The sequence below is a fragment of the Sphingomonas sp. genome, assembly GCF_004799495.1.
Classification (GTDB): domain Bacteria; phylum Pseudomonadota; class Alphaproteobacteria; order Sphingomonadales; family Sphingomonadaceae; genus Sphingomonas.
In genome coordinates this window covers 57,672-168,709 of the sequence record NZ_SSMY01000001.1, presented here as the reverse complement: position 1 = coordinate 168,709, position 111,038 = coordinate 57,672, and the positions used below count along the sequence as shown (strand labels likewise).

The window sequence follows — 111,038 nt, the reverse complement described above, 5'->3', positions numbered from 1 at the left end:
ATCCTTCGCCCAATGCACCGCGCCCGCGACGCGCTCGATCGTGATCGGACGGCGCAGACGGTACATCGTCAGCCGCCGCGCGAGCGCCCCCGCCTCGGCCGCTTCGCAATCGATCAGCACCGCGTCACCATCGGCCCAGAGCAGGAAATCGAACAGCGCCTTGCCCTGCGGGGTGAGGAGGCCGGCCCACGCAGGCGCGGAGGCATCGAGCGCGGCCACGTCCTGCGTCACCAGCCCCTGCAGGAACCCGCGCACATCGTCCCCCGCGACCCGGATCAGCGCGCGGTCGGTGAGGGTGGTGCCGGTGGTCATGCGGTCAAGCTAGGGGCGCGTATGGGGGGCCGCAATGGGCGCCTTCCACCAAGCCGTCATGCCGGACTTGATCCGGCATCCATCGAGCCGCGGGCGGAGCGCCGATGGATGGATGGGCCCCGGATCAAGTCCGGGGTGACGGAGATGTGGTGATTTGGCGTAACGGGCTTTATCGCACTCGCATGACCGACCGCCTGACGATCCGCCGCCCCGACGACTGGCACGTCCATTTGCGCGACGGGGAGATGCTCGCGGCGGTGGCGCCTTACACCGCGCGGCAATTCGCGCGCGCGATCGTCATGCCCAACCTCACCCCGCCCGTGACGAGCGTCGCGGCGGCCGACGCGTATCGCGGCCGCATCCTCGCCGCGCTCCCCGCCGGCAGCGATTTCACCCCGCTGATGACCTGCTACCTCACCGACACCGCCGACGCCGAAGAGATCGCGCGCGGCCACGCGGCGGGGGTGTTCACTGCGTGCAAACTCTACCCCGCGCGCGCCACGACCAATTCGGCGCACGGCGTCACCGACATTTTCGCGCTCGCCCCCGTGCTCGAGGCGATGCAGGCCGCGGGGATGCCGCTCCTCATCCACGGCGAGGTGACCGACCGCGACGTCGATATCTTCGACCGCGAGGCCGTGTTCATCGACCGCGTCCTGACACGGCTGGTGCGCGACTTCCCCGCGCTCAAGGTCGTGCTCGAACATATCACGACGGCGGACGCGGTCGATTTCGTCCGCGACGCCGGGCCCAACGTCGCCGCGACGATCACCCCGCAGCACATCATCCTCAACCGCAACGCCTTGTTCGACGGCGGCCTGCGCCCGCATGCCTACTGCCTGCCGGTGGTCAAGCGCGAGGCGCACCGGCTGGCGGTGCGCGCGGCGGCGGTGTCGGGGTCGGCGAAGTTCTTTCTCGGCACCGACAGCGCGCCGCACCACCTCGCCGCGAAAGAGGCCGATTGCGGCTGCGCGGGAATATTCAATGCGCCGTTCGCACTGGAAAGCTATCTCGGCGTGTTCGAGGAAGAGGGAGCGCTCGACAAGTTCGAGGGGTTCGCGAGCGAGCATGGGGCGCGCTTCTATGGGCTGCCGCTCAATGAGGGGACGGTGACGCTCGAGCGGGTGGAGACGCGCGTGCCCGAGCGGGTGGCGGGACTGGTGCCGTTTCAGGCGGGGGAAGTGTTGGGGTGGCGCGTCGCGGACTAGGCCCGACGAGGCAAAGCCGCGTCGTCGGCCGGAGCTACGCTCCGCCGGCTGGCCCGATGCGAGTCCTGCCGCAGCATGCGGCAGGCCGCATTCGGGCTAAAACGGTACCCACGTGCCCTTGTGCCGGAACTTCACATATCCCGCGTTGACCCCCGCGCGCCAGCCGACGCCGAGCCGCACCGGGATGATCACCACGTCGCCGCGGCGGAGATACGTCGCCGAAAATCCGCCGACGAAATACAGCCGCCCTTCGGCGCCGACGAAGCGCTTGTACGCATCCTCGGTGTCATAGAGGTTGTAGACCAGCATGAAGACCTTGGTCGCGTCGCCGCCGACGTCGAACCCCACGGACGGCCCGCGCCAGTAGATTTTCTGGTCGCCCGCGACCTTGTGGCTGAGCACGCCCGAGCCGTAGCGCGCGCCGACGACGAACGCGCCCGACGCTTCCTTGCCGGCGATATAGGCGTTGGGCCGGCCCTGTTTCGACAGGATCTTTTCGATCATGTCGGCGAGCCCCTTTGCGCCCTTGCCGAACGTGCCTTCGGCGGCGGCCAGCACGTCGCCCTTGTCATAGGTCGGGCCGGTAGTCGGCGGCACGTCGGGCGGGGGCACGTCCTGCGGCGGCACGTTCGCGCTCTGGTCCTGCGGGACGGGACGCTCGTCGGGGGCGAGCGGCGCGGGGGTGGGCGCGGGCGTCGGGCGCGGGGCGGGCGGGTTCCTGAGGTCGCCGTCGATCGCCCGGTTGGGGTCGATCGTCGTCACTTGCGCGGCCACCGGCCCGGCCAAAGCCGCTAGCGCCAACGCGATCGTCGTCATCAACCGGCGCATGGCCTACTCCCCCGATACGATACTCGCGCCAAGGCTAAGCGCGCGGCGGATTGCCCGGCAATGAACGGGTTCGTTCGCAGCGACGACTCGAATCGATTCCACGCCGAACCGAGTCCGTTTGGCGCGCTATCGCGCGCAGCGGTCGGGCGGAGGCCCGATCGCCCGCAAAGACTCGCGGTTGATCCCCTCTAGCCCCCTCGCTATAGCCCGCGCTTCGCCGCTGCGTGGGAGACGTGGGTGAGTGGCTGAAACCAACGCTTTGCTAAAGCGTCGTACGGGAAACCGTACCGAGGGTTCGAATCCCTCCGTCTCCGCCACCGCGCAGCGCGGGCCGATTTAGAGCAGCTAAATCGACCACTGGCCAGCGCGGCCGGCGCCGCTACGCGGCGTCCGACGACGCGGCTTCGCCGTCGCGCACCGGCCCTTCCCAGCATCCATATTTGCGCTATTCCCGCCGGGTGACTCCCGCGCTCCACCATATCGGCGCTGCGCGACAGCCCGTGATCGTCATCGACGACTTCACCGGCGCGCCGCAGGTCGCGGTCTCGCTCGCGGCGGCGACCGCGCCGTTTCCGCGCGCGGCGGGCAATTACTATCCCGGGCTGCGGCAGCCGATCGTCGCGGGCGATGCCGCGTTCGATTATATCGAACGCCTGTTGCAGGATGCGGCGCCGTTCATCGGCGGCGGCTTCGACGTCGGCGGGTTCGAGCTGATCGAAGCGAGCTTTTCGATGGTCACCGCCGCCCCCGACGCGCTCGACCCGGCGCAGCGTGCGCCGCATTTCGATTCGATCGATCCGGACCAGGTCGCGGTGATGCACTATCTCAGCGAGACGCCGGGCACCGCCTTCTACCGCCAGCGCGCGACCGGGATCGAGACGGTCGATGCCGGCAACGTCGCACGCTTCGTCGCGGCCGCGACCGCTGCCGCCGACACGATGGCGGGATACACCAACGAGTCGAACGCGCATTACGAGCAGATCGGCGCAGTCGCGGGGCACATCGACCGCCTCGCCATCTATCGCGGCGCGATGCTGCATTCGGGCATCATCCCGCCTGATGCGGTGTTGAGCGATGATCCGCGCACGGGGCGGCTGACCACCAACATCTTCCTTCGCCTGCGGCCCTGACGCGATGCGGCGGTTCGCTTTCTGGCTGGTGATGCTGTGGTGCCTCGCGACTGCTCCCGCTGTTGCGCAGAGCATGTCCGCCGCTCATCTCCAAACCGCCGCCGAAGCACTCGCGCAGGATGCCGTCGAATATGCGCGGCAGTTCGGCGTGCCTCAGGCCGAGGCCGAGCGCCGGTTGCGCGCGCTGGCCGACAGCGTCGCGGCGACCGACCGGATCGGCGACCAGTATCGCGACCGGCTCGCGGGGATTTCGATCGAGCACAAGCCCGCCTTGCGCATCCTCGTCTTCCTCACCGGCGATGCGGCGGTGCCCGAAAAGAATCTGGTCGTCGGCGGGATGCGCGTGCCGATCGTCTTCCGCACCGGCGCGAAGGCGACGCGCGACCGCGTGATCTGGGCGATGACGTGGCACCAGGGCGCGATCCGCGCGGCGCTGCCCAACCCGCCCGCGATGGGCCTCGACCCGCGCACCGGCGAGCTGGTGGTGGTCGTCCCGACCGCAACCGCCGCGGCGAAGGGCGAGGAGACGCTTCGCGCGAAGCTCGAAGCCATCGCCGGGGTGCCGGTGCGGCTGCGCGTGCTCGACCAGGTCGACGTCAACCTGTCGGCGCCCGAAGGCGGGTCGCGGGTCGAGGGGACCAGTCCGGCCGACGGCAAGCGCTATCTCTGCACCACCGGCTTCACGGTGACCGACGGCACGCGCTTCGGCGTGACCACCGCGGCGCATTGTCTCGACGATCTCAGCTATCTCGACCCACAGCGTGTCGCCACGCCGCTGCGCTACGTGGGGCAATGGGGCTGGGGGTATCAGGACGTGCAGGTCAACGCGTCGCCGGTGCCGCTGGCGGGGCGCTTCTACGCTGACACCGCCAAGACGGTCGAGCGCCCCGTCACCGGCCAGCGCACCCGCGACGAGACTCGCGCGGGCGACTTCGTGTGCCATCGCGGCGAGACGACGGGGTATAGCTGCGCGCTGATCGAGCTGACCGATTTCGCGCCCGCCGGGGATCTGTGCGGCGGGGCGTGCCTGCCGACCTGGGTGACGGTGGCGGGGCCGACGTGCAAGGGCGGCGACAGCGGGTCGCCGGTGTTCGCGGGCACGACCGCGCTGGGGGTGTTGAAGGGCGCGACCTATCGCGCGGGCAAGTGCGTCTTCTATTTCTATATGTCGGTCGATTACCTGCCCAAGGGCTGGAGCCTGGTGCGCGGGGATGTGCCATCTGTTGCGCCGCCGCTTATTGGTGCAAAGGTCGCGCCATGACGGCGATCGGCATCCTGGGCAGCGACGGGCGGATGGGTCGCGCGATCGCGGCGGTCGCGAGCGATCTGGGCGCGAGCGTCGCGGGCGGGATCGACGCCGGGGGCGATGCGCTCGCGCTCGCCAGGATGTGCGACGTGCTGGTCGATTTCACCGCGCCCTCGGCGCTCGAGGCGAATCTGGCGGCGGCGTGCGAGGCCGGCACCCCGATCGTCGTCGGCACCACCGGCCTCACCGCGCAACACCACGCGCTGATCGACAATGCCGCCGCGCGCGTCGCCTTGCTCCAGACCAGCACGACCTCGCTGGGCATTACCTTGCTCGCGCGGCTGGTCGCCGACGCCGCGGAGAAACTCGGTCCCGATTGGGACATCGAAATCGTCGAGGCGCACCACCGGCACAAGGTCGATGCGCCGTCGGGCACCGCGCTGCTGCTCGGCGAAGCGGCGGCGGAGGGGCGCGGCGCGCCGCTCAACGATCTGAAGGTGGTCGACCGTGCCGGGCTGATCGGCGCGCGTGCGGAAGGGACGATCGGCTTCGCGTCGATCCGCGGCGGGTCGATCGCGGGCGATCACCAGGTGATCTTCGCCGGCCCCGGCGAGCGGCTCGAGCTCACCCACCGCGCCGAGAGCCGCGAGATTTTCGCGCGCGGCGCGGTGCGCGCGGCGCTGTGGCTCGCTGGGCAGCCAGCGGGGCGCTACGCGATGGCCGAGGTGCTGGGACTATGAAACCGGCCGACGTGGTCGAGTTCTTCCACCGTCTCGCCGCCGACAACCCGCACCCCGAAACCGAGCTCGAATACGGCAACCCATACCAGTTGCTTGTCGCGGTCGCGCTGTCGGCGCAGATGACCGATGTCGGGGTGAACAAGGCGACCCGCGCGCTGTTCGCCGAGGTGAAGACGCCGCAGCAGATGGTGGCCTACGGGCACGACGCCTTGCGCGCCGCGATCCAGAGCATCAACTTCAACAACACCAAGGCGAAGAACGTGATCGCGCTGTCGGAGGCGCTGATCCGCGACCATGGCGGCACGGTGCCCGACGACCGCGCCGCGCTCGAGGCGCTGCCCGGGGTCGGGCGCAAGACCGCCAACGTCGTGCTCAACTCGGCGTTCGGGCACGAGACCTTCGCGGTCGACACGCACATCTTCCGCGTCTGTAACCGCACCGGCCTTGCGCGCGGGAAAGACCCGCTCGCGGTCGAGCTCAAGCTCGACAAGGTCGTGCCCCAGCCGTTCCGCCTCCATGCGCACCATTGGCTGATCCTGCACGGCCGCTATGTCTGCAAGGCGCGGACGCCCGAATGCTGGCGTTGCGTCGTTGCCGACCTCTGTGCGTTCAAGCCCAAGACGCCGCCGCCCACGAAGCGTGGCGGCTGACCAGGAGACAGACCGATGCGCCCCCTTTTCGCCCTTGCCGTCGCAGCCCTCGCGGCGCCCGCCGCCGCCAGCGACAAGGGCGTCCCCGCCGCGACGCCGACCGGCGCGCCGGTCGATTGCGTCCAGCTCAACCAGGTGCGCGAAACGCACGTGCGTAGCGACCAGGTGATCGACTTCGAGCTGTCGGGCAAGCGGATGTACCGCAACACGCTCGACGCCGCGTGCCCGAGCCTCGGGTTCGAGGAGCGGTTCAGCTATTCGGTGTCGAACGGCGAGCTGTGCTCGACCGACACGATCACGGTGCTGCAGTCCTCCGGCATCCGCGGCGCGACGTGCGGGCTCGGCAAGTTCCAGCCGGTGAGCGTCGCGCAATAGAAACGCTGGCGCGGTGCCACGCGCTTTGCTAGGCGCTCGCCTCCAGGCACCCGTAGCTCAGCTGGATAGAGCGCTGCCCTCCGAAGGCAGAGGCCACAGGTTCGAATCCTGTCGGGTGCGCCAGTCCCACTCGTAAGTTGTTGAAAGCGTTAGGCTAATTGTTGCGTGGTGGGCGCTTCATAATTTTTTCCAGCAAATCCAGCCACGCCCGGAATAGTTCAGGCTGTCAGGCCATCACCGGTAGCGCCTCGAGGTATTCCGCCAGATCCCCGGCCAGGATGATCGTCGACCGGCCGCGCTTGCGCGCCTTGAGCCGGCCAGCCTTGATTTCCTCGAAGATGGTCGAGCGCCCGATGCCCGTGGATGCGACAGTCTCCTCGATCGAATAGGCGAGCTTCGGCGAGATGACCTTGGCGCGCAGCAGACCGCGCTCAATAGCCAATGCGATTTCCTCGCGAGCGCGCGTGGAAAAGAAACTTTGCCCACCGTCAGTCATGCCTTGCCTCCATCCATCGTCTCACCTGCTCGGGGAGCCTCCATTATCCTGACGTATCAATAGCTTGTAACGGATGCATCCGTTGATTTCGGCGCGGTGACAGTTGGATAAGTAAGTTGCGAATCGCAACTGGGTCCACCCAAACGCCCCTCCACTGACCGGTCAAAATCGTATCATCGTGCAATCGCCAACCCTCCACGAGGTTTTTGACATGTCGCTCACTACCAACGCTCTAGCCGCCGAGATCGGCGTCACGAGGGCAACACTTTGGAATTGGCAGCGCGCGGGAATGCTTCCCGCACCACATCGCGAAGGCCGCACTGCTCGTTATGACCCCGCCGCTGTCGCGGTTGCCCGCAATCTGGTGAGGGCGCCGCGATGAACGCTTTCCGGTTGTCTGATCGTGTGATCGACGCAGTCGCCCGCAATCAGTCGGCGCTCGCCCGCGCCAAACAGGCGCTCACGGCGCATAATCGCGAAAAGCCCGCCGGCGATGACGCCGACGCGCTTTTCGCCTGGCGCCGTGAGCGCCGCGACCTCGAAGACCGCATCGCGGCATCGGAGGGGGCGCTGGCATTCGCCACGGCCGCAGCCGAACGCGCGACCGCCGAAGCGGCGGCCCGAAAAGCCAAGATCGATCATGACGCCGCAGATAAGACTGCGGAAGCGGACGTGAGGCTCGTCCATAAGGTCGACGCTCTCGTGCGGAAACTCGCCGATGCCCGCGATCAATTGGCAGCGAGCGTCGCGCGTACCAAGGCGGCAAACCAGGTCCGCGGCGACCTGCCGCATATTGCCGACGCCGAGTTCCGCGTGCGGTCCCGTCCCGGCGAAACTGTCGAGGAAATTGCCACGTTCGATGACGTCAACGTCGACGCGGACGGCAATCCGGTGTCGGCGACAATCTGGGACGGGGCCGTCGGGAAGCACGTCCCCAATCCGGCGCTCGTCGGCACCGAGAAGCGCAAGCACGTCCTTCGGCCGGCGATGCAATTGCCGCCGCGCATGCCGCAGCGGTTCGCCGATGCGCTCAGACTGGTCGATCTTGCAGGGAACGCGCTGTGAGAACCTTCGACATCGTCGCCCACCCGACCGCGCCCGAACTCGACCGCGCATGGTTCGCCGATCGGCGCCGCCACTTCCGCTTCCGCCCGCCATTCCCCGGCGAGCCCGGCGGCGCCGTGCTCGTCCGGCGTGACGGCGCGCGGATCGTGTTCGACGGCGAGCCAACGCCCGCGCGTTTCGAAATGGGCGCGCATGAGAACCTTTGCGCGGTCGTGTGGCGATCGCTCGAGGCGGTCGGGTTCCCGATCGAGCCGCCTAACAAAAAGGCGACGGCCGAAGCCGCCGCCGAAATAACTGACCGGCGTGCCAGCGCCGACTTCACCAAGGATGCCACGATGCCGAGAGCGACCACGGACCGGACGAATGCAGAATAGCCCCGCTACCCAACCCACGCGCGGTGCGTTCGGTGGCCTTCATCTTGCGGCGCTACACGGCACGACACTGGCCGATCCGGCCCCCGCCGCTGCTGATCAGAGTCCGCGCCCCTCCGAATTCGAGGCCGCGCGACGAGCGGCAAGGTCTCTAGTCAGTGGGATCCCATCCGATCGCAGGTTCGTCGCGGACATCGAAGATGCGGCAATCGATCCGCGCGTGATCTTCGAACGCATCGCGGCTGCCGCCGAACTTCCTGCAGATCTCATAGTGGTAGTTGCCGGCGAATTTGTGAGCACGCCGCGAAACGCCCGACGCCTAGCGGAGATGGCGATTATCGACTTCGCGCCGCTTCGTCGGCGCCGGGCCCGATCTTCTCGAAAGGCTGCAGCATGACATCCCCCTTCGCCTCGACCGCCGCCAATTATCGAGAGCGCGGCCTCGCGATTCTTCCGTGCGGCCCCGGCACCAAGTTCCCCGGGCGCTACGCCGCGGCGAACGGCTGGTCGACGCAATACGATTGGCAGAAGTATTGCGACCGCCTGCCCACCGACTTCGAGCTCGACATTTGGGAGAAGTGGCCCAACGCCGGGGTGTGCCTTGCGCTCGGCCGTTCATCGGCGCCCGCGGGCCTGCAACTGGTCGCGGTCGACATCGACACCGAGGAACCCGCCGAGGTAGCGGCGATCCGCGCGGTATTGCCGGGCTCGCCCGTGCGCAAGCGCGGCGCCAAGGGCGAGACCGAATTTTACCTCGCCCCCGTCAGCGTACCGAACCGCCCGTATAACGATGCGGCGAAGCGCCGAATGCTCGACCTGCTCGGGCACGGGCGGCAAACCGTCCTGCCGCCAAGCATCCATCCAGATTGCCCCCATTGCGGGAGCAAGGGGGCGGTGTCCGGCGCGGATATGGCGTGCAACGACTGCGGCGCGATCGGCAATCCCTATGCCTGGACGACCCTCGACACGCTCGACAATTTCGACGTGGCCGACCTGCCCGTGCTCCCCGCCGACATCGCCGACATTCTCGGGCGCGCACTGGCGCCGTTCGGGCACGTCGACGCGCCGAAGCTCGGCGGCAATTCAGCCGACCCCGACGCGGAAGCCTCCACACACCGCGAGTTGAACGACACTGCACTCGCCAATCTCGGCGCCTGGGTGCCGGCGCTCAATCTCTATAAGTGCCGCCAGGTCGGCGGCAAATATAAGGCGGTCTCGCACTGGCGCCCATCATCGTCGGGCCGCCCACTGTCGGCGCGGGCGGCGAACCTCGCCATTTCGGCGGAGGGGATCAAGGATTGCGGCGAGGGCAAGGGCTATACGCCGCTCGACCTGGTCATGGCGGCATGCGACGCCGACCTCGACACCGCGTTCAGGTGGTTGCAGGAGCGCGTCGCACCGGCGCCGGCTGTCATCCTCTCCGCGCGCGTGCCCGCCGAGGAGCCGTTTGTGCGGACGTCGCCGGCGGGCAACCTGGCAGGGTTGCGGCTGGCTGCCAGCGACGGGGTGGCGGTGCAGCCGATGGGGGTAGCTGTGCCAGCGCCGCCCCTTGCTTCAATCATCCCCCCCGCGCTCTGCACTCCTCCCGGGCTGATTGGTGACATGGTCGAATGGATGAACGCCGCCAGTCCCGTACCCTCGCCGCAGCTCAACCTTGCCACCGCGATCGCCTTCCTCGGGGCGATCTATGGGCGGCGCTATGAGGCGCCCACCGGCGCGCGGACGAACTTTTATGCGATTGGCGTGGCGCCGTCCGGCTTCGGCAAGTCCTTCCCGTTGAAATGCGTCAGCTCGATTGAGCAGAATGCCGGCCTCGGCCGCTTCTTCGGGCCGAGTGGCCTGAAATCGGACTCCGCATTACGCAAGTTGCTCGAGGTCAAAAACCCCGTGTTCTTGCCGATCGATGAGGTTGGCGAGCTGTTCCGCCGTGTGCTGCACCGAAAGGCAGCGAGCCATGAAGCCGGACTCCGGGAGTTGCTCCTCAACCTGTTTTCGGAAGCCGACAACGTCTACCGCGGGTCCGAAGGTGCGAGCGAAAAGGCCGTGCCGATCGTCGCCCCGCACCTATGCATTCTCGGAATGTCGACACCGTCGGCATGGTGGTCGGCGTTCAGCACCGCCAATGCGGAAAATGGGCTGCTGCCACGCATCTTGATCTTTGACGCGGGCAAGGATCTACCAGACGAGGTCACGCCCGCGGTGTCTCGTCGCGAGGTCCCGGCTAGCATCATTGAGGGGCTGCACGCATCGCTGGACATTGGCGGAAACCTCGCCGCCTTGCCGGGCTCGTCGCAATCGCCATTGGGTGTACCGTGGGGCGAGGGAGCGGGCGCCTATCACCTCGATCTCAAGCGGGAGATGAAGGCGAAGTGTCGCCGGGCAAGTGGGCTCGAGGAGTTGGCATATTCGCGCTTCGCGGAGCATGCGATAAAGCTCGGACTGTTGCTGGCCATCAGCCGTCATCCGGTGAGTCCCGTGATTGAGGTGGCAGACCTGCAGTGGGGCCGCGACGTTGTCGAATTCACAACGCGGACGCTGCTCGATGGCGCCACCGATCGCGTTGCCGACAGCGAGTACCAAGCCGACTACAAACGGATTCTGCGATTGGTAAAAGAAGGCGGGCCGCACGGGATCGCGGAATTCGCACTGAACAGGATGCTAAGCGGATCGATCGACAGGCGGCGCATGAACGATATCATCGATCAACTCGGCACGGCGAGGGAGATCGTGAAGGCGATTGGGACCGGCCCGAAGGGTGGCCGACCTGGCACTCGCTTCACGGCGACCCAACACATATCCGAAGTTGCGTGAGGTTACTCCGTACGGTCGATAACCAAAACGTAACCTCGGGACGATTCCCTCTCTGTCGACATATAGTTAAAGGGGTTGTTGAGGTTGTTTGGGGGGGGGGGGTGGTGGACTAGTTCTGACCCGTACCCCCCCCCACTAACAACTTGGCTAACCCTCTAAACCGGCGCGAGCCGACCGTGCCATTGCGTGCTGATTGGCGCAGCGCTGCTGGTCGACTATGATTCGCGCCGGAGGACGGTGGATGGCGTATCCCAACGGGGTCGACTGGGCGGCGACTGGATCGATGCTCCAAGGCATCGGCACTATCGTAGGAGCCGGGGCCGTCATGTGGGGCGCGGCGAAGGGCACGGCGGCCTGGAAGGAACAAAAACGCGCAGAGCGCCGGCTGCAAATGGCGGAACAGATACTCACGGCAACACACCGGGTGCGGGGTGCGATTGCGTACGTCCGCGGTGTAATGCTGTGGGCGCATGAACTCAACGCGGCCGAAGAAAAACTCAAAGAGGATGCGCATTGGACCAGCCAAACGCAGGCGCGTCAAAAACGGCTGATCACCGCGCAAGCCTATTACACGCGGCTCAATAACACCCGGAAGGATCAAGACGCGCTCGTGGATTGTTTACCCATGGCACGCGCTCTTTTCAGTGAGGAATTGGAAAAAGCAGTCGAGACTCTCAACCGGCAGTTTTGGATCATTCGCACCTACGTCGACGCATCTGTAGATGATGAGCCAGGGCTCGACGCAGACTTCACACAGAAAATTCGCCGCGCCATGTACGACATCGACCCCCAAGAAGGTGAGGAGAATGAGGTCACAACAGCGGTCAATGGGGCGGTCGCCACGATCGAAAGGATCTGCGTGCCCTCGCTGAGGTTAGACCCGCCGGGACCGTAGCGGGCCAGCAGGCGGCGCTTCACCCACACACACTAGCATCACCCCTGCCACGCGCCCCGCTCGCCTCGCTAGAGCCGCGCCCCATCCCGCTGCACCTCACATGCCACCGGACGCCACGCGGGCGGCCTGGCGCCACCCTACGACGCGACGCGCCCTATCGGCTAGCATGGGCTCGAGCATGCGCCAGCACGACACGCGGCGCGCGGGAGGGGCGGCGCGTGGGGATGGCGTGGCGTGGCCGCCGATCGGGCGCGTAGCAGGGGGCCGTGCGCCCATGCGGGAGGGCGGCGCGGGAGGGTCGCGAGGCGTGCAGGGTTGATGCGGGAGGACCATCCGGGCCGCCGGCGCGAGGCGGCGGGTCCTCGGAAGGCCACCCACGGGGCGGGTTCGGTCGAAAGTGCGTCGGGTATCCAGATACCGTAAAGTTTTAGAGGTTGTTTCCACCGGCGTGGACTAATCGAGGCCGACTCAGAAAAAATATATAATATTTTTCGTAGGTTACTTGTTTCCACGGCGGCAGGCCAGCGGTGATCACAATGATCAGTCAGGTAGCGACTGCTTTGCACCAGCCCGCCCATCGCCAGGAAGGCCGACGCCACCGAACCCGCCCGCCAGATTGGCGCAACACTGCCAAAATCGCCCGATGGAATTGCTTTCGGACCAATCACCCGCCGCCAGAATGATTGCGCAGCGCTGTGCCGTCGGCGATCCCCATCGCCCACCTTCGATTATGAAGCGCCCGTCGAAGATCACCGTGCCCGAGCGGGCCAGCCCGCTCGCCAAGCTCGTATTCGCCGAGATGAAGCGGCAGGGCGTGACTTACGCCGACCTCGAATGGGGTGCGGGCGTCCAGATTACGACGTTCAAAGCGTGGCGTTCTGACAATCGGCCGGGCCTAGAGACGATCGAGGCTGCGCTCGGCGCGCTCGGATGGGCGCTCGTGCCGGTGCCGAACTTGAACATGCTCGCTCCGGAAGATCGGGCTGCGGTCGAAGAACTTGCGGGCCGACTGCGGCCAAGCGAAATTCTCGCGTCCGCGATTCAAGCCGCCGCGGATTTCCCGGCTCGCGCGGCTCGCGACCGAGCCGATCGTCTCGTGCCCCCGAAGCGCCAAACGGAGTCGGTCGAATGACGCACGTCCGTCTGAATAAGCCGATCACGATCGGTAGCCGCACGGTGGCGGTCGTAAACGTCACGATCCCGCCGGAATACCTGCGAGATCCGGACCTTCCCCCGTTGGAACAAGCTAAATCGAACATGGCCGCCTCGATCGGCCTGCCCATCGAATTCGTCGAAGCGCTCGATCCGGTCGACGTCGATGCAATAGGCGCCGCTTTTGTCGCGGCCCGCGACCAGCACAATGCCGCGGTGATGGCGCTGACCGGCAATCGAAAAGCGCGACGTCATGTCTGGAAGGGGGCGCGATGAGCCCCGCCGCCGCCCGCCGCGAAGCTGACCGCCTTGACCGCGTCTTTGACGCTACCGGCTCGGCTCCTATCGCGTCGCGCGCCGCCGCACTTCGCCGTCACGCCGAGCAGCTTGAGGCGGGAGGTTGTGTGTCGGAGCTCGAATCGATTGCGCCGCCGATTTCGGCCGAGGTCGAAGCCGACGAAATTGAAGCGGCGGTTTCCGATCTCGAGCCCGCAAGTGAAGCGCGCGCTGCCGAAATTCTCGGGCACGAGGCGCATCTCCCGCGCGTTGCAGTCGCTCGGCCGCGCACCTGCGATGAGGAGGTCGACGCCGTAGTCGCGCGCATCTGCGGTTTCCTGCCCCCCGATCGCACAGCCCAGCCCGATACTGCCGACGGCGTCGTCGCGCGCATTCTGGCAGCCTAGCCATGCCCGGCCAATTCTCCGTTGCGATCAACATCGGCGCCAACATCTTGCCGAGCATGGCGGCCGCCGTCTCGAAGGTCGATCGTGCTTTCGCCGGCATGTCGCGCCGCATGAAGATTACGACCGCCGAATCCAAGGTGGCCGCCCGCGAAATGGCCGCCGCCATGAAGCCCCTGCTCGGTCTAGCTGCGGCGGGCGGACTTTCGGCGTCGTTCAAGGGCATCCTCGGGGAGGGCGCGGAGTGGCAGCACCAGGTGACCATGATGCGGCTCGCCGGGCGAACCTCGAAAGAGATGTCCGCGGCGATCGCCGCGGCAAACCGTACTATCGCGGAAGTCCCCACGGCCACGCTCAACGACAGCCTGAAGATACTGAATGAGACGACGCTTGCCTTCGGGGGGCTCGGTCACGCGATCGCGAACCTTCCCTTCAACGCCAGGATGGGCGCGTTGATGAAGAATCTGCTCGGCGATGACTACAATACGGGGGAGGGCTTCAACCAGTTGGTTCGCGCGCTCGAGCTTCGCTCCGGCAAGATGTCCCCCGCCGACTACCAGCGGCAGGCGGGTGGCCTGTTCCGCGCGATGGAAGTGTCGGGCGGAACCGTGAACCCCGAGAATTTCCTCGGCTTCATGCAGCAAGCGGGATTGGCTGCCCGAGGGTTCAGCGAGTCATTTTTGACCCGCGTCGTCCCTTCGCTAATTCAAGAGATGGGTGGCGAGCGCGCCGGTACGGCGGCCACTGCTCTGTTTAATCAGTTCATGGGTCGCGTCGCGGTGGGCGGGAAGTCCGTGACGGCCGAATGGACGCGGCTGGGGCTCGTGCCGCCGAAAGGCACGGGCGGCAACCTGTCGGCAACAGGCTGGTCACCCGGCACGCTTAAGAACAACGCGCTCGCCATGTCCAATCCCCTCGAGTGGGTGGAGGGCACGCTTTTCCCCGCCCTCCGCGTGCACGGGATCGACACGAACGACAAGAACGCGATGCTCCTCCAGGCACAGAAGATGTTCGGGCGCGAGACCGGCAAGCGCCTGGCGTCGACCCTGTTCGACCCGGCGCAGTTGGCGCGAATTCATGCGGATATGTCGCTGTACGACAAGGCCATGGGGCCGGACAAAGCCTATGCCGAAGCCATGCGCACGGATCCGCGCATGGCGCTGGCAGCAACCGCGAGCTCGCTCAAGAACCTCGAGACTACCCTCGGCAAGTCCGTCTTCACGCCGAGCACGATCGCCGCGATTCAGAGCGTCGCCAAGGCCATCAACATGCTAGCCGGCGTGTTCGATGCGCATCCCGCATTCGCCAAGGGCGTTGCCGGCCTTCTCGGGTTCGGGGCCGTCGCCGCGGTTCTGCGCGTGTTCGGCGTTGCGCTCACTTGGCTAACTTCGCCGCTCGCCAACTTCGGCAAATGGATCGCGATCGCGTGGCGCTGGCTCGCCCCGATGCGCATCGCGCTAGTGATGCTCGCGGAGCTCGGGTTCGACACGCTGCTCGCCGCGGCCGCGCCGGTGGTCGCCGTTCTGGCGGCCGTCGGCGTCGCGATCGCGTGGATCGTCGCCAAGTGGGACGGAATCAAGGCCTTCTTCGTCGGCATCGGCCAAGGCTTCATGCAAGGCATCCAGCCCTACCTCCCGGCAATGCGTCGGATCATCGATACGCTGCGGTCAGCCCTTGCTCCCCTGTTCAACGTGCTCACGAACCTATGGCAGCACGGAATTAAGCCTGTCTTCGAATGGTTCGGTCGACTGTTCGCCCCCGCCGACGTGGCGAATTGGAATAGCGCGGGCCGCTCTATCGGTGGCGTTATAGCTTGGCTGGCCGGCACGTTTGTCACCTTGATCGACAAGATTACGCAGGCCGGTCATTCGTTGGCGGACTTTTTCTCGAAGAACGCGCCCGGGTGGATGAATACGCCCATCACGGACATGTTGCCGAAATGGGCGGGCGGTACGAACATTGGCCCGATCGATGGCCGCGGCAAGCCGCTGGCAGGAAAGCGCGCCGCAGGCGGGCCTGTGTGGCCGGGCGGCACCTTCCTCGTCGGCGAGCACGGGCCCGAGTTGTTCACTCCCGGCCGGTCTGGCACGATTATTCCGCACAGCGAGTTGCAGCGCCGGCGCGCGGTGCGCGATGGGGGTGTGAGTGTGCGCGATATCCATATTCATGGCGCGAACGATCCCGCGAGCACGCAGCGGATTGTGCGGGCCGAGCTCGCGCGCCTTGCGGCGGGCAACGCGGCGCTGTTGAGCGATTGATGGCAAACGAAGCGCGGCGAATGAATAGCACCATTCGCGGTCGAGTTATCCCCAGAAATCATTCACTTTATTTGTTCGGCGCCTAAAGTGCTGTTGTAAAGTTGGAATTGCTCTGCATTCTTCCGACGCAGGGGGGGGAATGCAACATGAGCCGAAAAAAGGTTTGGTTTCTGTCGTCTGCCGCGACCGTATGGGTCATCGGTGGCGCGGCCGCCGCGCAGGAAACCACGACGTATACTTACGACGCGCTTGGCCGCCTGACGGGAAGCTCAATCAGCGGCGGGCCCAACACCAGCCGCGTGACGGGGACTTGCTTCGACGCGGCGGGAAATCGCACGCGGTACGATGTGGCAACGAGTACGCCGACTCCATGTCCATCCCCGACGCCGACGCCCTCGCCTTGACTGCGATGGGGGAACAGCACGGTTCAAAAGGGTAATTTGGGGGGGCGTTCAATGACTTTTTCGCAGATCGCATCCAGCCTGTCGGCTCTGATAACCAAAGCCTTAAGCCTATCGACGCTGGCAATATTGTCGCTCGGACTTACGGGCGGTGTCGCCCAAGCGCAGCTTAAACCTCCGGTGATCTACACGCTCAGCCCGACGGGCGTCGATTTGGCCACATCTAGCTTCACGACCTCCGTCACTGATCTGTCGATCGGCCCGCTATCGCTCGAGCGCTCTTATGTGACGGCGGATGGACCCGGGAGTTGGTCGTCCAGCGAATATTTCGGTTATGGCTGGACCCACAATTTTGATATCTATGCCCGCGAAGACACTATCCACGGTCAGAACTCAAGCTCTGTTACCATCGGCCGGACTGTTTATAAATTCCCGGGGTGGCCGACCTCTACAAGTCCAGAAGTAAATGATGGCGTCACCTTGGCGCTAGTTGGCGGCGCGCTCGTGTTCACGGATAAGGATGGAACAATCTATCAGTTCCTTACCGGCAGCTTGAAAATTTCGACGATCACTCATCCAGACGGCTCGAGCCTAACTTTCAGCTACGTGTCCAATACATTAAAAACTATCGTGAGCAACCGAGGGTATGCACTAGTCTTCGATTATTCATCGGCCCTAGTGAGCGCTGCTTGCGGCTATAACTTGGCGGTGACGTACGTTACCTCATCGACGACGTGTGGCGCCGCGGTACTCAAGGTGGGCTACGGTTATACGTCGTCCAAATTGACTGCCGTGACCGACGTGATGACGAACGTCTCGCACTACACCTATACATCTGGCGGATATCTCACTTGCCTCACAGACCCGGGCACGACGACGTGTAAAATCACCAATACCAATGGGGCGACTCGTAGTGGAATCGTAGCGGTGACGTCCCAAGTTACGGCTGATAACGCAACTTGGAGCTACGCCTGTGATTGCGGGCTGGCAGAGCAAGCTGACCCCGATGATCTTAACCCGATGGACGGGACCAGAATGACGGAGCCTAACTCGGCAACTGTGGACGTAATTTTTACGAGCGGTTCACCGAGCTATTTCAAGAATGAAAACGGCAAAGTTTACACGCCGTCCTATGCCGGTCGGACCTTGCTTTCGACGACTTCGCCGGAAGGCAACGCAGTCACCTTCAGCTACAACGCAAACAATGTGGAAAGCAAAAGGACGTTTGCCCCGAAATCCGCGGGACTGACGAATATCGACGAAGGCGCGAAGACCTTTCCGGCCTCATGCACAAATCCCGTAATCTGTAACCTCCCGCTCACGGTGACGGACGCCAAAGGAGCGGTCACCGCCTATAGTTACGACTCAACGCATGGCGGCGTGCTGACCGAAATCAGGCCGGCCGATGGGGCGGGTGTCAGCGCGGTAGTGCGACACGCGTACGCCCAAAAGAGCGCCTTCATCAAAAATAGCGGCGGTACATATTCGGCCGCTGCGCCGATTTGGGTCCTGACCGAGGATCGCACCTGCCGAACCACGGCGACCGTCAGCGGCGCGTGCGCTGGTGGCAGCACGGACGAAGTGGTGACGACTTATGAATACGGTGCCGCATCCGGACCCAATAATCTGTTGTTGTTGGGCATTGCGATTACCGCTGACGGTACGACACGACGAACGTGCTTCGGCTATGACTGGATGGGCAATAGGATCAGCACGACTGCGCCCCGCGCTGGCTTGACGGCGTGTTCGTGAGCCGGCTCGCGAACATGGTGGGTCTGGCTGGGCGCTTGGCCGCCTTGGCGCTCGCTGCGATCACGGCAACGTCGGCACACGCCCAAACCTTGCCATCGGATTACACGGCGGCATCGCGCTACGATCTGGCGCGGCGTGTGGTCGGGACGATCGCGCCCGATCCCGACGGGACGGGTTCACTTCACTACGCCGCAGTGCGCAATACCTATGACCCGGCCGGCAACCTGATCAAGGTCGAGAAGGGCGAGTTGTCGGATTGGCAATCCGAAAGTGTGGCACCAGCGGCATGGCCCGTGTGGAACGGCACGGCGGGATTTCACATCTTCAGCAAGGTCGAGATGACCTATGATGCCATGGACCGCAAGACGTTCGAAGCCAACTGGGGCTGGGACGAGACGGCGTCAGCCTGGGTCCAATCCAGCCTTACGCAATACGGCTACGATAGCATGGGCCGCCTCGAATGCACGACGCAGCGGCTGAACTCGGCAACGTGGAGTTCGCTTCCAACTGCTGGAACCCCCGCCTGCACGCCGGTGACGAGCGGAAGTTTCGGTCCTGACCGTATTACGAAGACGACCTACGACCTTGCTGGGCAGGTGCTCAAGGTCACTAAGGCATTCGGCACCCCGCTGCAGCAAGATTACGTTACCTACACCTATAGCGACAACGGCAAGCCGCTCACCGTCAAGGACGCCAACGGCAACGTCGCGGGTTACACCTATGACGGGTTCGACCGGATGGTTGCCTGGGCGTTCCCGTCGAAAACGGTCGCCGGATCGATGGCGGCATGCACGATCGGCTCGATCACGGAGACCACCGATGCTTTCGGCGCGATCGTGGCTGGTCCCAGCGCCGGGCCGACGACCGGCGACGACTGTGAAAAATATACTTACGACCGCAACGGCAATCGAACGAAGTTGCTCAAGCGGGACGGGCGCGCGCTGACTTATGGCTATGACGCGCTGAACCGCATTACCGTCAAGGTAGTGCCTGACAATTGTGTCAGCGGATTTGCGTGCACGACACCGCCCACGTCGGCGGTGCGCGACGTATATTATGGATATGAACTCCGCGGTTTGCAGACCTACGCGCGGTTCGACACCGCCAGCGGCAGCGACGGGGTGAACGTCAGCTATGACGGGTTCGGTGAGTCTATCTCCGAGACAGTGGCGATGGGGGGAGTGAGCCGGACGGTTTCGTTCGCCTACAATCCCGACGGTGTGCGGCGCAAGGTCACGTATAGTGACGGTATAGCATCGGTTTACACACTAGACGGGCTGGACCGGCTGACCGCCGTGGCCGTGAATGCTGGCACCGTCGCATCGATGATCTATGATGCACGCGGTCAGGAGGGCAGCGAGACCCGCGGAGGTGTCGTCACGACGTTCGGCTACGATCCGATATCGCGCCTGTCGTCGCTGTTCGACGACCTGGCGGGAGGAACGACGAACGATATCACGTCGACGTTCAGCTATTCGCCAGCCAATCAACTGACCAGTCGCATTCGGTCGAATACCAGCTACGCATTCGCTGGGATGGCGGGAACCGGGTATCCGACGTTGAGCCAGCCTTACGCCGTCAACGGATTGAACCAATACACGACGGTGGGGACGAGCACGTACGGTTACGACGCCAATGGCAACCTGGCGAGCGATGGCACCGGCACTTACACCTACGATGTCGAGAACCGGCTGATCGCGATGACCGACCCGAGCGGGACCACTACACTGACGTACGATACGCTGGGGCGCCTATACGCGGTGACCAAGGGCACTTCGACTGAATCCTATTCATACGCCGGTGACCAGCGCATCGCCGAATATGATGGTACCGGCGCAACGATGGCGCGCTACGTAGCAGGTTCAGGTAGCGATAATCCGCTGATCTGGTACGTGGGCTCAAGTATTAGCGCTCCCCGGGCTCTTCAGGGCGATGAGCGCGGTTCGATCGTATCGGTAGCGGACGCGAGCGGAGCGTTGATCGCGATCAACAGCTATGACGATTACGGCATCCCGGCCTCAGGCAATATCGGACGCTATGGTTATACCGGCCAGGTTTGGATCGAGCAGCTAGGGCTGTGGTATTACAAGGCGCGGTTCTACTCGCCCGTGCTGGGGCGATTCATGCAAACTGATCCCATCGGGTATGGCGATCAAAATAATCTATATAGCTATGCCGGGAATGATCCCACCGACATGTCAGACAGCACGGGGCTCGCGGAAGTCTGCGTGGCGACGACGGGATCTTTAGTTGGCCCGTGCGTAAAAGTTGATGGTAATGGCGATGGCACTTGGCGCGATAACGACATGAGCGCGCGAGACAAATCATTGTTCGCGAGAGATTTCGCAGAGTTCATCGAGAATCACGCCGGCCAAGACATTTCAAGAAGTGGCCTACCTATTTACGGGAGTGATCGAGATGCCGAGATGCTTCGGGTTACCACCCAATTTGTAGGGGCGGCGATGGGTCCTCAGCATTGGGACAACACCGTGATTTCGAAAGAAGACATGTATGGGGAGACCGCAGGTAAGACTACGCGGCGGCAAGTTGAGGCAACGGGGCAGGAAACTTACTCGACATCAATAGACCTTGCGTGGCGAAATATGCGTAACAGTCCAAGTAATATAGCTAGGACGATAATACATGAGCGTGGGCACCACAGAGATCTATTTGGAATGATAACTGGTAATTGGGATCCCGTTCACTTGCAGCTCGACGCGTGGGCGAGGGGTCGATTAAAGCAATGGGGACTTGCCGGCGGGGGTTGCCTACCGGTTCCTGGTGCATTCTTCGGTGATTGGTGGCCGCAAGTCCCGGGCTGTTAGAAGGGCGCACTATGAAAACTAAATGGTATAAAGTGTCTCTATCCTTACTTTTCATTATCGCTATTTCCCTAGCGTGCTTCGCTTTATTTAGGAATAGCTCTCATGTATCTCCTCGAGATCAGTTGATGATTTCAGACGCTATAAATCGAGAGAAGTCTAGGCTTAGGCTAGGCGATACGCAAAATATTAAATATCGCAATATTTCTGTTACTCATTCCGCGAATATATGTGTTGAAATATCTTACAGCGGTGGATATGCTACATACTGTTACGAAGTCCGTCTAACTAAGGATAAGCCTGTGCTTGTCGACACCACTATATCAGTGATGTAGTTGTCGTAATCTTACCCAATTACTGGGCAACAAAAATTAAAATAAGCCGTCAGGTTGAGAAGTGCAAATTTGCAAATATCTCAGTTCATTTATCTAACCGACGCTCCCGCATACGGATCATACGCCGCAGTCGGCGTCGGGGACGGTCTCACCGTCGAGGGGGCGATGGCAGAGATTGGAATAGTTGGCGCCTCGATCCCATCGCCCACCCCACCTTGCAACCCCGCGACAATGCTCGTCGCGCCGAACAGCACGAAGCACCCCACGATCACCGTCGCCCCACGCCGCCAGTCCATCCGCCCGCCGAGCATCAGGAACCCGACCGCGGCGACCGCAACCACGGCGACCGTCGTCGCCACCGTCCCGAGCAACGTCCCCTGCAGCCAGGTCACCGCGGCCACCAGGGCGCTTGAGCCATCGGGATCGGCCAGCGACGAATAGGGCGTCATGGCGCCTTGTGCCACGGGGGCGCCATCGGACCTAGTCCGCAGTCTAAGGCTGCCGCAACATGCACGCGACGGTATAGGTAACCCCGGCCTTCAGGGTGCTCGCAAATAGCGCGATTTGCAGGCGCGTCGTCAGTCCGCTGTATTGAAAGATCGGCGAGGTGGTCCCGGTATCGTTCGAGTAGAAACTACCGAAAACGACCGGGGCCGCGGGAAGCGCCGAGGCGAAGTTCACGCGCGCATTGAACGTCGTAACGTCGGCCCCTCCGACGACGATCGTGAGTTCGACCCAGTCCGCGCCGGAACGATAGGTAACTGTCGTCCCCGCCGGCTGTGTGACGCTGCCTACCGAAAACGGCTTTTGCGTCAGGACTACCTCACGGGCCAACGTCGTTCCGACGCCGAGATAAAACCGGCCATCGGCAGCCAGGTACTCGACGCTGCCGGCAATTACCGTGGTCGATAAGGCAGCCGCCCCGTCGATTACCATCGATGGCATTGCGGTCCCACCGGGGCCGACCCGCACGACCGCTCCATAGTCCGCGCCCTGCAGATATGCGGCCTTGTACGGCCCGGAGAGCGCGATTTGCGACTTGTGGTTGCCTTGGACGCCGTTACCAGCGCCGGCATCGGCCGCGCTCGCTGTGCCGGGCTGCAGGTGGAAGAACGAATCCATGTCGCCGCTGACCGCAGCGCCCTCGGCGGTCCATTTGAGGTAGCCCGCGTGACTGAATGCGGAGCCCGTGCCGTCGCTGTTCAGGCCGCCATAAACGCCCATGATAAACAGGCGATCGCCGGCCTGGGATTGCTTGCCGAAGCCCGGATCCCCTACGATCCCATTACCCCGGTTACGTCCGAATTGAAGGACGATCGGCTTGCTACTGTCTTCGAAGTGCACGCCCTCGACTATGTTGTCCGTGGTGCCCGCGCCGATCTTGGTCAATTGCAGGACGGGCGGAATGAGCGCTGACTGCCCGCCGGAGCTCATTTCGTAAATGGTGCTACCGACCGGCACGCCGATCACCGCGGGCCGCTGCGTATAACCCACGCCGCCGACGATCGTCAGACCAGGCGCCGACGCCGCCGCTTCGGCATTTTGCTGCGCGACAAGCGCCGCCGCCGCCGAATTGGACGCGGAGCCGGCCGCGCCCACGGCTAGAAGCCGTTGCGCGTTGGCATTGGTGTTAGATGCTTCGGCGTTGTTCGCGCTTGTCAGGGCGGCTGCGGCGTCGTCGGCGGCTGTGTTCTTTGCCGCAACGGCTGCGTCCCGGGCGGACTCGCTGGCCACTTTTGCATCCGCCGCATCGGCGGCGCTGGCGGCCGCCGCCGTCACCTGATCGGCGACTGCCGCTCGAGCGCCTGCGGCGACGAGCGACGATACGTCGACGCGCTTGGCACTACCGTCGGTATCGACGACGACAGCCTGCTCGCTGCCCGTGGGCTCGGTGACGGCGGGTAAGGCGGAAATCTTCATGTGTCGCTCCGGGCGGGCCGTCATTCGGCGCGCTTACGGATGCGATTTTGACAGGGCGCCGCTTCGGCGCGCGGTGCGTTCGGTGGCTTAGTCCGTTCGGTGGCGCTGCCGGGGTGGGGTCCTTGGCGGTTGCGCAGCACGAGGCCATTAATGCAAGCTAGGCGTCAGCCCCCGTAAAACCGCCACAGACCGAAGGCATGCGCGAGTTCGTCGATCAAATCACTCTCGTCCTGATCGGCTGCCCAGGTGACGCCAGCCGCACATAGCACGTCCGAGACTTGGCTTCTGTGGTCACGATGATAGCGACGCGCGAGCCTCAGACACGGCGGCTTTTCAGGATAGTCCGGCTCCGGATAGACCCGATCAAGCCACAGCACAAAACGATCAGTGCCGGATACCCAGCGCTCCCCGTCAAAATCGCGTAGGTCAATCTCGAGTGCTGCATCCCCAGCATCCGGGAAGCGTGTCCGAGACAAGCAGCAATCTGGATCGCCGCCAGTAGTATCAGCCAGAGGCGCGGGCAACGCATGCACAGGCCGGTCAGGAGTATCGCCAACGTCGCGTCCACTGTCGCGATGCCAACCTCCAAGTGGCTGAACATATCGGAAGGGGTTAAAGCCTTGCTGACCAACATTCCCGCCGCGAAGATCGCCGCCGCCAGCTTCGTTGGGGCGTCTCCTTTCCAGACGCACAGCCCTGCGACGATGGCGAGTGAAGGCCAGAAGAGAACGACGTACCAATAGGTCCAACCAGGCATGCAGTGACCGAACCATGCGGCCCGTGGTCCGGTCAACCCAGATCAAACAGCGCGCAATGGCGTTACGGCAGTGAAGTCGGGCGGACACTCCGGCTGGGAAAAGTCCAATCCGAATTCGGCTGGCAAAGCGCGAAGGGCGACATGGGCTTGCGCAACGTGTGCTCTTGCTTGGGTTGCGAGCCGCGCCGCCTCTGAAACGTGATTGAGCGCGTCGAGACCGGCCGTTGGTGGCAAGGCCGCCTCGTTGTGGCCGACCACTAGCGACACCACAAGGGCGGCGGCCTGCGCCGCCATCGCGTTCGCTGTATCCTCGAGAGGCAAGAATTGCTGCGCCACTTCGTTCGCCAAAGATTGGCGAACTCTGATAATATCTCGCTTCGACGCCATTGGTGCCCTCCACCGCGCTTAGGCGGCTAATGAGGTCGGCCAGGTTGGACCATGTTCGCGATCTCGCGTCCGCCTTCGACCAATGGCTTGATCGCTGAAACGACAATCAGCAGCGCAGCGAGAATTACCGCAATGAGCGCCAATGTTTTCAGCGGACGTAAGCCAGTGCCCGCAACCCTTTTTGACCCCTCGTCCCGGCTCGCCGCGGCGCCCGACCCCTTGTCGTCGTCGCTGAACCGGCCCGGCTCAAATGCTGGCGATCGATATGAATCCGCCACCCGCAGATTCAAGTCGGCCTGAAACTGCGGGCCCGCACGCTCATGCTCGAGCACGACATACCCCGCCTCACGGCGGGTTGCGGCGCCGAGCTTCGCCATGCCGCTTGCGATGTATCCGTTCACAGTGTTTTCGCTGATGCCGATCGCATTCGCGATCACGCCGGCTGTTTTTCCCTTTCCAACGAGCAGTAGGCACTCGCGCTCACGCGGGCTGAGAACACAGACTCGGCTTTCCTCCATTTCGAAGGAATTGCCATATGACGAAGATCAAAAGAAGATCATCCGAGCGCCGCTAAAGCGAAGTCTTGCCAGAATAATTCACAGGCGAATTGCATGTATCAATTCGTCCATTTCGGCTGCTATCTCCTTCCAGCGTTTCACACCAGCGATGTCACCGTTCAACGCCGACGCGCCGATGCGCTCTGCCACAAGCGGGTGCGTGTTCGCCGTGACGCTTCCAAACAGCGTAAGCTTCGGCCTGCCGCTCTTCCTTTGGGGTCATCGACCGTCGACCACCAGCGCCTGATCGAGCTCTACTTTGGCCAGTGTTGGGTTGCGGTTGGGCCACATCATGCGGCAAATAGACCGCGAATCCCGCAATAGATCCCGAAAACCCAGGCGCCGGCTACAAGCACCCCACCACCCAATACTCGATCGCCTCGGCGTGCCGTTTCCAGGCGGGCTTGTCACGATCGAATGGGTCGGGGAACGGCATGGGCGGATGGTATGCGAAAGTAGGGTCTGTAGGAAAGCGAGGACCATGATTCCTCAAATGATGCCGCGGCGCGCTATGGCGTCCTGTATCCCCGGAGTGCAGCCACGATTATCCATTTCGGTCACGTCACAGTGGTGCGCCGTGCGCGGCAATGTGCAATCCTCCGTGCCCGCTTAAGTCGGGCAGGGAGAATCCAATGGCTAACGTTTACATCGAGGCGCGTCCGAAAAATCGGCCGGAGCACGATCCTATTACGGACTACGTGGTTGAAGATCATGCCGATAGCGTGCTCACCACGGCCAAGACGCAACGTGAAGCCATCGATTGGGCGAAGGCACGCGGGCATCGTCCGCTCGTGGCGAGGGTGCGGCATCGGCAGAACGCCAAAAGCAATCCCGACCATTGGCGTCACGCCGAGTAACCGATGAGGTGGATCCTTGCTGCTATGGCGCTGGCCGTCGCGATTGCGCCGGCCGCTTCCGATGCGCGTCACCATCGGTACTCGACTACCTATCGCGCCGGCTCAGGCTTCTACACCGCCAAGAGCGGCGATCGGGTGAGAAGCCCCGTGCGGGCGGATCGCGCGCCGGTTGGCGCGAGTGCGAAGTGTAGAGACGGCTCATGGAGCTTTAGCGAGAGCAGGCGCGGCACATGCTCGTGGCATGGCGGGGTCGGACACTGGCTTTAACCCTGACAGGGTTTGTCAAACGGCGGCCGCGTGAGACTGAAATCGGAGCGTCTAAGCTGGAGGAATACCCATAGCGCTAACGACCTCGTAGTCGACAAACACGTCGGTAGCAAAAAACGCTAACAGGTCGAAATCGTTGTCGTCAAAGTGGCGAATTTCCGCGTGGCCAGGATTGCCCTCCACCGGGTCGTGCACCACCCGAACACTTTTCTTATATCCGGCTGCAGCCGACTTCACCGCTCCGACTGTGGCGCGTGCAAAAAGCCCATTTGCGCCCAGTTTCTTCGACGGAATTGACGCACGAAATGCTACGGCCGCAATGACGCGCGTCGGAGCATCATTTGCGCCAAAGTGCTCGATCTCGGTTACCGAAAGACCACCTTCGTCTTCCGGCGTCAGTTTGAAGGCGCCAGGTCCGGGCCCACCTCGGACAGCGTTTTCGTCAACCACCCGCTTATTCGGTGCGACGTAACGCATGACGTGATGAAACTCGGGAAGTGGCCGCCTAGCCGCCATCAAACCAGCGCTCTGCGCCATACGGCGCCAGAACGTCGCGCAAGCGCTCTAGCGGAGTAGTTCCGGCAGTGCGCTCCGCGCCCTTCGGCGTTGCGTTGACCACCAGCCACCGCGCGCGATTCGCAGGCAGGAACTCGATTGTGAGCCGGTCATCCCCGTCGTTCCACACGGCGATGATATTGCCTTCAGGCATGAGCGACAGGCCGGGCCGGCTATTGATCTTGTGGTAGAGAATTGCCCTGACTAACGACTTATAGGAATCGAGGGTTATCGGTTGGTCGGTTGCTGGCCACTCTTCTGCTTCATGTAGAACGTCGAGCTGCCGGAACAGGCGGTCCCGCGTCGCCAGGTCGAGATGCATTGCAACCTTGGATGTCCAGATCTTTGCTTCCGCCAGTGCATCGAACAGGTGCTCGCCAACGCTCTTGCTGGGTCTACCGAGTGTAACTTCATCGTCGAGAAAAGTTCGCGAGCGCTCGCCAAGCACGGAGCCTAAGGCGGCGCTGGAAGACATCATATCTTCACGAACCGCCGGTCGAACTCGTTCGGGAGCGGTGATCGGGCTTCTTACGAAGCACTGAACAGGCTGCATTTAGACGTACATCTCCCGCGCGTGGTCGGAAATTCCAGCTTCGAATATCGTATTCTTCAGCGCGCGCATAGCTTCTAACTTGTCAAGGATATCGGACGCCTTCTGCGGAACTTCAATATCGCATCCGACATCGATGTCGAAAGAGAACGCAGCCATTCCCGGCATCTCCTCCTCCAGCGACGCCGATTGCACCAAGGCCTTGAGCCCTGTGTCAGGGAAACGCTTGGCAACCAACCATTGGTAACCACCCGTAGGCTCAAAAAGCGGGCCATGATCAATCCTGAAGTTAAGGTATTTTTCGTATGGGGCTACATCTCCCTCCGGCTTCACATCGATACGATTGACATAGCGCAGGCCGAGCCGCTCGATTTGTTTATCAAGCGTCTTTAGCGCTGTCGTAATTTCCGGCCCGACGCGATCGATGAAAGCCGCCCATCCGGGATACGGCGACCGGCGCACCCAAGCCAGCGATCGGACGCTCAAGATGCACGAATCTGTGAGATCGTCCGAGTTCAAGCTATAGATAGGCGCTTTGTCCCTGAAAGACGCCGTCCGGGCTAAGCCGTCGAACTTGATCTCAACTTGGTCGTCCCTCTTGGTCGTCTTGTATCGCTTGGTAAGCGCGTCGTAGATTTTCTTGAGCTTTGCGCTCGAGAGTTCGCTTGCCAGTCGAAGTTCCAGGACGACCTCTGTGATCGGAGGATTGACATAGGACGGCTCGTTCGAGTCGTGGATCATGCGCTCTTCTACGCTCGGCGGCGGCGTCGAGCAACGCGCATAGGCCGCTTGTCTAATTACCGATTACCCATGCCTTGCACCAATCTCCCTCGGACTTGCGGCTCTTCGGATCGTCTCGATCATTCGGGATCCTTCTCGGCGCACGACGATTAGGGTGAGGGACTGAATTCGCACAAAGCCCGATCTAAGCACGCCCTCGCCAGCATAAGCCGCTGCGCATTGACGGCTGCCCAACGCGGCGAGCGCGCCTTCTTCCGACTGCCGTCAATGAGACGACGCGCGAACAACAGAAGGTGGTCAGGCGCGACCGATCGCGCGATCGCTTCAATTTCGGCCGGATCCGTCGGCGGGATCGGTGCCCGCGGATCGGAATTCCCAAGGTGTGGAAAGTGTACCGGCGCGCCTGTTTTGGATTTCGTGCTGGTCATTGCCGCAACTCCGGCCGGCCGTCCATCGCAGAGGCCAATGCGGCCTCTGCCTCGCGTTCATCGCCGACGCCGTTCCAATCGTTGACCTGGGCAATCAACTTCTCGACAGCGCAGTCGACTTGGCGCTCGGCCTCCACGCGTCCAAATATCGTCGCGAGGTCAGACGGGGGCACGGCGTTGGACCCGACGAGGAAGCGCAGTTCGAGCAGCGGCACCGGCTGGCCGGACATTAGCGCCGAACCGATTGTGGCTGTTGTCGGTCTCGGCTCGGTACGGGCATCCGTGGGTGAAGTAGTTGCGGAGAGCGCGCGCTCCGCTAAACGGAAAGTAGCCATGGTCGCAGTTCCTTTGCGGTCTTGGTTAGGGGCCTATGGGCGCGCCAACGCCTGTAGGCTCCGCTACCTCTTGCCAGCGATTCTCGCGATTCGCAAGTACAGTTAACGAAATTGTTTTCTCTGGGGAACTAGGTTATCGTCCGTTATAAATCCGTTACTGCAACGGAATTATCCGTTATTATTCGGCGGGCATCGGCTCTTCTAGATATTTAGACCACTCGTCCATTAGCCGGCGGCGTTTTTCTAGTGCATCGCCGCGACGGTACGCCTGCTCCGCTTCGGATCCGACCGCGTGAGCGAGAGCGGCTTCCGCCACCTCGCGCGGATGCGCGGTCATGTCGCCGGCGAAGTCTCGAAAAGCCGAACGGAAACCGTGCGTCGTCTCGGTTCGGCCCATGCGACGAAGTAGCATTTCGAATGCCATCAAACTCATGGGCTCGCCTTTTTTTCCGCCTTGAAAGACCAGGCCTTCGCGTGCATCGGGCACTGCCATGTCCGAGAGGATCTCAACGGCTCGCGGCGAAAGCGGGACACGGTGCGGCTTTCCGCTCTTCATCCGTTCGCCGGGGATCGACCAAAGCGCGCCATCCAGATCGAATTCGCGCCAATCTGCTAGCCGCACTTCGCCCGATCGTGACGCGCACAGAATGAGGAACTCAAGCGCCCGTGCCGATGTCGCGGGCCGGGTGCGCAGCGACCGAACAAATGCGGGAACGTCGCCGTAGGGCATGGCGGCGTGATGCTTTTGCCGCCGCTGGCGCTTCGGCAGAGAGTGCTCAAGGTGGCCTTTCCAACGCGCCGGATTATCGCCTGACCGATACCCCTTTGCCTTTGCCGCATCGAGCACGGCCTCAATGTAGCTGCGGACCATGGCCGCTGTTTCGCTTTTGGTGGTCCACATGTCGCGCACCACCTCGAGGACTGCCGCTGTGTCGATCATGTCGACGCGCTTGCCGCGGAGGCCTTCGGAATAGCCGCCCTCGCCGAGCGCCCGCTTCCACCGGGCGACCGACTTGTCGCTGCGGGCCGCCAAGCTCCTTAGCCGGATAAACTCGTCAGCGACTTCGCCAAACGTCGGAATGGCACGCGTAGCCCGGCGGACGGCTATCGGGTCAATATCGTCAGCGACCATCGCCCGAGCGTCACCGGCCTTCTCTCGAGCCCGCGCCAGTGAGACGGAGTCCGTGCCGCCCAGACCCATCTCTCGCCGTCGCCCGTGCCATTGATAAATGAATACGAACGCCTTGGAGCCACCAGGGGCGACGCGGACATACAGACCCCCACCATCGCTTAAAATCCCTGGCTTGGTGGCCGACCTAATCGTCTGTGTGGTCAACCGATATAGCGCGCTAGCCATGGTGCCGCCTCCTCTGGGCTGCTACATCATCCTAAAGTTTCTCATAAATCAAGAGGGCGATGCCAACGGATTTGTCCGTTGGCCAGCGGACACTGGCGGACGCTTACCTTTGTTAAGCTACTGTTACTGCAAGTGTTATTAACGCGACACTAACGAGCGTAGGAGAGGCAGAGGCCACAGGTTCGAATCCTGTCGGGTGCGCCAATCCCACGATACGTCAGCGTGACCGGATGCGATCCGCCGCCGCCTGCTCGTCGCCGCCGGAGGCGCGCGCGCCGTCGATCACCGACCAGCCCGGTCGGATCGCGGTTCCGGTATCGCCCGGGACGGGCGCGTGGCGCGGGTGCCATTCGATCATGCGGGAGTCGCCGGCACGGCGGTTCGCAGTGCGCGCGCGCAGCCGACCGACCAGCCGGATGCTCGCGCGCAACGTGCCGGGGCTGATCGTGCCCCACACCGCCCAGGCGACCGTCCGGACCGCATCGACATTCCAGCCCAAGGCGCGGCTCCTGAGCAAGTCGCGCAAGACGCCGGGCCGGCCCCCCGACCACAGCCGCAGCGAGCCGACAGCGCGTAGCGTATCGGGGCGCAAGTCGCCCGCCGGGATCGGTGCGGGCGGTAGCCGGCGGTCGGCGCGCTTCTTGGCGCGCAGCACGTCGAATGCATGCTGCAATCGCGCGACGGGGATGTTGAGCCGCGAGCTCGTCTCGCTGAAGCGGTAGCGATAGAGCGGCTCGGTCAACACCATCAGCGTGCCCGCCGCGACGATGCGGTAATAAAGGTCGGTATCCTCGAAATAGTCGGTTCCGGCGGCATAGCCCCCGACGGCGTCGAACACGGCTTTGCGGTACATGATCGACCCGTGCGCGATCGGCGGCGCATCGCGCCCGTCGACCGGGCGCGATCCGCTGCGCCGGGTTATCCGGCCCTTGCTGTCGATCGCTTCGAACAAGGTGCCGACCAGCACCACGTCGGGCCGCGCGTCGAGCAGCTCGATCTGCCGTCCCAGCCGGTCGGGGTGCGCGATGTCGTCGGCATCCATCCGCGCGACGATCGCGCTCCGCGCGGCGTTCGCGACCCAGTTCGACGACCCGACCGGACCGCCCGATCGGGTACGCTCCATCAGCCTGATCCGCGCGTCGCGCGCCGCCCATCCACGCAGGCATCCGGTCGATCCGTCGGTCGATCCGTCGTCCCCGATGACCAATTCGAAATCGGTGAAATTCTGCTCGATGATGCTCGCAATCGCGGCGTCGAGGAACGGCATCGCGTTCTTCACCGGCATCACGACGCTCAATCTAGGCAATGCTTCATTTCCCCCGAAACGCGGCTTGCTTAACAGCCGGCCGGGCATATCGCCAGTACGGACCCGACATCGCATTTGCCCCGTCCGGCGCGAGCGATTACGCCGTCTTCCGATGCCGCGCCGCCCAGCCTCATCCGACGTCGCGCCGGTGCGCATCCTGCCGATGATCGCGGCGTTCGCGCGCGATCTGCAACGGTCGGCGGGACGGCGCGGCGCGCTGGGTATCGCGGCGACGTTACTGACCGCGGCGCTGGAGAGCATCGGGCTGATCCTGATCATGCCGCTGCTCGCGGTGGCGCTCGGCCGCGGGTCGCGCCAGCCGGTGCTCGACCAGGTGATCGACGCGGCGTTCGAGCGAATCGGGATCACCGGGCGCCAAGGCCAGCTGATGGTGATGCTCGGGGCGTTCGCGGCGCTGTTCGTGGTCCGCGCGCTGGCCGCGTCGGCGCGCGACATCCTGCTCACGCAATCGACCATCGACTTCGTCGACACGCGCCGCAAGCAAGTCGTGCGCAGCACCGCCGGCGCGCGCTGGGACGTCATCGCGCGGCTGCACCAGGCGCGGTTCGCGCAGATTCTGGGCGCCGACGTGCAGAACGTTGCGATGGCCGCACGGCAGCTGCAATTCGCGCTGGTCGCGGCGGTCACGCTGGCCGGGCAGTGCGTCGCGGCGGTGGTGCTGTCGCCGCAACTGTCGCTGCTGTGCCTCGTCGTGCTCGCGCTTGGCGCGATCGCGCTCACCTCGACGCTGCGCCAGGCGCATTCGCTCGGCAAGACCAGCGTCGAGAGCAATTTGTCGGCGATGAACACGGTCGTCCAGTTCTTCGGCGGGCTCAAGCTGGCGGTGAGCCAGGATCTTCAGTCGAGCTACATCGACGAGGTCGAGGGCGCGTTAGACAATATCGCCGAGCATCAGCTGATCTTCGTGCGGCGGCAGGCGCGGCGCCAAGTGCTGATCGGCGCGGTCGCGGCGATCGCCGGGATGGCGGTCGCGGCGGCGGGGCTGTTCGTGTTCCATCTCGCACCCGCGGTGCTGGTCGGGTTGCTGCTGATCCTCGTCCGCATGACCGGGCCCGCCGCATCGTTGCGCCAATACAGCCAGCAACTCGTCCAGTTGCTCCCGGCGTATCGCGCGCTGACCGATCTCGAGGCGGAACTCGCCGCCACCGCCGCACCTGCCGTCGCCCCCACCGACGATGCGTTCGACTTTCGTGGCGACGTCGACTTTCGCGGGGTCGGCTTCGCGCACGCGGTAGGCGACGGCGAGCGTGTGCTCGACGATTGTTCGCTGTCGATCGCGCGCGGCGAGTTCGTCGGGCTGACCGGACTGTCGGGCGCGGGCAAGACGACGCTGGTAGACCTGCTCGTCGGATTGTTCGAGCCGCAGGCGGGCGAGGTGACGATCGACGGCGTGCCGTTGCGAGGGACTGCGCTACCCGCGTGGCGCCACCGCGTGAGCTATATCTCGCAGGATCCATATCTGTTCTACGACAGCATCCGGCGCAACTTGCTGTGGGCCAATCCCGCGGCGAGCGAGGAGGCGTTGTGGAACGCGCTGCGGCTGGCCGGGGCCGATGCGCTGGTGCGGCGCATGGCGCACGGGCTCGACGCCGTGGTGGGGGAGCGCGGGACGTTGATCTCGGGCGGCGAGCGCCAGCGGCTCGCGATCGCCCGCGCGCTGCTGCGCAATCCCCGCATGCTGATCCTCGACGAAGCGACCAACGCGATCGATATCGCCGCGGAGCGCGCGTTGATCGGCAATTTGCTGGCGCTCTCGCCCCGCCCGACGATCGTTATGATCGCGCACCGCACCGAGAGCCTCGCCCAATGCGACCGCATCCTGCGGCTCGAGAGCGGACGGATCGCCGCGCTGGACGCCGCGCCGCCCGGCGTCCTAGACGGAGTGCCATGCAAGCCAGTTCCGCCCCGATGACCGTCCGCGACTGGCCGTTCCCGCACGTCACCATCGACGGCTATCTCGACGCGGGCGAGTATGAGGCGTTGCGCCGCTTGTTTCCGACCTGCCCGCCGAACAGCGGCCCGACCGGCTATTCGCATTTCTGGGGCGACGCGGATTTCGACGCGCTGCTCGATGCCGAACCGGCGTGGCGGCGTTTCTTCGATTGGACGCAGAGCCAGGCGTTCGTCGATATCTGCCTCGCGCCGTTCGCCGACACGATCGCGCGCGAGGCGGTGGTCGACCTGTCGCACCCCCGTTTCGTGTCGCATATCGAAACACGGCGCGACAAGGAACAGCGCTATCTCGGCAAGACCGGGCTCGCGCCCGACCAATTGTTCGTCCGCACCGACATCCTCCAGGGCAATGTCGGCTACGACCGGCGCGCCCATGTCGACCATCGCCGCCGTGCTGCGACGATGCTGATCTACCTGTGCGACGGCGACGAGGATGAAATGGTCGGCGGCGACCTGATCCTGCACGCCGTCGACGGCGAGAGCGTGACGATCCGCCCGCGGCACAACCGCATGGTGCTGTTCCCGTGCGTCAACAGCTCGCTCCATTCGGTGTCGCGGATCGAATCGCAGCGGCACCCGCGCAATTACGTCCAGCTCACCGTGTCGAGCTCGGTCGACCTGTGGGAGAGCGAGCGCCCCGGACTTCGGCAGGCGCTGGGCCGCCGGATGCGTGCCTTAGTCGGCTAGCTGCGGCGCGCTTGCGCAGCGTTCGATCAGCAGGTCGCGAAATTCGGTGAAGGCGGTCGGGTTGGGTGGCGGCGCGGCCAAATCGTAGCCATCGCGGCCGGCGATGAAATCCCTGTCGGTGCAGGCGTGGCCGAGCCGCATCGCCGGTTCGAGCCGCGGCTGGTGCGGGTGGCTCGTCACGAACAACACCGGCGTGCCGAGCGCGAGGCACGGCAGCAGGCAATGCAGCCGCGACGTCACGACGACCTCGGCGCGCGCGTAGGTGTTGAGCAGGGATTGTGCCGCCGCGAATCGGTGTTGGGGACCGATGGTCGCGGTGTCGATGTGCGTCGTTATCGTGACTGGCTGCGACACGCGCCGGCACAGCGCCGCGAGCGTGTCGGGTGCCAGGTCGCATGCCACGATCCCGCCGTCGCGCGGCCGTGCGTCATCGCGTTGCAGCGTCAGCGTCAGGCAACCCGAATGATAGCTTTCGATCCCGTGTGCGTGGAGCATCGCCAGCGTCGCGGGGTCGCGCGCGCCGATCGGGCCGTGACGCTTGAGATAAGCGACGCCGCCGGGCCGCAGCAGCCGCTCGGCCGCCGAGTGCCGCCACGGCGCTCGCCGCGACCGTTTCGCGTCGAGGTGGAACGAGGTGATCAGCGGCGCAAAACGCGGGTGCGGCGGCCAGTGCCGTGGGCGCTGCAGGAACCAGCCGTTGAGTATCAGCGCGACGTCCCTACCCGGATCGGTATCGAGCGCGTCACGATCCACCAGCCGGTCCACCCGCGGCAGAAAACGGCGCGCGGCGATGCTCTGGATTTCATCGCCCAGATTGTGCGACATCGGGTAGGTCAGCAGGCCGAAGCTCTTGCCGCTCACGCCTCGTATCCCTCAACCCGGCAATGCAAATGTCCGACCCCCTCATCGATCGCCCCGTATTCATCGGCGGCCCGCATCGTTCGGGCACAGGCATGCTGCGCGCGATCCTGGGGTCAAACAGTCAGTTGGCGGTGCCGGTCAAGGAATATCAATTCTTCGACCGCCTGTCCCCGTCGGGCGACGCGGTGCGCGACCTGCGCGCGGTGCTCGGCTGGCCCAAGGTGCGCGAATGGCAATTGCCGGCGGTTGATGCGGCCGCGATGCTCACCGGAACCGACGGTTCGTTGAAAGAAATCTATGCCGCGCCGCTGCGCGCGCATGCCGCCGCGCTGGGCAAGCCGCGTTTCGGCGAGAAGACGCCGTATCTGGAGCGCCATTTCGAGACGCTGCGCGGCTGGTTCGGGGCCGAGACACGCTTCGTCCAGATCGTCCGCGCGCCGCTCCCGACCTTCGTTTCGCTCAGCCACATGGAGGGGTCGCGCCGCGCGGTGAATCCGGTGATCTTCGCGCGGGGCTGGCGCGCCAGCGCGCTGCGCGGGCTCGATTTCGCGGCGTGCTTCCCGGGTCAGTTCACGCTGATTCCCTACGAGAGCTTTGTTGCCGATCCCGCGGCATGGACGCGGCGGCTATGCGAGTTCTGCGGCCTGCCGCCCGAGATCGACACGATGCTCGCGACGATGGACGGCGAGCGTCGGCGCAACTCGAGCTTCGTCGGCGACGATTGGCGCCCTGGCATCGCCCCCATCGACCGCCGCCTGATAGAGCGCGAGGTCGGCCCGCTGATCGACGGGGTCGAACCCTTCCTGGGCGGTCCCGCGCCGCTCCCGCTGGCATTGATTGCCGAGGAGAACCGTCGCGACACACCGCTGCTCGCGCGAATGCGAACGCTGTCGGTGCGGGTGCGCGCAAAGCTGCCATAAAAAAAGGGGCGCCCGTTGCCGGACGCCCCTTCATTCTCGTCGTCGCCGAAGATTAGAATTTCACCTCGGCATTGACTGTGAACGACCGACCGCGCGGATCGGTGTCGCGCGGTTCCCACGAACTGCCCGAACCGGTGTTCGAATCATACGTGATCGCGAACGGCGGATCGGCGTTGAACACGTTCTTGACGCCGGCGGTGAGCGTGAAGTGCTCGTTGATCCGCTGCGAAATCGACGCGTTGTAGATGATGTACGGCTTGACCGTCGGGTTGTAGTCCGGGCGGGTCGCGCTCGCCGGCAACGCGAAGTTCTTGTAGCTCGACCGGTAGATTTGCGAGAAGGTCAGCCCGAAGCCGTCGGCCGTGGTATAGCTGATGTAGGCATTGTGCTTCCACCGCAGCCCCAGGTCGCCCGCCAGCGTGAAGACGCCGCGGGTATTGGTATAGGGCAGGTTGGGAAGCAGCTTTTCCTTTTTTTGCAGCAACAGCGTCGCGTCGAACCCGGCGGAGAATACACCGCCGAGCGCATCGACGCTGCCGCGCGCGGTGAAATCGATCCCGCGGGTACGCCGCGACCCGAAGTTACCGGTGCGCAAGTCGACCTGCGTAATGATGCCGTTGGTGCGCGTAATCCGGTCCGGGAACGCCGCGATGTTGGCGAGCAGCTGCGGGATCGTGATCGTGCCGATCGTGTTGTCGACCGCGATGTACCAATAGTCGGCCGAGAAGCTGAAGCGGCTGGTCGGCTGAATGACCGCGCCGAAGCTATATTGTTTGGACGTTTCCGGCCCGAGGTTGAGGTTGCCGCCGCTCAACGAATCCGGCGTGATCGGCGCGCACGCGGGTTGCGGTCCCGTGGTGTTGCCCGTCGGACAGAGCGTGGGATCGACCAGCGTATTGCCCGGGTTGGGCGATATGGTGGTGCCGTTGAAGATCTGGTTGAATGACGGCACGCGGAAGCCGGTGTTGTACGATGCGCGGAAGAGCAGTTGCTCGATCGGCTTGAACTTGACCGACACCTTCGGATTGAAGGTCGATCCGAAGCCCGTGTAATCGTCGACTCGGCCGGCGAACGTGACGTCGAGTCCCTTGATGATCGGGAACAGGATTTCCCCATACGCCGCCTTCACATCGCGGCTCTTCGGCGTCAGCGCGTTGATATTGTCGAACGCGACGTTGAAGATGTCGGGCATGTTCGCCGCCGCTGCGGCCGATCCGTTGAACGAATAGGTCTCGCGGCGATAATCGACGCCCACGGCGAGCTGGACGTTGCCGCCCCAGATCTTGAACAGCGGGCCGGAGATCGACGCATCGAACTGCTTCACCTCATATTTGCCGCCATACAGCTTGGTCCCCTCGGCCGAGACCGCCTTGAGCCCGTCGATCGCTTGCTGCGTCTGCGTCACGCTGAAGGGATTGAGGATGCCCGCGTTGATCAGACCGATGATGCCAGGGCCCGCGGCGCCCGGCGCGGTTGGTGCTCGCGGATCGTAAGCGCCGATGTCGTTGATCGCCGTGTTGGGATCGTTGACGATCTGCACGCCGCGATAATGATAGCCGGTCCCGAGCGTCGACACCGACTCGCTCCGCGCATAGGACGCGCCGGTGCGATAGTCCCAGCCCGGGAAAAGCGTGCCCTCGAGCCCGAGTGCCGCGCGGAACGTCTTGGTATTGGTTTTGTACTCGCGCGGCCCGCAGGCCATGCAGCGCCAGCGCCCGGCGAGCGGCAGGCCGTAGCGTGCGTTCAGCGCCGCAACCTGCGCCGCTCGATTGGGGTTAGTGGGGACGTCAAACGCGTTCCGGAGCGCGTTGAACACGGAATTGTACGTGTTAGCCGTGAGCGCGTTCAACGGATAGGCCCAATCCAGCGTGGTGGCGCTGGCGGAATATTGATTGTTCGAGAAGATTTTGGACGAATTGGCGTTCGATCCGGTGATTTCGAGCGAGAGTTCGTTTGTTCCACCGATGCGGACGACGCCGCGACCGTAATAGGTCAGCGTATCGATCGGCTGCTGGAGCGTCGCGGCACGGCCGGTGTCCCAGGCGCAGGCATATTGGGCGCTGGGGTTAGCCCATAGCACTTCGTCGTACGGCAAGCCGCCATCGACCGAACCGCAACCCGCGCCGCCGGGAAGGTCGAGAATATTGATGCCGCCCGATGCGCCGTTTGCGCCGTTCGGCAGCGTGAGCGTCAGGCCGGTGAGCAGCGTGCCGTTCGGAGTCATGTTCGAATTCGCGCCAATGTTGAACAGGGTGGCGATCGGCGTGCCGCGCGTGTCGACCGACAGGCCGCGATTGGGCTGGTTGGTGTTGACGAAGGCGCGATCTCTGCCAAACAGCGCCTTGTTCCAGCTTTTGCTGACCGACGCCATGATGTTCCAGCCTTGCTCGTCGAGCTTGCCCCAGCCGACAGTGCCCGACACGCGATAGATCTGCGAGTCGCCCGCCTCCGGCACGTCGACGAACCCGGCGACATCGATGCCCCGGAAATTCTTCTTGGTGATGAAGTTGATCACGCCGCCGATCGCGTCGGTGCCGTAGATCGCCGAGGCGCCGTCCTTGAGGATTTCGATCCGGTCGATCGCGGCGAACGGGATCTGGTTGACGTCGACCGCCGAGCCCTGCAGCCCGTGCGCGGCGACGCGGCGACCGTTCAACAGGACCAGCGTCGCGGCAGAGCCCTGCCCGCGCAGGTTGGCCGCCGACAGGCCGTTGGTGCCGCGCGCGGCACCCGAAACCACGTCGGAGTTGGACGCGAGATTGTCCGCGCCGTTGCCGTTGTTGGCGAGGTAAGAAATCAGCTGTTCGGGGCTGCTGATGCCTTCGCGGCTCAGATCCTTGTTGGTGATGATCGTCAGCGGCAGCGCCGAATTGTTCGGGTCCTGCTTGATCCGCGAGCCGGTGACGATGATGTCCTTGCCGTTGTCGCCCTTGTCCGCCGGATCGTTCGCCACGGGCGCGGCACCGGTCGGCGTCGCCGCCGGCTGCGTGGTCTGATCGCCGCCGGTCGTGGCCTGGGCGTATGCGGCGCCCGGAAGCGCGCATAGCGCGACGAAAGCGGTACCGGACGCCAATGCGAGACGGAGCGAGCTCGAACCAATCATGTCGTAATCCCCCTGTCGCGCCGCTCCCCGCGGCGCTTCAATGGCAACATTAAGCAACAAAACTGCCATATTGCGCCACCCCTTTTTTCAAGTTGCGGAAACCGCTTCCATTTTGACGGGCCAGACGGGCAAAACGTGGCGTCCCGGCAACACTGCCATTGACGCGAGCGAGCGGGCGGGGGAGCTTGCGCGTGAATTGGGGAGAGTGAATGCCGTCTATTGACTGCCGACTCGTGAAGGGCCGCCCGTGACGCCGGCGACGGTCGACGATGCGGTTGTCGTGCCGCGCGACTGGCGGCGACTGGCGCTCTACCTGCTGCTCGGTTTTTCGGCGGGGCTGCCGTTCTACATGTTCAATGCGGTGTTGTTGCTGCGGCTCGCCAAGCACGGCGTCGATATCGTCACCGTGGGGTTCTTCGCCTGGGTCGCGTTGCTGCCGACCTTCAAGTTCGCCTGGGCGCCGGTCCTCGACAAATATGACATTCCCGGGTTCGGACGCTTCTGGGGCAAACGGCGCGGGTGGATCATGCTCGCGCAGTTCGGCATCTTTGCGTCGATGGCGGGGATGGCGCTGACGGCTTCCGATTTCAGTCTGCCGCTGACCGCGCTGTTCGCCACGCTGTTGGCGTTCTGGACGACGACGCTAGAAATCGCCGCCGACGCGTGGCGGATCGAACTTGCGCCGACGGCGGCGGAGCAGGGGCCGTTGGTCGCCGCCAACCTTTGGGGTTATCGCAGCGCGATGGCAGGGTCGGGGGCGGCGGTCGCGATCGTTCCGGCGTGGGATTGGAGCGGCGCGTACATGACCGTGGCCGTCATTTCGTTGCTCGCCTTCCCCTTTCTTGTCATGACAAAGGCCGGTCAGCAGCATGGCGGCGGCCGCTGGACCGCGCTCACGACGGGCACGTTGTTCAGCGCCGTGACGCTCGCATTGACGGGGCTGGCGGTTGCGCTGGCGGGCTGGCTGTTGCTGAAGGCGCTGGGGTCGGTCGGCCTCGATAATCCGGACATCGTCAAATATTGGGTGTTCGGCGTTGCGCTGGTGCCCTTCGTCGCGCTGGCAGCCGCGGTGCCGTGGCTGCGCCGATTGCCCCCGGATGCACCGCTACGGCGGTCGGCTGCGATCGGTCCGTACGTAAATGTCGCGTGGCGATACGGAGTCGTGGTCGTCCCCCTGCTGCTGTTCATTTCAATTTATCGCATGGGCGACGTGATGGCGGCGACATTCGCCCCGGTGTTATTCAACGCGCTGGGATATGGGCTGGCGCAGATCGGCGTTGCGAACGGCCTCGTCTTTGCGGTGGCGAGCATGATCGGCGTGGCGTTCGGCGGATGGCTCGCCACACGCGCTTCGATGGGATGGGCGCTGGTGATCGGTGCTGCAGTTTCCGCGATCAGTAATTGGGTGTTTGCATGGCTGGCACATCAACATCCGGGCGGCGCGATTCTCTTTACGATGCAGCTGCCCGGCTTTCACTTCCCTTCTTGGTCCCCGGACACGTGGCAGACGTTTTTTTGGTCGGCGCCGGTGACTAGTGGTGACATGAAGCTGTATTTTGCGATGGCAGTCGATCAATTCGGCCACGGTTTCGAGGGTGCGGTGTTTGTCGTTTACCTCTCGCTCTTGGTGAATCCGCGTTATCCTGCCGCACAATATGCGCTGTTCTCGGGACTGGCTTTCCTGATCCCTCGATTAGTGGCTGGCCTGTCCGGAGCGATACAAAAGTCGATCAACTACGACGGCTTTTTCATTATGGCGGGAGCGATGAGTCTGGGAGCCGTCGTGTTCCTGCCATTCGTCCTCCGAGCGCGGCCGAGGCCCGACGATACATGATCGACATCGACGCCGCGTTCGCGCCCGCCGCCGCTTATGTCGCGGACGGGCGCATCCCGGGGGCGACGCTGGGGATCATCACCGCGGGCGGCGAGCGCGCGGTGCGCGTCGCGGGCTATGCGGCGCTGATGCCCGAGCGCGAGCTGTTGACCGAGGCGCACTGGTTCGACCTCGCCTCGGTGTCGAAGGTGGTCGCGACGACCAGGATGATCCTGCAGCTGGCCGACGAGGGGAAGCTCGACCTCGATGCGCCGCTCACCAGCGCAATCCCCGATCTGCGCCAATACGATGTGGCGAACGCGGCCGAGCGTCGGCTGACGTTTCGCGATTGCCTGTCGCACCGCACCTTCTTGCCCGCGGTCGAGCCGGTCTATACCTATGGCGACGACCCCAACCGGCTGCGCGCGTTCATCCTCCAGCGCGAGTGGCGGCATGGCCCGCCGGTCTATTCGGACATCAATTTCCTGCTGCTCGGCATCGCGGTCGAGCGGATTACCGGGCGGCCGTTGTGGGCCTGGCCGCTCGGCGGGGGGCTAAGCTACGGCCCGCCCCCTGGCCCGGCGGTCGCGACCGAATTCTGCCACTGGCGCGGGCGCATGCTGAAGGGCGAGGTGCACGATGAGAATTGTTCGGCGCTCGGCGGTGCGACCGGGCATGCGGGCTTGTTCGGAACGGTCGCCGGGGTGCTCGATTTCGCCCAAGGTTTGCTCGACGGCAGCGGCGCGTCGCCGGCGATGCTGGAGGCGATCCGCACCCAGCAGTTCGAGCACCGCACCTGCGGATGGGACAGCCGCTATCCCGGCTGGCCGGGCGGCGACGCCTGCTCGGCGCACACGATCGGGCACACCGGGTTCGTCGGCACCGGGCTGTGGGTCGACTTCGACCGTGGCGTGGCGTGGGCGCTCCTCACCAACCGGGTCCATCCGACTCGGCACAGCGAGGGCGCAGCGAGCATTTTTACGCTGCGGCCCGCGACCGGTGATGCAGTGGCCGCAGCCGTTAGCTAGACGTAATGCGGCTCGGGCCGCTCGAAGAGGTCTTCGTAGTGCACCAGTGACTGCTCGGCACCGAGCGGCATCGGCTCGCCGTCGCGGAACGCCCATTCGCCGCGGTCGCAATCCTCCGCACGGACATAGCCGTTGATGTAGAGCCGGCGCAGGTGATCCGACGAATTGAGTCCCGAAGCGTGCACCAGATACGGGTTCCACAGCGCGACATCGCCGGGTTCGAGCACCAGATCGACCTGGCTCGCCGGATCGATTCCGGCCGCCTCTAGCGCCGCATCCTCGGGCGACTGGCCGAGCACCTCGGTGCTGGTGTCGAGATCGACCGCGCCGTGCGTATGGCTGCCCGGAATGAAGCGCATGCCCCCGGTATGCGGGTTGTGCGGATCGATCGCGAGCCCGGTCTGGACGTATGAGCTGCCGAGATTGCGATACGCGCTGTCGGGCTTGCGGAAGCGCGAATCCTGGTGCCACGCGAAATCGCCGCGGCTGTTGGGCAGTTTCCAGTGGAGCTGGTTGATGATCTGCTTGAGGTTCTCGCCGATCAGCGGCTTGAGGATCGCGAGGTAGCGCGGATCGGTGCGCGTCTCGTCGAGCACGCGCTGGTGGTACGACGGCCATTGCGCCATCGGCACGTGCGGCATGCCGCTGTCCCCCGCGACGACGTTGTAGAACAGATTGCCGTGGCGAAAGCTGCGTCCGTGCGCGATCCCTTCGGCATAGACCCGGTCGACCGCCGCGCCGATCCGCGCGACTTCGTCTGGCGCGAACACGCCGCGCACGATGGCATAACCCTTGTCGCGATACTCGCCAATGTAACCGGTCATGGGAGCGCCCTTTAGTTCGCCGCCGCGATCAACACCAGCGCGGCGTCCATCGCCTTGGTCGCGCTCGTGCCGTCGGGGATATCGTTGGCGTAGACCGAGAAGGTGAGCGTCCGGCCGCTGGCGGCGATCATGTACCCCGACAATGCCGACGTCGCGTTGAGGCTGCCGGTCTTGGCGAACAGTTTCCTGTCGAGGATCGTGCCCGCAAATCGCCGAGCCAGTGTGCCGTCGACGCCGCCGACCGGCAGCGTCGCGCGCCACGCCGCGCCCCAAGGTTGAGTCGCGATCCAGCGCAGCAACGCGACGGCGCCGCGCGGGGCGACCCGGTTGTAGCTCGACATGCCCGACCCGTCGGAGAAATCGAAGCTCGCGCGCGGCGCGCCGGCCTTGGCCATGACGCCGCGCACCGCGACCTGTCCGTCGGCGATCGACCCGCTTCCCGCGACCAGCGCGACGCGGCGCAGGAACAGCTCGGCATGCAGGTTCTGGCTGACCTTGTTGGTGAGCATCACGTCGTCGGCGAGCGGCGGCGGGGTGAGCTTTGCCAGCACCGGTACGGCGGGCGGCCGCGCCGGCGGAGCATTGCGGCGCACCGCCGGATCGTCGGCGGGCATCAGCGCACGGTGGCGGACGTCGATCTTGCCCGTTACGCGCACGCCCCTCGCGCGGAGCATCTCGCCGAACCGCCACGCCGCGTAGCGCGCCGGATCGTCGATCCCGACGCGCAGCCTTTCGGGCCTGGCGTCGGCGCCGATCGTGCCAGTCAGCCGCAGGACGTACCCGTTGGGTGCACGGTCGAAGCCGATGTCGCTCTTGGTGCCGGGCACCACGGTCACGCGATTCTCGACGGTGTAATAGGCCGGTAGCGTGGCTTTCCCATCGGTACCGACCGTCACGGCCAGCTCGTTGTCGTCGAGCGTCAGCGCTGAAATCCCTGTGCCCGACCGCGTTGGGATGTTGTTCCAGCTCATCCCCGGGCTCCAGCGCTCGTCGGGAAAGAGCGTGTCGTCGCCGATCACGTCGCCGACGACGCGGGTCTTCGCGGCGACCGCATCGGCCAGGGTCGCGAGGCAATCGGTCACGCAGTCGTCGGCGCTCGACAGCCGCGCGTCGCCGTTGCCGACCAGCACGACGTCGCGCCCCTCCAGCCGCACCGCCGCGCCGCCGCTCGTATCGGGGCCGGTCATGTCGGGGAGCGTCGCCCACGCCGTCGCGGTGGTGAACATCTTGGTGTTCGACGCCGGGATGAAGCGCTGGTCGGGATCGATCGCGACGATCTCGCGGCCGTTTTCGTCGACCACCATCAGTCCGAACCGCGTCCCCGCCGGCGCGGTCGCGAGCGCCGCCTCGACTTGGCTCCGCAAGCCGGCATCCTGCGCGGGCGCCGGCATCGCGGCAGCAAGCGCAAGGACAGTCGCGAAAGCCCCCTTCAGCATGGTTCATGAGCGTAAGGGTTGCGCGGCCGGGCGCAAGTCGGGAAAGTAGGGCCATGAGCCTGCTTCGCCGCCTCGCCACGATCCTCGCCATCGCATTGGGGATGAGCGCGGTATCGGCGGAGGTGCCGCGCGCGGCGCTGATCCACAATGCGCGCGTGTTCGACGGCACCGGCGCGCCGGCGGTGGTCGAGGACGTGCTGATCGTCGGCGACAGCATCGTCGCGGTCGGCCGTAATCTCAAACGGCCGCACGCGACGCGCGTGATCGATGCGCGCGGCATGACACTGATCCCGGGGCTGCACGACCTCCACACGCATTTGCGCGCGCCGGCGTTCGACGCGCCCGACGACCTCGGCAAGGCCTATGCCGCGTACCTGCTCGCCGGCGTGACGACGGTGAACGACTATTCGCTGTCGGGCGAAATGCTTAGCCCCATCCGCGACATGACCAAGCCAGGCGGAATCGCCGCGCCGCATATCGAGATGGCGGTGCGGATCGGGGTGCCGGGCGGGCACGGCACGGAATTCGGCTGGGGCGATTTCTTCACGATGCAGGTGTCGACCCCGCGCTCCGCCCACCTCGCGATGCGCCAAGCGCTCGCCTACAGGCCCGATGTCATCAAGGTGTTCGCCGACGGCTGGCGCTACGGCCGCGACCCCGACCTCAACAGTATCAACGAGGACACGCTGGCGGCGATCGTCGCCGATGCGCATGCCGCGGGCATTCCGGTCATCACCCACACGGTGACGCTCAAACAGGCCAAGATCGCCGCGATGGCGGGGGTCGATTCGGTCGGGCACGGCGTCGGCGACGCGCCGGTCGACGCCGAGCTGATCGACCTGATGAAGCGGAACCATACCGCCTATATCGCGACGCTCGCGACGTTCGAGCCGCAAGAGAATCGCACGTTCCTGCCGGCCGAATATGCCAGCCTGCGCCCCGCCGAGCGCGCGCGCGAGGATGCGCGGATGGCCAAGCCGCTCGCGCCGATCCAGCCGTATGACAGCAAGCGCTGGGCGATCATGCAGGACAATATCCGCGCGCTGAAGGCGGCGGGGATCCGCATCGCGATCGGCACCGATGCCGGGATCGAGGGGACGTACCACGGCAGCTCGACGATCCGCGAAATCCGCTGGCTGACGATGCTCGGCTTCACGCCCGCCGAGGCGCTGGTCGCGGCGACGAGCACCAGCGCGGGGATCATCGGGACCGAAAGGCAAGAGGGCACGATCAAGCCGGGGATGCGTGCCGACTTGGTGCTCATTGCCGGTAAGCCCGACGAGAATATCGCCGACCTCTACAACGTCCGTCACGTCTGGGTTGCGGGACGCGAGCAGGATCTGATCGCGCTCCGAAAGCTCGCCGACGGCGCCGCGCCGACGCCGATGCCGGTCGCGAAGATGCCCGGGCCGATCGACACCGGCGCGCGCAGCGACGGGCGCACCGATCTCGACACGCTGCCGGTCGAAAGCACCGAGGCCGGGACCGACCATAGCCGGCTGTTCTACGTCCGCCCGACCGACCCGCGTGCTGGCAAGAAGCTGTTCCTGACCGCGCGGATGGGCGCCCGCGCCCAACCCTTCGCGCAGCTGATCGTGCCGTTGACCAAGGGCGCAGTGACGCTGGCCGACGCGAGCGGCTTCACCGGCGTCGCGTTCGATGCGCGCGGTAGCGGGCGCTATTCGCTCGCGTTCGACAGTTATGGCCGCCAGCCCGACGACTGGTTCCACGCGAGCTTCGACGCCGACGAAACCGGGCGCGAGGTCCGCGTGCCGTTCAGCGCACTCCAGGGCAGCGGCGCGTTCGACCCGAAGGTTCTCCGCGCGCTGCTCATCCGGTTGCATGGCGATCCGGGTGCCACGACCTGGCTGGAGATCGGGAATCTGCGTTTCTACCGCTGATCGGACCCGCGATAGACGTCCTCGTCCAGCGCCCCTTCCCATCGCGCCACCGTCGTCGCGACGGTCAGGTTGGCGCTGGCGCTCGGGACGGTGCGCGTCATGTCGAGCAGGCGGTCGAAGGGCAGGACGAAGCCGACCACTAAGGCGGTCTGCTCGGGCGTGACGCCGACCGCCGACAGCACCGCCGCGAGCATGAACAAGGATGCCGACGGCACCGGCGCCGTGCCGAACGCGGCGAGCGCGCCGGTCAGCAGCACGAGGCCGTAAACCTGCGGCGTCAGCGGCATGCCGAACGCCTGGAGCGCGAACATGCTGAGCAGCCCCACGTACATCGCGGTACCGTCCTTGCCGATGCTCGCGCCCAAGGGCAGCACGGTCGAATAGACCGGCCGCGCGACGCCGAGATTGTCGCCCGCGACGCGCATCGCCACGGGCAAGGTCGCGCCGCTCGATGCGGTCGAGAAGGCGACGACCAGCGCGTCGATGATCCCGCGGAAGAACGGCAGTACGGGCAGCTTCGCGACGAAGCGCAAGATAAGGCTGTGCACCACCAGCATCTGGATCAGCGACCCCGCGACCACCGCGAGCGCGAGCCAGCCGACATGGACGAACACCCCCGCGCCGTTCGCCGCGACCGCGTTCCAGATCAGCGCCAGCACGCCGAACGGCGTCGCCTCCATGACGATCCCGACGACGCGGAGCAGCACCGCCGACAAGGATCGAAGCAGCGCGGCGAATGGCTTCCCCGCCTCGCCGGTCAGCACCACGCCGATTCCGAACAGGATCGCGACGAAGATCAGGGCGAGCATGTCGCCCTTCGCCAGCGCATCGACGATGTTGAGCGGGACGATGCCGATCAGTTGGTCATAGGGCGTGACGGGGGCGCCCAGCGCGTGCGGCGCGGCCGTGCCAAGCGGAGCGCCGACGCCGGGGCGGATCAGGCTCGCGACGAGCATCCCGACCGACACCGCGATCGCGGTGGTCGCGGCGAATAGCCCGATCGTCCGGGCACCCAGACTGCCGAGTTGCTTGGGGTCGGCCAGGCTGGTGATCCCGGCGGCGATGGTGACGAGGACGATCGGCGCGACGAGCATGCGGATCGCGCGGACGAACAAGTCACCGATGAACTGGACGTATGGCGCGCCGGTTGGCCAGGCGAAGGCGAGCGCGACGCCGACGACCAGCCCCGCCACGACGCGCTGCCATAGCGGAATCGCGAACCCCATTCTCATTCTCCCCTCCCGGCCTTCCGGGAGGGGCCGGGGGTGGGGGCCGAGCGCAGCGAGGCTTCTTTCCTCGCAAAAGAGCGCGACCCTGCGGGTCGCTTGCCCACCCCTAACCCCTCCCTGAAGTCAGGGAGGGGAATGCGATGGCGCATCGGGATCAACTGCACGTCCCCGGCGTCGGCGCATGCGGCAGCGCGCGGCCCGCAGCTTTGCCCGTCAGCGCGCCGTTATCGACCGCGACCACGCCGTTGACGATCACCGTCCTCACCCCGGCGGCGGGGAGGGTGGGCTGCTCGTAGGTCGCGCGCGCGGCGTAGGTCCTGGGGTCGAACACCACGACATCGGCGAACGCTCCCGGCTTAAGCTCCCCGCGCCCGGTCAGCCCGAACCATTTTGCCGTGACGCTCGACGACCGCTCGATGAACTCACGCAAGGTGATGACCTTATCCGCCACGACATATTTGGCGTATTTGCGCGCGAACGTGCCCCACACGCGCGGGTGTCCGCCCGATGCGTCGCTGTCAGTCATCACCCAGGGCTGCTTCATGAAGGCGGCAATGTCTGCCTCGCTCATGTTGAAGCTGACGGTCGCGGAGTCGTGGAGGCGGATTAGCGCGATTGCCGCCGAGATCGGGTCGGTCTTCATCGCCGCGGCGATCTGGCTGAGATATTTGCCGCGATATTGCCCTTCGGTGACAAGCAGGGTCGCCGGCCCGCCGCGCTTGCGCATGTTCTCGGCCATGTCTGCGCGCAGTTTGGGTTGGAGCGCGGGCGTGTCGAAGCGCTTGATCAGCGCCGCGGTCCCGCCGTCCTGCGCCCAGAGCGGGACGAGGCTGGCGACGAGACTCGTGCCCGATGCGCTCCACGGATACTGGCTGGCGGTGATGTTGACGCCGCTGCTCCGCGCCGCGCCGATCTTGGCGATGATCGCGGGCGCCAAGCCCTGCACGTCGACGCCGAGCGCCTTGATGTGGCTGATATGGATCGGCATCCCCGTCGCGCGGCCGATCGCGATCGCCTCGTCGATCGCCGCCATCAAGCCGACTGTGTAGGAGGATTCGTCGCGGATATGGCTGTCGTAATAGCCGCCGCGCTTGGCCGCCTCTGCGCTGAGCGCGATGACCTCGTCAGTTTTGGAGAAACTCTGCGGCGCGTAGAACAGGCCGGTCGAAAAACCGATCGCGCCTTCGCACATGCCCTTTTTGACCAATGCCTTTTCACGGTCGAGTTCGGCGGGGGTAGGCGCGCGGTTGGCGCCGCCGATCACTTGCCCGCGGATCGTGCCGAACCCGACGTACGTCGCGAAATTGATCCCGACCGGCTTGACCTTGGGCGTCGCCAGTACGCCCGCGACATCGGTCGATCCGCCGCCGTCGTTGCCGATGAACGCGGTCGTTACGCCTTGCAGCAGGAACGCCGGGATCAGCCGCGTCTTGGGGTTGGGTGACGCTAGCCAGTCACCAGCGTGCGTGTGCGGATCGATGAATCCCGGCGCGACGATCATGCCCGAAGCGTCGACCGTGCGCGTTGCCGCCATCGCCAGATGCGGCCCGACCGCGACGATCCTGTCGCCCTTGATCGCGACGTCGCCGGTGAAGGGCGCATCGTCGCCGGTATAGACGGTGCCGCCGCGGATCAGCAGGTCGGCGCCCGGCTGCGCGGGGGCCGCGCCGAGCGAGCAGCCCGCGAGGAGGGCAGCGGTGAGGGCGAGGTGCAGCTTCATGCCCGCGATCCTTTCGGTGGCACCGCGCGGGGTCAAGGCCGCGCCAGATTCTCTTCGGTCAGCGTATAGGCCGATTTGCTGCCGGCATCGGCGGGCACGTCGGTCGCGAAATAGGCCACCCCGACGCCGCGCGCGGGATCGACCCACAGCCCCGACTTGAGCCCGTACGCGTCGCCGAGATGCCCGAAGCGCGGGCGCGAATCGCGGAACGGGTCGTCGCTGCAACCGGCTTGCCGGACGGCGGTCAGGATGACGCCGAGCCCGTAGCTGCACGCCCAGCCGCTGCCGATATCGCCGTTCGCGCCGTCATAGGTCCATTGCGGGGTGGTCATCGCCTTGACCGAGGCGGGGCTGAGCAACCGTACGCCGTCGATCTTGCCGCCGAGCATCAGCAGCCGGCCGATCTTGGCGAGGTCGGGCATCGCGATGTGCAGCCCGCTCTGCGGCGCGAACGTCGCGCCGTTGCGCCCCGCGACCCAGCGCGACAGGTCGCAACTGCCGTCGCTCGCCGGGGTGACGGGACAGGCGGGGCGCTTGCCGTGATTGTCGTCGCGGGTCACGACGCCCGCGCGGTACAGCACGACGCCCTTGGCAATTGTCGCGTCGTCGCACGTGTCCCATTGGTAACAGGCGCGGAGCCGGAGCGGGCGGATCACCAGCCGGTCCATCAGCCGGTCGAACCGCTCCCCCGTCGCGCGCTCCATCACCGCGGCAACCACCGGGAAGTTGAAATTGACGTAGCGAAAGTAGGTGCCGGGCGCGTGGCTCGCGTCCCATGCCTTGGGGTCGGCGAGCACTTTTCCCATGTCGCCGTCGAGCGGCAGGACATAATCGATGTTATCGGTCAGGCTCGAACGGTGCGACAACAACAGCCGCAGCGTGATCGGCGTGTCGGGAAAGGCCGGGTTGCGGAAGGTATAGCCGAGGTAGCGCGACACATCGGCGTCGAGGTCGAGCTTGCCCGCCTCGACCAGCCGCATCACGCCGATCGTGGTTACGAGCTTGGAGATCGACGCGATCCGCACCACGCTGTCGGGCGTCACCGCGCGGTTGGCGGCGGCATCGGCCAGCCCTTCGCTCTGGACCGAGGTGACTCCGTCCTTATCGAACGTGACGCGAACGCTCGCGGCGGGCTGCGCGGCTGCGGCGGCGAGAAGAAAAGCGAGGGGGAGCATCGGCGGAGACTAAAACAACGTCATCCCAGTGCAAGCTGGGATCTCATGCCGTATCGCGCCGCCCGAGACCCCAGCTTTCGCTGGGGTGACGGAGAATGACTATTGCTTGAACGACCCCGCGCGCCACAGGAGGGTGATCGACACGCGGCGGTTGCGCGGGTCGGCGGGGTTGTTCTCGATCATCGGCTCGCGGTCGGCGACGCCTTCGATGCGGTAGAAGCGCGCCTCGGGCGTGCCGCCCGCCGACAGCCTGCGGCGTGTCGCCTCGGCGCGGCCCGACGACAGCATCCAGTTGTTCATCGCATTGGGGTCGCCGTAACCGAGATTGTCGGTGTGGCCGCGGATCATGATCGGGTTCTGCGTCCCCTGAATGGTCTGCGCGATCAGCCCGATCAGCTTGTCCGCCTCGGGCACCAATTGCGTCGTGCCCAGCGCGAACATCGAATAATCGGCATCGTCGACCAGATCGATGCGGAGACCATCGCGGGTCTGGACGAAGCGGACATGGCTGGCGAGCCGCTTGAGCGGCGCGGCCTGCATCGCCAGCGTCAGGCGGCGCTTCATCGCCTCGAAATTCTTGGTGTCCTCGGCGGTCAGTTGCTGGTTCTTGAGCGAGCCCTTATCGCCCGATCCGGCGTCGTTGCCGCCGACCGCGCCGATCGGAATCGTCATCGACCGCGTGCCGGTTTGCGCCGCCCGGTTCGGGTAATTGTCCTTGTCGGTGATCGACGAGCCGCCGAAGATGCCGTTCGACCCCGCGCTGTTTTCCTTCAATTCGACCAGCGTCGGCGCGAAATAATCGGCGATCGACTTACGTTGCTTCTCGGTCGTGGCGCCGAGAATCCATAGCAGCAGGAAGAACGCCATCATCGCGGTCACGAAGTCGGCATAGGCGACCTTCCACGCGCCGCCATGGTGCGCGCCGTGCCCCTCGATATAGATCTTCTTGTAGATGATCCGCGGCGGCTGGTTCGAGCCATGCGGTGCGCGCGCGGCCATGGCTTAGCGACCCCTGAGGCCGTCGAACACTTCGGCGAAGCCTGGCTGGTTGGCATGCGCGATGCCCGAGCGGGCGGCCTCGATCACCAGCGGCTGGGGATGGCCGTGGAGCGAGGCGATGATGATCTGCTTGACGACGTGATAGATCGCCGCGTCGGCGTCGATGATCTGCTTGAGCCGCGTCGCGAGCGGGCCGACGATGCCGTAGGCAAGCAGCACGCCCAGGAACGTGCCGACCAATGCCGAGCCGATCATTGCGCCCAGGATCGCGGGCGGCTTGTCGATCGACCCCATCGTCTTCACCACGCCGAGCACGGCGGCGACGATGCCAAGCGCGGGGAGGGCGTCCGACAACGACTGCAGCGTCGATTGCGGCCCTTCGACCGCGTGATGGTGCGTCTTGATCGCGTTATCCATCACTTCCTCGACCGCGTGCACGTCGAGCGTGCCCGACGACACGACGACGAGCCGCAGCGTGTCGGCGATCAGATTGGTCAGCGTATGGTCGGCGAGCAGGCGGGGATATTCGGCGAAGATCGCGGAGGATTTGGGGTCTTCGACATGCGGCTCGAGCGCGATCGGGCCGTCCATCCGCAGCATCTTCATCAGCTTCGAGACGAGGAAGATGACGTCGAGATAGTCCTGTTTCTTGTATTTCGGGCCCTTCATGACCTTGGCCACGCCGCCGCCCAGCGCCTTCAGTTCCTTGGTCGAATTGCCGATGATCAGCGCGCCGGCCGCGGCGCCGCCGATGATGAGCATTTCGTGCGGGATTGCTTCCAGAATCGGTCCCAGCGCGCCGCCCGTGAAGACGAACCCGCCGAAGACCATCGCCAGCAGAACAACAAGGCCGATGACCGGAAACATTAGTGTCGAAAATCCCCCATCTTTCCGCGGCCGAAGCCGGGACTGACCCGGCAGACATGAGGGTTAAGCCGGTTTGGTATCCAACTCGTTAACCCTGTTAGAAAATGGACCCGGATCGGGGCTCATTTCAGATAATCGAACAGCGACAGGCTGGAGAGTTTGGTGAAGCTCGCCTGTGCCGCCGACAGGATCGTCATCGTCTTCTGCAGGTCGGTGATCGCCTGCGTGACGTCGGTGTCCTCGATCGACGATCGCGTGGCTTCACGGTCGGTGGCGATATCGGCCATCCGGCTCGATTCGATGTCGACGCGTTGCGCGCGCGCGCCGAGCGAGCCCTGCACTGCGGCAACCTGGCTGTTCGACGCGGTCAGCTTGTCGCCGATTGTCCCTGCGATCGCCGAAACGTCGCCGGTGCCGCGCAGCGCGGCGGACAGCGAGGAGATATCGGACAGGACGTTGCCGCCGCTCGCATCGACGAACAGTCGCGACGCGGCATCGCCGGGCGCGGCGCTCGACGAATCGCCGATCGGAATCGTCGTCGGGCCGGTGCTCGCGATGGTGAAGCTTCCGTCCGAATTGGCGGTGACGGCGGGGCTGTCGCCCGCGGCGAAGATCGACGCGCCGCGCGAATCCTTGGCGTTGGCGAGGTCGGTCAGCGCCTTGACGATCGAATCGAGCTGGTCGGCGATGACGCTGCGGTCGCTCGCCGACAGCGATCCGCTGTTGGCCTTGACCGCCAGTTCCTTGGCTTGCTGAATTTCGTCGGCGATCGACTTGAGCGTCGTGTCGGCCTGGCTCAGCGCGGAGCTCACGATCGTGATGTTGCCGGTATAGGCCTGGTCGTTGCCGGCGTCGCGGGTCAGCCCCTGCAGCCGGCGGTAGCCGACCGCGTCGTCCGACGGCGCGAGCAGCTTCTTGCCGGTCGAGACCTGGACCTGGAGCTTGTCGGCCGCCGCGGTCAGCGCCTGAAAATTGCGCTGGTTCGACGTGTAGAACTGGTTGGTGCTGATCTGCATGACTGCTTACCGGATGTCGATGATCGACTGTATCGTGTCGCGCGCGACCTGGATCACGCGGCTGGTCGCCGAATAGGCTTGCTGGAAGCGCATCAGGTCGACCGCTTCGGTGTCGAGATCGACGCCGGAGAGCGAATCGCGCGCGCTGACCGCAGTGTCGCGGATCGTCTGTTGCGCGTCGGCGACCGACTTGCGCTGCGCGAGTGCCGAAGCATTGGTCGTGGTCATGTCGACCACGTTGTTTTCGTAATTGCCGGTGGTGCGGAGGCTCGCGAACGCAGCGAGGTTGCTGTTGTCGCGCTGCCCGCCGCCGACCGCCGCCGCGGCGATCCCGCGCGGATCGTCGAGCGTGACGGAGACTTGCGCGGTGCCCTGGCTCGGGTCGATCGCGAACATCGCCGCGCCGCTGTTGTTGTCGAGGTCGCGCCCGCCTGCCTGGACCGCGTTGACGCCGTCGACGAAGTTCTGCGCGATGCCCTGCAACTGGACGCGCGCGTCGGCGATGCGTTGGGCGCCGTCGACGATCCCGGCGAGCGCGCCGCCCACCGGCGTCAGCGTCGATTCGGTCACGCCGGTCAGCACGCGGAAAGCGATGGTGCCCGCGCTGTTGCGCGAATAGCCGACGGTCGCGGCGGTGTTGCCGTCGACCAGCAACGGCCCGCCGCTTCCCCCGACATGGACGCTCGCGCGCCCGGCATTGTCGTAGCTGACGTTGACGTCGGTCAGCGCGCTCATCGCCTCGAGCGTCTGGTCGCGCTGGTCGAGCAATGCGGCATTGCCCGCGGTGCCGGCGGCGGCGCGGCCGAGCCCGGTGTTGATCCGCGCCAGCGTCGCCGCGAGCGAATTGAGCGACGACACGGTGTCGCGCGTCGTGGTGTCGAGGTCGGCCGAGACTCGGTCGAGCGACGCGCCGGTCTCGCTGAACGCGCTCGCCACGCCAGAGGCGGATTCGAGCATCGCCGAGCGCGCCGCGGTCGAGGTCGGGTCGCCCGCCAGCGTCGTCGCCGAGGTGAAGAACGACGACAGCCGCGTGCCGAGCACGCTGCCCGAAAGACTCGTTTCGATCCGGTCGAGCCAGCCGACGCTGGTCGATGTCTTGGCGAGGTCGGCGCCCGAAGACAAAACCTCGGCCTGCTTGAACATATCGCCCGCGCGCTGCACGCCGACGACCGCGGCGCCTTCGCCGCTGCCGATCGATTGCGCGCTGACGCCGCCGATTGAGGCGACTTCCTTGATGTTGGTGGTGCGGCGCGAATAGCCGGCGGTGCCCGCGTTCGCGATATTCTCCGACACGGTGTTGAGCGCGACCTGATAGGCGCGCAGCCCGCTCGCGCCGATCGCCAGCATGTCGCTCATGACGGCGTGCTCGTGCTAGCGGCGGCGGGTGCGCCCGGCTGCAACGCGGTCTGCGACTTGGCGAGGAACTCGGTCATCGCCTTGCCGATGCCGATCGGCTGATGCGCGGCCATTCCTTCGGCGACCTGCTTGTCCTGCATGTCGCGGAACGTGTCCTGGTCCTTGTTGTAGAACGGATTGTCGTCGTCGCTGGTCAGCTTGGCCTGACGCATCGATTTCATCATCATGCCGATGAACACCGCCTCGAACTTCTCGCCCGCCTTTTTCAGATTGGCGGCCGAGCCGAGCCGACTGGTGTCGAGCGAGATGCCCGTCGTCGGCGTCGTGGCCGAGGGCGCGGGAGGGAGGATGTCGGTCACAGGATGATCAACTCCGCCTTGAGCGCCCCTGCCTCTTTCAAGGCTTCGAGGATCGCGACGAGATCGGACGGCGAGGCGCCGATCGCATTCACCGCCTTCACGATGTCGGCGAGCTTCGGGCCCGGCGCGAGCAGGAACATCGGACGCTTTTCCTCGTCGACCTGCACGCCGGACTTCTGTTCTTTCGCGGTCTGGCCCTGGCTGAACGGCGCGGGCTGGACGACGGTTTCTTTCTCGTCGATCCGCACGGTCAGCTTGCCGTGCGTGACCGCGGCCGGGCCGACGCGGACCGCCGAGTTGATCACGACGGTGCCGGTCCGCGCGTTGACGATGACCTTGGCGGGCGGTTCGGCCGAGACGACGTCGAGGTTTTCGATGCCCGACATGATCGTCGCGCGGGTGTCGGCGCCGGCGGGCGCGTTGACGCGGATCGACACGCCGTCGACCGCCTCCGCCACGCCGGCGCCGTAGCGCGCGTTGATCGCCGCGGCGACATTCTGCGCCGTGGTGAAGTCCGACCGCGCGAGGTTGAAGGTAAGCGTGGGAGCGGTATCGAACCCGGTCGCGACGGTGCGCTCGACCGTCGCCCCTTCGGGGATACGCCCGGTCGAGGGCACGTTGACCACGACCGACGATCCGTCCTTGCCCTCGACACCCAGGCCGCCGACCGCGAGGTTGCCCTGCGCCATCGCGTAAATCTGGCCGTCGGCGCCCATCAGCGGGGTGAGGATCAACGCGCCGCCGCGCAGCGACTTGGCCTTGCCCATCGAGGCGACGGTGATGTCGATCTTCTGCCCCGGCTTGGCGAACGGCGGCAGCTCGGCGGTGATCATCACCACCGCGGCGTTCTTGAGGCCGGGGTTGACCCCGGCGGGCAGGTTGAGCCCGAAACGCGACGCCACGGCCTTCGCCGACTGGATGGTATATTCGAGGTTGTCGTCGCCCGTCCCCGCGAGCCCGACGACGATGCCGTAGCCTGTCAGCTGGTTGGTGCGGATGCCCTGGAACGCGCCCAGGTCCTTGATGCGATCGGCTGAGGCCGGGGCCGCAACGACACCAGCGATCAGGGCAAGACAGGCGAGGAAAGCACGCAGCATGGGGCGATATCCAATCATTGTCGTCCGGCGTGTCGCACGGCGATGGTTAAGACCGTGCTAACCATCCGGCCTAGAACGGGCTGATCACGGAGAAGAAGCGGCTGAGCCAGCCCTGGCGGCCGGCGCGGGCGACGTCGCCCTTGCCGGTGTAGGCGATGCGGGCATCGGCGACGCGGGTCGACAAAACGCGGTTGTCGGCACTGATGTCCGCCACGCGGACGATGCCCTTGATCTGGACGAACTCGTCGCCGCGGTTGAGCGTGACGCGCTTCTGCCCCTGCACGAGCATCGTGCCGTTGGGGTAGACTTCGACCACGGTCACCGAGACTTCGCCCGACAGCGAATTGGACTGGTCCGCGGTGCCCTTGCCGTCGAAATTGCGGTTGCCGCTAAGGCTCAGGTCGGTCGGCTTGACCGCCGACAACAGCCCCGTCGATGGCGGCGTGATGCCGAACCCGCCGCCCGAATCGAGCTTCGACGACGAGGATTTCGAGGCCGACATGTTCTCGACCAGCACGATCGTCAGCGGATCGCCGACGCGGCGCGCGCGCGTGCCTTCGTACAGCGCGGCATAGCCGTCCTGCGGCTGGAAGATGCTGCCGTTGGCGGGCGGCGGCGCAGCCGGCTTGGGCGGCGGCGCGGCGGAGAAGTCTTCGGGCGGCTTCTTCTTGCCGAAGATGCCAGCCTCGGCCGGTGCGCCGGCACCAAGCGCGAGCGCCCCAACGGCGACAATGATGAGAACGTTGCGCATCACAGGTTCTGGTTCACGTATTTGAGCATGTCGTCGGTCGCGGAGATCATCTTCGAATTGACCTCGTACGCGCGCTGGCACTCGATCATGTCGACCAGTTCCTCGACCACGTTGACGTTCGACGCTTCGAGCATGCCCTGGCGGATCGTGCCGCGGCCGTCCTCGCCCGCGACGCCCAGATTGGCCGCACCGCTCGCGGCGGTTTCGGTCAGGTAGTTGTCGCCCTTCGACTGCAACCCGCCCGAATTGGGGAAGGTCGCGATCTGGATCTGACCGAGCGTCGAGGGCTCGGTCTGCCCCGCGACGGTGGCCGAGACGGTGCCGTCGGTGCCGATCGTGATCCCGGTCGTGCCTTCGGGGACGGTGATGCCGGGCATCACCTGATAGCCTTCGTTGGTCACCAGCAGCCCTTCGGGGCTGCGCGAGAAATTGCCCGAGCGCGTGTAGCCGAGCTGGCCGCCCGGCAACTGGACCTGGAAATAGCCGTCGCCATCCAATGCCATGTCGAGGCTGTTTCCGGTGGTCTGCATCGACCCCTGCGTGTCCATCCGCGCGGTGCCCTGGATGCGCACGCCGGTGCCGAGGTTGAGGCCGGTCGCATACTTGCTTTCGCTCGACGACGACGCGCCGGCGGCGGTCACCGTCTGATACGACAGCGTCGCGAACGACGCGCGGTCCTTCTTGAACCCGGTCGTGTTGACGTTGGCCAGGTTGTTCGAGATCACTCGCATCCGCATGTCCTGGGCGTCGAGCCCGGTGCGGGCGATATGCATCGCGGCGCTGCTCATCTCATTTCACTCCTCAGCTCGGCATGCGCATCGTCGATGCGCCGCTTTCGTCCATGTCCTTGGCGGACTTCATCAGGTTGGCCTGCACTTCGTAGGCGCGCTGGTTTTCGATCATGTCGACCAGCGCCTGCGTCATGTTGACGTTCGATTGCTCGAGCATCCCGCTTTCGCACTTCGCATCCTCGTCGGTCGGCAGCACGCCGCCGCCCTTGACGTGGACGAGGTTGTCGAGGCCCTTGACCGTGTCCGACCCCTTGGGGCTGACGAACTTGATGCGGTCGACCACTTGCGGGTTCTTGGCATCGCCCCCGACCGGCACGATCGACAGCGTGCCGTCGCCCGCGATCGAAATGGCGGAAGCCGGCGGCACGGTGATGGGTGCCCCCCCGGACCCCATCACCGGGAAACCGTCGCCGGTTTCCAGTACGCCACTCGCCGAAACGTTGAGGTCGCCGCGGCGCGTATAGGCTTCGCTGCCGTCGGTCGCCTGGACCGCGATCCACTGGTCGCCCGGAATCGCGATGTCGAGGTTGCGCCCGGTGGAGATGATCGTTCCCGCCGAGCGGTCGAAGTCCTTGACCTCTTCCGACGCCGAGGTCCGCGTGTCGAGGCCGTCGCCGTTGAGCATCAGGCTGTCGAAATTGACACGCTCGGCACGAAAACCGATCGTCGACGCGTTCGCCATGTTGTTGGCGATGACGGCTTGCGCCGCCATCCGCGCCTTCAACCCCGACGCCGCCGTATAGATCAGCTTGTCCATTCAGGCTCCCCCCGCTTGCCCCGTCATCAGGTGCGGATGTTGAAGATGGTTTCGGAGATCTGGCTCGCGGTATCCAGCGCCTTGGCATTCGCCTGGAAGTTGCGCTGCGCCGCGATCAGATTGACCAGCTCCTCGGTGATGTCGACGTTCGAGCGTTCGATCGTCGACGACATCAGGTTGCCGAACCCGTCGACGCCCGCCGAGCCCAGCTTCGGCTCGCCCGACAGGCCGGTCGCGGCCCAGGTCGAGTCGCCGAGCTGGCGCAAGCCCGCTGGATCGGTGAAGTTCGCGAGCACCACGCGGCCCAGCGACTGGATGTCGCCGTTCGAAAAGCTCGCCTTGACCGTGCCGTCGCTATCGACGGTGACGCCCTCGATCTGCCCCACCGCCGCGCCGTCCTGCGTGCGCGACGAGATGTTGAACGGCTGTGCGAGTTGCGCGGTCGCGGCACCAAAGTTGAACGACGCGACCTGCGCGCTCGGTGAGCCGGCGGGCGTGAACGGGTCGAACGTGGTGGCCGACGTCGGCGCGGTGATCGCCCCGTTCGAATCGAAGGTCAGCGTGATCTTGTTGCTGCCGCCCGCGGTGAGGGGGGTGTCACCGACATAGTTATAGACTTCCCAGGTCGAATCGACGCCCGGACCGGTCGAGGCCGCGGTGCGCTTGAAGTAGGTCGTCATCGTCTGCGGGTTGCCGTTGTTGTCGTAGATCGTCGTCGCGGTCGACTGGTTGTAGCTCGCCGGGTCGAAGCGATCGAACGTCGCGGTGGTCGGGATCGCGCCCGACGACGGCAGGTTGACCGTCATGTTGATCTGGCTGGTCGGGACCGCGGTGCCGCTAGTCGCGGGCAGCTGGAGGCTCTTGGTCTGGTCGATGCCGGTCGCGACCACCGCGCCCGACCCGTCGACCGGATAGACCTGGAGGAAATTGCCCTGCGCGTCCGTCACGTAGCGGTCCTGGTTGACCAGGAAACCGCCGTTGCGCGTGAAGTTGACCTTCGACCCGTCGAGCTGCGGCTTGACCGCGAAGAACCCGTCGCCCGAAATCGCGAGATCGAGGCTCGACGACGACTGGATCAGATTGCCCTGACTGAACTGCTGGCGATTGGCCTTCACCACGACGCCCGACCCGGTCATCTGCGTCGGCGAGACGCTGACGCTCGACGCGATCACATCGGCGAAATCGGTGCGGCTCTTCTTGAAGCCGTTGGTCGCGACGTTGGCGAGGTTGTGCGAGATCGTGTTCATCTCGGTCTGTGCGGCCTGGAGGCCCGAAAGCGACGTGTAGAAGGACATGGGTGTTACTCCTCAGGGGGTGGGGGTCAGCCGACCTGGCGGACGGCGGAAAGGGCGATGGCGCCGAGCCCGGCGACGTTGAGCGTCGGGGTATCGCCCGACATCGAGACCGAGGTCACCGGCGCCCACACGAGCGGGTGCGTGGCGACGGCCTGGCCATTGTTGGTCGCCGTCGCGGTGACCTTGAACGGCCCCGCGCCGGCGGGCTGGCCCGCGTCGGTGGTGCCGTCCCAGTCGAACTGCGTCGTGCCCTGGCCGGCCTGGCCGAGCTTGAGCGTCTTGAGCGTCGCGCCGTTGGCGTCCTGGATCGTAACCGTCACATCGGTCGCGTCGCCGTCGAGCTCGACCGCGCCGGCGATCCCGCCGCTGGTGCGCCCGAACGCGGTGTCGCCCTCGGTCAGCACGGTCTTGCCGACGTACGACAGCGCGTCGGCGGTCGAGGTGCCGGTCAGCTTCGCGGCGATCGTCTTGAGCGTCGACGCCATGTCGGTGATCCCCGACAGCGACGAGAATTGCGCCATCTGCGCCACCATCTGCGTGTTGTCGACGGGGGCGAACGGATCCTGGTTCTGGAGCTGCGCGGTCATCAGCTTCAGGAAATCGGCCTGGCCGAGCGTCTGCGACGCGGCGGTCGAGACGGTCGGGGTCGCGGCGGAACCGCTACGGCCGACGCCGAGATTGGCGAGCGTGGTGTCGAAGGTGCTGGTCATCATGATTTCCCGAGCTTGAGCGTATCGACGATCAGCGACTTGGCGGTCTGCATCACCTCGACATTGTTCTGGTAGCCCCGCGCGGTCTCCATCATGTCGACCAGTTCGCGGGTTTCATCGACGTTCGATTCCCACACGTTGCCGTCCTTGTCGGCCATCGGATTGGCGGGATCGTAGCGCTTGGTTGGCGCCTCGCCGGCGGTGACGACGCTCTCGACGTCGACCGTCGACATGCCGCTCGCCTTGTCGAAGCTGGTGCGGAACACCGGCTTGATCGTGCGGTACGCGGTCTCGGGCGAGCTCGCGACCGACCCGGCGTTGGCCAGGTTGGAAGCGGTGGTGTTCATCCGCACGAGCTGCGCGCTCATCGCGCGGCCCGATACCTGGAAGATCGAAAGCGGTCCGTTGGGCATGGCTTATTCCCCCCTCAGCGCGCGCGTGATCTGACCGATCCGCCCGTTCAGGAACGACAGCGTCGTCTGGTACTGGACGGCGTTTTCGGCGAACGCGGTCTGCTCGGTCGAGAGGTCGACGGTATTGCCGTCGAGGCTGGGCTGGAGCGGAACGCGGTACATCGTTGCGCCCGAAATCGCGCCGTCATCGACGCTGCCACCCTGGGCGGCCGCCATCGCCTTTTGGAAATCGATGTCGCGCGCCTTGAACCCGGGGGTCGAGGCGTTGGCGATGTTGGACGCCAGGATACCCATGCGCTGGCCGCGCACTTCGAGCGCTGCCCCATGTATCCCGAACAGACTGTCGTCGGCCATGTGCCGGTCCTCGCGTAAAATCCTGCGCGAGAGTTCAGCAAAGGTCGTGCCAAGTGGCTTCAAGGGCCGATTTTGCCGGCGTGGCGGGTCGAAAGCGGCAAAGGCTTGCCGGGGGGGCGGCAAGCGGGTTGCCGGTTTCGAGCAATTCCCCTCCCGGCTTTCCGGGAGGGGTTAGGGGTGGGCAAGCGACCGGAGGGAGCGCTCTACGCTGACGAGGAAGAAAGCCTCGCTTCGCTCGGCACCCACCCCTTGCCCCTCCCGGAAGGCCGGGAGGGGGAGAAGATCGCACTTGGCCCGCGGCTTGCAAAGACGTCGCGCATGACACCCGACGCGCTCGCCCCGTTCATCGATCCCGCCGCGATCGTTATCGTCGCCGGCGGCACGCTGGCCGCGACGATCCTGCGCACGCCGTTCCGCGATCTCGCGCGCGGCGTCGCGGCGCTCGCCACCTTGCCGCGCCGCCAGCTCGACGCGGCGCCGCTGATCGATCAGGTCGCGGCGCTCGGCCGCATCGCCAGGCGCCACGGCGTACACACCCTCGACCGTTCGGTGATCGCCGATGCCGACGTCGCCGCCGCGATCGCGGAGATCGTCGATGGTGCGAGGCCAACCGACGTGACGCGCCTGCTCGACGAACGCCGCCGCGCGCGCATCCTGCGCCACGCCGCCGCCGCCGACATGTGGGCGGGGATGGCCGAGGTCGCGCCCGCGATGGGCATGGTCGGCACGCTCGTCGGGCTGGTGAAGATGTTTCTGGCGATGACCGACCCCGCCGCGATCGGTGCGGGGATGGCGGTCGCCTTGCTCGCGACGCTCTATGGCGCACTGATCGCCAATCTGGTCGCGATGCCGATCGCCGTCCGCTTGCGCCGCCGCGCGCGCGCCGAGGCGGAGCAACGGCTCCGTCTGGTCGCGCCGCTCGCCGAGCTCGCCGACTACGGCCAGCCACGCAGCCCCGTGATGAGCGTGGTCGCGGCATGAGCGACGACGCGCTCCTCGATCCACCGCCAGCGCGGCCCTTGTGGCTGTGGACGCTCGCCGACCTCGCGCTGCTGCTCGTCGGCTTCTTCGTGCTCGTCCAGGCGACCGACCGTCAGGCGCTCGCCAGGGGGTTGCGCGAAGGCTTCGGCGGCGCGGTCGCCGACAGCGCCAAACCCGACCCGATCCCGCTTGCCGCCGCCGCTGTCGCTTTCGCGCCCGGCTCGGCGATCCCGCGGGCGCCAGCCTCGCTGATCGATTTCGCCACCACCAATCTGCGCGACCCGCGCGCGAGCTTGCGCGTGAGCGGCGGCACCGCCGGGGCAGGGGATGTCGATCCCGCGACCGGCAGTGCCGACCTGCTCGCCGCCGACCGCGCCCGCGCGGCCGCCGCTTATCTGATCGGTCACGGCGTCGCCGCCGACCGCATCCTTATCGCCGCCGCGGGGACCGGGCGCCGCACCGCGCTCGTCACCGTCAGCTTCACCGGCGACCCCTACAGGAAACAGCCATGATCCGTTTCATTCTTCCCGCCGTCGCGCTGCTTGCCGGCAGCCCGGCCGCCGCGCAAAGCTTCCAGAGCACCGTGCTGATCGACAAGGCGGTCGCCGGCTTCACCGGGCACGGCATCGGCGAGGACGGTGGCGCACGCACTCCGGTCGACACGCGGCTCAAGCTCGCGCCGTGTCCGATGGTGACGATGAACTGGCGCACGCCCGCGCACGATTCGGTGGTGGTGGCGTGCCCCGACCCCGAATGGCGCATCTTCGTGCCCATCCGCATCGCCGCGCCGGCCATCGTCGAGCCCACCCCGCGCGCGCCCGTAGCGGCGCCTGCGCCCAAGCCCGCCGTCGTCATCAAGCGCGGCGACCCGGTCTCGGTCGTCGCCGGCAGCGAGGGCTTTTCGATCACGCGCGACGGCATCGCGGTCAACGATGCGCCCGTCGGCGGGCGCGTGCTGATCAAGGTCGAGGACGGCAAGCCGCCGATTCAGGCGATCGCGAGCGAGCCGGGCAAGGCGACGATCCCGGGCGGGGAATAATTTTTTCTAAAGATTTGGAGCAGGCGGTCGTTCGATGATCCGAGTAAGCAACAAGGTGGACCATGGTCGATCCGATCGGACCGAAGGGCTCAACGCCCACCGACCTTCGCGTCGCGCCGGTGGCATCCGTCGCGGTGGCGCCGAAGGCCTTGCCGGTCGCCACGGACGGTCACCAGCCATCGCCGGTCGCGCAACTGGCGAGCCAGCTTTCGGTGCAGCCCCCGGTGGACACGGATCGCGTCGCGCGGATCAAGCGTGCGATCGCCGACGGCACCTTTCCGATCCTGCCCGCGACGATCGCGGACAGCATGCTCGCGCTCAAATACGACTGGATGTCGCATGACCCGGCGTGACGGCCTGATCCGCGTGATCGACTCGCTCCACGCCGAAATCGCGGCGATGAGGGCGAACGACGTGACCGCGCTCGACCGCGCGACGCGCGAGAAGCTGGTCGCGATCGAGCAACTCGGCGCGGTCGCCGGTGGCGGGCTCGAGCCCGACGTGCGCGAACTGGCCGAAGAGGCGCAGCGGCTGAACGAAACCGCGCGGATTTACGTCAACCTCCTGGCGGCAAACGTGCGCCGCCGGCTGCAAATGCTTGCCGGTGATGCCGGTGGGTATCGCCCGAATGGACGGGTTGCCGCCTACGGCTAATTGTTTGACGCGCTCACGCGCGTAGACGGTGCCGGCCCGCTCCCCCTCCCGACCGCCCATAGAATATCCTGATTGGGCGGTCGGGAGGGGGAGCGGGCCGGCACCGTTTCGTCGCCGCGAGGCGATCAAACATACAAACTGGCACGGCGCTTGCTGAATGATCCCCTGAAGAGGGGCAGACCAGCAAGGGGCCGATGGGCGTCGAAGCAATATCAGGGAATATCGGAAGCGTCCGGGCGGCGATCGCGCAAGCGAGCCAGGCGACCGGGATCGACTTCGATTATCTGCTCGGCCAGGCGCAACTCGAAAGCGGCCTGAACCCCGCCGCGCGCGCCGGCACCTCGTCGGCGACCGGGCTCTACCAGTTTATCGATCAAAGCTGGCTCGGCGTGATCAAGCAGCATGGCAGCCAATATGGGCTCGGCTGGGCCGCCGACGCGATCGGGCGCAACGCCAATGGCCGGCTGACCGTCAGCGACCCGGCGATGCGCCGCGCGATCCTCGACCTGCGGAACAACCCCGCGGTCGCCGCGTCGATGGCGGCCGAATCGGCGTCGGATAACAAGGCCTCGCTTGAGGGATCGCTCGGCCGCGGCGCGACCGGGACCGACCTCTATATGGCGCACTTCCTCGGTCTCGGCGGCGCGCGATCGTTCCTCAAGACGATGCAGGTCAATCCCGGCGTCTCGGGCGCGGCGATGTTCCCGGCGGCCGCGCGCGCCAACCGCTCGATCTTCTACGATGCGGGCGGCAACGCGCGGAGTCTCGGCGACATCTACCAGCGTTTCGCCGCCAAGCTCGACAAGGGCGCGGCGCAGGTCGGGGCGACGAGCCTCGCGTCGGACGTGCTCGACGGCAATCCCGGGCTGATGCCCGCGGTCGCGCGCGGCGGTGATTTCGAAACCGCCAGGGCCAATTTCGCGCAGCTCGCCGCGATCACCGATATCGGCGGCGCGACCGTCATCGCGGGATCGGGCGAGAACAGTCAAAGCGCGGCGGCCTGGGCCAAGGCCGCGCTCGCCCGCGTCAACACGACCAGCGCCGCACCCGGCGCGACGGTCGATTCGACCAACCTTCTCCGCCCGACGCCGAACAACGCGCGGCTGGCGTACATGATGCTCGCGAGCCTGGGGGGCTAAGTGCCGACGTTCCTGAACAAGCTTTTCGGCGGCAACGTCCGCCATGCCTTCCTGCCGCTGGCGATCCTGTTGCTGGTCTGCGTCATGGTCGTGCCGATCCCGGCCGTGCTGCTCGACGTGTTCTTCGTCGCCAATATCGGCATCAGCCTCGCGGTGTTGATGGTCGCGTTGAACGCGCAGAAGCCGCTCGATTTCTCGGCGTTCCCGTCGGTGCTGCTGTTCGCGACGCTGTTCCGCCTCGGCCTCAACGTCGCCTCGACGCGCGTCGTGCTGGTGCACGGGCATGAGGGCGAAAGCGCGGCGGGGCATGTCATCGAAGCGTTCGGGACGTTCCTGATCGGCGGCGATTATGTCGTCGGCATCTTCGTCTTCGCGATCCTGGTGATCATCAATTTGATCGTCGTCACGAAGGGCGCGGGCCGCGTGTCCGAAGTTTCCGCGCGCTTCACCCTCGACGCCTTGCCCGGCAAGCAGATGGCGATCGACGCCGATCTCAACGCCGGGCTGATCACCCCCGACGAAGCCAAGGCGCGCCGCGTCGAAGTGTCGACCGAGGCCGATTTCTACGGCTCGATGGACGGTTCGTCGAAGTTCGTGAAGGGCGACGCGGTCGCCGCTCTGCTGATCCTCTTCGCCAACATCGTCGGCGGGCTGATCCTCGGACCCGTCAGCCATGGCATGTCGCTCGGCGATGCCGCGCACAATTACGTCCTGCTCGCGATCGGCGACGCGCTCGTCGCGCAATTGCCGTCGCTGATGCTGTCGATCGCCGCCGCCGCGATCGTCACCCGCGTCACCTCGAGCCATGACCTCGCCGGGCAGATCGGCAGCCAGTTCGGTAGCCCACGCACCTGGACCCCGGTCGCCGCGATCCTCGGCATCCTCGGCATCCTGCCGGGCATGCCGCACATGGTGCTGCTGTCGGCCGCCAGCCTCGCCGGGTTCGCCGCGTGGAAGCTGCGCCAGATCGCCAACCGCCCGCCGCCGCCCGCGCCCGCCGCGCCCGCGCCCGACCTGTCGAAGATCGGCTGGGACGAAGTGTCGGACGGGATGCAGATCAACCTCGATATCGGCTATGGGCTGGTGCCGCTGGTCGACGAGCGCCGCGGCGCGCCGCTGATGGGCCGGATAACCGGCGTGCGGCGCCAGCTGTCGAAGGAGCTTGGTTTCGTCGTGCCGCAAGTGCGCGTGCGCGACGACATCAACCTCGCGCCCTATACCTATCGCATCCTGGTCGGCGGCGTCGTCGTCGGCGAGGATCAGGCGTCGGCCGACGATATGCTCGCGCTCGATACGGGGCAGGGCTTCGGCGACCTCAATGGCAAGAAGACGAAGGACCCGACCTTCGGGCTCGACGCGACGTGGATTTCGCCGGGCGATGCCGATGCCGCGACGGGACAGGGCTATCTGGTGGTCGATTCGGGCACCGTGATGGCAACCCACCTCAACCACCAGTTGAGCGCGAACGCCGCCGACCTGCTCGGCGCGGACGAGGTCCAGGCGCTGCTCGACGGCCTGAAGGAAAAGAGTCCGCAACTCGTCGCCGCGCTGACCCCGTCGCCGCTCCCGCTGACCACGCTGACGCAAGTCTTGAAGGGGCTGCTTGCCGAAGGTATCGCGCTCAAGGAATTCCGCCGCATCGCGTCGGCGATCGCCAACGCCGCGCAGAAGACGACCGACGCCGAGGAAATCATCGAGGCGATCCGCCCCGAGCTCGGCGGGCTGATCATCGGCAAATTGTGCGGCGTACACGAACCGCTCCGCGTGATGACGCTCGAGGGGCAGCTCGAAGGGTTGCTCGGCCAGGCGGTGCGCTCCGACCCGTCGCGGCGCCACACGATCGAGCCCGATTTGGGCCGCCGTATCGTCGACGCGCTCCAGCAAGCCGCCGCACCGCTCGTCGCCGAGGCAAAGCCGTTCGCGCTGGTCGTCCAGCCGGCCATCCGCCTCGCGATCCGAAAGCTGGTTAAGACCTGCCTGCCCGACACGCCGGTCATGTCGTTCTTCGAAGTGCCCGAGGAGAAAGCGGTCGAAGTCGTCGCCGTGATCGGCGCGCCGCAGGCGATCGCCGCATGACCGCGCTCCCGATGAAACAGGCGTTCGCGGATGCGCAGCCGCTGACTTACGCTCGCGTGGCGATGGCCGACGTCGACGCGCTGGTGCGCAAGCACGCGCCGCTCGTCCGCCGCATCGCCTGGCACGTCCACGGCAGCGTCTCGGGCGTGTGCGAGGTGGAGGATCTCGTCCAAACCGGGCTCGTCGCGCTGGTCGAGGCGATCCACGGGTTCGAGGACCGCGGCCAGGTCACCTTCGAGCAATATCTTGCGACGCGGTTGCGTGGGAGCATGATCGACCAGCTCCGCCGCCAGGCGACGCTGACGCGCGGGGCGATGCGTCGCCGCAAGCAATATCAGGAGACCGTCGCGTTGTTGACCGTGAATCGTACGCCGCCGAGCGAGGCAATGGTCGCCGAGCGGCTCGGCGTCAGCATCGAGAAACTGCGCACCGATTACGCCGGGGCGGAAGCGGTCAAGTTCGACTCGCTCGACGCGGTCTACACCGACGACGGCCCGTGGTTCATGTCCGACGAGCCCAATGCGTTCGACCAGCTCGCCGAGGCCGACCAGCGCGACGCGCTGATCGCCGCAATCGCCGCCTTGCCGACCCGCGAGGCGCAGGTCGTCCAGCTTTATTATGTCGAGGAGCTCAACCTCGAAGAGATCGGCCAGGTGATCGGCGTCGGCGCCGCGCGCGTGTGCCAGATCAAGGCGTCGGCGCACGCGCGACTCAAACGCGCGCTCGCCCGCTCGGTCTGATCACTTCTTCCCGCGCAACCCGTTCCGCAACGTCGCGAGCAGGCTCGGCATGTCGGTGTCGCCGACGTCGGCGATCCGCCAGCCTTGCGGCAGCCTGACCAGCTTGAGCGTCAGCGTGTTCGAATATTTGCCGCCGAAGCTCAACGCGACCTTCGCGGTCGCGGCGCGAGGTGTCGCTGCGGGCACGGTCACGCGATAGCCGAGCCCGGCATCGTCCTGGCACGAGCACAGGATTACCCAGTCGATCACCCCGACCTCGTTGGTGCGGTTCGAAATGCGCCGGTCCTTGGCCAGCAAGGCGGCGATCTCCGCCGTGTAGATGCGGCCGTCGCCGGGCGGCTGGTACATCGCGCTGCCGCGCTTGAGCGCCGCCATCCATGGCTTGTAGATGCCCTCGACGAACGCCTTGGCCTCCGCCGCTGGCGTCGCCGGCGCCGCCCCGGCGGGCGCGGCCAGCGCCAGCATCAGCCCGATCATCGCTCGCTTCATCGCCGAACCCCCCTCGGGTCCGAGAGTAGCGCGAAATCAACCGTCATGCACGGTCCGGCTGTCGGTCGGCGCTTCGGCGCGGTCGGTCATGCCATAGTCGCGCAGCACCTCGGCCACACGCAGCCGATAGTCGGCCAGCACGCCGCCGCGTCCCGCCGCTTGCGCCGCGCGATGGTCGGGCGTGGTGCGCCACGCGCACACCGCGTCCTCGTCGCGAAAGAAACTGAGCGACAGAAACTTGCCCGGCGTGACCAAGCTCTCGAAGCGCTCGATCGACAGAAAGCCGTCGATTGTCTCGAGTTCGGGCCTGAGCGCGGCGGCGCGATCGAAATAGCCGTCGCGGTCGGCGGGCTCGACTTCGAATATCACCGCGATCATCGGTCGACGCGGCTCAGGAAGATCCGGTCCTCGCGCCGGATGAACCGCTCCTTCTGTGCGAACTCGAAGTTGCGCTGCCCGACCGGATCGGCCTTCAGCCGTGCACGATACGCTTCATATTCGGCCAGGCTGGCGATGTCGTAGATGCCGTAGGCGGTCGTCGCCGACCCCTCGTGCGGCGCGAAATAGCCGATCAGGTCGGCGCCGGCGCGCGGGATCGCCTCGCCCCAGTTGCGGGCGTAATCGACAAACGCGTCGTGGCCCCACGGCTCGATGTCGTAGCGGATGATGCAGGTGATCATTCGGTCTTCTCCAAAGTGTCGGGGCACTTTAGCGGATGGCTGCGCGGCGATGGTTCGGCTAAGCCCGAAGCATGAAGGAGAGTCGATGAAAGAGGGGCCCAACATTGCCGAAATCGCCGCGCTGATCGGCGACCCCGCGCGCGCCAACATGCTGACCGCGCTGATGGACGGCCGCGCGTTGACGGTGAGCGAACTGGCGGGCGCGGCGGGCGTCGCATTGCCGACCGCGAGCGGGCACTTGACGCGGCTCGAACAGGCCGGACTGCTCACGGCCGAAAAGCAGGGGCGGCATCGCTATCTGCGGCTGTCGGGCGGGGACGTCGCCGCTGCGCTCGAAGCATTAATGGGCCTTGCCCAGCGTACCGGCGCGATGCGTGTGCGCACCGGCCCGCGCGACGCGGCGATGCGCGAATGCCGGGTGTGTTACGATCATCTCGCCGGCGCGCGGGCGGTGGCGCTGGTCGCGCGGCTGGAGACGAACGCGATGCTTGACGACAGCGGGCTGACCGATGCCGGCCGGACTTGGTTCGCGGCGCGGGGTTTCGTGAAGGGCGATGGCCGACGGGCATTTTGCCGCACGTGTCTCGACTGGAGCGAGCGGCGCCACCATCTCGGCGGCGCGCTCGGCGCGGCGATCTTCGATCGCGCGCTGGCGGAGAAGTGGGCGGAGCGTGGCGCTGGCCGCGTGGTCTTCTTTTCGGCGCGCGGCGCTGCGGCGTTCGATCGCTTGTTCGAGCTGGATTAGCGCAACCGCCGCGGCAAAGCCGCCCTTCGACTGCCTGCAAGGCAGGCGCTCAGGACAGGCTGACTTGGGCAAGCCCAAGTCGTCGTCGGACGGCGCTAACGCGCCGCCGGACGTGTTTGCCGCTGTGGGAAATAGCTGCGCTATTTCGCTCGCGGCAGCACAGCAAAAACCCCGGCGGTCTTGCGACCACCGGGGTTCATTGTTCGGCTCCGGCACCCCGTATGAAGGGGGGCGGGATGCCGGAGCCGTACCTCTAGCGTGCCCGGATTACTGGAGCAGCTTGAGAACGGACTGAGCACTCTGGTTGGCCTGGGCCAGCATCGCAGTCGACGCCTGGGCCAGGATCTGCGCCTTCGCCAGATTGGTCGATTCGGCGCCGAAGTCGGCGTCCTCGACGCGGCTGCGCGCATCGCTCAGGTTGGTCACGTTGTCGGACAGGTTGTTGACCACCGACTGCAACTGGCTCTGCGCCGCGCCGAAGCCGGCCCGTGCGCCGTTGACCGTGGTCAGCGCGGTGTCGATCGTGTCGAGCGCATCGCTGGCGCCGCTCGCGTCCGAGATGTCGACGCCTTCGGCATCCGACAGGTCGATTTCCGCGAACGAGATCGTGACCGTATCGGCCGAGCCCGAGCCCGTCTGGATCGTCACGTCACCGCTGTCGCCGGCGTCGCCGGTGAACAGGTTCACCTTGTTGAACTGCGTGTTCGACAGGATGTTGGTGATCTGCGTGGTCAGCGCGGTGACTTCGGTCTGCATGTTGGTGCGGTCGTCGTCGCTGTACGTGCCCGACGCCGACTGAACGGCCAGTTCGCGCATGCGCTGCAGCATGTTGGTGACTTCGTTGAGCGCACCGTCGGCGGTCTGTGCCATCGACATGCCGTCGTTGGCGTTGCGGATCGCCTGGTTCATGCCGCGGATCTGCGACGTCATCGAAGAAGCGACGGCGATGCCGGCGGCATCGTCCTTCGCCGAGTTGATGCGCTTGCCGGTCGACAGGCGCTCCATCGCCGTGCCGAGCGCGGTGTTGGCGCTGGCCGACGCATTCGCGGCGCGCAGCGCGCCGACATTGGTTCCAATTACCGTCATTGGTCGTCTCCATTTGCTCCGACGTTCTCCGCCGCCCCCAATCGGAGAGCCGAGCCGTCACAGCCAAGGAACGACCGGTTCGAACCGCGATTAAGCATTTTTATTTGGCATGATCGAAATTGCCGCCGCGGCTTGCCGGTAAGCGCGCTTCCCTCTTCCGCGCGCGCGTAGGCGCTCACGCGGGCGGCGAGGTCCCGGAAATATCTTGCCGCCCCGGCAACATGCTTAACGGTCTGTTTACCGTCTTTGCGCCATTCCCCGCGTTCGAAGGGGGAATTCATGCGTTCGATCATTCCGTCCGCCGCGGTCAACCGGCAAAAATATGCGCTGATTTCGTCGCTCAAGGCCCAAGGCCTGAGCGTCGCGAGCGAGGGAGCGCGGCCGGGGGCGAGCGATACCTTCCTGGTGATGGACGGTGAGACCGCGCCGATCGCGGCGCGCACGCTGGTGATCGCCGACGAGGGCCGCGGCTTTACGCGCGGCGGTGACGGCGTCCCGGCACGGATCGCGTTCGCCGCCGCCGACGCCGCGATCGGCAACGCCTTCGCGCATGCTTTTGCCGCCGGCCCCGAGGCCGCGACCGCCGCCGACCCCGAGAGCCTGGCGCTGTTCGCGCTGGCCGAACGGGTCGCCGACGCCGACATCACCGTCTTGGTCAACGGCCCGACCGGGACCGGCAAGGAAGTGATCGCGCGCACGATCCACCGCGCTTCGCCCCGCCGCGACAAGGCGTTCGTCGCGATCAATTGCGCCGCTTTGCCCGAAACCATGCTCGAGGCGATGCTGTTCGGCCACCAGAAGGGCTCGTTCACCGGTGCTTCGTCGGGTGGCGACGGGTTCTTCCGCGCGGCCGACGGCGGCACGCTGCTGCTCGACGAGATCGCCGAGATGCCGCTGGGGCTTCAGGCCAAGCTGCTCCGCGTGCTCCAGGAGCGCGAGGTGATCCCGATCGGTGCGACGCAAGCCGTGCCGGTCGACGTCCGCATCATCGCCTGCGCCAACCGCGATCTGGCCGAGGAAGTCGCCGCCGGCCGCTTCCGCGCCGACCTTTATTACCGCCTGTCGGTCTTCCCGCTGACCACGCGCCCGCTCGCCGAACGGCCGCAGGACATCCCCGCGCTGACCGCGGCGATGATCCTGCGCCACGCCGGCACGCGCCCGTCGATCCCGTGGCCCGACGCGCAAGCGGTCGAGGCGCTGATGGCGCATGATTGGCCGGGCAACGTCCGCGAGCTCGAAAACGTCATCCAGCGCGCGCTGCTGTTCGCCGCGGGCGACACGATATCGGCGAGCCACATCGTGTTCGACCGCCGTCCGGCGCCGCAGGCCGATCCGGTTCCGGGTCGCGCCGGGAACGGCGACACCCTGGCGAACGTCGTCCAGTTCAGCGAATTCCATGCGATCCGCGAAACGCTCGCCGCGTGCGGCGGCAGCCGGATCGAAACCGCCAAACGCCTCGGCATTTCGGAGCGCACTTTGCGCTATCGTCTCGCCAAGGCGCGCGAACAGGGTGAGGACATCACCCGCAGCACGAGGATGTCGGCATGAGCGGCATTGGGGGAGTGGGCGACGCGATGAGCGTCGACCGAGTGATGGCGCTGCGCGCGCAGATCCTCGAACGCAACACCGCGCTGCAACGCGTCAACGCGCAAGCCGGTGTCGGGGCGCCGCAATCGACCGGACCGGCGAGCTTCGCCGACTCGCTGTCGAACGCGCTGGCCGACGTCAACGCCAGCCAGAACGCCGCCAGCGACATCTCCGCCGCGTACGAACGCGGCGAGACGATCGACATCGCCAAGGTGATGCTCGCCCGCCAGCAGGCGTCGGTGAGCTTCGAGGCGACGCTGCAAGTCCGCAACAAACTGCTGTCCGCCTACAAGGACATCATGAGCATGCCGGTGTAATCGACCATGAGCAACGCACTCACGCCCGTGCCCCAAGAGGGCTTCGCCAATCCGCTGAGCCAGATGCGCTCGATGCTCGGCCAACCCGCGGTCAAGCGCAGCCTGCCCATGATCTTCATGGTCGGGCTGATCGCAAGCGCCGCGCTCGCTTGGTTCATGCTGTCGACCCCGACGCAGAAGACCTTGTTCTCGGGGCTGCCCGATAGCGACAAGGCGGCGGTGATCTCTGCTCTAAAGGCCGGGGGCATTACCGGGCGGCTCGACGAGTCGACCGATGCGGTCACCGTCAACGAAAGCGATTATTCGAAGGCGCGGATGCTGCTCGCAGGCCAGGGCCTGCCCAAGTCGGCGCCCGCCGGCTACGCGATCCTCGACAATCTGCCGATGGGCACCAGCCGCGCGGTCGAGGGCGAACGCCTTCGCCAGGCGCGCGAGACCGAGCTGGCGCGATCGATCGAGGATATCGACGCGGTGGCCGAGGCGCGCGTCCACCTCGCGGTTCCCGAAAACACCGTGTTCGTGCGCGACAATGCCGCGCCGACCGCGAGCGTCATCCTGAAGCTGCAGGGCGGCCGCACGCTCGGCGACGCGCAGGTCGCGTCGATCGTCAACCTCGTCGCCTCGTCGGTGCCCGGGATGAAGCCCGAGGGTGTGACGATCGTCGATCAGGCCGGCGCGCTCCTGTCCAAGCCCGACGGTGCGGACGGCGCGAACGACGCGCGCATCCGCTTCCAGAACCAGGTCGAACAGAAGTATCGCGACCAGCTGACTCAGCTGCTGACCCCGATGGTAGGCGTGGGCAATTTCACCGTGCAGGTGTCGGCCGACATCAACCAGGACGACACCAGCTCGACTCGCGAAAGCTACGACAAGGCGGGCAGCCTGCGCGCCGAACAGGGCAACTGGACCGGCAAGGATGCGGCGACCGGTGCGCCCGGCGGTATCCCCGGCGCGCTATCGAACACGCCGTCGGGCCCGACCACGGTCACCGCGCCCAACGCGCAGCCGACCCCGGCCGCTGGTGCCGCGTCCGCCGCTGCCGGCGCGGCGCCCGCGCCCGCCGCGGCGCCGAGCGTGCCCGACAGCGCCAAGTCGGCGGACAGCTATGCTCGTGCCTACGACCTCGGCAAGGAAGTGTCAGTGACGCGCGCCGCGCCGGGGAACATCAAACGCTTGTCGGTGTCGGTCGGACTCAACGACCCGGGCACGGGCAAGCCGCGCACGCCGGTCGAGATCCAGCAGATCACCGACCTGGTCTCGGCCGCGGTCGGCGCCGACACGTCGCGCGGCGACGTGGTCAAGGTCGTCAGCCGCAGGTTCGCGCCGGCCACGGCGACCGGCGGCGGCCCCGCCTTCTACGAAAGCGGCTGGTTCGCGATGATTATCCGCAACGTGACCGCGCTCGTCATCGCGCTGCTCGTGCTGTTCGTCGGCGTCAAGCCGCTCGCGAGCGCCCTGCTCAAGAAGCGCGACGACGCCGGTCGTGGCGGCCGCGACCTCGCGGCGCTCGGCATCGGCCCGCAGTCCGCCAACGTCCGCGGCCCGGTGGGGATCGACCAGCTCGAGGGCGCGCAGAATTTCGACCAGCGGCTCGGCACCGTGCGCGGTTTCACCCGCGACAACCCGGCCCGCGCCGCGCTGGCGGTACGTGACATGATCAAGGCGGACGCCAAATGAACGCTCCCTTCCGCTCCTATACCGGCGTCGAGCGCGCCGCCGTCCTCATGATGCTGGTCGGCGAGGAGGAGGCCGCGGCCATCCTCCAGAAGCTCGATCCGGAGGAAGTCCGCCAGCTCGGCAAGGCGATGTTCGCCGTCGCCGATGTCGGCGAGGCCGAGGTCGATTTCGTGCTCGACGATTTCGTCGACCGGGCGCGCGAGCGCACCGCGATCGGCTTCGACCCCAAGCCGATCATCGAGGGCGTGATGACGCGCGCGCTTGGCCAGGAAAAGGCCGACAGCGTGCTTGCGCGCATCACTCCGCCCGAGGCCGCGTGCCAGATCGATTTGCTCGACTGGATGGACGCCGGCGAGATCGCGGGGATGATCGAGAAGGAACATCCGCAGATCGCTGCGGTGGTGATCGCCAACCTCGATCCCGTCATCGCGGGGCAAGTGCTCGAAATGCTGCCCGACGCGGTGCAGCCCGACATCCTCCACCGCGTCGCGCGATTGGGGCCGATCACGCCCGAGGCCGTCGAGACGCTGCGCACGATGCTCGCCGGGCGCACCAGCGCGTCGACGCAATCGGCCGGGGTCACGCTCGGCGGCACGCGCGAAGCGGCGAAGATCCTGTCGGGCGCGCGCAAGACCACCGAGCAGCGCGTCATGCCCAAGCTATTCAAGATCGACCGCGAAGTTGCGAAGGCGATCGAGGAAGCCCTGTTCGTGTTCGAGAATTTGCTCGACATGGACGACAAGAACCTCGGCACGCTTATCCGCAACATCGACAGCGACGTACTGACGCGCGCGCTGAAGGGCGTCGACGAGGAAATCCGCAACCGCTTCCTCGGCTGCATGTCGGCGCGCGCCGCCGACGGCATCCGCGACGAAATGGAAGCGCGCGGGCCGATGAAGCTCAGCGAAGTGCTCGAAGCGCAGAAGACGATCATCACGGCGGCGCGCGCGCTCGCCAAGGACGGCACGATCATGATGGGCGGCGACGACGATTATGTCTGAGGCCAATCTGTCGAATTTCGTCGCCGGGTTCGCCGGCCGCCGCGACGCCGCCGGGGCGGCGCTGCGCCAGGCCTATGCGGCCAAGGGCGTGGCGTTCGCGCCGCGCGACATCACCCCGACGCCGCCGGGCGAACCGCGCCACTTCTCGCCCGCCGATCCGGACGCCGACCCGACCGAGGGCTGGGATCCGTTCGACGCCGCGCAGCCCGCAACCAGTTTTGTCGACCCGCTGACCACCGCGCGCGCGCAGGGGTATGAGGAAGGCCTCGCCGCCGCGCTGGCGAACGGCGGGCGGCTCGGCGAGCGCGACCAGGCGCTGCTCGACGGGCTGGTTGCAGCGATCGCCGACGACCGCCGCGTCGATCGCGAGCGGCTGGCGGCACACCTGCGCTCGACCGTGCTGTCGCTCGTCACCCGCATGGTCGGGGAATCGGGAATCGACGAGGATCTGCTTACCCGCCGCGTCACCAATGCCGCCGGGATGATCGGCGACGATGCCGAATCGGCGCTGCTGCGGATGAGCCCCGACGATGTCGCGTTGGTCGAGGGCAAATTGCCCGATCACATTTTCGCGGTCGCCGACCCGCATGTCGCGCGAGGCCATTTCGTGCTCGAATCCTCGGCGACGATCGTCGAGGACGGGCCTGACCTGTGGCTCGAGCAGATCGCGCAGGCGATCGATAGGGCTGGGGTGCCAGAGTGATGGGCCATCCAAAATTCTCCCCGGGACGGGGAGGGGGACCATGCGAAGCATGGTGGAGGGGGTTCGCCTCGTCGGTATCGCCTGTGGCCCGCCCCCTCCGTCAGCGCTCCGCGCTGCCACCTCCCCGTGAACGGGGAGGATTTGCATGCTGAACCGCTTCACCGCCGACTATCTCGATAGCCTCGGCAACACCGAGTTCGCGCCGAGCCCGAAGATTTCGGGGCGGCTGGCGTCGTTCGACGGGTTGCTGATGGAGGCCGTTGGGCTCAACCTGCCGGTCGGCACGGTGTGTCAGGTCGGCGCGGCGAACGGCGCCAAGGTCGAGGCCGAGGTGATCGGTTTCCGGAACGGCCGCACGCTGCTGATGAATCTGGGCGGCCCCGCCGCCTTGCTCCCGCAATCGTCGGTGCGGCCGATCGGCCCCCCGGGCGAAGCGGAAGTGGGGAGCGCACTGCTCGGCCGCGTGGTCGACGGCGCGGGCAAGCCGATCGATGGCCTCGGCCCGATCCGCGGCGCGAAACATTGGCCGCTCGCCGGCAAGCTCCAAGGCCCGCTCGACCGCGGGCGCGTGCTCCAGCCGATGGATGTCGGGGTGCGCGCGATCAACGGCTTGCTGACGATCGGCCAGGGCCAGCGCGTCGGTATCATGGCCGGATCGGGCGTCGGCAAATCGGTGCTGCTCGGGATGATCGTGCGCGCGGCGGAGGCCGATGTCGTGGTGATCGGGCTGATCGGCGAGCGTTCACGCGAGGTCGCCGACTTCCTCGAAACCAAGGTCGCCGGCGAGGCGCGCGCACGCTCGGTCGTCGTCGCGGTCCCGGCCAATCATTCGCCGGTACTCCGTATTCGCGGCGCGTTGCGCGCCACCGCGATCGCCGAGGGCTTTCGTAACGAGGGCAAGAAAGTCCTGCTCATCATGGATTCGCTGACTCGCGTGGCCCATGCGGGGCGGGAGATCGGCTTGGCGCTCGGCGAACCGGCGTCGGCGCGCGGCTATCCGCCGTCGGCGATCGCGATGCTCCCCAACCTCATCGAGCGCGCCGGCACCGACGTGAAGTCGGGCGGGTCGATCACCGCGATCTACACCGTGCTCGCCGACGGCGACGACGGCAACGACCCCGTCGTCGACAGCGCGCGGTCGATCCTCGACGGGCATATCGTGCTGTCGCGCCAACTCGCCGAGCGTGGCGTCTATCCCGCGATCGACCTCGGCCCGTCGGTCAGCCGGGTGATGGCCGACATCACCCAGCCGGAGCATATCGCCGCGGCGCGCGTGCTGCGCCGGCACCTGGCGACCTACGAAGAGAATCGCGATCTCGTCCTGATGGGCGCGTATCGCGGCGGCGCGGACCCCGAAATCGACGCGGCGATCGCGTGCCATCCGGCGGTCATGGAATATATCCGCCAGGACGCCGACGCGATCGTGCCGATGGACGACGCGGTCGCCGAACTGATCGGCGTGTTCGGGGATGGCTGATCTGGTCGCGGTGCCGGCCCGCTCCCCCGCCCGGCCGCCCGTAGAATATCCTGACTGGGTGGCCGGGCGGGGGAGCGGGCCGGCACCGCTGCACCTCCATGCATAAACGCCAGCAGCTCGACCGGCTGCTGCGCGTCCGCACGCTCCAGCTCAACATGACCCGCGCCGCCGAGGCGCAGGCGCAGGACAAGCGCGCGAGCGAAGCCGACCTCGCGCACCGCATCGCGCGGCTGGCCGAAAATGTCGCGCCCGCGCCGACCGAGGGCAACGGCTTCGCGCTCGTTGCCGCGGCGCATTTCCGCTCGCGGCTCCACGCCTCGGCCGAAATGGCGCAGGCGCGGCTCGAAGAGGCCGACCGCGCCGCCGAAGCAGCCGCCGAAGCGACGCGCGAGGCGCGCCGCGACCAGAGCGCGATTGAGAAATTGATGGCTCGCGCTGACGCCGACGCGGTGCTCAGGGCGATTCGCGCGCTTGAGGCCGCGCCGCCGGTGCGCAAGATTCGGCACGATCCTTGCTGAAACGACCCTGCGGGGCGGTGCACAGCCCCGAAAAGGGGTTGAATGTCCAATCTGACCAGTCCTGTCACCGGCTCGATCGCGCTGCCCGCCACGGTTGCGCTGCCCTCGGTGCTCGCCCCCGGGGTGCCGAGCTTGGCCGCATTTATCGACCTGATGATCGGCAAGATCGGCCCGCCCGCCGCAAAGGCTGCGCCGGGCGATCCCGACCGGCAGGACGATGCCGCGCCCGGCAATTCCTTGCCGGACAAGGACAAGCCGCAAGTCGATCCCGCGCTCGCGTGGCTGTTCGGCGCACCGCGGATTCCGCCCGCGCAACCGATCGCGAACAAGGCGCCCGAACCGGTGACGACGCCGGTCATCGGCATCGTGGCGCCCGAAGCGCCGCCCATCGTTGCCGTGCCGCTCGTCCCGACGGCTCCCGTCGGCAAGGATATGCCTTCGCCGATCACGCCGCAGGTCGAAACACCGCCGACGCCGATGGATCCCGTGATCCTGCCGAACAAGCCGGACGTCTCGCCGCCGCTCAATCAGCCCAAGCCGGTCGCCCCGACGATGACGCCGCTTCCGTCGGTCGGACCGTCCCAGCCAGTCGCGCCGCCGATGACGCCGCTTCCGCCGCTCGCGCCGTCCGCCGTGACGCTCCCCGCCTTGTTCGCCTTGCCGATGACATCGACGCCGGAGGCGCGCGATGACGATGCACCGGCCACGCTGGCCCCGCTCGCCGCCGCCATCCACGCTGCCGATACGACAGCGTCGATCGCGCCGACCGGCGATGCGCAGCGCCAGACGCTTGACCTCGGCCGCCAGGATTGGCCGCAGAAGATGATCGATCATATCGAGGCGCTGCGCGACAATGCCAACGCCAACGACACCTCGATCCGGCTCAAGCCCGAAGCGCTCGGCCGCGTTGACGTGTCGCTCAAGACGCACACCGATGGCGCGGTCAGCGTGCGCTTCGCCGCCGAACAGCCGGCGACACGCGCGTTGCTGGTCGATGCGGCACCACAACTCGCCGCCGCCGCCGAAGCGCGCGGCATCCGCCTGTCGGGCACCAGCGTCGACCTGAGCGGGCAGGGCGAGCATCGCCCGCGCCCAGAGGTCGAGCGCCAGCAGAACATAACCAACCACCGCGCCGCGCCGCGCGGCGAAGACAATCAGGCCGCCGATGACGGCCGCATCGCGTAAGAATTGGGGGATTTGGAAATGAGTGACGAACCCGAGACCGAAGCCGTCGAGAAGCCCAAGAAGAAGGGCAAGAAGAAGCTGATCCTGATGCTGCTGTTGCTGGCGGTCGCCAGCGGCGGCGCGGGCGGCGCGTACGCGCTCGGCTTCTTCGGCGGCACCAAGGCGGCCGCTGCGGTCGCCGAAGGCCCGCAACTGGTGCCCAAGAGCGAGCAGAAGCGCGGCGGGGGCGGTGACGGCAAGGAAGGCGAGGTCAAACCCAGCGGTAAGGCGCCGCCGTCGGGCTTGGGCGGCGACAAATACGCCTCCAACTACTATCCGCTCGACAAGGACTTCACCTCGAACCTGCAGGACAGCGTCCACTACGTCCAGGTCGGGATCGCAGTGTCGACGCCGTACGACGACAGCGTAATCGAGAACCTCAAGACCAACGAGATCGCGGTGCGCTCCGCCGTGCTGATGGCGCTGGGCGATTCCACCGAGGACGAGGTTTTCACCTCGCAGGGCAAGCAGAAACTTGCCGCCCGGCTAACCGACGCGATCAACGCGACGCTCAAGCAGAAAGAGGGATTCGGCGGGATCAGTAACGTTTACTTTACCAATTTCGTTGTTCAGTGAGACATGGTTAACGACACGCCAACCATGTCCGACGACGCGACGGCCAGCGACCGCCGCGAGCGGCCGCGCGACGGCGCGTCGCATGCGGCGGCTCTGGGCGGCGCGAACCTCAATCCGTTCGGCGACCTCCACACGTTGCAGCACCTCTCGGCGCGCCTCGCGCGGAGCCTGCGCCACGTGTTCGAGCCGTTGCTGCGCCACGAACTACGGCTCTGGGCCGAGCCGCTCAGCGTTCAGCGCTTCGCCGATTACCGCGCCGAACGGCCCGAGGGGCTGACCGGCTGGATGCCGCTCGCGATGAGCCCGGGCAACGGCCAGGCGCTGATGGTGATCGACGGCAAGTTCAGCCTCGAGTTGCTCGACCTGTTCTTCGGCGGCACCGGCGCGGCGCCGCACGACATGCCGACCGAATTCTCGCCCGCGGCCGAAGCGATGATCCACCGGCTGGGCACGATGATCGCCGAGCCGATGGCATCGGCATGGGAACCGCTCGCCAAATTGCATTTCCACCCCGGCCGTGTCGTCGGCGACGCCGCGATGGTGCAGGGGATCGACGGCGACGACCCGGTCGTGCTCACGCGCTTCGGGATCGCCAAGGGCAGCCACAAGCCGGTGTTCGTCGACATCGTCTATCCGGTCCAGGCGCTCAAGCCCTACGCTCCGTCGCTCACCGGCAAGGTGATGGGCGCGGCACCCGACCCGGCGTGGCAGAACGGCCTCGCCAAGGCGATGATGACGGTGACCTTCCCGGTCCGCTCGGTGCTTGCCGAACCGGTGATCAGCCTCGCCAAATTGATGGAGCTCAAGGAAGGCGACGTGATCCCGATCACCGTCGCCGCCGACGTCCCAGTGATGGTCGCCAAGGGGCGGCTCGGCACCGGCACCGTCGGCACGTCGAACGGCCGCGCCGCGATCAAACTCAACCATTTGACGCTCAACGCAGAGGAACTCGCATGACCGACATGTCCGGTACTTTCCCGGTCGACGCCAACATGGCGGCCAATTTCCGGCTGCTGCAGGACGTCGACGTCAAATTGACGGTCGAGATCGGCCAGACCCGGCTGACGCTGCGCGAACTGCTCGCGCTCGGCGAAAGCTCGGTGATCGAGCTCGACCGCGCCGCCAACGAGTTGCTCGACGTGTTCGTCAACGGCACGCTGATCGGCCGCGGCGAAGTCGTCACCGTGGGCGAGCGCTTCGGCGTCCGCCTGACCGAGCTGGTCTCGCCCGAAAAGCGCGGCTGATGCTCTGGAGCTATATTCTCAAGCTGGTCGTGCTGCTCCCGCTCGTCTGCGGGCTGATGATTGGCTGCCTGTACCTGTGGCGCCGGCTCGAAGGGCGGCTCAACAAGCAGCAGGCGACGCGGCTGCTCAAGGTGCAGGAGACGATGATGCTGTCGCCGGGCCTACGCCTCGCGGTGCTCGAGTTCGAGGGCAAGAAGCTGCTCGTGTCGGTCGGCAAGGGCGGCGTGAATTTGATCGATAAGAGCGGGCCGACCGCGTGACCTTCGTCCGCCGCCTCAATACCGACGGCCCGTCGCTGTTCCGCGCGCCTGAAAAGGCTGCGGCGAAGAACAACGGTTTTGCCAAGATCGTCCTGATTGCGCTCGCCGCGATCGCGCTGCTGGTGGTCGCAGTGCCCGCCTTCGCGCAGGCTGCCCCGGCCGTTCCGACCGTTTCCACGCCGGCTCCGGTCGCGACGCCTGGCGTCGGCGACGCGGTCGACCGCGCGCTCGGTCAGCTCGGCGGCCCCGGCGCCGCCGCCGCGACCAACGGTGCTGCCAAGGCGCCGCTGTCGCTCTCGCTGCAAGTCCTCATTATCATGGGGCTGCTCACGATCCTGCCGGGTCTGCTGCTCATGATGACCAGCTTCACGCGGATCATCATCGTGCTGTCGATCCTGCGCCAGGCGCTCGGCCTCCAGCAGACGCCGCCCAACCAGGTGCTGATCGGGTTGTCGCTGTTCCTGTCGCTCTTCGTGATGGCGCCGACGATCAACCAGATCAACACGCAGGCGATCCAGCCTTATTCGGCCGGCCAGATTCAGGGCACCGAGATGATCAGCCGCGCCGGCGCGCCGCTCCACGCGTTCATGATCAAGCAGACGCGGGTCAAGGACCTGACGATGTTCGCGCAGATGGCGAAATCGGGCCCGTACAAGAATTCGGCCGACGTGCCCTATTCGGTGCTGCTCCCCGCGTTCATCACCAGCGAGCTCAAGACCGCGTTCCAGATCGGTTTCCTGATCTTCCTGCCGTTCATCGTCATCGACCTGGTGGTCGCGACGGTGCTGATGAGTCTGGGCATGATGATGATGTCGCCGACGATCATCTCGATGCCGTTCAAGCTGCTATTGTTCGTGCTGGTCGATGGCTGGGCGATGATGATGGGCAGCCTCGCGGGCAGTTTCGCGACCTAGCGATGATGGCCCCCGCCGCGCCGCCTTTCCTGCCGGACCTGTTCCGCCTCCCGACTCGCCCGGCGAAACGCCCGGCCGTGTCGTGGTGGCTTGCCGTGCCCCCGGGCACCGACCCCAAATACCGGATCAACTGACGCTATGGACGCCGATTATTTCCTGGGGGTCGCCGACCAGACGATGTGGGTGCTGGCACTCGCCGCGGCGCCGGTGCTGATCCCCGCGCTCCTCGCCGGGCTGATCCTCGGCATGGTCCAGGCCGCGACCTCGATCAACGAACAGACGCTGACCTTCGTCCCCAAGCTGGTCGTGGTCGGCATCGCGCTCGTCATCTTCGGGGGGATGATGATGGGGCTGCTCAGCGACTTCACCATCGATATCTTCGGGCGCATCCCCGACCTGGTGAAATAATGCGCGTGCGGGGTCCCGCCGCGGCAAAGCCGCGTCGTCGGACGGGTTCGGCACAGCCGACCCGCCGGCCGGGCTTCGCCACGTGGCGCGCGACACGCGCTCTCTCGCGGCGTGCGCCGTGCTAGGCTTCGGCCTCAGCATTGAGCCGCAGCTCTGGGCGCTCATCTTCGTGATGGTGCGGATCGGCGCGGCGTTCGTCGCGGCGCCGGTGTTCGGCGCGGTGTCGATCCCGCTGCCGGTGCGGATCTCGCTGTCCGGGGCGATCGGCGTGCTGGTGCTCGCGGTCCATCCGGTGGCGCCGCCGCCCGCGGTGTTCGGGCTCGATACCTTCCTCAATGTCGGTGCGGAGGCCTTGATCGGTCTCGCGATAGGCTTCGTGCTCCAGATCGCGTTCGCCGCGCCGATGATCGCAAGCGAAGTGATCGGCACGTCGATGGGGATCGGCTTCGCCTCGGCGATCGACCCGCAGAACGGGCGCTCCAGCCCCGCGCTCGGCCAGTTCCTGTCGGTGCTGATGACGCTCCTCTTCCTGTCGGTGAACGGGCACCTCGTGCTCGTCGACATGCTGGTGCGCAGCTACGCCGTGCTGCCCCCGGGCGGCGCGTGGCTCGCGCCCGACCGGCTCAAGGATATCGCGTTTTTCGGCGGCTATACCTTCGCCGCCGGATTGCTGCTCGCGCTTCCCGTCGGGTTCCTGCTGCTCTGCCTCAACCTGATCGTCGGGATGATCAGCCGCGCCGCGCCCAGCCTCAACCTGTTCGCGGTCGGCCTGCCCGCCAGCCTCGCGGTCGGAGTCGTGGCACTCGCGCTCGCGATGCCCGCGATGGGTGATTACATGCTCGTCATCGTCCAGGAAGGACTCGATGCCGCGCAACGCCTGGTGTTCGGCTGATGGCCGAGTACGAGGGCGACAAGACAGAGCTGCCGACAGCCAAGCGTCGCAAGGACGCGGTCGAGCAGGGCGATGTCCTCAAGTCGCGCGAGTTCGCGACCGCGCTGATCGTGCTTGCCGGGTGCGGCTGGCTGGCGCTGTTTGGGCAATCGCTCGTCCATGCGTGCGAAGGCATCATGCAGGCGAGCTTCCGCTTCGGGCGGGGCGATATCGAGGATTGGTCGCCGATGAAGCCGCTCGCGCAGGCCGGGTGGAGCCTGTTGCCGGGCCTCGGCAGCTTGATGCTGATCGCACTCGCCGCCGCGATCTTCAGCCAGGCCGGGCTCGGCTCGTTCAATTTCAACGGCAAGTTGCTCCAGCCCAAATTCTCGCGGGTGAACCCGGCGTCGGGACTCAAGCGCATCTTCGGCCCGACCGGCTGGATCGAGCTCGGCAAGTCGCTGCTCAAGGTCGTCCTGCTCGGCGGGATCGGCGCGTGGTTGCTGTGGCGCACCGCGCGTCCGACGATGGGCCTCGCCTCCTCCGCCGACGTCGCTGGCGCGGTCGACCAATTGTCGGGAACGTTCGTCACGATCCTGTTCGTGATGGCGGGGGGCCTCGTGCTGATCGCGGGCGTCGACTTACCGATCCAGATCGTCCGGCTGCTCGCCAAATTGCGCATGACCAAGCAGGAAATTCGCGACGAGCACAAGGAAACCGAAGGCTCGCCCGAGGCCAAGGCGCACATGCGCCAGCGCCAGCGCGAGATGAGCCGCCGCAACGTGCGCAGCGCCGTCGCCTCGGCGCACGTCATCCTGACCAACCCGACGCACTTCTCGGTCGCGCTGCGCTACGACCGCGACACCGACGTCGCGCCGGTGGTGGTGGCGAAGGGCCGCGGGATCACCGCGCTCGCGATCCGCGACGTCGCGGGCGAAAGCCAAGTGCCCATCCTCGAATATCCCGCGCTGGCCCGCGCGGTCTATTACACCAGCCGCGAGGGGCAGGAGGTCCGCGACGACCTCTACGCCGCGATCGCGACCGTTCTGGCGTTCGTTTTCAACCTCAACGCGCGGGCCGGCGCGGTCCAGCCGGCGATCGATGTGCCGGCCACCGCGCGTTTCGACGAAAACGGCGTCAAACAATGAGCGAATCGCTTAAAAATCGGCCCGTCCGGCCGTTCCTTCATCCGACGCGCGCGGAGATATCATAGTGCCCACGACCACGCCCACAGCCAGCAGCGTGACGGCCTCGGCCGCACAGGCGCTGTTCACCTCGCTGTCGACGGGCTCGGGGATCGACACCGCGTCGCTGGTCAGCTCGCTCGTCCAGGCGCAATTTGCCGCCAAGACCGATGCGCTGACGCAGAAATCGACCGCCATCAGCGCGCAGATTTCGGGCACGTCGACGCTGATGAGCACGGTCAGCCAGTTCGCCGCCGCGCTCAAGACGCTCGCGACCGGCGGCACGTTGCAGACCCAGCCGGTGTCGTCGAACAACAATGTCGTGACCGCCTCGGCGCTGTCGGGGGCGACGCTCGCCGGGCTGTCGTCGTCGGTCAGCGTCAGCCAGCTCGCCACCGGGCAATCCTCGCGCACCACCGTTCCCGTGACCACGCGCACCACCGCGCTCGGTACGGGCACGCTCACGCTGACGCTCGGCACCGCGACGTACAGCAGCGACGGCACCGCGATGACCGATTTCCACGCCGCGGACGGAGACCCGATCACGGTCAACATCGTCGCGGGCGCGACCAGCCTCGACGGTATCGCCGCGGCGATCAACGCCAAGAACGCTGGCGTCACCGCATCGGTCGTCACCGACGCCGACGGCAGCGCGTATCTGTCGCTGAAAGGCGCCACCGGCTCCGCGCAGGCGTTCACGCTCACCGCGACCAACGATCCGTCGGGCAAGCTCGCGCAGCTCAACGTCGGGGTCGGTGCCACCGGCACCGCGCTGACCTCGGGCGCGCAGAACGCCAAGCTCACCGTCGACGGCGTCGCGGTCGAACGCGGCAGCAACGCGATCAGCGACTTGGTCGCGGGCGTGAAGCTGCAACTGACCGGCACCAGCAATACCGCGGTCGCGCTGACCAGCACCACGCCGACCGACGCGCTCAAAAGCTCGATCACCGACTTCGTCGACACCTATAACCAGGTGCTCAAGACGCTGACCGAGCAGCTCGACCCGCAGACCGGGCCGCTGCGCGGTGACGCTGCGGCGCAGAGCCTGCTGCGCACGCTGCGCGCGCTGACCACTAAGCCGATCCTGACCAACGTCGCCGCCGGCACGCCGACCACGATCGGCGAGATCGGGATCAAGACCAACCGCGACGGCACCTTGTCGGTCGACGACGCGACCGTCGCCCGCGCGCTCACCAATTCGCCCGATGCGGTCGAGGCGATGTTCGCCTTCTCGACGACCAGCACCAACGGACTGACCGCCGCGCTCAACTCGATCTCGCTGAGCACCAGCAGCACGCTCTACGGGCTCGGTGCGTCGGCTAAGCGCTATAACGACCAAGCCTCGGCGGTGGCGAAGGCGCAGGACGATATCGCGACCCAGTCGGACGCGATGAGCACGCGGCTGACCCAGCAATTCGCCAGCATGAACGCCAAGGTCGCGGCGTACAAATCCACCCAGTCGTTCCTGAAGAACCAGATCGACGCCTGGAACAAGCCCGACTGATGCCGGCCTACGCGACGGCGCTCGGGGCCGATCCCTATACGACCTACCGCCAGATCGACCTGGTCGGACGCACGGCGGAAGCTGACGGTGCGGCACTGGTGCAACTGCTGTATGACGAGCTCGTCCGCGCCCTGCGCGTCGCCGCGTGGGCGACCGAAAAGCGCGACTATGCGCTGAAGAGCGAAAAGGTGACGCGCGCGACCGCGATCCTGTTCGCGCTCGAGGCAGGGCTCGATTTTGACCTGGGCGGCGATGTGTCGCATACCCTGGCACGGCTGTACGGCGGCGCGCGCGCGACGATTGTCGAGGCCAGCGTCGGTCAGGATCCGCGCCCGTTTCGCGAGGTTGCCGGCAGCGTCGAAGAGATTGCGGCCGCCTGGGCGCAGGTCCGTTCGGCGGCATGAGGGGGTGAGAGATGGGCGAGCCCAACCGCGATTCCGGGCGGCCGGTGCGCACGATCCTGGTGGTCGACGATAGCCGGACCAATCTGAACGTCATCGGCGAGCGGCTGACCGCACTCGGCTATCTCACCGCGCTGGTCGACAATGGCGGCGAAGCGCTCGACCTGATCGCCGGGCGCGGGTTCGACCTCGTCCTGCTCGACATGGTGATGCCGGGGATGACCGGCGTGCAGGTGCTTGCCGAGCTGCGCTCGCGGACCGAAACCAGCGATTTGCCGGTTATTGTCGTCACGGCGCGGAGCGACCCAGAGGCGGCGATCGAAGCACTTGCCGCGGGCGCTGACGATCATCTCGCCAAGCCGTTCGATTTCGACGTGCTCGCGGCGCGGATCGAGCGCACGCTGGCGCGCGCGCGCCGCGTCGCCGATCTCAAGCGCTCCAACGCGGCTCTCGATGCACGGATCGCCGCGCGGGCGATGGAATTGGGCGAAGCGCGCGCCGAGCTCGCCGATGTCCGTGCCGAGCGGCAGCGGCTGGCCGCGGAACTGGCGCGCCTACGTTCCTAGCTTTTCAGCCAGTGCCGACGCACGAAATAGGTCGTGACGCTGACTGCCGTCAGGATACAGATCCCGACGATCGCATCGAACGCCCACGGCCGGTCCGCCAGCCATAATCCCCTGACATTCATGCCATAGAGCCCGGTGAGAAAGGTCAGCGGCAGGAAGATCATCGCGACGATCGCGATGATCAGCCCGCGCTGGTCGATCTGCTCTGCGCGCAGGTCGGTGAGCGCTTCGTGCGTCAGCGCGGCGCGCTCGCGGATGCTCTCCAGTTCCTCGGCCATGCGCGCCGCACGGTCTGCCGCCGCCGCCAAGTGCAACCGGTCGTCGTCGTCGAGCCAGCCGACCGGCAAAGTCGCAAGCTTTTCGAGCGCGGTGCGCTGGGGCGCGAGGAAACGGCGATAACCGATCGACTGCGCGCGCACGCGCGTCACCACCCGACGCAACTCGAAAATCTTGTCGGTGTCGAGCCCCGTTTCGCACTCATCGAGCTCGTCGCCCATCTCGGCAACATCGGGGTCGAGATCGGCGGTGATCGCGCCGGCGAATTCGGTGATGAGGTCGCCGGGGTCGAGCACCTGGCCGTCGGTGACCGCTTTCTCGACGGTGTCGATCGCGACGAGTTTCTTGCGCGTGACCGAAATGGCGCGTCGCCCCATCGCCCAAATGCGAACCGAAGCCAACGGATCGGACGAGGCCAGTTCGTCGGCAGAGCGCCCACGCAAGTTCACCAGCGCGCCCTCGCCGAACATCTCGCAGCGCGGTCGTGTCTCAGCCGCGGTCAGCGCATCGACGAGATAATCGTCGAGCTTGGCGGTGTTCGCCAGCCAGTCCTGCGCGTGCTCGTTGTTGGTGTTGAGGTGCACCCAGATGAACCCGTGGCGCGCCGACAGCGCGCTCTTGATGTCGCACTTGGTCACCTTGCCGCCGCTGCTCACCTGAAACGCAAAGCCGCTCATCGCGCCATCTCCAGATACACGGTCAGCCCGTCGCAGGCGTCAACCGGCGGGGCAGGGGAAACGATCCGCACCGCATCGGCGCGCGCGCGGTCGAGGATGGCGGGCGGCACGTCGGGCGCGTGGAGCAAGCGGTCGGCCTGCGCGAGCGCGCGCGCTTGCCGCAGGGTGAGGTCGTCGGGGTCGGGGGAAGTGAGGGTTATCGCCACCACCGAATTCCCGCTTTCGCGAGAATAGTGGCCGAAATGATCGTTCAACGCGTGATCAATCGCAGTTCGCCGCGCGCGGCTGTCGGGATATTCCTTTCGAAAACCCGAAACCGCCTCGGCCAGCTTACCCAGATCGCTCGGCAGCACCGCCTCCAGCCGCTGCCGCAGCGCCGCCGCCAGCCCCGCCGACACGCCGCCTGTCCCCACCGCGACGATCACCGGCGAGCGGTCGACGATCGCCGGGAGCGTGAAGTCGCAAAGATCGGACCGATCGACCGCGTTGACCAGAAGCCCTCGCGCCTTGAGCCGCGCGACGGTAGCATCAGGATCGTCCATCGCGACGATCGCCAACGCCGCCTCGGCCTCCTCGCCGACGATCACCGCACCCGTGCGCTCCAGCAACCGCCGCTTCGCCTCCGCTGCCCCGCCATCGCCGATCAGCATCACCGGCCGCCCGTCCAGCCGCACGAACGCCGGCAGGCTGTGCAGGCTCACAGCCATTCGGGAACGCGTTCCTCGTCCATGATCGTCTTGGGCGAAATGCGTTCGGCGACCACGGCGTAGCGGTCGCCATCGACCATCACCTCGGGGACGAGCGCGCGGCTGTTGTAGGTCGACGCCATCGTCGCGCCGTAGGCGCCCGCGGTGCGGAAGATCGCGAGGTCGCCTTCCTTCACCAAGTCGATGTCGCGCGCCTTGGCGAACGTGTCGCCGCTCTCGCACACCGGTCCGGCGATATTGGCGACGAAGCGCTCGCCGCTCGGTTTCACCGCGACGAAATCGTGCCACGCGTCGTAGAGCGCGGGGCGGGCGAGGTCGTTCATCGCGGCATCGACGATCACCCACGGATTGGCCGGCGACGGCTTGACCCAGATCACCCTGGTCAGCAGCACCCCGGCATTGCCCGCGATCACGCGCCCGGGCTCGAACATCAGTTCGACGTCCCAGTCGCGCGTCACGCGCGCGACCATCGCGCCATAGTCGGCGGGCCAGACCGGCTGATCCTCGGCCTTGTATGCGACACCCAGCCCGCCGCCGAGATCGACGCGGTCGACTTTGTGCCCGGCGGCGCGCAACTCGGCGACGAGCTGGCCGACGCGATTGTATGTCGCCTCCATCGGCGCGACGCTGAGTAGCTGGCTGCCGATATGCGACGCGACGCCGCGCAGGTTCAGCCCGGGGAGGGCGGCGAGCCGTGCGTAGATCGCGGGCGCGTCGGCGATCGCGACGCCGAACTTGTTCTCCGCCTTACCGGTCGAGATCTTGGCGTGCGTCCCGGCATCGACATCGGGATTGACGCGCAGCACGCACGGCGCGCGCTGGCCCCGCGCGGCGGCGATTTCGGACAGCGCGACGCCTTCGGCTTCGAGCTCGAGATTGAACTGGCCGATCCCGCGGTCGAGCCCCTGCGCCAGTTCGTCGCGAGTCTTGCCCACGCCCGAGAACACCACGTCCTTCGCCGGCATCCCCGCCGCTAGCGCGCGCTCGAGCTCGCCGCCCGACACCACATCCGCCCCATAACCGGCGTTGGCCATCAGCCGCAGCACCGCAAGGTTGGGATTGGCCTTGATCGCATAAGCGAGATGGATGCGCGGGATATCCTTCAGCCCATCGCGAAACGCCGCCGCATGGCGTTCGAACGTCGCGCGCGAATAGATGTAGACCGGCGTGCCCACCTCGGCGGCGATTCGCGCCATGGGGACGTCCTCGGCGTAAAGTTCGCCGTTCCGGTAATGAAAATGGTCCATGGGCTAGTTCTTGGGAGGCAGGTCGAATTCGTTGCCCTGGCGCTCGACCGAGCTGGTCAGCACCTCGTCGCTGCGCTCGGGGCGGGCCTGGCTCGATGCGGTGAGCAACTGGCTGGCCGCCGGCCGCGCGGCGGCGCCATAGGGCGCGATCGGCAGGGCCTTGCCCGCGGCCGGTTTCAGCTCGCGCGCCGCGCCACAGGCCGAGAGGGCGAGGATCAGGCCAAGGGCAATCAGACGCTTCACTTCTTCTCTCCCGCGCGGGCGGCGCGCGCCGCCGCGATCGCCTCGCGCACCCGGACCGGCGACGTGCCGCCGTGGCTCGTGCGGCTCGCGACCGACGCATCGACGCTCAGCACGTCATAGACGCGTTCGTCGATCCGGTCATCGATTCCCTTCAGCGTCTCGATCGGCAGGGTGTCGAGCCCGATCCCGGCGTCTTCCGCCGCCTTTACCGCGCGGCCCGTGATGTGATGCGCCTCGCGGAACGGCACCCCGGCTTCGCGCACCAGCCAGTCGGCGAGGTCGGTCGCGGTGGCGAACCCGCTCTCCGCCAGCGCGCGCATCCGGTCGGTGCGAAAGCGCGCGGTCTGCACCATGCCGGTCATCGCGGCGATCGACAGCGCCAGCAAATCGTGCGCTTCGAACACCGGCGGTTTGTCGTCCTGCATATCCTTGGAATAGGCGAGCGGCAGGCCCTTCATCGTGATGACCAGCGCGGTCATGCACCCCGCGATTCGCCCGGCATGCCCGCGCACCAGCTCGGCGGCATCGGGGTTGCGCTTCTGCGGCATGATCGAGCTGCCGGTCGACCATTGATCGGACATCGCCACGAACCCGAACGGCTGCGAAGCCCAGATAACGAACTCCTCGGCCAGCCGGCTCAGGTGGAGCGCGCACTGCGTCGCCGCCATCAGATAGTCGAGCGCGAAATCGCGGTCGCTGACCGAATCGAGGCTGTTGCTGGTCGGCCCGTCGAACCCGAGCGCCGCTGCGGTCGCGTCGCGGTTGATCGGGAAGCTCGTCCCCGCCAGCGCGGCGGCGCCGAGCGGACAGCGGTTCATCCGCGCGCGATTGTCGGCGAAACGGCTGCGGTCGCGCGCGATCATGTCGTGATACGCCATCAGGTGATGGCCGAGCGTCACCGGCTGCGCCGACTGGAGGTGGGTGAAGCCGGGCATCACCGCGTCGGCATGCTCGCCCGCACGCGCGATCAGCGCATCCTGCAACGCCCCCAGCGCCGTCCCGACCTGATCGATCGCGTCGCGCACCCAGAGGCGGAAATCTGTTGCGACCTGGTCGTTGCGCGACCGCGCGGTGTGCAGCCGCCCGGCGGCCGGCCCGATCTTCTCGGCCAGCCGCGCCTCGGTCAGCATGTGGATATCCTCGAGCGCCAAGTCGTCGGGCACACCGTCGCGTTCGTAATCCGCGGCGACCGCGTCGAGCCCCTCGCTGATCGTTTTCGCGTCCGCCGTGCTCAGGATGCCCGCCGCGCCCAGCATCGCGGCGTGCGCCTTCGACCCCGCGATATCCTGTCGCCACATTCGCTTGTCGAACGGGATCGAGGCATTTATCTCGCGCATCACCGCGGCCGGTCCGTCGGCGAACCTGCCCCCCCACATGGAGTTCGTGGTCTTGCGCTCGCTCACTCTGCTCCTGCCTGCTCTCGTCCTGATCGCCGGCTGCGATAGGCAATCGCCCGCGAACGAGCAAGCGAGCGCGGTGGCGGCAAACGCGGCCGACGCCAGCGCGCCGACCCCCGACGAGGTCGCGCCTTCCGCCGACAACGGCGTCGACGTGATCGGCAAGCTCGACCGCGGGCACAACGGAGCGGCCGCCCCGACTGTAATGTTCGACGATCCGAACGGCGTGAAGACCACGCTCGCGAGCTTTTCGGGCAAGCCGTTCGTGCTCAATCTGTGGGCGACGTGGTGCGGGCCGTGCAAGATCGAGATGCCCGCGCTCGACACGATCGCCGCCGAGGGCAAGCTGCCGGTGGTGACGGTCAGCCAGGATATGAACGGCGCACAGGCCGTCACGCCCTATTTCGCGGCGGCCAAGCTCAAGGCGCTCAAACCCTATCTCGACCCCAAGCTCGGTTTCTCCTTCGCGCTCGGCAACCCCAGCCTCCCGACGACAATCCTGTACGACAAGGACGGCAAAGAGGTGTGGCGGATGACCGGCGGGATGGACTGGACCAGCCCGACCGCGCGGGAGCTACTGGCCGAAGCCAGCTGATGCCGGCGAGCCTATCGTTCGAGGAAGAAGTGTTCGGACCGCTGGTTCCCGGGCGGGAATGCGGGGGCTGCACGGCGTGCTGTTTCGAGATAACGATCGACGATCCGAAGCTCGCGAAGCCGCCGCGCGAGACGTGCGTGCATTGCACGGCGAACGGCTGTTCGATCTATGCGGCGCGGCCGCAGGATTGCCGGACGTGGTATTGCCTGTGGCGGCGCGTCGCCGATCTGCCCGATCACCTGAGCCCCGACAAAAGCGGGTTGCTGACGTCGGTGGTCGAAAACCCGGCGGCGGAAAACCCGTTCGCGCGGCTCTACATCATCGTTCAATGGCTCGATGGCCGGCCGATCGCAAAGAGCGACGCGGCGGACGAATTGCTGGCGGCGATGCGGCGCTATGCCTTGCCGGTGTGGGTCGGCAGCGGCGACCGCATGGCGCTGCACTTCCCGCGTCAGGAAATCGCCCTTCACCTGATGCACGGCACCCCGGCGCCGGCCGCGATCGCGCGCGAGGTCGAGGCATGGCGCAGGCGGCTACCCCGGCGATCAGCTCCACCGGTCTGACGTCACGCCGCGCGGTCGCGCGTCGCTTCGGCATATTTGTCGGCGCGGCGCAAGCCGACCATCATCTGGCGCTCGAGCCGCGCGCACAGCGCCGCATAATAGTCCGACAGGAAGCCGAAATCGTCGCCATCGTCGGGCAGGTCGGCCTTGCGCCGGATCGCGGCGGCGACCGTCACCAGCGCGTCATTGTCGCCGTTACGCAGCACTTCCTCGAGCGTCTGGAGCTCGAATTCGCCATACAGGCCGAGCGCATGGTCGCTGAAGGTCCGACGCGGCTGGTCGCTTTGCGCGATCGAGGCAACGATGTCGTGGCCTAGCTTCACCTTGGCGCGCTGCACTACCCACGTGCCTGCGAGCAGGTCGCCGACGCGCAACCGGTCGCGGTTGAACAGCGGGAAGAACAGGAAGATGCCGCTCCACACCAGCGCGACGAGCGAGATCAACTTGTCGGTGCCGCTCTCGAAGATCGTCGCGAAGAAGAAGGTGATCGGCAGGAAGAATTCGATCTCGCGCATCGCGTTGCGCGCGATCACCGCGCCGCCGGTCAGCCGCGACCCGTCGCGCGCGACGACGCGCAGGCCGATGATGCGCTTGCCCGGGGTCGCGCCGCGCCCGCCCATCTCGAACAGCGTGAACCAGCCGTTCCGCAAGAAAAAGAAGCCGACCAGCCAGAGGCCCGCGAGCAACGCCGATTGCGCGGCGACTGCGGTGAGCGCGATCATAATCGTGCCGACCACCAGCACGACGAGCATCAGCAGCAGGTCGAGCATGAACGCACCCGCGCGCGCGCCGGCCGATCCCAGCTCGATCCTGAGGTCGACGCCTTCGGGCGTGACGAAGCTGCGCCGGAACGGGTTGCCGATCGGCCTGGGCTTACGCGACCGCGCCACGATCCCTCCGCGGCCAGTAGAAATAGAGCAGCCAGCCGAGCAGCATCCCGCCGCCGATCGCGTAGCGCGCGGTGTCCGACGTGACCGTCTGGCGCCCGATCCCTTCGAGCAGTCCCGCCACCGCGAGCATCACTACCGTGCCGCCCATCGCCACTGCCGCCTGGCGTCCCGCCGCGACCGCCGCGTCGGCGCGCGACTGACGCCCCGGGAAGGCGAGCGCGAGCCCGATGCGAAACCCCGCCGCGCCCGAGATCATGATCGCGAACAATTCGGTCGTGCCGTGGATCATCAGCCAGCCGATGAAACCATAGGCCAGCCCCTTCGCCGCGAACACTTCGACCAGCGCGCCCAGCGTCAGCCCGTTATAGACGATGAGGCCCGCGGTCGGCAGGCAGAAGGCGAAGCCCAGCGCGAACGAGAAGATTGCGATCTGCGCGTTGTGCGTGAATAGGAACGACGCGAACAAGGCGAGCGCGCTTTGCCCGGCCATCGGGCCGCCGCCGTCGTACAAGGTGTTCTTGAGGAATTGCGCGCTCGCGGTGGGGTCGCGGCCCGCCGCCATGTTGTCGGGGAACAGGACGTAGAACCAGCTTGGGTTGTTGCGCACCAGAAGGTACGCGACGATCGCGCCCGCTGCGGTCAGGATGAACGCGACGAGCGTTTCCTTCCACAGCGCCTGCACCGCCTTCGGCCAGCTGTGCGCGAAGAAATGGCCGAGCTGGCGCATGGCGGAGGTCGGCACGCCGTAGATCTGATAATAGGCGCGCGTGCACAGCTGTTCGAGATAGGCGACCAGGCTCTTGTCGAGCGACGTCTCGCGCGCGACCGACAGCGAGGAGAGCGTCGAGCGGTACAGCACCGGCAGCACCAGCAGCGCTTGCTCGGGCACCCCGCGCACGCCGCGCTTCTCGATCGCGGTGACGATCTTGTCGAGCCGCTCCCAATCGGCCTCGTGCGCCGCGCGGAACCGCGTCGCATTGACCATCGGCACGCCGGTATTTGCGAACGCGGTCACAGCAGATTCCTCCGCTTGAGGTCGACATAGCCTTGGACCAGCCGGTCGCCGACCTTGTCGTATTCGCTTTCGATGACGTGCGCGCCGAGGTGCCGGAGGCGAGTCAGCGCGAGCAACCGGTCCTTGAGGAGCGCCGCCGCGGTCACCGCGCGCGTGATGTCGTCCGACGTGCGCGGCGCGCGGTCCACGATCGTCTCGAGTTCCTCGTCGCGCAGCACCACGACCATCAGCAGGTGCGTCTGCGCCAGCCGGGCGGCCGCGCGGATCATGAAGTCGGCGCTGGTCAGGTCGGTGAATTCGGTGAACAGCACGATCATCGAGCGCCGCGTCAGCCGCGCGGCGAGCGTCGTCAGCGCATAGGTATAATTGGTCTCGTCGCCCGAATAATCGATTCGCGCGGCGAGCCGCTGGAGCTCGGGGAAGGCGCCCGCGCCCGAAATCAGCCCGCTCGCGATACGCGGGCGCGAATCGAACGAGTGGAGCGCGACGCGGTCGCCGAGCTTGAGCGCGACCCAGCCGGTCAGCAGCATCGCCGCCACCGCGCGGTCGATCCGCGGCACGCCCCCGACCGGCTCCGACATCTGGCGTCCGGAGTCCACCGCGAACACGATCTGGTTGTTGCGCTCGGTGCGATATTCCTTGGCGTGGAGCTTGAGGTGGCGCGCCGATTGCTTCCAATCGATCGCGCGGCGGTCCATCCCCGAGCGGAACTCGACGAGCGTGTCGAAATCGGTGCCGTCGCCGCGGTCGAGCTGAGTCATCAGGCCCTGCAGCGCGTGGCGCTGGAAGATTCGCGCGCCGCGTTCGTGGACCGGGCGGATATCGGGCAGGATCGCCATCGAGGTATCGGTCGCGACGCGCTTGCCCTTCCATGCGAGTCCGAGCGGCCCGCGCCAGCGCAGCCATAGTGTCGCGAAACGTGTTGTACCGCGTCGTCGAGTCTCGACGGGGAGCGCGACGGCGCCGCGCCCTTTGTCGAGTTGGACGATCGCGCGGCCATCGTCGACGATATCGACCAGCGCATCGCTCGCAACCGCCACTTCGGCGCGGCGCGGCGCGCCCCGACCGGGGATCGTCACCGTCACCAGCGCCTCGACCTCTTCGCCGACGCTCGCGGTGCGCGGCACGGTGAGCGCCACCGCAACATCGCGCGCGCCGACCGCGGCGATCGCATCGGCCAGCACCCCGGCCAGCACCAGCGCGGGCCAGGCGAGCGCCACGTACCAACGGTCGGCCATCTGCACAGCGACGAGCAGCGCGACGGGCGCTCCCGCCGCCGCCGCCAGCACCGCGAGGCGCGTGGGGTAGATCACCCTTTTATTCCCCTCCCTTTTAGGGAGGGGTTAGGGGTGGGTGCCGAGCGCAGCGAGGCTCCTGCCGCCGCCGTCGAGCGCGACCCTGCGGGCCGCGCACCCACCCCCAGCCCCTCCCTGAGAGGGAGGGGAGTAGGAGCCGCCATTCTCACCGCGGCGCCTCGATCTGTTCGATGATGTCGTTGACCACGTCCTCGACCACGCGGCCGTCGATCTCCGCCGCAGGCGACAGGATCAGACGGTGGCGGAGCAGCGCGGGGGCGAGCTGCTTGACGTCGTCGGGGATCACGAAATCGCGCCCGTCGAGTGCCGCGCGCGCGCGCGCCGCGCCGGCCAGCATCGCGCCGGCGCGGGGGCTCGCGCCGCTCTCCAGGTCGGCGACACCGCGCGTGCCCCGGATCAGGCCCGCAATATAGTCGATCACCTCGTCGACCAGTTTGACCCCGGCAACCGCGTCGATCGCCGCGGTGATCTGCTTCGCATTCCCCTTGGCCTTCACCCCCCATTCCGCCGGATCCATCGCGGAGCCGCGCGCGCCGTGCGTCGCGATGATCTTGCGCTCCTCCTCGGCCGACGGATAATCGACCGTCTGCTTGAACAAAAAGCGGTCGAGCTGGGCCTCGGGCAGCGGGTAGACGCCCTGCTGCTCGATCGGATTCTGCGTCGCCACCACCATGAAGCGATCGCCGAGCGCGAGGCTCTCGCCGTCGATCGTCACCGTGCGTTCCTGCATCGCTTCGAGCAAAGCCGCCTGCGTCTTGGGCGGCGTGCGGTTGATTTCGTCGGCCAGCAGCAGGTCGGTGAAGATCGGACCGCGCGTGAGCGTGAACTGGCTGGTCTGGAAGTTGAACAGGTTCGCGCCGATGATGTCGCCGGGCATCAGGTCGGGGGTGAACTGGATCCGCCCGAACTTGATCCCGATCGCCGACGCGAAGCTGTGCGCGAGCAACGTCTTGGCGGTGCCCGGCGGGCCTTCGAGCAGGATGTGCCCGCCGGCGAACAAGGCGACGAGCATCAGTTCGACCGTCGCTTCCTGCCCGACGACGGCCTTGCCGACCTCCTGCCGGATGGCCTCGGCCAGATTGCGGACCTCTTCGACCGTCACTTGGCTTTCTCCTTCTGCCAATCGTGTAATGCCTGCGCGGCTGCGACCAGGCTGTTCTTGTCGGACGCCTGCTCGGCGGCGCGCGCGAGATCGCTGAACTTCGCGCGGCCGCTCAATTTGTCGAGATACGCGTCGATCGCTTGCCCCCGCAGCCGGCCAGGCACCCCGAACGCGATCACCGCGCGGTCGCGGATCGTCTCGACGTAGCGCCCGCCGAGCCGTGCCTGGCGCCGGGCTTTCCGGATCAGCATCGCCGAATTGTCGACCAGCGCCGCCTTGCCAAACGCGATTGCGCGCTCGCGGCGCACCGGCGGCCCGAATCGCACGAATGCCTGCCACCCGGCGAGCAGCATCGCCGCCACCAAAGTCAGCGTCATCGCCAGGAAAGGCGGATCGAACGCTAGCCGCAACGGGTTTGGCTGGCGGCCCAGCCCAACCAGCGTCACGTCGAACGAGATCGGCTCGTTCGACACGTTGAGCTGGTCGAGCAAGTCGAAGACGGCGGCGGCATTAGCTTCGTCGCGCATCCCCTTGTTGGCGATAAGGTCGCCGTCGGCGAGCACGTAGAACGGCCCGTCGCCGATCTGGCCGAGCACGATGTGACCTTGCGCGTCGGTCAGCAGCGGGTGGAGGTTGGCGCCGGTCATGCTCTGGAGCGGGCGCGGTGCTGCGATCGTGATGCCGCTGTCGGCCAGGAACCCGGTCGCGGTCAGCGGCGCGCCGCCGCTCTTGCTCCGCGCAATGGTCAGCTTGTTCTGGGGCGCCAGCACGCCGTACGGCTCGCTCGCCGGGAGCAAGGCGAGGTAGTTGACCCAGCCCGGATGCGCCTTATCCGCCAGCGTCTGCCACTTGGGCAGCACCACCAGCGTCGGCAATTTGGCGCGCCGCGTGAGTATATCGCCCATCGGCGTGTCGGCGGTCTGCGGCGTCACGACGAGCAGCCCGCGTCCGTCGAGCAGATTGTCGTCGCGAATGACTTGCGTATCGTACCCCGCATCCTGCGCGAGCCGGATGATCCCGCTATAGCCGACCGCCGAATTGGACAACGCGTGCGCCGCACCGTCGCCCTTGGGCGTCGTGCCCGGGGCGTAAGCGGTCGCGATCAGCATCGCCGCGAATGCGGCAACGCCGACCAGCACCAGGATGATGATCGTGCGCAGCCGGAACAGCTCGCCGCCGCCCGGCCCGGCGCGCCCGATCGCGACGTCGCTCATGCCTTCCACTGCCCGGGTAGCGCGAAGTCGGCATAGGCCGCGCGCGCCTGCATCCAGTCGTCGGCGCCGACCGCGCGCCCACCGAACAGGCTGGCTTCGACATACCCCGCGATCCGCGCGAACAACGCGCGGGCGACGGTCGGAATGCCGGTCGCCACCGACAGTTCGCGGCTGGTCAGGGAAGGCCGCACCACACGCGGTCGCCGGCGTTGGATATCCTCGACCGAGCGGAACAGCAGGTGGTGCACGGCCTCCGCGTACAGCCCCCGCGCCGCCAGCGCGTCTGCCTCATCGAGCCAAGCCCGCGCCGGCGCGAAATCGGGCGCCCATTCCTCTTCCTGCTGCTCGACCGCGACTTGCCGCGCGGGGCGCTTGCTGAACGGCGTGCGCCATTCGCCCGCGCGGATCCGGTCGACGATCAGCCAGATCAGCGTGAGCGCGAGGATGACGATCACCGACCACAACAGGATCTGCGCGAGCGGCGCCGCGGGCATGAAGCTCGTGATCCATTTGAAGAACCGCCCGATCGGCCGCAGCGCATCGAGCAGCCAGCGGAGCCAGCCGGGAATCTCGAACGGTTTGGGCAGCGGCGCGGGTCCCATGCCGAACTGGATCGTCGGATCGGCGCGGAGCGCGCGATGCGCGTCGGCAAGCCGCTGCGCCGCGGTGGCCGCTTGCTCGTTACCCCCGCTCACGCGATTTCCGCCCCCGAACCCACGCATGGATGCTTACCCGGTCGCGTAGCCTACGCAACCGCTAAGATATTCTGGAAACGGGAAAGCTGGATGCCCGACAAGGATTCGAACCTTGATTGACGGAGTCAGAGTCCGCTCTCTTACCATTAGAGGATCGGGCAATCGCGGGCCGCGCTCTAGGCAAGCGCGCTGGGGCGGTCAAGGCCCCACGCCCATAACGATTGGTTGTCGGGCGCGCGCCTTTGCGCTAATCCTCGCCCCAAGCAGCGGAGGGCTTTGGGCCGGGCCGCAAGAACATAAAGAGCGACGGCATGGGAGATCATCCCACGACGATGCCGCATCGGCACCCGCCCCAGGCCCAAGGCCCGGGGTTTGCCCGTCCGGCGCCTCACCTGCGAAAGCGCTGGCACGATGCGCCGTATTATGCCGCGCTCGATCTGGGCACCAACAATTGCCGCCTGCTGATCGCGCGGCCGCAGGGCAACGGCTTCGCGGTGGTCGATGCCTTCTCGCGGATCGTTCGGCTGGGCGAGGGGCTGGCGGCGAGCGGGCGGCTTTCCGACGCGGCGATCGACCGCACCATCGCCGCCTTGAAGGTCTGTTCGGACAAATTGCGCCGCCGCAACGTGCTCGTCGCGCGCTCGGTCGCGACCGAGGCCTGCCGCCAGGCCGCCAACGGCCCCGCCTTCATAGAGCGTGCCTATCGCGAGACGGGAATCCGGCTCGACATCATCTCCGCCGAGGAGGAAGCGCGGCTCGCAGTGCTCGGCTGCCACGCGCTGATGGAGCCGGGCGAGGGACCGGCGCTGATCTTCGACATCGGCGGCGGGTCGACCGAATTGGTGTTGATCGACGCGAGCGGGCCCGAACCTCGCGTGCTCGACTGGCATTCGGCGCCGTGGGGTGTGGTGTCGCTGACCGAGCATGCCGGCGGCGAGGGCGCGGCGGACAGCGCCGAACGGCTCGCGGCCTATGCGCGCATGCGCAGCCTCGCGACCGAGGCCTTCGTCAAATTTGCCGACCGCCTCCCCAAATCGCCGGTCGCGCCGCGCTTGCTCGGCACCTCGGGCACGGTGACGACGCTCGCCAGCGTCTATCTCGAACTCGACCATTACGATCGCGCGCTGGTCGACGGCTTGATCGTGCCCGCCGAATCGATGCGGCGCATTTCGAGCGACCTGTCGGGCATGTCGCTCGCCGAGCGCGCGCGCTTCCCGTGCATCGGGACGGAGCGCGCCGACTTGGTCGTCGCCGGCTGCGCGATCCTCGAATCGATCATGGACGTGTGGCCCGCCGAGCGGCTCGCCGTCGCCGACCGCGGCATTCGCGAGGGCATTTTGCGCCGGCTGATGGGGGCGAACCGGCCATGAAGGGGGGAGCCGTGAGGGGTTCTGGCGGCGGCCACACCCGCGTCAAGACCGCGCGGCGGCGCACCGCGCAATCGACCCGCTGGCTCGAACGCCAGCTCAACGACCCGTACGTCAAGCGCGCCAAGGCCGAAGGGTATCGCAGCCGCGCGGCCTACAAACTGCTCGAGCTCGACGAGAAGTTCGGGTTCCTCAAGGGCGTCAAGCGCGTGGTCGACCTCGGCCTCGCGCCCGGCGGCTGGAGCCAAGTCGTGCGAAAGGCGGCACCCAAAGCCGCGATCGTCGGGATCGACCTGTTGCCCGTCGATCCGATCGACGGTGTGACGATCCTGCAGATGGATTTCATGGCCGACGCCGCGCCGGGCCGGCTGATCGAAGAACTCGGCGGCGCGCCCGATCTGGTCGTATCCGACATGGCGGCGAATACGGTCGGTCACCCGCAGACCGATGCCCTGCGCACGATGGCGCTGGTCGAAACCGCGCTGGCGTTCGCGATCGACGTGCTCCAGCCCGGCGGTACGTTCGTGTCGAAGGTATTCGCAGGCGGCGCGGACTCCACGCTGGTAGCGGAAATGAAGCGCAACTTCGGATCCGTGAAGCATGCCAAGCCGCCTGCCAGCCGCAAAGGGTCGGTCGAATGGTTCGTCGTCGCGCAGGGCTTCAAGGGTCGGCCAGCCGACCAGCGAGGTGGTGTATGATTGCCAATATTGTCGGCTGGCTCCGCAAGAATGGCGGCCACGTCCTCGTCGAGGCGCTCGTCAACTTCATCCTGCCCTATGCGATCTATTCCTATGCGCAGCCGTCGCTCGGTGAGGTCAAGGCGCTGATCGCGTCCTCCGCACCGCCGACCTTGTGGAGCCTGGTCGAATTCGCGCGGCGCCGCCGGGTCGACGCGCTATCGGTGCTGGTGCTGGCCGGGATCGTGCTGTCGCTGCTCGCGATGCTCGGCGGCGGTGGCCCGCAATTCCTGTTGTTGCGCGAGAAGCTCGTCACCGGGGCGATCGGGCTGGTGTTCCTGGGCTCGGCGCTCGTCGGCAAGCCGCTGGTCTACCAGCTGGCGCGCGCGAGCATGCGCCGCAAGTCGGAGGGCGAGGCGGAAGCGTTCGCGGCGCTCCAGGTCCATGCCGCATTCCGCCGCACGATGACGGTGATGACCCTGGTGTGGGGGTTCGGTCTGGTCGCGGATGTGACGCTGGGCGTGGTGCTCGTGTTCACGCTGAGCGTGCGCGAGTATCTGATCGTCAACCCGATCCTGAGCTACGGCACGATGGGCGCACTGAGCTTGTGGTCGTTTTGGTACGGGCGACGCGCGAAACGGCGCGGCGAGGCGCGGCGGGCTGCTGCTGCTTTGGAGAACCCGGTCGGATAGGCGGCACGGCGCAGTGTTTACGGTGCGGGCTGAGGCGCAACCGCCGTGCTCGGCATCGGTGACAGCGCGACCGGGGTCGTTGCCAGCGCCGTTACGGCAGGCACGGACGGTGCCGGCTCAGTCGCCGCGATCGTGACGGCAGGCGCGGCCGGCGGCACGGTGCCGCCGGGCAGGCAACGCACCATCATCGTCTCGATCATGCTGGTCAGCCGTGCGCGCGCGGCGTCGCGCTGGGCCGCCTGGTTGCCGAGGTCCCTGGTCTCGAAATTGACGTACCGCAGGCCGTGGAGAAGCGCATAGTTGGACAGCGACCCATCGCTGATCCGAACATATTCGAACGCAATGTTGAAGTCGGCGGCCTGCAAGGCCGGGCCACAGAACGTCGCGGCGCGCCCGCGCACGGCGCCATAGGGGATGATAGCCATGCTGTCGTCGTCGTCGAACGGCCAGGCGCGGCTGCGCGATACGACGGGGTGGTAGCGGTCGCTGCACACGCGGATTGAGATCCCGCCGCTGCCGCCGCGCGGCGCCGTCGCGCACGTCGAGCCGCCGCTGTCGAACCCCGGCGCGTTGGAATGCAGCGCGACGATCAGCCGCGGGCCAAGCCGCAGGTCCGCCAGTAGCGCACCGACATAACGCGGCGCGGCGTCGGTGAAATTGCGGTTGGGATCGATCGGCGCCCCCCGATCGACGTTGCGGTTAAGGCGCGCGGCATAGGAATGGTCGTCGGCGCTCGTGTCGACCGCGATCAGAATCCCGCCGTATCGGCCGACCGCGCGCAGCGCGGCGTCGAACGCGCCGTTTTCGTTGTCGTGCGGGACAACCCACAGCACGCCGCCCGGCCGGCCGGCATTGACGATCCGCCAGAACGCCCAGCGTGCGCGGTTTTCGCGAAAGGATATCCGTTCGACGGTGAGCCCCGACCATAGGGACGGGTCGCGATTGCGGGCGAAATCGTCGTCGCGCATGACGAGCGGATCGACCGGCGCGCGGGTCGTGCCGTCGGGATACGGGTCGGCCAGGCCGATGGTTTTGCCGATCGTTCGCGCTGCCGTCTGTCCCGTTGCCGCGGCGGCGGCCAATGTCAGTGTGAGCGCGCAAACGGCGCCCGGGAAACGTGCCCCACCCACGTCCGATCCCCCCTCTTGTGCTGGGGACGATCGTGAGCCAGTCTCATCGAGTCTGTCCTGACGAAGAACTGAAGATTCTCTGAAGGAACGCTCGATGGGGGAGATCGAGAGGGGGAAGCCGGAGATTGGCCGCCAGCGGCGGCGATGGCGATTCGCGTCCGTCGAATTCGACGAAGCCAGCTGGGAGCTGCACGTCGACGGCCGGCGGGTCGACGTCGAGACGAAGCCGCTCCAGATCCTGCGCGAACTGCTGTTACGGCCCGGCGAGGTCGTCACCAAAGACGAACTGCTCGACGCGGTGTGGCCAGACGTCACCGTGGTCGAGGCGTCGCTCGCGACCGCGATGGTCAAGTTGCGCAGGGCGCTGGGCGCTGGGCCGGCCGAGGACGGCCCGATCGAAACGGTGCCGCGTCTGGGTTATCGGCTGATCGCGCCGGTGGAGGTCGATGTCCGCGGGATGCCCGAGATCGCGCGTTTCGGCAATGGGCGAGCAACCGGTCGCCGCCGGGCGGTCGCGGCGGGAGTACTGGCCCTGGCCGTCGTCGGAGCCTGGCTCGCGTTCGCCGAGCTGTCGCCGCGTAGCGTGGCCGCACCAGCGCTGACGGCGCTACCGCCGCCGGCCGCCGCCGAAGAGAAGATCGCGCTCCGGTCGCTCGATTTGCGCGCGGTCGAAAACCTGCTGCAGCGCGGCTGGGACCCCAACACGCCGTTCGACACCGAACGAAACGGCGCCATGAACACGCTGCTCAACATCTGCGAATGGGATCCGGGCCACGACCGCCGCAAGATGCTGATCATCGCCCGCACCCTGCTCGAAGCGGGCGCGCGGCTCGATACGCGCAACAAATGGGGCGACACCGCCTACAGCATCGCCAAAGCCAAGCGCTATTGCGGCCCCGATCACCCGGTGACGGTGATGATCCGCGCCATGTGCAGGAACGGCTACAAGCCGCTGGGCGACAAATGCCTCGCCAGTTACGATCCGCGGTGGTGAGGGTACGACGCGGCGAAGCCGCGTCGTCGGTCGGGCTTAGCCGTCGTAGTCCCCACCCAGGTTCTGGTTCCGCGGCGGCGCGGCGGCGGTGAGGCGCAGCGCTTCGGCCGACTGCGACAGCGAGCCGATCTCGTCGGGCGTGTCGTCGTCGTCGATCTGGACCTTCTGCATGCCGCCGATCACGGCTTCCTGCAGGTGGTCGGGCCGCACCGTTTCCTCGGCGATCTCGCGCAGCGCCACGACCGGATTCTTGTCGCGGTCGCGGTCGATCGTCAGGTCGGCGCCGCCCGAAATCTGGCGCGCGCGCTGGGCTGCGAACAGCACCAGGTCGAAACGGTTGGAAACCTTGTCGACGCAATCTTCGACGGTGACGCGCGCCATGAACGCTGATCCTTTGCAAAAACCACTATGTGGGAAGCCGCGCGCCCTAGGACAACGCGGGGCGGAGAGTCAAGAAAATCGCACCGCTTGCCTCGCTGCGCGGCGCCCGCGATAGAAGGCGCGATGGCCGGCGAACCCAGTTTCACGATCGAGGGCGACACGCTGCGGCTGATCACCGAAGGGCCCGAACGGCTGGCTGCGTTGCTCGACCTGATCGCGGGTGCCGAGCGTAGCTTGCGCATCCTCTATTACATCTATGTCGACGACGAGGCGGGGGCGAAGGTGCGCCAGGCGATGATCGACGCGGCGCGCCGCGGGGTCGCGGTAAAGCTGATCGTCGACGGGCTGGGCAGCGAGCATGCGCAGGCCGCGCGTTTCTTCGAGCCGCTCCGCGATGCCGGGGTCGACGTGTGCCGCTTCGTCCCGCGCTGGGGACGGCGTTACCTGCTGCGCAACCACCAGAAGCTCGCGCTCGCCGACGAGGCGCGCGTGATCATCGGCGGGTTCAACATCCAGGATTCGTATTTCGGCACCGCCGAGGACCAGGCGTGGCGCGACCTGGGCTTCTACATCGAAGGGCCGTCGGCGGCGCACCTGACCGGTTACTTCGACGCGCTCGATCAATGGGCCAAGGAAGAGACGCCGCCGCTCCGCTCGCTCCGCGCGCTCTTGTCGAAATGGAGCGAGCCCGAGGGCAAGACGCGCTGGCTGTTCGGCGGACCGACGCGGAAACCCTCGCCGTGGGCGCGCGCGATCAAGCAGGATTTGCGTAGCGCGATGCGCGCCGACCTGATCAGCGCCTATTTCGCGCCGAGCCCGGGCATGCTGCGCCGGCTCGACCGGATCGGGATGCGTGGGGTCGCGCGGATCGTGCTGGCGTCGAAGAACGATCACGGCGCGGCGATCTGGGCGTCGCGCTTCACCTATGCCGGGCTGCTCAGGAAGCGCGTCGAGATTTACGAATACCAGCCGACCAAGCTCCACACCAAGCTCTTCGTGATCGACGACGTCGTCTATATCGGCTCCGCCAATTACGACATCAGGAGCCTGTATCTGAACCTCGAGCTGATGCTGCGGATCGAGGACACGGCGTTCGCCGCGCATTGCCGTGCTTACGTTCAGGGCGAGATCGACGCGTCCGAACGGATCACCCCTGCGCTCTACAAGGCGCGCACGAGCCTGTGGATGCGCGTCAAGCAGGCGGGCGCGTTCTTCGTAATGACGGTGCTCGACTATAACGTGACGCGGAGCCTCAATTTCGGGCGCGAGAGGCTGCGCCGGCGCGAGGTTACTTGACCTCGTCCTTGTCCTTCCACGCCCAGAAATTGTGGCTCGGCGGGATCGCGCGCCATTCGATCTTGTAGTCGATATTCGACCAGTGCGGGGTCAGGAACTCGCGCACCTTGGGGCGGAACTGATAGACCAGGAACGCGCCACCGGGCTTGAGCACGCGGTGAGTCGCGGCGGCGATCTGCGGCGCGACGCCGTGCGGCAGGGTCGAAAAGGGCAAGCCCGACAGCACGTAATCGGCGTGGTCGAATCCGTGATCGGCCACGATCTTCTCGACATCGGCGGCCGACCCCAGGACGGGGATGAAACGCGAATCGGTGAATTTCAGACCGAGATAGTCGATGAAATCCTCGTTGGTATCGATCGCGATATAGGTGCCGTCGGGCGCCAGCCGGTCGAGGATGTTCTGCGTGAACGTGCCGACGCCAGGGCCGTATTCGACGAACAATTTGGTGTTCGGCCAGTCGACTCGGTCGAGCATCGTGTTCTGCAGCGCCTTGGACGACGCGATCACCGACCCGACCATCACTGGGTGCTTGAGGAATCCGCTCAGGAACATCGCCCACGGGGAGGGGAGCTTGCGCGCGCGCGTCTCCTCATGATCGAGGGCAAGGCGAGGATGGGCCATGATCTTCCTTAGTTTTTTCCGCGCGACGGGGCGCGGCCAAGCAGCCCCTCTCGCAAAGCCCGAACGTTCGATCAAGCTTTAAGGGTGCACGGACGGGTTGTGTCGGGGCGTTAGCCGGTTATTCGGTAGCCGCATGACCGCGAAGTTCGACCGCGATTTCGCGCTGCTGTTCACCGTCATGCTGACGATCGCGGCGGGGAACACCGCGCTGCAATCGGTGCTGCCCGCTATAGGCCGGTCGCTGCATGTGCCCGACAATGCGGTCGCGGCGGCGTTTTCGGTGTCGGCGCTGCTGTGGGTGATCGCCGCCCCGTTCTGGGCCAACCGGTCGGATCGGCAGGGGCGGCGCGCGATGATCCTGCTCGGCGTCGGTGGGTTCGCGGTGTCGCTCAGTCTCTGCGGATTGTTCCTGCTCGCCGGGATCAACGGCTGGATCGGCGGGACGATGGCGTTCCTGCTCTTCATCGTCGGGCGGCTGATCTACGGCAGCCTGGGCGCGGCAGCGCCCCCCGCGGTGCAGGCGATCGTCGCGGGGCGGACGACGCGCGAGGAGCGGACCAAGGCGCTGACGCTGCTCGGGTCGGCGTTCGGGCTGGGGACGATCCTCGGCCCAGCGATCGCGCCGTACCTGTTGATGGGGAGCGTCGGCGCGGTGACGATCGGGCTGTCGGGGCCGGCATTTCTGTTCGCGCTGTTCGGGGCCGGCATGTTCGTGACGGTGCGGCGGATGCTGCCCGACGACCGTACCGAAGCCGCGCTCGAGACGCCCGGCAGCCATGGTGCCGCGACCGCCTATCCATCGATCGGCGGGCAATCGTCGGGTGCGAGCATCACCGCCGCGACCGCGTCGCGCAGCGAATCGGTCGGGGTGCTCGACCCGCGCGTCCGCGTCTGGATGATCGCGGGCCTCGTGTTCGGGCACGCCCAGGCGATGACCGGGCAGGCAATCGGCTTCCTTGTGATCGACCGGCTGCACCTGCTGCCGACCCAAGCGTTGCAGCCCACCGGCATCGTGCTGATGATGGGCGCGGGTGCCGCGCTGCTGGTGCAATGGGGGCTGATCCCGGTGCTCAACCTGCAACCGCGTGCGATGATGCTGGCGGGGCTGGTGATCGCCGCGATGGGCACCGCGCTGACCGGGCTGGCGACGTCGCTCTACGGGATTGCGACCGCCTATGCGCTCGCCAGCGTCGGGTTCGGCTTCACCCGCCCCGCCTTCACCGCGGGATCGAGCTTGGCGGTCGGACCCGACGCGCAAGGGTCGGTCGCGGGCAAGGTCACGAGCATCAACGGCGCCAGCTTCGTGCTCGGTCCGTCGCTCGGCGTCGGGCTGTACGAGGCGCAGCATTCGCTCCCGTATCTGACCGCGGGGGCGGCGTGCCTGGTGCTGTTCGGCTATTGCTGGCTGGCGCTGACACCCCGCCGCGCGAGCGCGCCGCCGGCTTGACTTGCCGGGGGCAAAGGCGGACCCCGCGAGCCATGCACGCACTCCGCGAAAGCCACGGTACCGACCCCGAAACGTTCGCGAAAATCCGGGAGGCGGGAGAGCCGGTGGTGCTGCGCGGGCTGGTCGCGGACTGGCCCGTCGTCGCGGCGGCGAAGCGCGGCGAACTCGGCGCCTACCTCTCGGGTCTCGCGACCGACGAGCCGGTCCCGATGGTGCGCGCGCCAGCCGGCGAGCATGGCCGGCTGCATTACGCGCCCTCGATCGAGCGCCCCAATTTCGAGCGCGAACCGGTCACGATCGCCGGCTTCTTCGCCGAGTTCGAGCGCCAAACCGGCGCTGCGGCGCCCGACACGCTGGCGATCCAGGGGCTGTCAACCGAGCAGGTCATGCCGGGGTTCGCCGTCGCCAACCCGATGCCGCTTGTACCGCCCGAGGTCGCCCCCCGCCTCTGGCTCGGCACATCCGCGATCGTCGCGACGCACAACGACCAGGTTGAGAACCTCGCCTGCGTCGTCGCCGGCCGCCGCCGTTTCACGCTGTTCGCGCCCGAACAGGTCGCCAACCTCTATATGGGGCCGTTCCACATTACGCCGGCGGGCGCGGCGATCAGCATGGCGCACGTGACCGCCCCCGATCTGGAGCGCTATCCGCGTTTCGCCGACGCGCTCGCCGACGCCCGAAGCGCCGAGCTCGAACCCGGCGACGCGATCTACATCCCCTATGGCTGGTACCATCACGTCGAGGCGCTTTCGCCGCTCAACCTGCTGGTCAATTACTGGTGGAACCCGGCGCGGCGCGACGTCGGGTCGCCGTGGGACGCGCTGATGCACGGGATGGTCGCGTTGCGCCAGTTACCCCCCGACCAGCGCCGCGCGTGGCGCGCGATGTTTGACCATTATGTTTTCAAGACCAGCGGTGACCCTGCCGCGCATCTGCCAGAAGTCGCGCGCGGTATCCTTGGCGCCGACAGCCCGGCGGACCTTGCCACGATGCGCCAGTCGATTATCGCCGCGCTGCAGCGGCAGGGCTGAGTTTAGCCGGCCCCCGAACAGGCGGATTGTGTGAAGCCGTCGAGCAGCCCCAGCCGAACGATCGCCGCGAGCGTGTGCTGCGCCGGGCACGACGCACCGGCGGGCGGGCAGTTGCTGGTGTCCGGGGTCGCGCGCGCCACGCGCCGCTGCTCGCGCGACGGCAATGTGCTCAGGAAGCTCTCCTCCATGCCGTCTAGGTCAGCCGGGTGAAGGTATCGCAAGCGGCGCGCCGGGCACATCGCGTCGCCCTTGCGCGCGAACGCCTGATACGCCGGCGACGTCATCATCTGAAAGTCCGAGCGGCTTTCGCTGGGAATCGACGAGAGCATCATCAGCGCGAGCACGATCATCCTACTCGTTCCCCTTCGGGCCGTGCGGCCTCAATTGCCCGGGCGAAATGAACCCGATCGGTTGGATCGCGGCGGCATCCTGCTTGAGCCGCGCCGCCATCGCTTCGTATTCGCGCTCCATCTCCGCCGTCACGCTCGCGCGCGAATCGTCCATCGCCGCGTCGAAATCGGCCATCGTCACCGCTTTCGCCTCGAGGTTCGCGCGCAACGCGATCAGCCCGGCGCGGCGGGTCAGGTCTTCGAGATCGGCACCGGTGAAGCGCTCGGTCCGCGCCGCCAGCGCGTCGAGATCGACATCCTCGGCGAGCGGCATCTTCTGCGTCTGGATCGCGAGGATGCGGCGGCGCCCGTTGCGGTCGGGCACGCCGACATAGATCAGCTCGTCGAACCGCCCTGGGCGCAGGAGTGCGGGGTCGATCAGGTTCGGGCGGTTGGTCGCGCCGATCACGACGACAGACTGCAATTCCTCCAGCCCGTCCATCTCCGACAGGATCGTGTTGACCACGCGCTCGGTGACTTGCGGTTCGCCCATTCCACCGCCGCGCGCGGGCACGAGGCTGTCGAGCTCGTCGATGAAGATCACGCACGGTGCCACCTGGCGCGCGCGCGCGAAGAGCTTGGCGATCTGCTGCTCGCTCTCGCCATACCATTTGCTCAAGAGGTCGGACGATTTGGTCGAGATGAAGTTCGCCTCCGCCTCGCGCGCCACCGCCTTCGCGAGCAAGGTCTTGCCGGTGCCGGGCGGGCCGTAGAGCAGGAAGCCCTTGGCCGGACGGATGCCCAAACGGCGGAACGCATCCGGGTCCTTGAGCGGCAACTCGACGCCTTCCTTCAGCCGCATCTGCGCATCGTCGAGCCCGCCGACATCGTCCCACCGCACGCGCGGCGCCTCGACCATCACCTCGCGCATCGCCGACGGCTGGACGCGTTTGAGCGCGTCGAGGAAATCCTCACGCGTCACCGCCAGCGTGTCGAGCACCTCGGGTGGGATCGTGCGTTCTTCGAGGTTGAGCCGCGGCATGATCCGCCGCACCGCCTCGATCGCCGCCTCGCGCGCAAGTGCCGCCAAGTCGGCGCCGACGAAGCCATAGGTCGTGCGCGCGAGCTCATCGAGATCGACCCGGTCGCCGAGCGGCATGCCGCGCGTGTGGATGCCCAGGATCTCGCGCCGTCCGCGCTCGTCGGGCACGCCGACGACGATCTCGCGGTCAAACCGGCCGGGCCGCCGCAACGCCTCGTCGATCGCCTCGGGGCGGTTCGTGGCGGCGATCACCACCAGGTTCGCGCGCGCCTCCAGCCCGTCCATCAAAGTCAGCAATTGCGCGACGAGCCGCTTTTCCGCCTCGCCGGTCACGTTCCCACGCTTGGGCGCGATCGAATCGATTTCGTCGATGAACACGATCGACGGCGCGTTCTTCGATGCTTCCTCGAAAATCTGGCGCAGTTTGGCTTCGGACTCCCCGTACGCCGAGCCCATGATCTCCGGCCCGTTGATCAGGAAGAATTGCGCGTCGCTTTCGTTTGCCACCGCGCGAGCGAGCCGCGTCTTGCCGGTGCCGGGCGGGCCGTGGAGCAGCACGCCCTTGGGCGGATCGACCCCGAGCCGCTGGAACAGCTCGGGATAGCGCAACGGCAGCTCGACCATCTCGCGCAGCTGGTCGATCGTCGCCGCCATTCCGCCGATATCGTCGTAGGTCACGTCGGCGCGGCGCGCGTCCTTGGGCTCCTCATATTCGGCGCGCAGCTCGATCTCGGTATTCTCGTCGATCAGCACGACGCCCTTGGGCACGGTTGCGATCACCGCGAGACGAATTTCCTGTAGCGCATAGGCCGGCGCGCGGAGATATTGCGCGACGTTGGGCGGCATGCCCTCGGGATCGATGCGTTGCTGTCCGGCGGTCGCTACGACATCGCCTTGGCACACCGGCCGTCCGAGAAATGTGCGGTGGAGCGCCCCGGTCGACCCTTGCAGCCGCAAATTCTGCTGCGCGGGCGCGAACACCACACGAGTCGCGGTCTTCACCTCGGCCTTGCGCACTTCGACATAATCGCCCGACCCGACCCCGGCATTGG

General features: G+C 66.5%; 118 protein-coding genes, 3 tRNA genes and 1 pseudogene (2 of these 122 cut by a window edge). 66 read left to right on the top strand and 56 right to left on the bottom strand.

The window, feature by feature from the left end; translation table 11 throughout:
• Positions 1–312, bottom strand: the 5' end (the start) of a protein-coding gene (locus E7773_RS00835; RefSeq protein WP_293986986.1) for a folate-binding protein. It extends 399 nt beyond the left edge of the window; 312 of the gene's 711 nt are visible here — the first part of the coding sequence; it begins with the start codon at positions 310–312; the stop codon falls past the left edge of the window.
• A gap of 182 nt (positions 313–494) precedes the next feature.
• On the opposite strand from E7773_RS00835, the gene pyrC reads away from it, so the two are divergent.
• Positions 495–1,520 carry a dihydroorotase gene (gene pyrC / locus E7773_RS00830; protein ID WP_293986984.1) on the top strand — a complete coding sequence of 342 codons (1,026 nt, stop codon included), beginning with the start codon at positions 495–497 and terminating at the stop codon, positions 1,518–1,520.
• A gap of 96 nt (positions 1,521–1,616) precedes the next feature.
• On the opposite strand, the gene E7773_RS00825 is transcribed toward pyrC, so the two are convergent.
• On the bottom strand, positions 1,617–2,348 hold the full coding sequence (locus E7773_RS00825; RefSeq protein ID WP_293986982.1) for a DUF1134 domain-containing protein: 732 nt from the start codon (positions 2,346–2,348) through the stop codon (positions 1,617–1,619).
• A 227-nt stretch (positions 2,349–2,575) separates the two neighbouring features.
• Between E7773_RS00825 and E7773_RS00820 the strand changes: the two genes are divergently transcribed.
• The 7 genes from E7773_RS00820 to E7773_RS00790 all read left to right on the top strand — a co-directional run bounded on the left by E7773_RS00820 (position 2,576) and on the right by E7773_RS00790 (position 6,612).
• Positions 2,576–2,665: transfer RNA gene (locus E7773_RS00820), tRNA-Ser, on the top strand.
• A gap of 141 nt (positions 2,666–2,806) precedes the next feature.
• The gene (locus E7773_RS00815; RefSeq protein WP_293986980.1) at positions 2,807–3,478 is read left to right on the top strand and encodes a DUF6445 family protein; all 672 of its coding nucleotides are present in this window, start codon (positions 2,807–2,809) and stop codon (positions 3,476–3,478) included.
• A 4-nt stretch (positions 3,479–3,482) separates the two neighbouring features.
• Positions 3,483–4,739, top strand: a complete 1,257-nt coding sequence (locus E7773_RS00810) for a hypothetical protein (protein ID WP_293986978.1) — start codon at positions 3,483–3,485, stop codon at positions 4,737–4,739.
• The gene (gene dapB / locus E7773_RS00805; RefSeq protein ID WP_293986976.1) at positions 4,736–5,464 is read left to right on the top strand and encodes a 4-hydroxy-tetrahydrodipicolinate reductase; all 729 of its coding nucleotides are present in this window, start codon (positions 4,736–4,738) and stop codon (positions 5,462–5,464) included. The genes E7773_RS00810 and dapB overlap by 4 nt, the downstream gene beginning before the upstream one ends.
• Positions 5,461–6,114, top strand: coding sequence for an endonuclease III (gene nth / locus E7773_RS00800; RefSeq protein ID WP_293986974.1), 654 nt, complete (start codon positions 5,461–5,463; stop codon positions 6,112–6,114). Before dapB ends, nth begins: the two co-directional genes overlap by 4 nt.
• A gap of 15 nt (positions 6,115–6,129) precedes the next feature.
• Positions 6,130–6,489 carry a hypothetical protein gene (locus E7773_RS00795; RefSeq protein WP_293986972.1) on the top strand — a complete coding sequence of 120 codons (360 nt, stop codon included), beginning with the start codon at positions 6,130–6,132 and terminating at the stop codon, positions 6,487–6,489.
• A 46-nt stretch (positions 6,490–6,535) separates the two neighbouring features.
• Positions 6,536–6,612 (top strand) — tRNA-Arg (locus E7773_RS00790).
• Positions 6,613–6,715: 103 nt separating this feature from the next.
• Here E7773_RS00790 and E7773_RS00785 read toward each other — a convergent pair.
• Positions 6,716–6,985 (bottom strand): helix-turn-helix domain-containing protein, encoded by a 270-nt coding sequence (locus E7773_RS00785; protein ID WP_293986970.1) that lies wholly within the window; start codon positions 6,983–6,985, stop codon positions 6,716–6,718.
• Between the two features lie 211 nt (positions 6,986–7,196).
• On the opposite strand from E7773_RS00785, the gene E7773_RS15530 reads away from it, so the two are divergent.
• From E7773_RS15530 to E7773_RS00735, 12 genes are all read left to right on the top strand, one after another.
• Entirely contained in the window at positions 7,197–7,367 is a 171-nt protein-coding gene (locus E7773_RS15530; RefSeq protein ID WP_363129649.1) for a MerR family transcriptional regulator, read from the top strand.
• Positions 7,364–8,050 (top strand): hypothetical protein, encoded by a 687-nt coding sequence (locus E7773_RS00780; protein WP_293986968.1) that lies wholly within the window; start codon positions 7,364–7,366, stop codon positions 8,048–8,050. The genes E7773_RS15530 and E7773_RS00780 overlap by 4 nt, the downstream gene beginning before the upstream one ends.
• Positions 8,047–8,424, top strand: coding sequence for a hypothetical protein (locus E7773_RS00775; RefSeq protein WP_293986966.1), 378 nt, complete (start codon positions 8,047–8,049; stop codon positions 8,422–8,424). The genes E7773_RS00780 and E7773_RS00775 overlap by 4 nt, the downstream gene beginning before the upstream one ends.
• A gap of 390 nt (positions 8,425–8,814) precedes the next feature.
• Complete coding sequence (locus E7773_RS00770) at positions 8,815–11,232, top strand: bifunctional DNA primase/polymerase (RefSeq protein WP_293986964.1); 2,418 nt, start codon at positions 8,815–8,817, stop codon at positions 11,230–11,232.
• Between the two features lie 241 nt (positions 11,233–11,473).
• Positions 11,474–12,127: a hypothetical protein gene (locus E7773_RS00765; RefSeq protein ID WP_293986962.1), complete on the top strand. Its 654-nt coding sequence runs from the start codon at positions 11,474–11,476 to the stop codon at positions 12,125–12,127.
• A 643-nt stretch (positions 12,128–12,770) separates the two neighbouring features.
• Positions 12,771–13,259, top strand: a complete 489-nt coding sequence (locus E7773_RS00760; RefSeq protein ID WP_293986960.1) for a hypothetical protein — start codon at positions 12,771–12,773, stop codon at positions 13,257–13,259.
• Positions 13,256–13,555 carry a hypothetical protein gene (locus tag E7773_RS00755; protein WP_293986958.1) on the top strand — a complete coding sequence of 100 codons (300 nt, stop codon included), beginning with the start codon at positions 13,256–13,258 and terminating at the stop codon, positions 13,553–13,555. The genes E7773_RS00760 and E7773_RS00755 overlap by 4 nt, the downstream gene beginning before the upstream one ends.
• On the top strand, positions 13,552–13,962 hold the full coding sequence (locus E7773_RS00750) for a hypothetical protein (RefSeq protein WP_293986956.1): 411 nt from the start codon (positions 13,552–13,554) through the stop codon (positions 13,960–13,962). Before E7773_RS00755 ends, E7773_RS00750 begins: the two co-directional genes overlap by 4 nt.
• 2 nt (positions 13,963–13,964) lie before the next feature.
• On the top strand, positions 13,965–16,217 hold the full coding sequence (locus E7773_RS00745; RefSeq protein ID WP_293986954.1) for a hypothetical protein: 2,253 nt from the start codon (positions 13,965–13,967) through the stop codon (positions 16,215–16,217).
• Between the two features lie 146 nt (positions 16,218–16,363).
• Positions 16,364–16,621, top strand: a complete 258-nt coding sequence (locus tag E7773_RS15525) for a hypothetical protein (RefSeq protein ID WP_363129645.1) — start codon at positions 16,364–16,366, stop codon at positions 16,619–16,621.
• Between the two features lie 51 nt (positions 16,622–16,672).
• On the top strand, positions 16,673–18,370 hold the full coding sequence (locus E7773_RS00740) for a hypothetical protein (RefSeq protein WP_293986952.1): 1,698 nt from the start codon (positions 16,673–16,675) through the stop codon (positions 18,368–18,370).
• Positions 18,367–21,195 (top strand): RHS repeat-associated core domain-containing protein, encoded by a 2,829-nt coding sequence (locus E7773_RS00735; RefSeq protein WP_293986950.1) that lies wholly within the window; start codon positions 18,367–18,369, stop codon positions 21,193–21,195. Before E7773_RS00740 ends, E7773_RS00735 begins: the two co-directional genes overlap by 4 nt.
• A 535-nt stretch (positions 21,196–21,730) precedes the next feature.
• On the opposite strand, the pseudogene E7773_RS00730 reads toward E7773_RS00735, so the two are convergent.
• The 4 genes and pseudogenes from E7773_RS00730 to E7773_RS00715 all read right to left on the bottom strand — a co-directional run.
• Positions 21,731–21,976 (bottom strand): annotated as a pseudogene (locus tag E7773_RS00730) (TrbC/VirB2 family protein); the annotation flags it as partial.
• A 43-nt stretch (positions 21,977–22,019) separates the two neighbouring features.
• Complete coding sequence (locus tag E7773_RS00725; protein ID WP_293986948.1) at positions 22,020–23,447, bottom strand: hypothetical protein; 1,428 nt, start codon at positions 23,445–23,447, stop codon at positions 22,020–22,022.
• Between the two features lie 799 nt (positions 23,448–24,246).
• On the bottom strand, positions 24,247–24,591 hold the full coding sequence (locus E7773_RS00720; RefSeq protein ID WP_293986947.1) for a hypothetical protein: 345 nt from the start codon (positions 24,589–24,591) through the stop codon (positions 24,247–24,249).
• 26 nt (positions 24,592–24,617) lie between these two features.
• Entirely contained in the window at positions 24,618–25,109 is a 492-nt protein-coding gene (locus tag E7773_RS00715; RefSeq protein ID WP_293986945.1) for a helix-turn-helix domain-containing protein, read from the bottom strand.
• Positions 25,110–25,780: 671 nt separating this feature from the next.
• On the opposite strand from E7773_RS00715, the gene E7773_RS00710 reads away from it, so the two are divergent.
• Positions 25,781–26,005 (top strand): hypothetical protein, encoded by a 225-nt coding sequence (locus E7773_RS00710; protein WP_293986943.1) that lies wholly within the window; start codon positions 25,781–25,783, stop codon positions 26,003–26,005.
• A 3-nt stretch (positions 26,006–26,008) separates the two neighbouring features.
• Positions 26,009–26,272, top strand: a complete 264-nt coding sequence (locus tag E7773_RS15520; protein ID WP_363129642.1) for a DUF3761 domain-containing protein — start codon at positions 26,009–26,011, stop codon at positions 26,270–26,272.
• A 51-nt stretch (positions 26,273–26,323) separates the two neighbouring features.
• Here the strand turns inward: E7773_RS15520 and E7773_RS00705 are convergent, their stop codons facing one another.
• The 6 genes from E7773_RS00705 to E7773_RS00680 all read right to left on the bottom strand — a co-directional run bounded on the left by E7773_RS00705 (position 26,324) and on the right by E7773_RS00680 (position 31,592).
• Positions 26,324–26,749, bottom strand: coding sequence for a hypothetical protein (locus tag E7773_RS00705; protein ID WP_293986942.1), 426 nt, complete (start codon positions 26,747–26,749; stop codon positions 26,324–26,326).
• A gap of 28 nt (positions 26,750–26,777) precedes the next feature.
• Complete coding sequence (locus tag E7773_RS00700) at positions 26,778–27,380, bottom strand: hypothetical protein (protein WP_293986941.1); 603 nt, start codon at positions 27,378–27,380, stop codon at positions 26,778–26,780.
• On the bottom strand, positions 27,381–28,118 hold the full coding sequence (locus E7773_RS00695) for a TIGR04255 family protein (protein ID WP_293986939.1): 738 nt from the start codon (positions 28,116–28,118) through the stop codon (positions 27,381–27,383).
• 424 nt (positions 28,119–28,542) lie between these two features.
• On the bottom strand, positions 28,543–28,776 hold the full coding sequence (locus tag E7773_RS00690) for a hypothetical protein (protein ID WP_293986937.1): 234 nt from the start codon (positions 28,774–28,776) through the stop codon (positions 28,543–28,545).
• 283 nt (positions 28,777–29,059) lie between these two features.
• Entirely contained in the window at positions 29,060–30,238 is a 1,179-nt protein-coding gene (locus tag E7773_RS00685) for a site-specific integrase (RefSeq protein WP_293986936.1), read from the bottom strand.
• Positions 30,239–30,455: 217 nt separating this feature from the next.
• Positions 30,456–31,592, bottom strand: coding sequence for a glycosyltransferase family A protein (locus tag E7773_RS00680; RefSeq protein ID WP_293986935.1), 1,137 nt, complete (start codon positions 31,590–31,592; stop codon positions 30,456–30,458).
• A gap of 64 nt (positions 31,593–31,656) precedes the next feature.
• On the opposite strand from E7773_RS00680, the gene E7773_RS00675 reads away from it, so the two are divergent.
• Positions 31,657–33,477: an ABC transporter ATP-binding protein gene (locus E7773_RS00675; RefSeq protein WP_293986934.1), complete on the top strand. Its 1,821-nt coding sequence runs from the start codon at positions 31,657–31,659 to the stop codon at positions 33,475–33,477.
• Positions 33,453–34,205, top strand: a complete 753-nt coding sequence (locus tag E7773_RS00670) for a 2OG-Fe(II) oxygenase (protein ID WP_293986932.1) — start codon at positions 33,453–33,455, stop codon at positions 34,203–34,205. Before E7773_RS00675 ends, E7773_RS00670 begins: the two co-directional genes overlap by 25 nt.
• Here the strand turns inward: E7773_RS00670 and E7773_RS00665 are convergent.
• Complete coding sequence (locus E7773_RS00665; protein WP_293986930.1) at positions 34,194–35,066, bottom strand: polysaccharide pyruvyl transferase family protein; 873 nt, start codon at positions 35,064–35,066, stop codon at positions 34,194–34,196. The two genes, E7773_RS00670 and E7773_RS00665, sit on opposite strands and share 12 nt — an antisense overlap.
• Before the next feature lie 29 nt (positions 35,067–35,095).
• Between E7773_RS00665 and E7773_RS00660 the strand changes: the two genes are divergently transcribed.
• Positions 35,096–35,986 (top strand): sulfotransferase, encoded by an 891-nt coding sequence (locus E7773_RS00660; RefSeq protein ID WP_293986928.1) that lies wholly within the window; start codon positions 35,096–35,098, stop codon positions 35,984–35,986.
• Positions 35,987–36,038: 52 nt separating this feature from the next.
• Here the strand turns inward: E7773_RS00660 and E7773_RS00655 are convergent, their stop codons facing one another.
• The gene (locus tag E7773_RS00655; RefSeq protein WP_293986926.1) at positions 36,039–39,089 is read right to left on the bottom strand and encodes a TonB-dependent receptor; all 3,051 of its coding nucleotides are present in this window, start codon (positions 39,087–39,089) and stop codon (positions 36,039–36,041) included.
• A gap of 49 nt (positions 39,090–39,138) precedes the next feature.
• On the bottom strand, positions 39,139–39,477 hold the full coding sequence (locus tag E7773_RS00650) for a hypothetical protein (RefSeq protein WP_293987172.1): 339 nt from the start codon (positions 39,475–39,477) through the stop codon (positions 39,139–39,141).
• Between E7773_RS00650 and E7773_RS00645 the strand changes: the two genes are divergently transcribed.
• Together E7773_RS00645 and E7773_RS00640 are read left to right on the top strand one after the other, a co-directional pair.
• Positions 39,451–40,923, top strand: coding sequence for a permease (locus tag E7773_RS00645; protein ID WP_293987153.1), 1,473 nt, complete (start codon positions 39,451–39,453; stop codon positions 40,921–40,923). The two genes, E7773_RS00650 and E7773_RS00645, sit on opposite strands and share 27 nt — an antisense overlap.
• Positions 40,920–41,930: a serine hydrolase gene (locus E7773_RS00640; protein ID WP_293986925.1), complete on the top strand. Its 1,011-nt coding sequence runs from the start codon at positions 40,920–40,922 to the stop codon at positions 41,928–41,930. The genes E7773_RS00645 and E7773_RS00640 overlap by 4 nt, the downstream gene beginning before the upstream one ends.
• Here the strand turns inward: E7773_RS00640 and E7773_RS00635 are convergent.
• Both E7773_RS00635 and dacB read right to left on the bottom strand, forming a co-directional pair.
• Positions 41,927–42,754, bottom strand: a complete 828-nt coding sequence (locus tag E7773_RS00635) for a phytanoyl-CoA dioxygenase family protein (protein WP_293986924.1) — start codon at positions 42,752–42,754, stop codon at positions 41,927–41,929. The two genes, E7773_RS00640 and E7773_RS00635, sit on opposite strands and share 4 nt — an antisense overlap.
• Positions 42,755–42,765: 11 nt before the next feature.
• Positions 42,766–44,190 (bottom strand): D-alanyl-D-alanine carboxypeptidase/D-alanyl-D-alanine-endopeptidase, encoded by a 1,425-nt coding sequence (gene dacB, locus E7773_RS00630; RefSeq protein ID WP_293986922.1) that lies wholly within the window; start codon positions 44,188–44,190, stop codon positions 42,766–42,768.
• A gap of 53 nt (positions 44,191–44,243) precedes the next feature.
• On the opposite strand from dacB, the gene E7773_RS00625 reads away from it, so the two are divergent.
• Positions 44,244–46,091 carry an amidohydrolase family protein gene (locus E7773_RS00625; RefSeq protein ID WP_293986920.1) on the top strand — a complete coding sequence of 616 codons (1,848 nt, stop codon included), beginning with the start codon at positions 44,244–44,246 and terminating at the stop codon, positions 46,089–46,091.
• Here E7773_RS00625 and E7773_RS00620 read toward each other — a convergent pair.
• From E7773_RS00620 to flgB, 16 genes are all read right to left on the bottom strand, one after another.
• On the bottom strand, positions 46,082–47,323 hold the full coding sequence (locus E7773_RS00620; RefSeq protein ID WP_293986918.1) for a dicarboxylate/amino acid:cation symporter: 1,242 nt from the start codon (positions 47,321–47,323) through the stop codon (positions 46,082–46,084). The two genes, E7773_RS00625 and E7773_RS00620, sit on opposite strands and share 10 nt — an antisense overlap.
• Positions 47,324–47,474: 151 nt before the next feature.
• Positions 47,475–49,040 (bottom strand): amidohydrolase family protein, encoded by a 1,566-nt coding sequence (locus E7773_RS00615; protein WP_293986916.1) that lies wholly within the window; start codon positions 49,038–49,040, stop codon positions 47,475–47,477.
• Between the two features lie 32 nt (positions 49,041–49,072).
• Positions 49,073–50,215, bottom strand: a complete 1,143-nt coding sequence (locus tag E7773_RS00610; RefSeq protein WP_293986915.1) for a serine hydrolase domain-containing protein — start codon at positions 50,213–50,215, stop codon at positions 49,073–49,075.
• Between the two features lie 99 nt (positions 50,216–50,314).
• Positions 50,315–51,214, bottom strand: a complete 900-nt coding sequence (locus tag E7773_RS00605) for a flagellar motor protein MotB (RefSeq protein ID WP_293986914.1) — start codon at positions 51,212–51,214, stop codon at positions 50,315–50,317.
• A gap of 3 nt (positions 51,215–51,217) precedes the next feature.
• On the bottom strand, positions 51,218–52,081 hold the full coding sequence (motA, locus tag E7773_RS00600; RefSeq protein ID WP_293986912.1) for a flagellar motor stator protein MotA: 864 nt from the start codon (positions 52,079–52,081) through the stop codon (positions 51,218–51,220).
• Positions 52,082–52,203: 122 nt separating this feature from the next.
• Positions 52,204–53,097 carry a flagellin gene (locus E7773_RS00595; protein WP_293986911.1) on the bottom strand — a complete coding sequence of 298 codons (894 nt, stop codon included), beginning with the start codon at positions 53,095–53,097 and terminating at the stop codon, positions 52,204–52,206.
• Between the two features lie 6 nt (positions 53,098–53,103).
• Complete coding sequence (gene flgK, locus E7773_RS00590) at positions 53,104–54,453, bottom strand: flagellar hook-associated protein FlgK (RefSeq protein ID WP_293986909.1); 1,350 nt, start codon at positions 54,451–54,453, stop codon at positions 53,104–53,106.
• The gene (locus E7773_RS00585; protein ID WP_293986907.1) at positions 54,450–54,812 is read right to left on the bottom strand and encodes a rod-binding protein; all 363 of its coding nucleotides are present in this window, start codon (positions 54,810–54,812) and stop codon (positions 54,450–54,452) included. The genes flgK and E7773_RS00585 overlap by 4 nt, the downstream gene beginning before the upstream one ends.
• Positions 54,809–55,909, bottom strand: a complete 1,101-nt coding sequence (locus E7773_RS00580; RefSeq protein WP_293986905.1) for a flagellar basal body P-ring protein FlgI — start codon at positions 55,907–55,909, stop codon at positions 54,809–54,811. Before E7773_RS00580 ends, E7773_RS00585 begins: the two co-directional genes overlap by 4 nt.
• Before the next feature lie 70 nt (positions 55,910–55,979).
• Positions 55,980–56,660, bottom strand: coding sequence for a flagellar basal body L-ring protein FlgH (locus tag E7773_RS00575; RefSeq protein ID WP_293986903.1), 681 nt, complete (start codon positions 56,658–56,660; stop codon positions 55,980–55,982).
• Positions 56,660–57,448, bottom strand: coding sequence for a flagellar basal-body rod protein FlgG (gene flgG / locus E7773_RS00570; protein ID WP_293986901.1), 789 nt, complete (start codon positions 57,446–57,448; stop codon positions 56,660–56,662). Before flgG ends, E7773_RS00575 begins: the two co-directional genes overlap by 1 nt.
• A gap of 13 nt (positions 57,449–57,461) precedes the next feature.
• Entirely contained in the window at positions 57,462–58,208 is a 747-nt protein-coding gene (gene flgF, locus E7773_RS00565; RefSeq protein ID WP_293986899.1) for a flagellar basal-body rod protein FlgF, read from the bottom strand.
• Positions 58,209–58,234: 26 nt separating this feature from the next.
• Positions 58,235–59,503 carry a flagellar hook protein FlgE gene (locus E7773_RS00560; protein WP_293986897.1) on the bottom strand — a complete coding sequence of 423 codons (1,269 nt, stop codon included), beginning with the start codon at positions 59,501–59,503 and terminating at the stop codon, positions 58,235–58,237.
• A 26-nt stretch (positions 59,504–59,529) separates the two neighbouring features.
• On the bottom strand, positions 59,530–60,216 hold the full coding sequence (locus E7773_RS00555; protein ID WP_363129632.1) for a flagellar hook capping FlgD N-terminal domain-containing protein: 687 nt from the start codon (positions 60,214–60,216) through the stop codon (positions 59,530–59,532).
• Positions 60,213–60,626: a flagellar basal body rod protein FlgC gene (gene flgC, locus E7773_RS00550; RefSeq protein ID WP_293986895.1), complete on the bottom strand. Its 414-nt coding sequence runs from the start codon at positions 60,624–60,626 to the stop codon at positions 60,213–60,215. The genes E7773_RS00555 and flgC overlap by 4 nt, the downstream gene beginning before the upstream one ends.
• Positions 60,627–60,629: 3 nt before the next feature.
• Positions 60,630–60,980, bottom strand: coding sequence for a flagellar basal body rod protein FlgB (gene flgB, locus E7773_RS00545; RefSeq protein ID WP_293986893.1), 351 nt, complete (start codon positions 60,978–60,980; stop codon positions 60,630–60,632).
• Between the two features lie 318 nt (positions 60,981–61,298).
• On the opposite strand from flgB, the gene E7773_RS00540 reads away from it, so the two are divergent.
• The 8 genes from E7773_RS00540 (at position 61,299) to E7773_RS00505 (ending at position 67,609) form a co-directional block, all read left to right on the top strand.
• The gene (locus E7773_RS00540; protein ID WP_293986891.1) at positions 61,299–61,961 is read left to right on the top strand and encodes a MotA/TolQ/ExbB proton channel family protein; all 663 of its coding nucleotides are present in this window, start codon (positions 61,299–61,301) and stop codon (positions 61,959–61,961) included.
• Positions 61,958–62,473 carry a flagellar motor protein MotB gene (locus tag E7773_RS00535; RefSeq protein WP_293986889.1) on the top strand — a complete coding sequence of 172 codons (516 nt, stop codon included), beginning with the start codon at positions 61,958–61,960 and terminating at the stop codon, positions 62,471–62,473. The genes E7773_RS00540 and E7773_RS00535 overlap by 4 nt, the downstream gene beginning before the upstream one ends.
• Positions 62,470–63,000, top strand: a complete 531-nt coding sequence (locus E7773_RS00530) for a flagella basal body P-ring formation protein FlgA (RefSeq protein ID WP_293986887.1) — start codon at positions 62,470–62,472, stop codon at positions 62,998–63,000. The genes E7773_RS00535 and E7773_RS00530 overlap by 4 nt, the downstream gene beginning before the upstream one ends.
• 62 nt (positions 63,001–63,062) lie before the next feature.
• Positions 63,063–63,353, top strand: a complete 291-nt coding sequence (flgM, locus tag E7773_RS00525) for a flagellar biosynthesis anti-sigma factor FlgM (RefSeq protein ID WP_293986884.1) — start codon at positions 63,063–63,065, stop codon at positions 63,351–63,353.
• Complete coding sequence (locus E7773_RS00520; protein ID WP_293986881.1) at positions 63,340–63,654, top strand: flagellar protein FlgN; 315 nt, start codon at positions 63,340–63,342, stop codon at positions 63,652–63,654. The genes flgM and E7773_RS00520 overlap by 14 nt, the downstream gene beginning before the upstream one ends.
• 194 nt (positions 63,655–63,848) lie before the next feature.
• Positions 63,849–64,793 (top strand): lytic transglycosylase domain-containing protein, encoded by a 945-nt coding sequence (locus E7773_RS00515; RefSeq protein ID WP_293986878.1) that lies wholly within the window; start codon positions 63,849–63,851, stop codon positions 64,791–64,793.
• Positions 64,794–66,869, top strand: a complete 2,076-nt coding sequence (gene flhA, locus E7773_RS00510) for a flagellar biosynthesis protein FlhA (RefSeq protein ID WP_293986875.1) — start codon at positions 64,794–64,796, stop codon at positions 66,867–66,869.
• Entirely contained in the window at positions 66,866–67,609 is a 744-nt protein-coding gene (locus E7773_RS00505) for a sigma-70 family RNA polymerase sigma factor (RefSeq protein ID WP_293986872.1), read from the top strand. The genes flhA and E7773_RS00505 overlap by 4 nt, the downstream gene beginning before the upstream one ends.
• Here E7773_RS00505 and E7773_RS00500 read toward each other — a convergent pair whose 3' ends face one another.
• Genes E7773_RS00500 through E7773_RS00490 form a run of 3 tightly spaced genes read right to left on the bottom strand, consistent with a single transcriptional unit; the run spans position 67,610 to position 68,778 of the window.
• Positions 67,610–68,098 (bottom strand): DUF3828 domain-containing protein, encoded by a 489-nt coding sequence (locus E7773_RS00500; RefSeq protein ID WP_293986870.1) that lies wholly within the window; start codon positions 68,096–68,098, stop codon positions 67,610–67,612.
• Between the two features lie 36 nt (positions 68,099–68,134).
• Positions 68,135–68,476: an antibiotic biosynthesis monooxygenase gene (locus E7773_RS00495; RefSeq protein WP_293986867.1), complete on the bottom strand. Its 342-nt coding sequence runs from the start codon at positions 68,474–68,476 to the stop codon at positions 68,135–68,137.
• A complete protein-coding gene (locus E7773_RS00490; protein ID WP_293986864.1) occupies positions 68,473–68,778 on the bottom strand; it encodes an NIPSNAP family protein in 306 nt (101 codons plus the stop codon). The genes E7773_RS00495 and E7773_RS00490 overlap by 4 nt, the downstream gene beginning before the upstream one ends.
• Positions 68,779–68,863: 85 nt before the next feature.
• On the opposite strand from E7773_RS00490, the gene E7773_RS00485 reads away from it, so the two are divergent.
• Complete coding sequence (locus tag E7773_RS00485; protein WP_293986861.1) at positions 68,864–69,523, top strand: winged helix-turn-helix domain-containing protein; 660 nt, start codon at positions 68,864–68,866, stop codon at positions 69,521–69,523.
• Between the two features lie 267 nt (positions 69,524–69,790).
• On the opposite strand, the gene E7773_RS00480 is transcribed toward E7773_RS00485, so the two are convergent.
• Positions 69,791–70,609 carry a flagellin gene (locus E7773_RS00480; RefSeq protein ID WP_293986858.1) on the bottom strand — a complete coding sequence of 273 codons (819 nt, stop codon included), beginning with the start codon at positions 70,607–70,609 and terminating at the stop codon, positions 69,791–69,793.
• Positions 70,606–70,902, bottom strand: coding sequence for a hypothetical protein (locus tag E7773_RS00475; protein WP_293986855.1), 297 nt, complete (start codon positions 70,900–70,902; stop codon positions 70,606–70,608). Before E7773_RS00475 ends, E7773_RS00480 begins: the two co-directional genes overlap by 4 nt.
• Here E7773_RS00475 and E7773_RS00470 point away from each other — a divergent pair.
• The 20 genes from E7773_RS00470 to E7773_RS00375 all read left to right on the top strand — a co-directional run bounded on the left by E7773_RS00470 (position 70,889) and on the right by E7773_RS00375 (position 87,041).
• Positions 70,889–72,157, top strand: coding sequence for a sigma 54-interacting transcriptional regulator (locus E7773_RS00470; RefSeq protein WP_293986853.1), 1,269 nt, complete (start codon positions 70,889–70,891; stop codon positions 72,155–72,157). The two genes, E7773_RS00475 and E7773_RS00470, sit on opposite strands and share 14 nt — an antisense overlap.
• Complete coding sequence (fliE, locus tag E7773_RS00465) at positions 72,154–72,513, top strand: flagellar hook-basal body complex protein FliE (RefSeq protein WP_293986850.1); 360 nt, start codon at positions 72,154–72,156, stop codon at positions 72,511–72,513. The genes E7773_RS00470 and fliE overlap by 4 nt, the downstream gene beginning before the upstream one ends.
• A 6-nt stretch (positions 72,514–72,519) precedes the next feature.
• Complete coding sequence (gene fliF, locus E7773_RS00460; protein WP_293986847.1) at positions 72,520–74,190, top strand: flagellar basal-body MS-ring/collar protein FliF; 1,671 nt, start codon at positions 72,520–72,522, stop codon at positions 74,188–74,190.
• Entirely contained in the window at positions 74,187–75,191 is a 1,005-nt protein-coding gene (fliG, locus tag E7773_RS00455; RefSeq protein ID WP_293986844.1) for a flagellar motor switch protein FliG, read from the top strand. Before fliF ends, fliG begins: the two co-directional genes overlap by 4 nt.
• Entirely contained in the window at positions 75,184–75,894 is a 711-nt protein-coding gene (locus E7773_RS00450) for a flagellar biosynthesis protein FliH (RefSeq protein WP_293986842.1), read from the top strand. The genes fliG and E7773_RS00450 overlap by 8 nt, the downstream gene beginning before the upstream one ends.
• A gap of 145 nt (positions 75,895–76,039) precedes the next feature.
• A complete protein-coding gene (locus tag E7773_RS00445; protein WP_293986839.1) occupies positions 76,040–77,371 on the top strand; it encodes a FliI/YscN family ATPase in 1,332 nt (443 codons plus the stop codon).
• Between the two features lie 98 nt (positions 77,372–77,469).
• Entirely contained in the window at positions 77,470–77,889 is a 420-nt protein-coding gene (locus tag E7773_RS00440) for a hypothetical protein (protein WP_293986836.1), read from the top strand.
• A 42-nt stretch (positions 77,890–77,931) separates the two neighbouring features.
• On the top strand, positions 77,932–79,074 hold the full coding sequence (locus E7773_RS00435; RefSeq protein ID WP_293986833.1) for a flagellar hook-length control protein FliK: 1,143 nt from the start codon (positions 77,932–77,934) through the stop codon (positions 79,072–79,074).
• An 18-nt stretch (positions 79,075–79,092) separates the two neighbouring features.
• Positions 79,093–79,689 carry a flagellar basal body-associated FliL family protein gene (locus E7773_RS00430; RefSeq protein ID WP_293986830.1) on the top strand — a complete coding sequence of 199 codons (597 nt, stop codon included), beginning with the start codon at positions 79,093–79,095 and terminating at the stop codon, positions 79,687–79,689.
• A gap of 24 nt (positions 79,690–79,713) precedes the next feature.
• On the top strand, positions 79,714–80,646 hold the full coding sequence (locus tag E7773_RS00425; protein WP_293986827.1) for a flagellar motor switch protein FliM: 933 nt from the start codon (positions 79,714–79,716) through the stop codon (positions 80,644–80,646).
• A complete protein-coding gene (gene fliN / locus E7773_RS00420) occupies positions 80,643–80,933 on the top strand; it encodes a flagellar motor switch protein FliN (protein ID WP_146573251.1) in 291 nt (96 codons plus the stop codon). The genes E7773_RS00425 and fliN overlap by 4 nt, the downstream gene beginning before the upstream one ends.
• Positions 80,933–81,193 (top strand): flagellar biosynthetic protein FliO, encoded by a 261-nt coding sequence (locus tag E7773_RS00415; RefSeq protein WP_293986820.1) that lies wholly within the window; start codon positions 80,933–80,935, stop codon positions 81,191–81,193. Before fliN ends, E7773_RS00415 begins: the two co-directional genes overlap by 1 nt.
• 86 nt (positions 81,194–81,279) lie before the next feature.
• On the top strand, positions 81,280–82,107 hold the full coding sequence (gene fliP, locus E7773_RS00410) for a flagellar type III secretion system pore protein FliP (RefSeq protein ID WP_293987149.1): 828 nt from the start codon (positions 81,280–81,282) through the stop codon (positions 82,105–82,107).
• Between the two features lie 2 nt (positions 82,108–82,109).
• Positions 82,110–82,241 (top strand): hypothetical protein, encoded by a 132-nt coding sequence (locus tag E7773_RS00405; RefSeq protein ID WP_293986817.1) that lies wholly within the window; start codon positions 82,110–82,112, stop codon positions 82,239–82,241.
• Between the two features lie 4 nt (positions 82,242–82,245).
• Positions 82,246–82,515, top strand: a complete 270-nt coding sequence (gene fliQ / locus E7773_RS00400; RefSeq protein ID WP_293986813.1) for a flagellar biosynthesis protein FliQ — start codon at positions 82,246–82,248, stop codon at positions 82,513–82,515.
• A 118-nt stretch (positions 82,516–82,633) separates the two neighbouring features.
• Complete coding sequence (fliR, locus tag E7773_RS00395; RefSeq protein WP_293987147.1) at positions 82,634–83,407, top strand: flagellar biosynthetic protein FliR; 774 nt, start codon at positions 82,634–82,636, stop codon at positions 83,405–83,407.
• Positions 83,407–84,534 carry a flagellar type III secretion system protein FlhB gene (locus E7773_RS00390; RefSeq protein WP_293986810.1) on the top strand — a complete coding sequence of 376 codons (1,128 nt, stop codon included), beginning with the start codon at positions 83,407–83,409 and terminating at the stop codon, positions 84,532–84,534. The genes fliR and E7773_RS00390 overlap by 1 nt, the downstream gene beginning before the upstream one ends.
• A gap of 94 nt (positions 84,535–84,628) precedes the next feature.
• The gene (fliD, locus tag E7773_RS00385) at positions 84,629–86,074 is read left to right on the top strand and encodes a flagellar filament capping protein FliD (RefSeq protein ID WP_293986807.1); all 1,446 of its coding nucleotides are present in this window, start codon (positions 84,629–84,631) and stop codon (positions 86,072–86,074) included.
• On the top strand, positions 86,074–86,478 hold the full coding sequence (locus E7773_RS00380; RefSeq protein ID WP_293986804.1) for a flagellar protein FliS: 405 nt from the start codon (positions 86,074–86,076) through the stop codon (positions 86,476–86,478). Before fliD ends, E7773_RS00380 begins: the two co-directional genes overlap by 1 nt.
• 11 nt (positions 86,479–86,489) lie before the next feature.
• Complete coding sequence (locus tag E7773_RS00375) at positions 86,490–87,041, top strand: response regulator (protein WP_293986801.1); 552 nt, start codon at positions 86,490–86,492, stop codon at positions 87,039–87,041.
• On the opposite strand, the gene E7773_RS00370 is transcribed toward E7773_RS00375, so the two are convergent.
• Genes E7773_RS00370 through argH form a run of 5 tightly spaced genes read right to left on the bottom strand, consistent with a single transcriptional unit; the run spans position 87,038 to position 91,567 of the window.
• A complete protein-coding gene (locus tag E7773_RS00370; RefSeq protein WP_293986797.1) occupies positions 87,038–87,994 on the bottom strand; it encodes a zinc transporter ZntB in 957 nt (318 codons plus the stop codon). The two genes, E7773_RS00375 and E7773_RS00370, sit on opposite strands and share 4 nt — an antisense overlap.
• A complete protein-coding gene (locus E7773_RS00365) occupies positions 87,991–88,701 on the bottom strand; it encodes a siroheme synthase (protein WP_293986794.1) in 711 nt (236 codons plus the stop codon). The genes E7773_RS00370 and E7773_RS00365 overlap by 4 nt, the downstream gene beginning before the upstream one ends.
• A complete protein-coding gene (lysA, locus tag E7773_RS00360; RefSeq protein ID WP_293986791.1) occupies positions 88,692–89,948 on the bottom strand; it encodes a diaminopimelate decarboxylase in 1,257 nt (418 codons plus the stop codon). Before lysA ends, E7773_RS00365 begins: the two co-directional genes overlap by 10 nt.
• Positions 89,949–89,951: 3 nt before the next feature.
• Entirely contained in the window at positions 89,952–90,191 is a 240-nt protein-coding gene (locus E7773_RS00355; protein WP_293986789.1) for a hypothetical protein, read from the bottom strand.
• A complete protein-coding gene (argH, locus tag E7773_RS00350; RefSeq protein ID WP_293987145.1) occupies positions 90,188–91,567 on the bottom strand; it encodes an argininosuccinate lyase in 1,380 nt (459 codons plus the stop codon). The genes E7773_RS00355 and argH overlap by 4 nt, the downstream gene beginning before the upstream one ends.
• Positions 91,568–91,574: 7 nt before the next feature.
• Here argH and E7773_RS00345 point away from each other — a divergent pair, with 7 nt between their 5' ends.
• Together E7773_RS00345 and E7773_RS00340 are read left to right on the top strand one after the other, a co-directional pair.
• The gene (locus E7773_RS00345; RefSeq protein WP_293987143.1) at positions 91,575–92,183 is read left to right on the top strand and encodes a TlpA disulfide reductase family protein; all 609 of its coding nucleotides are present in this window, start codon (positions 91,575–91,577) and stop codon (positions 92,181–92,183) included.
• Positions 92,183–92,746 carry a YkgJ family cysteine cluster protein gene (locus E7773_RS00340; RefSeq protein ID WP_293986786.1) on the top strand — a complete coding sequence of 188 codons (564 nt, stop codon included), beginning with the start codon at positions 92,183–92,185 and terminating at the stop codon, positions 92,744–92,746. Before E7773_RS00345 ends, E7773_RS00340 begins: the two co-directional genes overlap by 1 nt.
• A 2-nt stretch (positions 92,747–92,748) precedes the next feature.
• Here the strand turns inward: E7773_RS00340 and E7773_RS00335 are convergent, their stop codons facing one another.
• The 7 genes from E7773_RS00335 to E7773_RS00305 form a co-directional block, all read right to left on the bottom strand.
• On the bottom strand, positions 92,749–93,636 hold the full coding sequence (locus E7773_RS00335) for an RDD family protein (RefSeq protein WP_293986784.1): 888 nt from the start codon (positions 93,634–93,636) through the stop codon (positions 92,749–92,751).
• Entirely contained in the window at positions 93,620–94,621 is a 1,002-nt protein-coding gene (locus tag E7773_RS00330) for a stage II sporulation protein M (RefSeq protein WP_293987141.1), read from the bottom strand. Before E7773_RS00330 ends, E7773_RS00335 begins: the two co-directional genes overlap by 17 nt.
• Positions 94,622–94,647: 26 nt before the next feature.
• Positions 94,648–95,964 (bottom strand): DUF58 domain-containing protein, encoded by a 1,317-nt coding sequence (locus E7773_RS00325; RefSeq protein WP_293986781.1) that lies wholly within the window; start codon positions 95,962–95,964, stop codon positions 94,648–94,650.
• A gap of 148 nt (positions 95,965–96,112) precedes the next feature.
• The gene (locus E7773_RS00320) at positions 96,113–97,069 is read right to left on the bottom strand and encodes a MoxR family ATPase (RefSeq protein ID WP_293986778.1); all 957 of its coding nucleotides are present in this window, start codon (positions 97,067–97,069) and stop codon (positions 96,113–96,115) included.
• Entirely contained in the window at positions 97,066–98,283 is a 1,218-nt protein-coding gene (locus E7773_RS00315; RefSeq protein ID WP_293986776.1) for a DUF4350 domain-containing protein, read from the bottom strand. The genes E7773_RS00320 and E7773_RS00315 overlap by 4 nt, the downstream gene beginning before the upstream one ends.
• Positions 98,280–98,978 carry a DUF4129 domain-containing protein gene (locus E7773_RS00310; RefSeq protein ID WP_293986774.1) on the bottom strand — a complete coding sequence of 233 codons (699 nt, stop codon included), beginning with the start codon at positions 98,976–98,978 and terminating at the stop codon, positions 98,280–98,282. The genes E7773_RS00315 and E7773_RS00310 overlap by 4 nt, the downstream gene beginning before the upstream one ends.
• A gap of 87 nt (positions 98,979–99,065) precedes the next feature.
• Positions 99,066–99,139: transfer RNA gene (locus E7773_RS00305), tRNA-Gln, on the bottom strand.
• A 150-nt stretch (positions 99,140–99,289) separates the two neighbouring features.
• Here E7773_RS00305 and E7773_RS00300 point away from each other — a divergent pair.
• The 3 genes from E7773_RS00300 to E7773_RS00290 are packed head-to-tail and all read left to right on the top strand — an operon-like array spanning position 99,290 to position 101,714.
• Entirely contained in the window at positions 99,290–100,348 is a 1,059-nt protein-coding gene (locus tag E7773_RS00300; RefSeq protein WP_293986773.1) for a Ppx/GppA phosphatase family protein, read from the top strand.
• Positions 100,349–100,359: 11 nt separating this feature from the next.
• Positions 100,360–101,043 carry an RlmE family RNA methyltransferase gene (locus E7773_RS00295; RefSeq protein WP_293986772.1) on the top strand — a complete coding sequence of 228 codons (684 nt, stop codon included), beginning with the start codon at positions 100,360–100,362 and terminating at the stop codon, positions 101,041–101,043.
• Positions 101,040–101,714, top strand: coding sequence for a VC0807 family protein (locus E7773_RS00290; protein WP_293986769.1), 675 nt, complete (start codon positions 101,040–101,042; stop codon positions 101,712–101,714). Before E7773_RS00295 ends, E7773_RS00290 begins: the two co-directional genes overlap by 4 nt.
• A gap of 17 nt (positions 101,715–101,731) precedes the next feature.
• Here the strand turns inward: E7773_RS00290 and E7773_RS00285 are convergent, their stop codons facing one another.
• Positions 101,732–102,844: a hypothetical protein gene (locus E7773_RS00285; protein WP_293986766.1), complete on the bottom strand. Its 1,113-nt coding sequence runs from the start codon at positions 102,842–102,844 to the stop codon at positions 101,732–101,734.
• A 94-nt stretch (positions 102,845–102,938) separates the two neighbouring features.
• Between E7773_RS00285 and E7773_RS00280 the strand changes: the two genes are divergently transcribed.
• Positions 102,939–103,838 carry a winged helix-turn-helix domain-containing protein gene (locus E7773_RS00280; RefSeq protein ID WP_293986763.1) on the top strand — a complete coding sequence of 300 codons (900 nt, stop codon included), beginning with the start codon at positions 102,939–102,941 and terminating at the stop codon, positions 103,836–103,838.
• Between the two features lie 36 nt (positions 103,839–103,874).
• Here E7773_RS00280 and rpoZ read toward each other — a convergent pair whose 3' ends face one another.
• A complete protein-coding gene (rpoZ, locus tag E7773_RS00275; protein ID WP_293986760.1) occupies positions 103,875–104,219 on the bottom strand; it encodes a DNA-directed RNA polymerase subunit omega in 345 nt (114 codons plus the stop codon).
• Between the two features lie 123 nt (positions 104,220–104,342).
• On the opposite strand from rpoZ, the gene E7773_RS00270 reads away from it, so the two are divergent.
• Positions 104,343–105,515, top strand: coding sequence for a phosphatidylserine/phosphatidylglycerophosphate/cardiolipin synthase family protein (locus tag E7773_RS00270; RefSeq protein ID WP_293986757.1), 1,173 nt, complete (start codon positions 104,343–104,345; stop codon positions 105,513–105,515).
• On the opposite strand, the gene E7773_RS00265 is transcribed toward E7773_RS00270, so the two are convergent.
• Entirely contained in the window at positions 105,508–106,137 is a 630-nt protein-coding gene (locus E7773_RS00265) for a methyltransferase domain-containing protein (RefSeq protein ID WP_293986755.1), read from the bottom strand. The two genes, E7773_RS00270 and E7773_RS00265, sit on opposite strands and share 8 nt — an antisense overlap.
• Positions 106,138–106,270: 133 nt before the next feature.
• On the opposite strand from E7773_RS00265, the gene E7773_RS00260 reads away from it, so the two are divergent.
• Together E7773_RS00260 and E7773_RS00255 are read left to right on the top strand one after the other, a co-directional pair.
• Positions 106,271–107,584 (top strand): MFS transporter, encoded by a 1,314-nt coding sequence (locus E7773_RS00260; RefSeq protein ID WP_293986753.1) that lies wholly within the window; start codon positions 106,271–106,273, stop codon positions 107,582–107,584.
• A 32-nt stretch (positions 107,585–107,616) separates the two neighbouring features.
• Positions 107,617–108,615 (top strand): cupin-like domain-containing protein, encoded by a 999-nt coding sequence (locus E7773_RS00255; RefSeq protein WP_293986751.1) that lies wholly within the window; start codon positions 107,617–107,619, stop codon positions 108,613–108,615.
• A gap of 2 nt (positions 108,616–108,617) precedes the next feature.
• On the opposite strand, the gene E7773_RS00250 is transcribed toward E7773_RS00255, so the two are convergent.
• Both E7773_RS00250 and E7773_RS00245 read right to left on the bottom strand, forming a co-directional pair.
• The gene (locus tag E7773_RS00250; protein WP_293986749.1) at positions 108,618–108,965 is read right to left on the bottom strand and encodes a hypothetical protein; all 348 of its coding nucleotides are present in this window, start codon (positions 108,963–108,965) and stop codon (positions 108,618–108,620) included.
• A gap of 1 nt (position 108,966) precedes the next feature.
• Positions 108,967–111,038, bottom strand: partial view of a CDC48 family AAA ATPase gene (locus tag E7773_RS00245; protein WP_293986747.1) — the 3' portion only. The gene runs 232 nt beyond the window's last position; 2,072 of the gene's 2,304 nt are visible here — the last part of the coding sequence; its start codon lies off the right edge, out of view — the gene reads right to left on this strand; it ends in the stop codon at positions 108,967–108,969.

Bases quoted from the DNA above. Each gene is read 5' to 3' on its own strand.
- fliE (WP_293986850.1), top strand. From the start codon at position 72,154: ATGAGCGGCATTGGGGGAGTGGGCGACGCGATGAGCGTCGACCGAGTG.
- dapB (WP_293986976.1), top strand. From the start codon at position 4,736: ATGACGGCGATCGGCATCCTGGGCAGCGACGGGCGGATGGGTCGCGCG.
- E7773_RS00430 (WP_293986830.1), top strand. From the start codon at position 79,093: ATGAGTGACGAACCCGAGACCGAAGCCGTCGAGAAGCCCAAGAAGAAG.
- E7773_RS00290 (WP_293986769.1), top strand. From the start codon at position 101,040: ATGATTGCCAATATTGTCGGCTGGCTCCGCAAGAATGGCGGCCACGTC.
- E7773_RS15525 (WP_363129645.1), top strand. From the start codon at position 16,364: ATGAGCCGAAAAAAGGTTTGGTTTCTGTCGTCTGCCGCGACCGTATGG.
- flgC (WP_293986895.1), bottom strand. From the start codon at position 60,626: ATGCCCAACGGACCGCTTTCGATCTTCCAGGTATCGGGCCGCGCGATG.
- E7773_RS00610 (WP_293986915.1), bottom strand. From the start codon at position 50,215: ATGCTCCCCCTCGCTTTTCTTCTCGCCGCCGCAGCCGCGCAGCCCGCC.
- E7773_RS00555 (WP_363129632.1), bottom strand. From the start codon at position 60,216: ATGATGACCAGCACCTTCGACACCACGCTCGCCAATCTCGGCGTCGGC.
- E7773_RS00780 (WP_293986968.1), top strand. From the start codon at position 7,364: ATGAACGCTTTCCGGTTGTCTGATCGTGTGATCGACGCAGTCGCCCGC.
- E7773_RS00280 (WP_293986763.1), top strand. From the start codon at position 102,939: ATGGGGGAGATCGAGAGGGGGAAGCCGGAGATTGGCCGCCAGCGGCGG.
- E7773_RS00675 (WP_293986934.1), top strand. From the start codon at position 31,657: ATGCCGCGCCGCCCAGCCTCATCCGACGTCGCGCCGGTGCGCATCCTG.
- E7773_RS00530 (WP_293986887.1), top strand. From the start codon at position 62,470: ATGATCCGTTTCATTCTTCCCGCCGTCGCGCTGCTTGCCGGCAGCCCG.
- E7773_RS00255 (WP_293986751.1), top strand. From the start codon at position 107,617: ATGCACGCACTCCGCGAAAGCCACGGTACCGACCCCGAAACGTTCGCG.
- fliF (WP_293986847.1), top strand. From the start codon at position 72,520: ATGAGCAACGCACTCACGCCCGTGCCCCAAGAGGGCTTCGCCAATCCG.
- E7773_RS00680 (WP_293986935.1), bottom strand. From the start codon at position 31,592: ATGCCCGGCCGGCTGTTAAGCAAGCCGCGTTTCGGGGGAAATGAAGCA.
- fliQ (WP_293986813.1), top strand. From the start codon at position 82,246: ATGGACGCCGATTATTTCCTGGGGGTCGCCGACCAGACGATGTGGGTG.
- E7773_RS00740 (WP_293986952.1), top strand. From the start codon at position 16,673: ATGACTTTTTCGCAGATCGCATCCAGCCTGTCGGCTCTGATAACCAAA.
- rpoZ (WP_293986760.1), bottom strand. From the start codon at position 104,219: ATGGCGCGCGTCACCGTCGAAGATTGCGTCGACAAGGTTTCCAACCGT.
- flgK (WP_293986909.1), bottom strand. From the start codon at position 54,453: ATGAGCGACATGCTGGCGATCGGCGCGAGCGGGCTGCGCGCCTATCAG.
- pyrC (WP_293986984.1), top strand. From the start codon at position 495: ATGACCGACCGCCTGACGATCCGCCGCCCCGACGACTGGCACGTCCAT.
- E7773_RS00520 (WP_293986881.1), top strand. From the start codon at position 63,340: ATGACCCGGCGTGACGGCCTGATCCGCGTGATCGACTCGCTCCACGCC.
- E7773_RS00375 (WP_293986801.1), top strand. From the start codon at position 86,490: ATGGGCGAGCCCAACCGCGATTCCGGGCGGCCGGTGCGCACGATCCTG.
- E7773_RS00660 (WP_293986928.1), top strand. From the start codon at position 35,096: ATGTCCGACCCCCTCATCGATCGCCCCGTATTCATCGGCGGCCCGCAT.
- E7773_RS00250 (WP_293986749.1), bottom strand. From the start codon at position 108,965: ATGATCGTGCTCGCGCTGATGATGCTCTCGTCGATTCCCAGCGAAAGC.
- E7773_RS00695 (WP_293986939.1), bottom strand. From the start codon at position 28,118: ATGATCCACGACTCGAACGAGCCGTCCTATGTCAATCCTCCGATCACA.
- E7773_RS00270 (WP_293986757.1), top strand. From the start codon at position 104,343: ATGGCCGGCGAACCCAGTTTCACGATCGAGGGCGACACGCTGCGGCTG.
- E7773_RS00715 (WP_293986945.1), bottom strand. From the start codon at position 25,109: ATGGAGGAAAGCCGAGTCTGTGTTCTCAGCCCGCGTGAGCGCGAGTGC.
- E7773_RS00500 (WP_293986870.1), bottom strand. From the start codon at position 68,098: ATGAAGCGAGCGATGATCGGGCTGATGCTGGCGCTGGCCGCGCCCGCC.
- E7773_RS00340 (WP_293986786.1), top strand. From the start codon at position 92,183: ATGCCGGCGAGCCTATCGTTCGAGGAAGAAGTGTTCGGACCGCTGGTT.
- E7773_RS00370 (WP_293986797.1), bottom strand. From the start codon at position 87,994: ATGAGCGGCTTTGCGTTTCAGGTGAGCAGCGGCGGCAAGGTGACCAAG.
- E7773_RS00505 (WP_293986872.1), top strand. From the start codon at position 66,866: ATGACCGCGCTCCCGATGAAACAGGCGTTCGCGGATGCGCAGCCGCTG.
- E7773_RS00315 (WP_293986776.1), bottom strand. From the start codon at position 98,283: ATGAGCGACGTCGCGATCGGGCGCGCCGGGCCGGGCGGCGGCGAGCTG.
- E7773_RS00475 (WP_293986855.1), bottom strand. From the start codon at position 70,902: ATGATCGAACGCATGAATTCCCCCTTCGAACGCGGGGAATGGCGCAAA.
- E7773_RS00720 (WP_293986947.1), bottom strand. From the start codon at position 24,591: ATGGCGTCGAAGCGAGATATTATCAGAGTTCGCCAATCTTTGGCGAAC.
- E7773_RS00495 (WP_293986867.1), bottom strand. From the start codon at position 68,476: ATGATCGCGGTGATATTCGAAGTCGAGCCCGCCGACCGCGACGGCTAT.
- E7773_RS00825 (WP_293986982.1), bottom strand. From the start codon at position 2,348: ATGCGCCGGTTGATGACGACGATCGCGTTGGCGCTAGCGGCTTTGGCC.
- E7773_RS00625 (WP_293986920.1), top strand. From the start codon at position 44,244: ATGAGCCTGCTTCGCCGCCTCGCCACGATCCTCGCCATCGCATTGGGG.
- flgB (WP_293986893.1), bottom strand. From the start codon at position 60,980: ATGGCCGACGACAGTCTGTTCGGGATACATGGGGCAGCGCTCGAAGTG.
- E7773_RS00770 (WP_293986964.1), top strand. From the start codon at position 8,815: ATGACATCCCCCTTCGCCTCGACCGCCGCCAATTATCGAGAGCGCGGC.
- E7773_RS00445 (WP_293986839.1), top strand. From the start codon at position 76,040: ATGCTGAACCGCTTCACCGCCGACTATCTCGATAGCCTCGGCAACACC.
- E7773_RS00450 (WP_293986842.1), top strand. From the start codon at position 75,184: ATGTCTGAGGCCAATCTGTCGAATTTCGTCGCCGGGTTCGCCGGCCGC.
- E7773_RS00330 (WP_293987141.1), bottom strand. From the start codon at position 94,621: ATGGTCAATGCGACGCGGTTCCGCGCGGCGCACGAGGCCGATTGGGAG.
- E7773_RS00485 (WP_293986861.1), top strand. From the start codon at position 68,864: ATGAAAGAGGGGCCCAACATTGCCGAAATCGCCGCGCTGATCGGCGAC.
- flgG (WP_293986901.1), bottom strand. From the start codon at position 57,448: ATGAGCAGCGCCGCGATGCATATCGCCCGCACCGGGCTCGACGCCCAG.
- E7773_RS00700 (WP_293986941.1), bottom strand. From the start codon at position 27,380: ATGCAGCCTGTTCAGTGCTTCGTAAGAAGCCCGATCACCGCTCCCGAA.
- E7773_RS00705 (WP_293986942.1), bottom strand. From the start codon at position 26,749: ATGCGTTACGTCGCACCGAATAAGCGGGTGGTTGACGAAAACGCTGTC.
- E7773_RS00560 (WP_293986897.1), bottom strand. From the start codon at position 59,503: ATGTCCTTCTACACGTCGCTTTCGGGCCTCCAGGCCGCACAGACCGAG.
- E7773_RS00750 (WP_293986956.1), top strand. From the start codon at position 13,552: ATGAGCCCCGCCGCCGCCCGCCGCGAAGCTGACCGCCTTGACCGCGTC.
- E7773_RS00470 (WP_293986853.1), top strand. From the start codon at position 70,889: ATGCGTTCGATCATTCCGTCCGCCGCGGTCAACCGGCAAAAATATGCG.
- E7773_RS00535 (WP_293986889.1), top strand. From the start codon at position 61,958: ATGAGCGACGACGCGCTCCTCGATCCACCGCCAGCGCGGCCCTTGTGG.
- E7773_RS00640 (WP_293986925.1), top strand. From the start codon at position 40,920: ATGATCGACATCGACGCCGCGTTCGCGCCCGCCGCCGCTTATGTCGCG.
- E7773_RS00745 (WP_293986954.1), top strand. From the start codon at position 13,965: ATGCCCGGCCAATTCTCCGTTGCGATCAACATCGGCGCCAACATCTTG.
- E7773_RS00670 (WP_293986932.1), top strand. From the start codon at position 33,453: ATGCAAGCCAGTTCCGCCCCGATGACCGTCCGCGACTGGCCGTTCCCG.
- E7773_RS00765 (WP_293986962.1), top strand. From the start codon at position 11,474: ATGGCGTATCCCAACGGGGTCGACTGGGCGGCGACTGGATCGATGCTC.
- flgF (WP_293986899.1), bottom strand. From the start codon at position 58,208: ATGGACAAGCTGATCTATACGGCGGCGTCGGGGTTGAAGGCGCGGATG.
- E7773_RS00540 (WP_293986891.1), top strand. From the start codon at position 61,299: ATGACACCCGACGCGCTCGCCCCGTTCATCGATCCCGCCGCGATCGTT.
- E7773_RS00515 (WP_293986878.1), top strand. From the start codon at position 63,849: ATGGGCGTCGAAGCAATATCAGGGAATATCGGAAGCGTCCGGGCGGCG.
- E7773_RS00615 (WP_293986916.1), bottom strand. From the start codon at position 49,040: ATGAAGCTGCACCTCGCCCTCACCGCTGCCCTCCTCGCGGGCTGCTCG.
- E7773_RS15520 (WP_363129642.1), top strand. From the start codon at position 26,009: ATGAGGTGGATCCTTGCTGCTATGGCGCTGGCCGTCGCGATTGCGCCG.
- E7773_RS00785 (WP_293986970.1), bottom strand. From the start codon at position 6,985: ATGACTGACGGTGGGCAAAGTTTCTTTTCCACGCGCGCTCGCGAGGAA.
- E7773_RS00365 (WP_293986794.1), bottom strand. From the start codon at position 88,701: ATGGCTGTGAGCCTGCACAGCCTGCCGGCGTTCGTGCGGCTGGACGGG.
- E7773_RS00620 (WP_293986918.1), bottom strand. From the start codon at position 47,323: ATGAGAATGGGGTTCGCGATTCCGCTATGGCAGCGCGTCGTGGCGGGG.
- nth (WP_293986974.1), top strand. From the start codon at position 5,461: ATGAAACCGGCCGACGTGGTCGAGTTCTTCCACCGTCTCGCCGCCGAC.
- E7773_RS00435 (WP_293986833.1), top strand. From the start codon at position 77,932: ATGTCCAATCTGACCAGTCCTGTCACCGGCTCGATCGCGCTGCCCGCC.
- E7773_RS00425 (WP_293986827.1), top strand. From the start codon at position 79,714: ATGTCCGACGACGCGACGGCCAGCGACCGCCGCGAGCGGCCGCGCGAC.
- fliN (WP_146573251.1), top strand. From the start codon at position 80,643: ATGACCGACATGTCCGGTACTTTCCCGGTCGACGCCAACATGGCGGCC.
- E7773_RS00755 (WP_293986958.1), top strand. From the start codon at position 13,256: ATGACGCACGTCCGTCTGAATAAGCCGATCACGATCGGTAGCCGCACG.
- E7773_RS00390 (WP_293986810.1), top strand. From the start codon at position 83,407: ATGGCCGAGTACGAGGGCGACAAGACAGAGCTGCCGACAGCCAAGCGT.
- E7773_RS00580 (WP_293986905.1), bottom strand. From the start codon at position 55,909: ATGCTGCGTGCTTTCCTCGCCTGTCTTGCCCTGATCGCTGGTGTCGTT.
- E7773_RS00690 (WP_293986937.1), bottom strand. From the start codon at position 28,776: ATGTCCGGCCAGCCGGTGCCGCTGCTCGAACTGCGCTTCCTCGTCGGG.
- fliG (WP_293986844.1), top strand. From the start codon at position 74,187: ATGAACGCTCCCTTCCGCTCCTATACCGGCGTCGAGCGCGCCGCCGTC.
- E7773_RS00710 (WP_293986943.1), top strand. From the start codon at position 25,781: ATGGCTAACGTTTACATCGAGGCGCGTCCGAAAAATCGGCCGGAGCAC.
- dacB (WP_293986922.1), bottom strand. From the start codon at position 44,190: ATGCTGAAGGGGGCTTTCGCGACTGTCCTTGCGCTTGCTGCCGCGATG.
- argH (WP_293987145.1), bottom strand. From the start codon at position 91,567: ATGTGGGGGGGCAGGTTCGCCGACGGACCGGCCGCGGTGATGCGCGAG.
- E7773_RS00795 (WP_293986972.1), top strand. From the start codon at position 6,130: ATGCGCCCCCTTTTCGCCCTTGCCGTCGCAGCCCTCGCGGCGCCCGCC.
- E7773_RS00480 (WP_293986858.1), bottom strand. From the start codon at position 70,609: ATGACGGTAATTGGAACCAATGTCGGCGCGCTGCGCGCCGCGAATGCG.
- E7773_RS00490 (WP_293986864.1), bottom strand. From the start codon at position 68,778: ATGATCACCTGCATCATCCGCTACGACATCGAGCCGTGGGGCCACGAC.
- E7773_RS00595 (WP_293986911.1), bottom strand. From the start codon at position 53,097: ATGCAGATCAGCACCAACCAGTTCTACACGTCGAACCAGCGCAATTTT.
- E7773_RS00685 (WP_293986936.1), bottom strand. From the start codon at position 30,238: ATGGCTAGCGCGCTATATCGGTTGACCACACAGACGATTAGGTCGGCC.
- E7773_RS00575 (WP_293986903.1), bottom strand. From the start codon at position 56,660: ATGCGCAACGTTCTCATCATTGTCGCCGTTGGGGCGCTCGCGCTTGGT.
- E7773_RS00760 (WP_293986960.1), top strand. From the start codon at position 12,771: ATGGAATTGCTTTCGGACCAATCACCCGCCGCCAGAATGATTGCGCAG.
- E7773_RS00380 (WP_293986804.1), top strand. From the start codon at position 86,074: ATGCCGGCCTACGCGACGGCGCTCGGGGCCGATCCCTATACGACCTAC.
- motA (WP_293986912.1), bottom strand. From the start codon at position 52,081: ATGTTTCCGGTCATCGGCCTTGTTGTTCTGCTGGCGATGGTCTTCGGC.
- flgM (WP_293986884.1), top strand. From the start codon at position 63,063: ATGGTCGATCCGATCGGACCGAAGGGCTCAACGCCCACCGACCTTCGC.
- E7773_RS00605 (WP_293986914.1), bottom strand. From the start codon at position 51,214: ATGGCCGCGCGCGCACCGCATGGCTCGAACCAGCCGCCGCGGATCATC.
- E7773_RS00810 (WP_293986978.1), top strand. From the start codon at position 3,483: ATGCGGCGGTTCGCTTTCTGGCTGGTGATGCTGTGGTGCCTCGCGACT.
- E7773_RS00300 (WP_293986773.1), top strand. From the start codon at position 99,290: ATGGGAGATCATCCCACGACGATGCCGCATCGGCACCCGCCCCAGGCC.
- E7773_RS00265 (WP_293986755.1), bottom strand. From the start codon at position 106,137: ATGGCCCATCCTCGCCTTGCCCTCGATCATGAGGAGACGCGCGCGCGC.
- lysA (WP_293986791.1), bottom strand. From the start codon at position 89,948: ATGGACCATTTTCATTACCGGAACGGCGAACTTTACGCCGAGGACGTC.
- E7773_RS00415 (WP_293986820.1), top strand. From the start codon at position 80,933: ATGCTCTGGAGCTATATTCTCAAGCTGGTCGTGCTGCTCCCGCTCGTC.
- E7773_RS00260 (WP_293986753.1), top strand. From the start codon at position 106,271: ATGACCGCGAAGTTCGACCGCGATTTCGCGCTGCTGTTCACCGTCATG.
- E7773_RS00405 (WP_293986817.1), top strand. From the start codon at position 82,110: ATGATGGCCCCCGCCGCGCCGCCTTTCCTGCCGGACCTGTTCCGCCTC.
- E7773_RS00635 (WP_293986924.1), bottom strand. From the start codon at position 42,754: ATGACCGGTTACATTGGCGAGTATCGCGACAAGGGTTATGCCATCGTG.
- E7773_RS15530 (WP_363129649.1), top strand. From the start codon at position 7,197: ATGTCGCTCACTACCAACGCTCTAGCCGCCGAGATCGGCGTCACGAGG.
- E7773_RS00725 (WP_293986948.1), bottom strand. From the start codon at position 23,447: ATGAAGATTTCCGCCTTACCCGCCGTCACCGAGCCCACGGGCAGCGAG.
- E7773_RS00440 (WP_293986836.1), top strand. From the start codon at position 77,470: ATGCATAAACGCCAGCAGCTCGACCGGCTGCTGCGCGTCCGCACGCTC.
- E7773_RS00655 (WP_293986926.1), bottom strand. From the start codon at position 39,089: ATGATTGGTTCGAGCTCGCTCCGTCTCGCATTGGCGTCCGGTACCGCT.